The organism is Pseudomonas sp. NBRC 111123 (genome assembly GCF_001320205.1).
In the GTDB taxonomy this organism is placed as follows: Bacteria; Pseudomonadota; Gammaproteobacteria; order Pseudomonadales; family Pseudomonadaceae; genus Aquipseudomonas; species Aquipseudomonas putida_J.
The window spans coordinates 1-81,476 of sequence record NZ_BCAZ01000022.1; the positions used below are offsets into that span (position 1 = coordinate 1).

Here is an 81,476-nt window from a genome sequence, read left to right on the forward strand (position 1 = left end):
CGGCTTTAGCCGCGAAGAGGCCGGTACAGACTTACGCCGGCGCCGAAGTGCGGATCAGGTGATCGAACGCCGCCAGCGAGGCCTTGGCGCCCTCGCCCACCGCGATAACGATCTGCTTGTACGGCACAGTGGTCACGTCACCCGCGGCAAACACACCCGGCACACTGGTCTGGCCCTTGGCGTCGACGATGATCTCGCCACGCGGCGACAGCTCGACAGTACCCTTGAGCCAATCAGTGTTCGGCAGCAGGCCGATCTGCACGAAGATGCCTTCCAGCGCCAGGTCATGCACCTCATCGGTGGTGCGATCCTTGTAACGCAAGCCCGTCACCTTTTCACCATTGCCGACCACTTCGGTGGTCAACGCACTGGTGATCACCTTGACGTTGGGCAGGCTGTGCAGCTTGCGCTGCAGCACTGCGTCGGCACGCAGTTGGCTGTCGAACTCGATCAGCGTCACCTGGGCGACGATACCTGCCAGATCGATGGCCGCTTCCACACCCGAGTTGCCGCCGCCAATCACCGCCACACGCTTGCCCTTGAACAGCGGGCCGTCGCAGTGCGGGCAGTAGGCCACGCCACGGGAGCGGTATTCCTGCTCGCCCGGCACATTCATTTCGCGCCAGCGGGCGCCAGTGGCGAGGATCACCGTCTTGGCCTTGAGCGAGGCGCCGCTGGCCAGGCGCACTTCATGCAGGCCGCCGTCGGTAGCCGGAGTCAGCGCTTCACCGCGCTGCAGGTTCATGATGTCGACGTCGTACTGCTTGACGTGCTCTTCCAGTGCCGTGGCCAGCTTCGGCCCCTCGGTTTCCTGTACCGAGATGAAGTTCTCGATGGCCAGGGTGTCGAGTACCTGGCCGCCAAAGCGCTCGGCAGCCACACCGGTACGGATGCCTTTGCGCGCGGCGTAGATGGCCGCTGCAGCACCGGCTGGGCCACCACCCACCACCAGCACGTCGAAGGCGTCCTTGGCGTTGATCTTCTCGGCCTGGCGGCTGCCGGCGCTGGTGTCGATCTTGCCAAGGATCTCTTCAAGGCCCATGCGGCCCTGGCCGAACAATTCGCCGTTCAGGTAGATGCTCGGCACCGCCATGATCTTGCGCGACTCGACTTCATCCTGGAACAACGCACCGTCGATAGCCACGTGCCGCACGTTGGGGTTGAGCACGGCCATCAGGTTCAGCGCCTGGACCACGTCCGGGCAGTTCTGGCACGACAGCGAGAAGTAGGTTTCAAAGGTGAATTCGCCTTCCAGCGCCTGGATCTGCTCGATCACTTCGGCACTGGCCTTGGACGGGTGGCCACCGACTTGCAGCAATGCCAGCACCAGCGAGGTGAATTCGTGGCCCATGGGGATGCCAGCGAAGCGCAGGCTGATATCGGAACCCGGGCGGTTCAGCGAGAACGAAGGGCGACGCGCATCGCTGCCATCCGCGCTGAAGGTAATGAGGTTCGACAGGCCGGCGATTTCCACCAGCAGGTCGTGTAATTCGCGGGACTTCGCGCCGTCGTCGAGGGAGGCAACGATCTCGATCGGCTGGGTGACCCGCTCCAGGTAGGTTTTCAGTTGCGATTTAAGCGTGGCGTCCAACATACGGGCGATTCCTTTTTCAAAACTCGGATACAAAAACGCCCAGGCGCGTTCGCCCGGGCGTTCTTACGGGGCGGTGGGTACTTCAGCTTTGGCGGCTGCGCACCGCCCGCCACTGGCGCATGACCGGATTTTCGTTCGAGAAGTGCCTGCGCGGGATGGTCGTTGCGCAGGCGCTTATCGGGCGAAAATTTAGATCTTGCCGACCAAGTCCAGGGAAGGAGCGAGAGTAGCTTCGCCTTCTTTCCACTTGGCCGGGCAGACTTCACCTGGGTGAGCGGCAACGTACTGGGCAGCCTTCACCTTGCGCAGCAGTTCGGCTGCATCGCGGCCAACACCACCGTCGTTCAGTTCGACGATCTTGATCTGGCCTTCCGGGTTGATCACGAAGGTACCGCGATCCGCCAGGCCGGCTTCTTCGATCAGGACGTCGAAGTTGCGCGAGATGACGTGGGTCGGGTCACCGATCAGTGGGTACTGGATCTTACCGATGGTGTCCGAAGTGTCGTGCCAGGCTTTGTGGGTGAAGTGGGTGTCGGTCGAAACACCGTAGATTTCCACGCCCAGCTTCTGGAACTCGGCGTAGTTGTCGGCGAGGTCACCCAGTTCGGTCGGGCAGACGAAGGTGAAGTCGGCCGGGTAGAAGAACACGACGGACCACTTGCCTTTCAGGTCGGCTTCGCTGACCTGAACGAACTCGCCCTTGTGGTAGGCGGTGGCGTTGAACGGTTTGACCTGGCTGTTGATGATTGGCATGAGAGACGCTCCTTCATGGGGTTGGAATCAGTTGATGGAGAGAATCCTAACCGCTGGTCCCCGTAAAGGCTCATTGGCAAAGCTCATGCTTGTGATTGGTTTTGGCTATAACCGCACATATTTAATAGAAGGGAATGGGCTGAGCAAACGGTGGCGAGGATGGCGCCGTGCCCTGTAGGAGCGGCCTTGTGTCGCGAGAGGGCCGCATAGCGGCCCCAGCAACATCAGCTTTGACGCCGATATCCTGGGGCCGCTATGCGGCCCTTTCGCGACACAAGGCCGCTCCTACAAAGGCACAGCGCCAGGTGCGGTCAGCGGGTGACGGTGCGCATGGTGACAAACTCTTCGGCAGCGGTCGGGTGCACGCCGATGGTCTCGTCGAACTGCAACTTGGTCGCGCCAGCCTTCAAGGCAACACCCAGGCCCTGGATGATTTCGCCGGCATCCGGGCCGACCATGTGGCAGCCCAGCACCTTGTCGGTCTCGGCATCCACCACCAGCTTCATCAGGGTCTTTTCCTGAATGTCGGTAAGGGTCAGCTTCATGGCGCGGAAGCGGCTTTCGAAGATCTGCACCTTGTGCCCGGCTTCCAGTGCCTGCTCTTCAGTCAGGCCGACGGTACCGATCGGTGGCTGGCTGAACACGGCAGTCGGGATGTTCTGGTAATCCACCGGGCGGTATTGCTCAGGCTTGAACAGCCGCCGTGCCACGGCCATGCCTTCGGCCAGCGCCACCGGGGTGAGCTGCACGCGGCCGATCACGTCGCCAATGGCGAGGATCGACGGTGCGGTGGTCTGGTACTGCTCGTCGACGCGGATGAAGCCGCGGGCGTCCAGCTCCACGCCGGTGTTTTCCAGGCCCAGGTTGTCGAGCATCGGGCGCCGACCGGTGGCGTAGAACACGCAATCGGCGATCAGCTCGCGGCCGTCCTTGAGGGTGGCTTTCAGGCTGCCGTCGTCAAGCTTGTCGATGCGCTGGATGTCGGCGTTGAACTGCAGGTTCAGGCCGCGCTTTTCCAGCTCTTCCTTGAGGTGGGTACGCACCGAGCCGTCGAAGCCGCGCAGGAACAGGTCACCGCGATACAGCAAGGTGGTATCGGCGCCCAGGCCCTGGAAGATGCCGGCGAATTCGACGGCGATGTAACCACCGCCGACCACCAGCACGCGGCGCGGCAACTCGTTGAGGTAGAACGCCTCGTTGGAGGTGATGGCCAGTTCCTTGCCCGGAATGTCCGGCACCTGTGGCCAGCCGCCGGTGGCAATCAGGATGTGCTCGGCGCTGTAGCGCTGGCCGTCCACTTCCACTTCATGGGCGCCGGTGAAGCGGGCATGGCCTTGCAGCAAGGTGACGCCGCTGTTCACCAGCAGGTTGCGGTAGATGCCATTGAGGCGCTCGATCTCGCGGTTCTTGTTGGCAATCAACGTGCCCCAGTCGAAGTGGCCCTCTTCCAGGGTCCAGCCGAAGCCTGCGGCCTGTTCCAGCTCATCGGCGACATGGGCGCCGTACACCAGCAGTTTCTTAGGCACGCAACCGACGTTGACGCAGGTGCCACCCAGGTAGCGGCTCTCGGCCACTGCCACTTTTGCACCGAAGCCCGCAGCGAAGCGCGCCGCACGCACACCACCGGAACCGGCGCCAATCACGAACAAATCAAAATCGTAGGCCATGTATTCACTCTCCTAGGCAGGCGCCCAGCATACCGCCGTTGCCCGCCGCAAACAAAAAAGCCACCCCGAAGGGTGGCTCCTTGAACCCGCATGGGCGTATCAGTACGCCTTGCCGGCCTTGTAGAAGTTCTCGAAGCAGAAGTTGGTCGCCTCGATGTAGCCTTCGGCGCCACCGCAGTCGAAACGCTTGCCCTTGAACTTGTAGGCGATCACATCGCCATTGGCAGCCTGCTTCATCAGCGCATCGGTGATCTGGATCTCGCCGCCTTTGCCTGGCTCGGTCTGTTGGATCTTGTCGAAGATGTCCGGGGTCAGGATGTAGCGACCAATGATCGCCAGGTTCGACGGTGCATCTTCCGGCTTCGGCTTTTCGACCATGGAGGAGACGCGGAAGATACCTGGCTTGATCTCTTCACCGGCGATGACGCCGTACTTGTTGGTTTCCTGCGGGTCGACTTCCTGGATGGCGACGATCGAGCAGCGGTATTTCTTGTACAGCTCGACCATCTGCGCGAGCACGCCGTCGCCTTCGAGGTTGACGCACAGGTCGTCGGCCAGCACCACGGCGAACGGCTCGTCACCGATCAGCGGGCGGCCGGTCAGGATGGCGTGGCCCAGGCCCTTCATTTCGGTCTGGCGGGTGTAGGAGAACGAGCACTCGTCGAGCAGGCGACGAATACCGACCAGGTATTTTTCCTTGTCGGTGCCCTTGATCTGGTTTTCCAGCTCGTAGCTGATGTCAAAGTGGTCTTCCAGGGCGCGCTTGCCGCGACCGGTGACGATGGAAATCTCGTTCAGGCCAGCATCCAATGCTTCTTCAACGCCATACTGGATCAGTGGCTTGTTGACCACCGGCAGCATTTCCTTGGGCATGGCTTTGGTAGCAGGCAGGAAGCGAGTGCCGTAACCGGCTGCCGGGAACAAGCATTTCTTGATCATAAACATCCTTAAACATAGGCGAGGCCTGTGGAATTCGGCGCAGTCTAATCAGGCGGCATGCAGCTTACAATGCCCTTCCTGTGACGACCGTTGCCATCATAGAGATAACCCAGTGTAGATAGTTCCAAAAAGTTCGTGAAAATCCCGTCATCCGGCCCCTGCGCGGCAGCCGCGAAAAGGCCGGCGCAACGTGATTTCAGCGACCGCTGCCCTGCCCGACCAGCACCCCGTCGACCTGCTGGCCATACAGGTTGACGCCGTCGTTGGCGTGGAACTTCAGCCGTGTCTTCTCGATGGAACCGTCCACCAGGCGCGGGTCCTGGGGGCGCTCGTGGCGGTTCACCCAGGCGGCCACGTCCCAGGCTTGCTGATCGCTCAGGCTGCCCGGCTTGCCCAGTGGCATGTTGTACTTGATGAAGGATGCGGCGGTATTGATCCGGTGCATGCCTGCGCCCCAGTTGTAGGAGTCCTTGCCCCAGAGTGGCGGCATCACATACTCACCGGCCACCTGCTGCCCCTCGCCGTTGTCACCGTGACAGATGGCGCACTGTTCGCGGTAGACCTGCTGGCCGCGCTTGAAGTCGTAGCCGCCTTTTGGCTGTGGCACCTCGGGGTAGCCGCGACCGGCGATTTCCACACCGGTGGGCGCCTTGGTCGAAAGCCAGTAGGCGTAAACCGACAATGCGGTCATCTGCGGGCTGTCGGCAGCTGGCGGATTGCCGTTCATGCTGAACTGGAAGCAGCCCTGGATGCGCTCGGCAAAGGTGTTCACCTTGTCGTTCTTCTTGCGGTAGGCCGGGTACATCGGATAGGCGCCCCACAGCGGCGCTGAATGCGCCAGGCGGCCCTGGTCGAGGTGGCAATTGCTGCAGTTCATGCCATTACCTACGGCCTCCGGCATCAGTCGGCGGGTATCGACGAACAGCGCGTGCCCCTCGCGGACCATCTTGCCAAAGGCATTGTCCGGCAGCTCGCTTTCGGCGGGTGGTGCGAACTGTGGCGCGGCCTGGGCACCGGGGACCTTGAGTTGCGACTGGTCCTCCATGGCGATGGGTGCCTGATTGGCTAAGGTATTGCTCGCAGCCAGCAGCAGTAACGTTGGCAACAGGGTTCTCATGGCTTGACCTCCGGGCTGGCGGGTTGGGCGAAGTACTCGGCAATCGCCTTGACTTCGGCGTCGGTCATGGCCTTGGCCACGCCTGCCATCAACTGGTTGGGGTCATTGCTGCGGCTGCCATCGCGCCAGCCGTTGAGCTGTGCCATCAGGTAGGCAGCAGGCTGCCCGGCCAATGGTGGGAAGTGCTCACCGACGCCGCTGCCGCCTGGGCCATGGCACTGCACGCAACCGGGGATCTGCCGGCTCCAGTCACCGTAGAGGGCCAGGCGCTCGGTGGGGTTGCCTGCGATCTGCTTGCGGCGCAGGCCTGGGGCAGGAGCACCTGGCAGCCCGGCCAGGTAGCGGCTGACGGCCTCGATCTCATCGGTGCTCAGGGCTTTGGCCAGCGGCGCCATGACCGGCTGTTGGCGGCTGCCATTGCGCCAGTCATGCAATTGCTTGCTCAGGTATCCGGCCGGCAGGCCAGCCAGGCGGGGGAACCCTGCGGCGGCAACCCCTTTGCCGTCTGGACCATGGCAACCCAGGCAGGCCATGGCGGCGGGGTTGGCCCCACCCTGGGTAAAGATTTTCTGACCATCGGCGGCATGCGCCGCGGGCCAGGCCAGGATCAGCAGGCTGCCGATCACGACGCGACTCAACGGTGTCATCACGAATCTCCATTTCTTTTGTTATAAGCTTAGGCTTAAAAAACATAAGCAAATGGATACTAGCCCTGTAAGGGAATTCGCAACAACGCTCAAGCCGACCAAGTGATGGCTATTAGCCTTTTAACCGAGCATCCGTTGAGCCAGATCAACTACCAGAGATGCACGCGGTCGTCGCCTCGCGTACATCACCCGGGCGCAGCGGAAAATTGTTCATGCGCTCATGCAGCTTGATGCTGCTGCCGCTGCCGCGTTTGTGGATGTCGAGCAGCGCTGCCGGCCCGGAACCTGCCGTGAGCTTTTGCGGCACGATCAGACGCACGCCATCATCTCGTTGCTCCTCCACCAATGGGTCACGGCTTTTGGCCAGGTGCGCCTTGATGCAATCGGCATATTCGCGCGGCGTCTTGCCAGACATGACATCCATGGTTTCATGGGATTGCTCAAGTTCCGACACACTGACACAACCACCCAGCGCAAGGAACAACGCCGCCACCGTCCACTTCATTTGACGCACCTCGAATGACAAGAGAGCGTAGGACAACAACCAGGCAGTTTTGCTCCCCATCTTGGCCGTTTTATCTGCCTGGTGCCATCAGGCGCGGCAGCGTAAGCCGACATCGTGGTATCTTTCGCGTTTGCAGAACCAATCCTTGCGGAGCACCCCATGAAATTCGTACACCAGCGCGAGCACCTCAACGAGGACGATATCGTCGTCATCGAGTGCTCCCAGCGCTGCAACATCCGCCTGATGAACGACGCCAATTTCCGCAGCTTCAAGAACGGCGGCCGGCACACCTACCACGGCGGCCACTTCGAGCGCTTCCCGGCCAAGATCACCGTGCCCAGCACCGGTTTCTGGAACATCACCATCGATACCGTGACCAGCCGCCCGATCTCGGTAACGCGCAAACCGACCCTGACCCACAAGATCAAGATCATCCGCCGCTCGTCGTCGAAACTCGGATAAGGCCCACCATGACCCAGAACATCAAATACGTCATCAAGTACAAGCTCGACGGCCAGCGCCGCTGGGACTTCGCGGTGATGGCAGACGCCTCCCACGAACAGGCCATGGAAGCCCTGCGCAAGATCCACGGCGAAGACGCCGAGAAGATCAGCGACATCCAGGTGAGCAAAGCCCTGTAAGGCAGCAGCAACAAGGAGAAGCGCATGAGCAACTGGCCCGACCGTCGTATCCTCGATCTGCTGGGCATCGAGTTGCCCATTCTCCAGGCGCCAATGGCTGGTGCCAGCGGTTCGGCCATGGCGATTGCCGTGGCCAGCGCGGGGGGCCTGGGCGCCCTGCCCTGCGCCATGCTCAGCGGCGAGCAGCTGCGTGGCGAGATCGAAGCGTTTCGCGCCGCCTGCCCTGGCCTGCCACTGAACCTGAACTTCTTCTGCCACCAGCCACCAGCCCCCGACCCCGAGCGGGACGCCCGCTGGAAGCAGGCATTGAAGCCGTACTACGCCGAAGTCGGCGCCGACTTCGCCGCGCCTACGCCCGTTTCCAATCGCGCCCCCTTCGATGAACAGAGCTGCGTGCTGGTCGAGCAATTGCGGCCGGAGGTGGTGAGCTTTCACTTCGGTTTGCCGCAAGCAGCGCTGCTGCGGCGGGTAAAGGCCAGCGGTGCCAAGGTGCTGTCCAGCGCCACCACGGTAGAAGAAGCGCTGTGGCTCGAAGCCAATGGCTGCGATGCGATCATCGCCATGGGCTATGAAGCCGGTGGCCATCGCGGCATGTTCCTCAGCGACGACATCACCAGCCAGATTGGCACCTTCGCCCTGGTGCCGCAGATCGCCGATGCGGTGCGATTGCCGGTGATCGCTGCTGGCGGCATCGGCGACCATCGTGGCCTGGTGGCGGCCCTGGCACTGGGCGCCAGCGCGGTGCAAATCGGCACGGCCTACCTGTTCTGCCCGCAAGCCAAGGTCTCCCCTGCCCACCGCCGGGCATTGGACAGCGCACCGGCCAGCGACACAGCGTTGACCAACCTGTTCACCGGGCGCCCGGCGCGTGGCATCAACAACCGCATCATGCGCGAGCTGGGGCCGATGAGCGAACTGGCGCCGCGCTTCCCGCTGGCCGGCGGCGCCCTGATGCCACTGCGGGCAATTACCGATGCCCAGGGCAACAGCGATTTCAGCAACCTGTGGTCGGGGCAGGCATTGCGCCTGGGCCGGCATATGCCGGCCGAGCAGCTGACCCGGGAGATTGCTTCAAAGGCATTGGCGCAGATTGCTCGATAAGGTTTTCATCCAGTGCCGGCCTCTTCGCGGCGGTTCGACGCGAAGAGGCCAGCACTGCCAATACCTGATTCCCAGGTTATAACTCCTCCTCCAGCCCCTTCCCGACAAATGGCTTATCGCTATATAGTTCACACCATAACGATAACCACCTCAAGGAGCTGTCTTCATGCGTATCCGCCCGTTCCACTTGGCCGTCACCGCCCTGGCCAGCCTGATCTCCCTCAACAGCGCCTGGGCCGACGAGGTGCAGGTCGCAGTCGCGGCGAACTTCACCGCGCCGATCCAGGCCATCGCCAAGGACTTCGAGAAGGACACCGGCCACAAACTGGTCGCCGCCTATGGCGCCACCGGGCAGTTTTACGCGCAGATCAAGAACGGCGCGCCGTTCGAAGTGTTCCTCGCTGCTGACGACAGCACCCCGAAGAAGCTGGAAGAGGAAAAGGAAATCGTCCCGGGCTCGCGCTTCACCTACGCCACCGGCACCCTGGCCCTGTGGTCGGCCAAGCCAGGCTACGTGGACAGCAAGGGTGAAGTACTGAAGAAAAACCAGTTCCAGCACCTGTCAATTGCCAACCCCAAAGCCGCGCCTTACGGCCTGGCCGCCACTCAGGTACTGGACAAGCTGAAGCTGACCGAGGCCACCAAGAGCAAGATCGTCGAAGGCCAGAACATTACCCAGGCCTTCCAGTTCGTCTCCACCGGCAACGCCGAACTGGGCTTCGTTGCCCTGTCGCAGGTCTACAAGGATGGCAAGGTGACCGAAGGTTCGGCCTGGATCGTGCCCGCCAACCTGCACGAGCCCATCAGGCAGGACGCGGTCATCCTCAACAAAGGCAAGGACAACGCTGCCGCCAAGGCCTTGGTCGATTACCTGAAAGGCCCGAAAGCGGCTGCGGTGATCAAGTCCTACGGTTATGAAATCTGATGCCACTGGACGCCAGTGACTTCGGCGCCGTCTGGCTGACCATCAAACTGGCCAGCCTGACCACGTTGATCCTGCTGATCGTCGGCACGCCCATCGCCTGGTGGCTGGCGCGCACACGCTCTTGGCTACGCGGGCCGGTGGGCGCGGTGGTGGCGCTGCCACTGGTGCTGCCGCCGACGGTGATCGGCTTCTATCTGCTGATCGCCCTCGGCCCGCACGGCTGGCTCGGCCAGGCGACCCAGGCATTGGGCCTGGGTACCGTGGTATTCAGCTTCACGGGCCTTGTGATCGGCTCGACGGTGTACTCCATGCCGTTCGTGGTGCAGCCGCTGCAAAACGCGTTCGCGGCCATCGGCCAGCGCCCGCTGGAAGTGGCCGCGACCCTGCGCGCCAGCCCCTGGGACACGTTCGTCCACGTGGTGCTGCCACTGGCCCGCCCCGGTTTCGTCACCGCCAGCATCCTCGGCTTTGCCCACACTGTGGGTGAGTTCGGCGTGGTGCTGATGATCGGTGGCAACATCCCCGACAAGACCCGTGTGGTCTCGGTGCAGATCTTCGATCACGTCGAGGCCATGGAATATTCGCAAGCTCACTGGCTGGCCGGTGCCATGCTGGTGTTCTCGTTCCTGGTGCTGCTCCTGCTTTACGCTGGGCGCCGTAGCAAGGCAGGCTGGAGCTGAAATGACCGGATCCATTGTGGCGCGCCTGCAACTGGCGCGCGACGACTTCACCCTTGATGTCGACCTGCAACTGCCCGGGCGCGGCATCAGCGCGCTGTTTGGCCACTCCGGCTCGGGAAAGACTTCGTGCCTGCGCTGCCTGGCCGGCCTGGAGCGGGCGGCCAGTGCGTATATCGAGGTCAACGGTGAGGTCTGGGAAGACAGCGCCCGTGGCCACTTCCTGGCACCGCACCTGCGCCCGGTGGGCTACGTGTTTCAGGAGGCCAGCCTGTTCCCCCACCTGTCGGTGCGCGGCAATCTGGAGTTCGGCTGGCGGCGCATTGCCGTGGCCGAGCGCAAGGTCAGCCTCGACCAGGCATGCCAACTGCTGGGCATCGGCCACCTGCTCGAACGCAAACCGGCCACCTTGTCGGGCGGCGAGGCACAACGGGTCGGCATTGCCCGGGCATTGCTCAGCAGCCCGCGGCTGCTGTTGATGGACGAGCCGCTGGCGGCGCTCGACGGGCCACGCAAGCGGGAGATCCTGCCGTACCTCGAACGCCTGCACGACGAGCTGGATATCCCGCTGGTGTATGTCAGCCATGCCCAGGACGAAGTGGCGCGGCTGGCCGACCATTTGGTGCTGCTGGAGCAAGGCCGGGCCATGGCCAGCGGGCCAATCGGCGAGACTTTGGCCCGCCTTGACCTGTCACTGGCTCAGGGCGAGGACGCCGGGGTTGTCTTCGAGGGCGTGGTCGTCGGCCATGATCCGCACTACGACCTGCTCGACCTGCGCCTGCCCGGCAGTGACGCGCCGCTGCTGCGCATCGCCCATCCGGCGCACAGCATGGGCAGCACCTTGCGGGTCAAGGTCCAGGCCCGTGATGTGAGCTTGGCTCTGCGCGCCGACAGTACCTCTAGCATTCTCAACCGCCTGCCGGTGCGGGTGCGCGAAACGCGCCCGGCGGACAACCCGGCGCATGTACTGGTGAGCCTGGATGCCGGCGGCAATGCCTTGCTGGCACGCATCACCCGCTTCTCGGCAGACCAGCTTGACCTGCACACGGGCCAGGCGCTGTTCGCGCAAATCAAGTCGGTGGCCCTACTGGGCTGAGCATCATCGAAGCGGCTGTTGTCCATTGATCAATGACCTGATCGAGGCCTGCCGCCGATGCTCGACTGCCCTTTGCCACCCAGCCTGCACTATGTCGACGACAGCCAGCCGGGCCTGACCCGGCGTCGCTGGCGCGACCGCTTCATCTACCTCGACGCCCAGGGGCAGCGCGTGCGCGACAGCGAAACCCTGGCGCGCATCGCCGCGCTGGTGATCCCGCCGGCCTACACCGATGTGTGGATTTGCAGCGACCCGCAGGGCCATCTGCAAGCCACCGGCCGCGACGCTCGCGGTCGCAAGCAGTACCGCTACCATACCCAGTGGCGCGAACTGCGTGACCAGCACAAGTACGGGCGCATGCTGGCCTTTGCCCAGGCCCTGCCAAAACTGCGCGCGCAACTGCAAGTGCACCTGGCCCGCCCGGGCCTTGATCGAGAGAAAGTCATGGCGCTGGTGGTGAGCCTGCTCGACCACACGCTGATCCGCATCGGCAACCAGCGCTACCTTCGCGACAACAAGTCCTATGGGCTGACCACCTTGCGCAATCGCCACGTTCAGGTACAGGGCAGCACCGTGCGCTTCCAGTTCCGCGGCAAGCGCGGCGTGGAGCACACCGTCACGCTGCGTGATCGACGCCTGGCCAACCTGCTCAAGCGCTGCCTGGAGCTGCCCGGGCAGGCGCTGTTCCAGTACCTGGACGACGACGGCCAGCGGCACAGCATTGGTTCCAGCGACGTCAACCAGTACCTGCAACAGCTGACCGGCGCCGATTTCACCGCCAAGGACTACCGCACCTGGGCCGGCAGCAGCCTGGCGCTGAGCCTGCTCAGGCCGCTGGCCTGGGAGCCGGAGAGTGAGGCCAAACGCCAGGTCGCGAGCATCGTCAAACAGGTGGCTGCACGCCTGGGCAATACCCCGGCGGTGTGCCGGCGCTGCTATATCCACCCTGCCGTACTTGAGCATTATGCCCTTGGGCGCCTGGCCGACTTGCCTGGGCGCCGCGTGCGCAAGGGATTGGATGCCGAAGAGGTGGCTTTGTTGCTGTTTCTTCAGGCCTTGGAAGCAAAATCCGATGATTGAGCCGAACTATGCAGCCCATCATGCAGAGAAATTTCCCATTAAGGCCGAAGCCCCCTATTCTTGCCATCGAGCACCTTCGCCGACACGCTTAACAGCATTTACCTCGGCACCTGCGACTAAAGACACGCAACAGAATTTGTCTTTCGGGGAATTACTATCCGCCGAAAGCGTCTTTAATGAGAAGGAAGAGGGACAAGCTCCCACCGTTGCGGCCCAATGGCCCGACGGTTTTCTACATCACCAAGGAGAACTACATGCTGATACTCACCCGTAAGGTTGGCGAAAGCATCGTCATCAACGATGACATCAAAGTCACCATTCTGGGCGTAAAAGGGATGCAGGTGAGGATTGGCATCGATGCGCCAAAGGATGTTCAGGTGCACCGTGAAGAGATCTTCAAGCGCATCCAGGCCGGCAGCCCGGCTCCGGAAAAGCACGACGACCAACACTGACCTGAGCGCCTCGCTTCAAGCCGCACGGACGCGCTTGATCGAATGGCCGGCGCAAGCCGTTACCTGAACCTCAGGTGCCGAGCAGCTCGCGCACCTTGGCGATCAACTTGTCCATGTCGAACGGCTTTTCGAACACTGCAGCGAACAGCTCGGGGCGCCCTTGGCTGGCCTGGGCGCCGCTCATGAGGATCACCGGCAAGTCAGGCAGCTCCAGTTCGTCGCGAATCGCCCGCACCAGCTCCTCACCATTGAGTACCGGCATCATGTAGTCGGTGATCACCAAGTCCACACGCTTTTCCTTCAGCGCCTCCAGGGCCTTGCGCCCGTTGCTCGCCTTTTCCACCAGAAAACCTTCGTCCTCCAGAGCAAAGCCGAGGATATCGGCGATCAGGTATTCGTCATCGACGATCAGGATTGTGTTCATCGGCAGGCTCCCTCAGCCACCCCCTTGCGGCACAGGAGTACCCGAAAGCACGCCGCTGGCACCCTCGAACGCCTTGCGCAGGCTGATGCCCTGCGGCCCGATATGCAGCTCGTGCAACGCGGGGTCGTGATGACTATCACGCACTTTCAGGATCGACAGCATGCGCCGCAACTGCGAGTCCAGCTCGACGAAGCGCATCAGCATGAGGTTGTCGACGATGCTCGACAGGTCCGGCGCCGGGGCGGTGATTTCCGATCCGAAGAGATCGCGCATTTCCCAGGTGAGCATGACGCTGACATCTCGCGCCCGCAGTTCGCCTGCCAAGGCCCGGAAGAACGCATTGAGCCGCGCCGGGTCGGTCGCCAGGCGGCTGAATGCCCCCAGGCTGTCGATCAGTACGCGCTTGCTGCCCTGCTGCTCGACATGCTTGAGCAAACGCGCGCCGACCTGGTCCAGCAGGCCTTCGGTGGTCGGTTGCCAGCACAGCTGCAACGCACCCGTGCGCTCCTGAGCGGCAAAGTCGTAGCCCAGCGATGCAGCCTTGAGCCGCAGCCTGGCGGGCGTTTCGTAAAAGCCAAAATGCAAGGCCGGCTGCTCGGCGCTGGCTGCCGCCAAAAACGCCAGGCCCAAGGAGGTCTTGCCGATCCCCGAGGGCCCCATCAGCAGGCTCACCGAGCCCTGCGTCAGGCCCCCGTCCAGCATTTCGTCCAATGCTGCGACACCCGTGGACACCCGGCTCGTGGAGGCGGAGCCCAGCTGGCTGGGGTGACTGTATAGCGCCTCCAGACGCGGATATACGTGCATCCCTGATTCATCAATCAGGCACTCGTGACGCCCGGACAATGCCCCGCTGCCCCGCGTCTTGCGCAACTGCACGTGGCGCACCGCTCGGCTACCAACCAACTGCTCGCCCAACTCGATCACGCCATCGACCATGGTGTGTTCCGGGCTGTTGTCATCCAGCCGGGCACTGGTCAGCAATAGCACGGTACAACCGGCAAAGGCCGCATGCCCCTGCAGTTCCGAGACGAACTTCTTGGTATCCAGGGCAGTTTCCGCGCGCACCCGAGCATTGAGCACACCGTCGACGATCAGCAGGCTGGCCTGTTGCTTGCCGATTTCCTGGCGCAGCAACCTGACCACTGCATCGAGCCCCTCCTGTTCCAGGGTATCGAAGGCACTGACGAACTGGATCTGGTCACCTATCAGGGCCGGGTCGAAGAACTCGAGGGTCGACAGGTACTGGAACAAGCGCTCGTGGGACTCGGCGAGCAAAGTCGCCACCAGCACCTTGCCACCGTCGCGCACATGGCTGCAGGCCAACTGGTTGGCGAGGATGGTCTTGCCCGCTCCGGGCGGCCCCTGAACAATATAGGAAGCACCCGCCACCAAGCCGCCCTTGAGCAGCGCATCGAGCCCTTCGATCCCCGTGACCAGCCGCTTGAGTGCCTGCACCATGGTAGCTACCTGTCGTCTTGTGCGCCCGAACTGGGCTGATAGGCCGGCAGATACAGGCGCATGCACGTGCCTTGGCCGAGCGTGCTGTCGACACTGATGGCGCCATTGCTCTGCTTGGCAAAGCCATAGACCTGGCTAAGGCCAAGGCCAGTGCCCTTGCCGAAAGGCTTGGTTGTGAAGAATGGCTCGAAGATCCGCGGCAGTACCTGAGGGTCGATACCGTCCCCGCTGTCACGGATTTCGAAGCATACGAATGTGCCGTGCAGCCCCTCCACCTCGCCCGCCAGCTCCAGCGCGCAGACCGCCAGGCCTATTGTGCCGCGCTCGCCGATCGCATCACGGGCATTGAACAGAAGATTGAGCAGCACCATCTGCAATTGCCCGGTATCCACCTCGATCAGCGGCAGATCGGGCTGCACGTTCTCCTGCAGTACGATTTCACGCGGCAAGGCGTGCTCCAGCAAGCCACGCGTGGACTCCAGCAGCTTGGTCGGGGCGATGAGCGAGACATCGAGCTGCCGGTAGCGGGCGAAACTGAGCAATTGCTGGGTCAGCTCGGTGCCGCGCTGACCGGCATCGAGAATATGCTCGAGCATGCGCAGCACCCGCGCCGGGTCTTGGCTGGCCTGCGCCAGGCGCGCCGAGTTGATGATGATGGTCAGCAGGTTGTTGAAGTCATGTGCCAGGCCACCGGTGAGCTGGCCCAGCGCCTCGAGCTTCTGCGCCTGGAACAGCTGGGCGCGCACGGCGTCGAGCTGCAGCGCAGATTCGCGCCGATCGGTAATATCACGGGTGACCTTGGCCAGCCCGACGACTTGCCCTTGTTCGTCGCGGATCACATCGAGCGCGGCCAGGGCCCAGAACTGCGTGCCGTCCTTGCGCACACGCCAACCTTCGTCCTGTGCCACGCCCTGCTCCAGCGCCTGCTTGAGCAGGCGCTCCGGGCGCGCTTCGGCGCAATCCTGCGAGGTGAAGAACAGCGAGAAATGCTGGCCGATGACTTCTTCGGCGCGGTAGCCCTTGATCCGTTGGGCACCTGCGTTCCAGGACACTACATGGCCGGTGGGGTCGAGCATGTAGATGGCGTAATCCACCACAGATTGCACCAGCTGCTCATAGCGGCTGGCGGGCATGACAGGGTGATCGATGCAGTCGGCTGAAACCATGCAAACTCCACAGGCACAGCGAAAGGGGCCTGATTAGCTTAGCCAAGCGTACTCTTCTGCAACAGCGCACGCTGTAACAGATTATCAACGCTCAGGTTCTATCAACACCGGGCTGACACGCCGCGGCATCGCCACTTTCAGCAGCCACAGGCCCACCACCATGATCAGGCCGCCACCTGCCAGCGCCATCAAGCGCTGCGGTTGCGGGTGTTCGGCATCGAAACCGAGCATCAACAGGTAGCCACCGAGGCTGATCAGGCTGAGGTACAGAAAAGCGCCCACCAGCAAGACCTGCGCAAACAACAGGCGCCAGCACCACCGAGGGCGGACAGTGCGCCCGGGAACAGCCTGTGACATGGCTCAGCACCCGTTGGATCCAATAAGGTGGGCAACAGTGGCTTAATGATAGCAAGGTGTCAATTACCCATTCGATCGACCCCCTCATGCCTTTGATCATGGGTGCTGCAATTCATCTCATATAAATGACCTCCACCTCTTTACAGGCGTGTCCGAACAGCCAGGCTCGAGACATGAGCGATGAAGATCGGTTGAGAATACGCCAGGAGTTGGCAGTACCTATTATCAAAGCACTGCATGAGTGAATCTTGGCCCAGCGCGACCTGGCGCCCAACGGATCAGCCACGGCCAAAGCTCTCGACTACAACAGCCGCAACGCTGTGTAGCGCTAACGCGCCACCTGGACGATTGCCGCCGTCGATTTGATGGACGGGAAGGTCCGTGGCCGATTGATTGTCGACGTAAACCGCTAGATCGGCTACCTCACACTCGGCAAGCGCCCCTACTTTGGTTGGATCGGTTTACGACAGCCAGGCCAAATAGCGGCGCGTGCTCTTCCAACCACGGGTGCAGCTAATCACGATAGCACCGGAGGTCATCCAGGGAGCCCATAGGGCCGATGTAGTTATCGTAGGCCTTCGTATAATCGCCAATAGTGCTTTTAGCACGCCTAGCTTTATTAGCAATCATTGATTTAGCCTTATTAATAGTAATGCTTTCCTCCAGACTCCTTTTATGCGCCTCAACCAAAATCACATCGCGGTTAGCGTAGGTCTTTTCCGCAACCGCTCTAATAACGGGTCGTTTCGTAGACGTGTAGTCGAAGACGTCAATCTTGCGCCGCTGATCGTTGCCGTTGACCTTTCGGATGACATAAAAAGGTTTTTCCACCGGCTTTAGTGACGCGTACAGCTAGGCCTTTTGTATGAGTGTCATACACATAAACCTCAGACTTACCCTCCGGGCAAGCCAGGTTTCTAAGCGCATCCTTGGTAAAATTAATCTTCAATGCCACGCCCACACTCCTTCCCAGCGTCTAAACCGTTGATTTCCGCATGATTTTCGTGTCTAATCGCGTTCTTAACATCGCGCCCCGATGGTGAAATTGGTAGACACATCGCACTTAAAATGCGCCGCCGAAAGGTGTGCCGGTTCGAGTCCGGCTCGGGGCACCACGAAACACCCCCTCCCTCACAATACCAAGCCGTCAGCGCCACACACCCACTGATCTGTCTTTCATGCCTAAGCTATGTGGGCCTTCACATGCCTTGAGGCTGTCTAAATAACGATCAATGCATCCCACTCGATAGCTTGGTAGCTCTTGTGGTAGCTGGCTTGGTAGCTACGCCGGCAGCTCAACTCAGCTTCCAACAGGCCTGCTAAGCCCTCACAAGCCCTCGGCGCGGTGCGATACTCACCACAAGGCCTTGATTTTCAGAGCTTTCAGCTCAAGCAAGCCAAGCTCAGCTCTTGTAAGCGGAGCGAGGGGCAGCATGACTTGAAATCTGTCGGCGTGAGCCTTGCGGGTTCGAGTCCCGCCACTCGCACCAAACTTCTTCGAAAAGGCGCCCTTGCGGCGCCTTTTCGCTGCCCGGCAGCAATTCTCTGCGCAACTGCTAGAGTGGAGTTTGTCTACATCCACCGGTATGCCGCCATGCGCTACTCCTTGTTCGATGGTCAACGCGACATCATCCTGCTGCTTGCCCGCGTGCTGCTCATGATCCTCTTCGTCCTATCGGGCTGGGCCAAGCTCACCGGCTTCGAAGGCACAGTCGGCTACATGACCTCGCTCGGCGCGCCTGCGCCGATGCTGGCGGCAGCGGTTGCGGTGATCATGGAATTCATCGTCGGCATCCTGCTGATCCTGGGCTTCTACACACGCCCGCTGGCCTTCCTGTTCGCCTTGTTCGTGCTGGGCACTGCGCTGCTTGGCCATCCATTCTGGAACATGGTCGACCCGGAGCGTGCCGCCAACATGACCCAGTTCCTGAAAAACCTCAGCATCTGCGGCGGCCTGCTGGCGCTGGCAGTCAGTGGCCCAGGGCGCTTCTCGATCGACGGGCGCTGATTCAGTCGTCCAGGTCGTCGTGCCAGGCTGGGTGATCGCGCTCTTCGTCATCGAGATCATCCAGCAACTCTTCGTCCTCCTCGACTTCGTCCTCGGCGCCTTGGGCGTCAGCTTCAGGGTCGAAGTCCTCATAGAGGAATTCGTGATCGAGCAGATGATCGTGCTCGGGTTCGTGCAGGTCGTCTTCGTCGCGCATGGTGGCTCCTGAAAATTTGGCACGCCTGTATAGGCGCATCGTATGTCGCGGTCAATGGGGCAAGGTTAATGCTGACTTAACCGACCGGCCTCAGGCTCAAATCTCTCCCTTCAAAACGTTCATTGCCCGCCTTCATGGCGGGCTTTTTTTTTGCTCATGGAGGTTGCCGACACACCTTCAACGTGAAATTCACGAGTTCACCACAAGCACTGCGGCACTCTGACACTGCTCCGTACGTTCTTTAGACCCGCCACTGGTTGGCGGGTTTTTCTTTTTCCGGGTACAGGAAATGTGTACGAAAAGTTGTCGCATCACTTGCCTTCGCACACGCGAACGACGCCGCCATCGCAAGAAAACCTGAGCAAAGCCCGGCCCTGCGCCGGGCTTTTCTTTGGCGGCTACCCACAGACCCAAGCCTCTTTCTTACCCGTCATCACGCTTTACGCAATTCCAGGGGTTGAAAAAAGATCGGCCAGAGATACTGTATATCCATACAGATAAAGCCTATTCACCGCGCTTCAAATCATCCGCCTGCGCATTCACGAGTGCCCAACCGGATGCGGAGGAACGCATCAGGGTTGGAAGGCAATCGTGCCAGGCCAATGATTTTATCGTCAGGAGTATTTATGACCGTAAACATCAGCAATCTAACGATCGCTACCCCAGTGGCAGTCTCTTCAACGAACCCCGTCGCACTTGAGCTCAACGGCGCCGAAGCGATCGCCCAGTACCCGAGCGTGGTGAAAGTGCTCAGTGACGGGTCGATCCAGTTTTCGGCACCGACCAAAGGGGCTTCAAGCAAGAGCACCCACAGAACGCGTTGCGAGTGGTCCGAGACACAGAACTGGACGCTAGGCAGCGCCCCCGATCACTGGAATCGCCAGACCATGGCGCTGACCAAGGTCAACTCGGCGCAAAAGGTGGTGATCAGCCAGATGCACGTCAGGGGGGATGACAGCCCGCCGGTGAAGGTGTTCTGGAACAAGGGCAACATCACCCTAGGCTTCCGGGCGTCTTACAACCAGACCAACCCGGTGAACAGCACCCTCTTGCAGGGCGTGCCACTCGGCACAACGTTCGACGTGATCATTCACGCCACCGCTGCGGGCGTGGTGAAGGTGACCGCCAGGTGCAATGGTGTGTCCAGAACCTCAAGCGAACTGCAGCTTGATGACACCTGGGATTCGCGCCTGCTCGAGTTTCATGGCGGGATCTACAACCAAGTGGACTACACCGACGCGACGCCGGCCACCGATGGCTCTGTGTGCATCATCAGCGAACTGTCGCTAAGCCATGGCTGAATGCCGCGCAAAATGAAAAACCCCGCACATTTTCATCTGCGGGGCTTTCGAATGGTGGAGGCCGAGGTCGGAATCGAACCGGCGTAGACGGATTTGCAATCCGATCCAAGAATTGCCGCCTCGTGGGGTCTGTATCGAAAAAACAGTTCCAAAACGAGTCTGGATTTACTCGCCTACAAACCGCACTCTAAAAGGGTCGCCGTTTTAGTTTTGGAACCATTTTGGACCATCTTCCCCCACCCTCCAGTAATGCAGTAGCGCAAAAAGCAGACAACCAGCCGCGCTTAATCCGGCATGGGTCGGCCCCCCCCTTGTTCTCTACTGCCAACATCACCATGCGCTATGCCATGGGGTTTAGCGAGTGGGGATATGTTGATTTTGCTAGCCCAAACTCGCCTCCCCCCCACCGAAACGCATCGATTGGTTCGCGAATTGCTCCGGCGCTAATCCTAGACCTCCCATGAAGGGGAAACGTCACAGCCAGGCCTCGTACTGAAAGGTTGGCTGTTTATGATCTGGAAGCGGTTGCCACGCCTCCGACGTTCAGCCCATACATTTCGAAACGCCTCCCGCAAACCGACGGCAGACACTGCCCGCCGAAATAATCTAGGAGCCAGGCTCATCGAGTTCGAGCAATGCTTACCACTTGGTGGCACGGCCACACTAGAACATGCGGGACAGTACAATAGGTGCAGCCCTCGAGTCATCGTTGATACGTTTGCCTCCTCCTTAGAAATCTCTAGACTCGCTCACTTTGGCATTTAAACGGTATAGTATTGAGGGCTTTCAATTGGTTCATAACTGAAAACACGGAATCTTGAAACCAAAGTCTGGGAAGCACATGATAACTCGCCCCGACATAACACCAACAAGCAACAAAAACAAGCCTCCAACACAAGAAACTCGAAAAGAAAATGAGCATTACAGCACAGCATAAACACCTCTTGAGAACATGGTACTTCTGGGTATTTCTTTTACCTCCATTAATTATTGGAGTCATTCTTATGTTTGCCATTATACATGCCGAACCAAAGATGACCTCCTGTTATACATCGCAATGTATTCAAACTTTCTTTAATACATTCAAATTTCCTATTGCAATAATGGGCTCATCCCTTCCTTTAGTAGCCATGATTGCAGCCATCCATCGCTCCCTCGAAGCAAATCACCAAATAAATCTAGTCTCAGCCCAATATGCTGAAAACATAAAAAACAATCGCTTCGGAAACTACTTAAAACATAGGGAGGGGTTTGACAAAATCATACAGGCAGTATGTACCCACGACGCAAAAGGGAAAGACATGGAGATAATTGTCGACAGCGCAACTCTCTATGGTGAAGTTTTCCCAAGTAGTGGCTACAGAAATGTGGACTGGAACGGCGAATGGAGTCAGGCGTGGCTAAACAAGGTAAACTCAGCTGCCGAAAAAATGGTTTCCGAGATGAAGAAAGCTTCAACCGACGACTTTAATGCATCAGCCTTTTTCCAAGCAGGCACAACTTTGGTTCGCACCCTACGAATTACTTCCGAGCCATTTATATCGATTGGACTAAAAGGTAAAGTCCCAATTCTTCTTCCGAACCATCCCGACATTGGCATATCAATAATGTCTGGCTTTGCAAATAGCATCGGGATCTTAATTGTGATCAGAAGCTATCTGGGCCACAATGATTCTGGGGACTTGATGATGGGCGATTGGTTTGAAGAAACAGTCAACAAACTAAACAGCCAGACTGAAATATTCGACTTCAAAAAGCCCAAAACTTCAAACAACAAAAATTCAAAATAATAAGGAACAAGCTTTCCGCTGGTGGGTGGATTTGGCTGCATCTGGTAGGACATGACCTCATTACTTCTGTTCGACTCACTATAGGGCGATCAACCAGTAACCGCCTTGATCGGCAGCGCCGACTTGTTGCCACGGAAAAGTTCCAGTTACAACGCTGCCAGCCCCTGCTTGCAGTACTCCAGCAGTAGTGCGGAGAATCGACCTCAGGCCGCGCCACCAGCGGCCTATGCGTCGGTCCTGTCTAATATGCATTGGCGACTTTCGCCATGTAAAACCGAGAAGCTTTCCAGCGGTTTTAGACAGCCTATGCACCCCACCCCGGCGCTCTGCCAATCACTATCCGTCCTGGTTCGTCACCTTCCCAGCTTTTCAAATTCTCGTAACTGAGCAGGCCGATGTGGTACGCCTCCTCGATCTCCAATCCCCACGCCTTGGCAGCTTCGGACAGCTCCAGCATGTCGACCAGACTCTCGGCGCTCACCTCGCGCGGTGTATGAGGAGGCTCCACCGGAGCTGAAGGATGCGATGGACCTGGCATACCTGACCGGCCAGCGGCCGTCGGACGTGCTGTCTATGCGGAAGGACGATATGGAAGGGATCTACCTGCTGGTAAGCCAAGGCAAGACCGGCAAGCGACTGAGGATCGTCCTGGAAGCGAATGGCGTGAAGAACAGCCTGGGCCTGCTGCTGGACCGAATCATCCGATTCACCAGCCAGCACCTGTCACCGTTCTTCATCGTCAATGAGCACGGCAAGCGCATGAGCTGGCCCATGCTGCGCAACCGGTGGGCGGAGGCTCGCGAAGCAGCCAGGGTGAAAGCTGAACTGGAGAAAAAGCCGGACCTGGCTAACCGAATCGCCCAGTTCCAGTTCCGTGATATCCGCCCGAAGGCGGCGTCGGAGATCAACGATCTGAGCGATGCAAGCGTGCTGCTGGGCCACTCGAAAGAGGGAATCACCGAGCGCGTTTACCGCCGCGTCGGCGCGATCGCCAAGCCCTCGAAAGGCTGAAGTTTCGGAACTCCATGCCTTTTATTTCGGAACTCTTGGCTTTTTTGACCCATAAATAAAAACCCCGCAGACCTTAATCTGCGGGGCTTTCGAATGGTGGAGGCCGAGGTCGGAATCGAACCGGCGTAGACGGATTTGCAATCCGGAGCATAACCACTTTGCTACTCGGCCTCAAAGTTCGGATCTAGCTGCTTACGCTTCGCTATCTCCTTGAAACACCGCACCTTTTCAAAGTTTGCTGCGTTTCGATGGGCGCCATTATGTCTGCATTCCTTCAACCTTGCAACCCCCTGAACATAAAAAAATTTCAGTGGGTTCAAGGTGTTAGCGCAAGCGACCGAGTTTGCTCCACAACCCAACCACTGCATTCTCAACAGTGCCGCTGGCCGCCATGCCGATACGCTCCTGCAAGCTCTTGCGCTCGGCGTAGTGCAGGTGGAACAGATTGGCCGTGCGGGCGCGGTCACTGAGGTATTCGTCACTGGTCTGCAGCTCATCGACCAGCTTGCGGTTCAGTGCGGCAACGCCGAGCCAGACCTCACCAGTGGCCACCTCATCGATGTGCAACTGCGGGCGGTAGCGGGACACAAAATCCTTGAACAGCTGATGGGTGATGTCCAGGTCTTCCTGAAACTTCTCCCGGCCCTTCTCGGTGTTCTCGCCAAACACGGTCAGGGTACGCTTGTACTCGCCGGCAGTCAGCACTTCAAAGTCGATGTCGTGTTTCTTCAGCAGGCGGTTAACGTTGGGCAACTGTGCCACCACACCGATCGAACCCAGCACGGCAAACGGTGCACTGACAATCTTCTCGCCGATGCACGCCATCATGTAGCCGCCGCTGGCCGCGACCTTGTCGATGCACACGGTGAGCGGGATGCCAGCCTGGCGGATGCGCGCCAGTTGCGAAGCCGCCAGGCCATAGCTGTGCACCAGGCCGCCGCCGCTTTCCAGGCGCAACACCACTTCGTCACGTGGGGTGGCCAGGGTGAGCAGGGCAGTGATCTCGTTACGCAGGCTTTCGGTAGCGGAGGCCTTGATATCGCCATCGAAATCGAGCACGAACACCCGGCCCTTCTCATCGGCCTTGCCCTTTTTCTGCTGTTTTTCCGCCTTGGCCTGCTGCTTGCGCAGGGCCTTGAGCTGAGCTTTGTCGAGCAGGCCGCTTTCCAGGCGCTCGCGCAGCTCTTTATAGAATTCGTTGAGGCGGGTGACCTGCAACTGCCCACCGGCCTTGCGCCGCCCCTTGCCACGCAAACCGGCGATGGCGGACAACACCACCAGGATGGCAATCACCAGGGTGGCGGTTTTGGCGAGAAAGCTTGCGTATTCTGCAAGAAACTCCACGTTGACTCCTTATGAACCTGCGCCCAGATCGGCGCGAAACTGTTGCAAGCATACCGTTGCGCCCGTGCCCTCGCCAGCCGAGGTAAACGCTGGCAACACAGTTCAAACAACCTTTTCAAACGCTTGTATGTTTTTTCGTTGACAGCCTGTGTAGCGCATCCTAACCTCGCAGCAACCTTCAACGCCGGATACCTCAGTGGGCAATCTCTACCTGATCCGACATGGCCAGGCCTCCTTCGGTGCAGACGACTACGACGTCCTCTCCCCTGTCGGTGTGCGCCAGAGCCAGGCCCTCGGCGAACATCTCGCCCAGCTCGGCCTGCGCCTGGACCGCTGCGTGGCCGGTGACCTGCGGCGCCAGCAGGACACTGCCCGGCACGCGCTGCAGGCGCTGAGCACAGGTGGTTGCGCGGTGCCGGCCATTGAGACCGACCCGGCCTTCAATGAGTTCGATGCCGATGGCGTGATCCGCGCCCTGCTCCCCGGCCTGTTGGCCGATGAGCCGCACGCCCGGGATATCCTGCGCAACGGCGCGCAAAACCGCAGCGAGTTCCAGCGCCTGTTCGCGCTGATGGTGCAACGCTGGCACGCTGGTGAACATGCCGATGACGGCCTGGAAACCTGGCAAGCGTTCACCGACCGGGTCGAAGCCGGCTTGCAGCGTGTACTGGGCAGCGCTGGCAGTGGCGACAACATCGCCGTGTTCACCTCCGGCGGCACCATCGCCGCCCTGCTCCACCTGATTACCCGAATCACCCCCAGCCAGGCCTTTGCGCTGAACTGGCAGATCATCAACACGTCGCTAAGCCAGCTGAAGTTCCGCGGCCGCGACGTGGCACTGGCTTCCTTCAACAGCCAAGCACATGTGCAGCTGTTGAGGGCGCCGGAGCTCATCACCTACCGTTGAGCCCGGCCCATAGTGTCCCTGCGGACGCGACTATCACTTAACAAGGAAAACACCATGAGCGATGTAGCTAAAGCCGTCGAGGCGATGAAAGCAAAATTCAACCCAGCTGCTGCGGCTGGCCTGGACCTGGTGTTCGGCTTCAACATCACCGACGAAGACAAGCACTATGCGCTGCTGGTCAAGGACGGTACCTGCGAGATCCAGGAAGGTGAAAACCCGGATGCCAACTGCACCCTGGTACTGGACAGCGAAACCCTCAAGGGCATCGTCAGCGGTGAAACCGACGGCATGCAGGCCTTCATGGGCGGCAAGCTGCGCGTCGAAGGCGACATGATGCTGTCGATGAAACTCAGCGAGCTGTTCCCTTCCTGAGTGATGGGCACAACCCATGATGAGAAAACCGAAGCCTGACCGGCTTCGGTTTTTTTTTGCCCGGCATTCGGTGCAGTGATCGACCAGCAACACCCTCACCTATATGGCACTTGGCACGCTTGTTCCACAGCGGCGTGGCCATTAGATTAGCCAATAGTCCTTGCGCCACATAATAAGGAAAACGCATGACGCTTACCGACCAGTCCACCCAGGTACGCCCCGGCGAAGAACTCGACGCGGCCGTCATCGATCCTTACCTGAAGGGCCATATCGCCGGCCTTGATGGCACCCCGAGCATCAGCCAGTTCCCTGGCGGCGCGTCCAACCTCACCTACCTGGTCAGCTACCCGGGCCGCGAGTTCGTGCTGCGCCGCCCACCGTTCGGCCAGAAGGCCAAGTCGGCCCATGACATGGGCCGCGAGTTCCGCATCCTCAACCAGCTCAACAGCGGCTTCCCGTATTGCCCCAAGGCCTACGCCCACTGCACCGACGAGACGCTGATCGGCGGTGAGTTCTACGTGATGGAGCGAGTGAAGGGTGTGATTCTGCGTTCGGACATTCCGCCCGAGCTTGGCCTGGATGCCAGCCGCACCGAAGCCCTGTGCAAAAGCTTCATCGACCGCCTGGTCGAGCTGCATCAGGTGGATTACCGCGCTTGTGGCCTGGCTGACCTGGGCAAGCCAGAAGGTTATGTGCAGCGGCAGATCGAGGGCTGGACCAGCCGCTACGAGAAAGCCCTGACTCCGGATGCCCCCCGCTGGGAGGACGTGATCGCCTGGCTGCGCGAGAAGATGCCGACCGACCACCCGCGCCCGGGTATCGTGCACAACGACTACCGCTTCGACAACGTGATCCTCGATGCCGACAACCCCATGCGCATCATCGGCGTGCTCGACTGGGAGATGGCCACCATCGGCGACCCGCTGATGGACCTTGGCAACAGCCTGGCCTATTGGATTGAGGCGAGCGACCCGGCGCCCGTGCAGCTGATGCGCCGCCAGCCGAGCAACGCCCCGGGCATGCTCACGCGCCGCCAGTTCGTCGACTACTACGCCGAGCGCGCTGGCATCCGCCTGGACAACTTCGATTACTACTATTGCTATGGACTGTTCCGCCTGGCCGGTATCGTCCAGCAGATCTACTTCCGCTACTACCACGGCCAGACCCAGGACAAACGCTTCGCCCAGTTCATTCACATGAACCGGTTGCTGGAGCAAATGAGCCTGCAGGTTATCGGCAAGTCCAAGCTCTGACGCCAGACAACAAGGAAAACAGCATGTCCAAGACCCAACTGTTCGACCTCGACGGCAAGATTGCCTTCGTCTCCGGTGCCAGCCGCGGCATCGGTGAAGCCATTGCCCATCTGCTGGCCCAGCAAGGTGCCCACGTGATCGTCTCCAGCCGCAAGCTGGAAGGCTGCCAGCAGGTGGCCGACGCCATCACTGCGGCAGGCGGCAAGGCCACGCCAGTAGCCTGCCATATCGGTGAGATGGAGCAGATCCAGCAGGTGTTTGCCGGTATCCGTGAACAGTTCGGGCGCCTGGACATCCTGGTCAACAACGCAGCCACCAACCCACAGTTCTGCAACGTGCTCGACACCGACCTGAGTGCCTTCCAGAAGACCGTCGACGTGAACATTCGCGGCTACTTCTTCATGTCGGTGGAAGCCGGCAAGCTGATGCGCGAAAACGGTGGCGGCAGCATCATCAACGTGGCCTCGATCAACGGCGTTTCGCCGGGCCTGTTCCAGGGCATCTATTCGGTGACCAAGGCTGCGGTGATCAACATGACCAAGGTGTTCGCAAAAGAGTGTGCGCAGTTCGGCATTCGCTGCAATGCCTTGCTGCCAGGCCTGACCGATACCAAGTTCGCCTCGGCGCTGGTGAAGAACGACGCCATCCTCAATGCCGCGCTGCAGCAGATCCCGCTCAAGCGGGTGGCCGACCCCAAGGAAATGGCCGGTGCCGTGCTGTATCTGGCCAGCGACGCTTCCAGCTACACCACCGGTACCGCGCTGAATGTCGACGGTGGTTTCCTGTCCTGATCAGAGCTTGAGGGCCCTTTCGCGGGTGAACCCGCTCCCACAGGTTCTGTGTGGTTTTGTGGGAGCGGGTTTACCCGCGAAGAGGCCGGTAGCAAAAGACATTACAGGCAGGTCGCCGCTGCTGCCCGGCGCTGCAAGGCCATGCCGTCATTCTTCTGCGCGTAGTAATCCACCCGCGTTCCGCCCGCCTGCGGATAGACATCGACGAACGACTCCGCCTCGCGGGTGTAAACAGTCAACCCGCCCTGCTTGCGCGGCTGCAGATAGCCACTGGCATCGTCGCCGAACACATCCTCCTTCTGCCAGCTGAACTGGATGCACTGGGCCACCTGTTCCGGCGCCTTGCGCGAATCGAGCTGGGCCGTCGGCTTGCCACCGCGCGCCGCATCCATGGTCGCGCTCGCGCAACCGACCAACACCAGCGCCGCAGCCATCGGCAGAATTGCTCGCATGTTCCATCCTCGGGGCAAAAAGAAAGCGACTCTAGCATTGCGAATGAATTGTCCCAAGCGGGCCGCTGTCGCAGATAGGGAATGCAACCAAGGAGAGCCCCATGCAAGCCAGACACCTGTTACCTGCACTGCTGATTGCCAGCCTGCCCGCGCTGAGCTTCGCTGCCCCCTCGGCAGAAGAGAGCATCAAGGCGCCCGAAACCCACAACCGTGAACTCAAGGTCGGCGACAAGGCCCCCGACCAGTACAAACGCGATGACCAGGCCATCAGCGACTGGAAAGCCAAGGGGCTGCCCGCCCCGGAAAAGGAAAGCCACTGGGTGCGCATGGGTGAGCATTATGTGCTGATCCAGATCACCAATGGCGTGGTGCTGGCGATCCATCCCGTGTCCTGAAGCCACCCGTCGTTGGGCCTGAGCCGATCCACTCCCGCCGTGCAAGCATGCCACTCATCGCTCGCACGGCATTTTTTTGCCCGCCGGGGAAACCAAATGGATCAATCCCAGTCTGAGTGAGTGCCCCGTAAACCTATGCGGATCAAGGACCTATATACAGATGACCCGCTTTGCTAGCTTTTCGCTGATCGCCGCCTTCCTGCTTTTGTCGGGCTGCTATCACGACCACTACCGTGATGACGGTGGCTGGCGCGATGACGACCGCGGCCACCGTCACCACCACCGACATGATCGCGACGATGACGACGACCGCCAATGGCGCGGTGACCGTTACGACCGCTGACGCGTCTCCCCTACCCTGACCCGCCGCCCGACCGTGCGGCAACTTAACCTGATGATTCCTTTGAGGTTCAAATCATGCGTCTGACTCTGCCTTCCATTGCCCTCGGCCTGCTGCTGTGCCAGGGCGCTTTCGCCGGTGACGGTACTGCCGCCATTGGCGGTGGCCTGGGTGGTGTGCTGGGCAACGTGGTTGGCCAGCAACTCGGCGGCCGCACTGGCGCGGCCATCGGCGCCGGTGTCGGCGGCGCAGCCGGTAGTGCGGTAGGCGCGAAGAAAGGCAACCGTACCGAAGCTGCCATCGGCGGTGGCCTGGGCTCAGCTGGTGGTTCGCTGCTGGGCGGCGCAGTAGGTGGCAAGACCGGCTCCACCGTCGGTGCCGGCCTGGGCGGTGCAGCCGGTGGTGCCCTGGGCAACCACCTCGGCGACAACGGTGGCAGCAAGAAGCACCGCCATCACCGCCATCACTGAGTAATGACAGTAAATAGGGCCGCATCTTGCGGCCCTTTTCTTTTGTGCCAGGGTGCAAACACTGCAGCACATCAACACCACCTTCACCGCAAGCTGCCACACTGACTGCTACTGTCTTCCGTGCCCCTTTGAGTGAAGGAACACCCCCGCCCCATGAACCAGGAACTGCTCTGGGTCCTCGGCCTGCTGGCTGTCGTCGTCGTCCTCTTCGTCATCAACCGCCCGCGCATGGACGTGGTCGCCTTGCTGGTCATTCTCGCCCTGCCGCTGTCGGGCATCCTTACCGTGGAACAGGCCCTGGCCGGTTTCAGCGACCCCAACGTGGTGCTGATTGCCGCGTTGTTCGTGATCGGCGAAGGCCTGGTGCGCACCGGCATTGCCTACCGCATTGGTGAATGGATGAGCGAACGGGCCGGCAACAGCGAGGCCCGCCTGCTGGTGCTGCTGATGGTTTCGGTGGCCGGGCTGGGTTCGGTGATGAGCTCGACCGGCGTGGTGGCGATCTTCATCCCCGTGGTGCTGAGCATTGCCGCACGCCTGAAGCTTTCGCCCAGCCGGCTGATGATGCCGCTGAGCTTCGCCGGCCTGATCAGCGGCATGCTCAGCCTGGTAGCCACGCCACCCAACGTGGTGGTGCACAGTGAACTGGTACGCCATGGCGCGCCCGGCTTCAGCTTCTTCAGTTTCACCCCGTTCGGCCTGGTGGTGCTGGTACTGGGCATCGGTTACATGCTGCTGACCCGCCACTGGCTCAATGGCGAAGTGCGCAAGGACGGCCGTGTGGAAAGCCGCCGCACGCTGCTCGACCTGGTGCTCGATTACAAGCTCAATGGCCGCGAACGGCGCCTGCGCATTCGCCCGCACTCGCCACTGATCGGCCATACCCTGGGCGAACTGGAGCTGCGCACAAAGCACGGCGCCAACGTGATCGGCATCGAACGCCAGCACAAGTTCACCACCCGGGTGATTGCCGCAGACTCGAACACCGTGCTGCACCAGGGTGATGTGCTGCTGCTCGACCTGTTCGCCAACCGCGACGACCTGCGCACCCTCTGCCAGACCATGCAGCTGGAGCCGTTGCACTTCAAGGCGGCCTACTTCATCGATCAGTCTCATGAGCTGGGCATGGCCGAAGTATCGCTGCCGCCGGGCTCGCAACTGATCGGCAAGAGCATTCTGGAGTTGGCCTTTCGCACCCGCTACGACCTCAACGTGGTCGGCCTGCGCCGCGAACAGGCGGCCATCGACGAGCAACTGGTTGAAGAGAAGCTGCGCCTGGGCGATACGCTGCTGGTGGTCGGCCCGTGGAAAGCCGTGCGCCAGCTGCAAAGCCAACCCAAGGACTTTCTGGTGCTGAGCCTGCCGGCCGAAATCGACCAGGTTGCGCCAGCCCGCACCCGCGCGCCGTATGCCCTTGTGAGCTTGGCGGTGATGGTCGGGCTGATGGTCAGCGGCGCCGTGCCCAATGTCATCGCCGCGCTGATCGGCTGCCTGCTGATGGGCGCCGGGCGCTGCATCGACATGAACAGCGCCTACCGGGCCATTCACTGGCAGAGCCTGGTACTGATCGTCGGCATGCTGCCATTCGCCCAGGCGCTGCAGAAAACCGGCGGCATCGACCTGGCCGTGGGCGGGCTGGTCAGCCTGCTGGGCGGCGCCGGGCCGCTGGCCATGCTGGCCTGCCTGTTCACAGTAACGGCTGTCATCGGCCTGTTCATTTCCAACACCGCCACCGCCGTGCTGATGGCGCCGGTAGCAATCAGCACGGCAACGCAACTGGGCCTGTCGCCCTACCCGTTCGCCATGACCGTGGCGCTGGCGGCATCGGCGGCGTTCATGACGCCAGTCTCGTCACCGGTCAACACCCTGGTACTTGGCCCTGGCCAGTACCGTTTTGGCGACTTCGTCAAGATCGGTGTGCCCTTCACTGTACTGGTGATGCTGGTGACCCTACTGATGGTGCCGTGGTTCTTCGGCCTGTAAGCAATCTGGCAAGGAATAGAGGCTATTTGCCACCAATTTGCACGATTACGGCAGATTGACATCAAGCACCCCGTGCCAACACACTGACGCGTCAACGCCCCAGGTGCTCATTGCCGTTGTCCTGGATTTCGTTTCCGCTTGTCGGTCGAGCCTATGGTTTTTCCAGCACATTCGCGCTTTTTGCCCTATATCGCCTTGTTCGGCCTGACCCTTGCCCTGACCCTCGGCGGCATCCTGGCTCGGCCTATCGAATCGTTGTCGCTGTTCTGGCCAGTCAATGCGGTGCTGGCCGGCGTACTCTTGCGTTATCCACGCCAGGCCAACCTCATGGGCTTTAGCCTGGTGTGGCTGGCGATGGTCGTAGCCGACCTGGCGTGCGGCAGTGCCTGGGCACCCGCCCTGTGGTTCAACCTGTGCAACCTCGGCGTAGTGGTGACGGTGTGGTGGCTGCTGTCACGCCTGCCCCGCCTGCATCGGCGCATGCGCACTCCGCACGGTGTGCTCAGTGTGTTCGGCGCCTGCGCTGCGGGTGCCGTGGTGGCCGCCAGCATGGCCTGTGCAATGGCCGCTCCGTGGTTCGAAAAGTCGCTGCAGGCCACCTGGCTGGCCTGGTTCAGCGAACAGTTCTCGACCAGCGTGCTGGTGCTGCCGATCCTCCTTACCGCCCCCTCGGCTCGCGCCCTGGTGCGCAGCGGCGCCCAGGCCATCCGCCTGGCTCCCTTGCTGGTGCTGCTGGCTTCCCTGGCGTTCAGCATCGCTTTCGGCGGGCCAGGCGCCATTGCGTTTCCGATTGCCGCACTGCTGTGGTGTGCCTGGACGTACTCGCCGTTCCTGGTGTCCTTGCTGACGCTCACCGCCGGCAGCACGCTGATCGTGGCCGTGGCGCAGAACCTCATGCACTTCAGCGTGCCGCAGAGCGAACCCGGGGTGACCACACTGATGTCGGCACGCCTGGGTATCGCCATGCTGGTCCTCGGGCCACTGGTGGTGGCCTGTGTCAGCCAGGCCAATCGCAGCCTGCTGGCGCGCCTGGCGCACCAGGCCACCATCGACCACCTCACCGGCCTGCTCAGCCGAAGTGCCTTCAGCCGCCGCGCCAATGCCCTGCTCGACAGCCGCCAGCAACACGCCCAAGGGCTGCCGCTGACCCTGATGATGCTCGACATCGATCACTTCAAGTCGATCAACGACCGCCATGGCCATGCGGTAGGTGATCAGGTGTTGCGCCAGTTCGCCCGCACACTGCAGGACCACTTACACGACGAAGAACTGCTCGCCCGGCTGGGCGGCGAGGAATTCGTGTTGGTGCTCCCGGGGCTGGCGCCGGAGCGGGCCGAGTTCACCGCCGAACGCCTGCGCCGTGCCGTGCAGGACCTGCACCTGGCCCAAGGCGATGACCGCCTGCAAATCACGGTCAGCATCGGCGTCGCCGGCTGCGCAGCAGACGAAGCCGCCCCCAGCCTGGACGAACTGCTGGCGCGCGCCGACCAGGCGCTGTACCGGGCCAAGGCACAGGGCCGCAATCGCGTCGAGCAGGCCGAGCCGCAGCGCCAGGTGATCTGACTTCAACCCATCAACAAGTCCCAGGACAGTTTGGCAATCAGTACGCACAGCAGGATCAGGAACAGCCCGCGCACGAACCCAACGCCCTTGCGCACTGCCAGCCAGGTCCCGGTCAAGGCGCCGAGGATGTTGCACGCGGCCATCGGCAAGGCGATGGCGTACAGCACATTGCCCGATGGCACGAAGAACACCAGGGCCGCCAGGTTGGTGGCAATGTTGACGACCTTCGCCGACGCCGAGGCATGCAGGAAATCGAGGGCGAAGAAGCGGATGAACAGGAAGATCAGGAAGCTGCCGGTGCCCGGGCCGAACAAGCCGTCATAGAAACCGATCGCCCCCCCGATCAACACCGCCAGGCACTGCTCCCGGCGGCCGATTTTCGCCGGTTTGTGCAAAGTGCCGAAGTCTTTCTTGCAGAAGGTGTAGATCGCCATCAGCACGATCAGCACCAGCACTGCCGGGCGCATTACGCTGGGAGGCACCAGCGAAACAGTGGCCGCCCCCGCGAACGACATGATGAACGCGCTGACTGCCGCCGGCACGATAAGGCCCCAGTCCAGGGTCACCTTGCGAATGAACGAGCGTGCAGCAAACGCCGTACCGCACACCGAAGCCAGCTTGTTGCTGCCCAGCAACGCTGCCGGTTGCGCCGTGGGCAGTACGTTGAACAGCGCCGGGATCTGAATCAGCCCGCCGCCGCCGACAGCGGCATCGATCAGGCCGGCAGCGAAAGCGAACAGGGAAAGTACGGCGATATCCATCATGGCGCGGTTCCAGGCAGTGAAGACAGACTGCAAGGCTAATCAAAGCGGCGCGCTTGTGTTGAAATGCCATATTGCAACAACTGCAACAAGGAACCCTCCATGGCTTTGAACATGCTGCGCGAAATCCAGGCCTTCGTCAGTGTTGCGCACAAGCGCAGCTTTGTTGCCGCCGCACGCGCCCTGGGCCGCTCACCCAGCGCGGTGACCCGTGCGGTACAAACCCTGGAAGACAACAGCGGGTGCAAGCTGCTTAACCGCAACGCCAACGCCGTGAGCCTCACCGAAGCCGGTGAGCGCCTGCTGCCCCATGCCGAACGCTTGCTGGATGTGCAACGCGACGCAGCCGATGAACTGGCCGCGCTCTCCGGCAGTGCGCAAGGCTGGGTGCGCTTTGCCGCGCCGCAACTGCTCGGCGAGCATGTATTGCCTGGCGTGCTGGCCAGCTTCAGCCAGCGCCACCCACAAGTGACCCTCGACGTGCAGTACAGCGACGCAGCCCTCGACCCCTTGCACGGCAAGCTGGATTTCGTGATACGCGGCGCCTTTCCCCAATCGAGCGAACTGATTGGTTATCCACTGTGGCGCTACCACCGCCATCTTTATGCCAGCCCGGCCTATATCGCCCGAGCCGGCATGCCCGAGCAGCCCGAGCAGCTGGACAGGCACGCCCTGATCCTGCATACCGCCCCGCGCATCCTCAAAGCCTGGCACTTCTGCCGCGACGGTCAGATCACCAGCTTGCGCCCGCATCCACGCCTGCGTCTGGGCTCTGGTGACGCGGTGTATCACAGTACCCTGGCCGGTGCCGGCATCGCACGGCTGGCCGACTGGGTGGCAGAAGCGCAGGTGAAGGCAGGGCGCCTGGTACGGGTGTGCGCAGATTACCGGCTGACCTCAAGCACAGGGCAGGACCCTCAGATGCATGCGGTATACCCCTCCGGCGAGCTACCCGCACGGGTACGCGAACTGCTGCTGGCCTTGCGCCAGGCTGGCGCAGCCGCCTTTGAACGGGCGGGCTGAACGCTGTTCAAATTCTGCTCAATTTAACAGAGCCCGCAAATGGCCTGGCCTCCAGCATTTTATCCACAGACCTACCCACGTTTTTTGTGGACAGATTTCCCTAAGCAATGAAGGACTTATCGCACCGTCAGCAGCGCAACATTCGCCGCCTTGACCAGCTCGATCCATTCCTGCGCGCTGATCACCCCAGACTGCTCCAGAGACTCGGCACAGCGCAGTGCCTGATCGTATTGATCCTCTTCGAGGATGCCTTCGCTGAGATAACGGCTACGCCACTCCAGCATGGCTGAAGTGCCCTTCTTGCATTCCATCTATGTACAGACTCCCAAGGCAAAAGACTGGGATCGCTATGTACGACCCATTATGACGCAGCGGGAGACTACACGAGGCTTTTACACTTGAGAACGACTTGCACCTACCGCTAGTCAGCGGTATGGCCGGGGAGAACTGCCAGAATCAGGCAGGAATCTGGCCCATCTAGCGATGGTAGACGGGCCGGAGGGCGTAAGGAGAGTCAGCTTGGCGGAATGGTGCCGAGCAGGCCGATCAGAACGGTCAACAGCAGAAAGCCACCCAGAAACAGCGCGAGCTTGCCCATCGGAACCTCTTCAATGTGATAGCAGGGACGAAGAGCATTGTCGGCTTGAGGCTGATACGGTTACAGATTCAGGTTCGAGGAAAAAAAGCGGATCAGATGAGGCAGCGCCCCTCCCTTGACTGCCCCTGGCAGCAGTTCGCCAGAGACAGAATGCGCGCCCGACAGACGGAAAACGCAGCCATTTGCGCCGCACGGCAAGTTGTAACATTCAGTTACATCTTCCCGCCCCACAGTAGCCAGCCCAACGCATCCGATCGAGGCTACTTCCGTGTTGCAACGTCTGTTCTGTTCCGTGTCCCTGCTTACCCTGGCCATTTCCGCTGCGCATGCCGCCGACACACTCGGCACGCCGCGCCTGGCCGGCATGGACAATTTCCGCGACATCGCCGGCACCACCAGCGCTTACACCACCAGCCATGATGGCGTCATGCGCGCCGGGGTGTTCTACCGCTCCAATGCCCTGACCCCGTCAGCAGCCGACCTCACCGTCCTCAACGGCCTGGGTATCAGCGATGTCTACGACCTGCGCACCCCCAGCGAAATCGCCAGCACACCCGACACCCTGCCGGCCGGCGCCCGCTACACCAACATCGACATCATCGGTAGCACCCCCTCCGGCTCGAACATCACCAACATCTCGTTCACCAGCGCTGCCCAGGCGCGGGCCATGATGCAGGAAACCAACCGCGCCTTCGTCAGCGATGCCGGCATGCGCGGGCAGTTCAGCGTGCTGTTCAACGAACTGGCCAGCGCTGACGGCGCAGCGCTGTTCCATTGCACCGCCGGCAAGGACCGCACCGGCTGGACTGCCGCGGTGCTGCTGAGCATCGCCGGGGTCGACGACGCGACCATCATGAGCAACTACTTGGCCACCAACGACTACACCGCCGCCCGTGTCGCAGCGACGCTGGCGGCCATGCCGGCGAGCATGGCCGAGGTCTACGCGCCGCTGCTCGGGGTCGAAGCCAGCTACCTGCAAGCAGGCCTGGATGAAGTCACTGCCGCCTACGGCAGCATGGATAACTACCTGAAACAGGGCCTGGGGCTGTCGCAAGAAACCATCTACGTGCTACGCGGCAAGATGGTGCGCTACGCCACCCTGCCCGGCGAAGCCGGCCTGCTGGGCAACGCCGCTGCCGGTGCACAGCTACTGCGCCAGTTGCAGGACACCTCGCTGTCGGGCAGCTATAGCGCCTACAACTACTACCTGCAGTCGGCCATCGACGCCGGTACGCTGGGCGGTGTCGAGTCGACCGTGGGTGGGCAGGTGCATGCCGACGCCGCCAGCTACCTGCTGCGCCAAGGGGCGATGATCGACCGTGCGGCCGCGCCCTTTGCCGATGGCAGCGACCTCAAGGTCGGCCAGGCGCGTCTGTGGAGCACCGCACTGGCCGGCTACCTGGGCACCGATGGATCGTCCCACACCGCCAGCAGCAACGAGCACAGCCAAGGCCTGATGGTCGGGCTGACCCAGCGGTTCTCCGAACAGCTCAGCGCCCATGCCGGTTTCGGCTACAGCAACGGTAAGGTCGGCGGTGCCGGTGGCGAGGCGGACACCGACCTGACCTTCCTCAGCCTGGGTGCGCGCTTTGCGCCGAATGGCCTGGAACAAGGTTTGTTCATCGATGCCGATGCCAGCGCCGGTTGGCTCGACTATTCGAGCAAACGCGAACTCGGTGGCGGCCTGGGCACGGCCAAGGGCGACAGCCACGGTACCCTGGCAGGAGGCAGCCTGGCACTGGGTTATCGCCTGCCCACCGGCGCCCTCGTGCTGGAGCCGAGCCTGGGGCTGCGGGTCAGCCGCGTGGACCTCAACGGTTTCACCGAGAAAGGCAGCGAACTGGCGTTGCAGGTAGATGACCTGAAAGAAACCCGACGCGCCGCCGTGGCCAACCTCAAGGCCTCCTTCGCGCCGGTGGCCATGGGCAGCTGGCAGCTAGTGCCGGGGGTCGAAGTGGGTTACGAGCATGCCCTGGGTGATCATCAGGTCGACAGCGAAGGTCACTTGCTGGGGCTGGATATCAAACAGCGCGCGGCCTTCGACAACCGCGACCAGTTCATTGGCGGCGTGAACCTGATGGCCAACCTCGGGGCACTGAGCGTCGGGGGCGAGGTGGCAGCCATGGGCGGGGGCGACAGCCATGGTGTCAGTGGCAGCCTGAAGGCCAGCTACGCATTCTGAAGATTTCAGGGGCTGCACAGCGGCCCCACTATCGGCGATCTCGCCGCATATCTGCGGGATTGAGCCCGAATGCCAACTTGAAATACTGGGCAAATCGCCCGGCATTGCTGAAACCATGGCGCAAGGCAACCTCTGCCACAGACCCTCCCTCCCCGCGCGCCAGTACTTCGCGCGCCTGCTCCAACCGCACCTGCCGCTGATAGCCAACGATCGACGTCCCGGCAAAACGCCGGAAGCCATCCTGCAACGCCCGCAGGCTGACATTGGCCAGCCCCGCCAACTCGCTGACACTGACCTGGCTGGCGGGGTGCTCGCGCAGATAAGCCATGGCCACCTTCACATGGCGCGGTGCAATTGCCGGTGCCGGGTTGTGCAGCGCCTCGCTGTAGTTGTGCGGCCAGGTTTCGAGCAGCGCGTCGACCAGCATCTCCTGCAAGCGCACAGGCATCAGCAGACCGGTGCTGATCAGCTGGTCGAACTCGGTACCGGTTGCCAGTTCGAGCAAGGCCCGGATCCCCTGAAACGCCGGATGGCTCAGGTCTACCTGCGGCGCAAAGCGAATCGGCGCTGGCAATGGCTGTTCAAGCAAGGTCGAAAGGCGCTCGGTAAACGCCCCGCGGCGGATCGACATGCCGCACTGGGCGTGACCCTCGGTGATGCGCACCGAGCGGATGTCGAGCTTGTCCACCGCCAGGCCGACCTGGGCACCGCCGATCGACTCGCCGCGGTGGTCGAAGATGATCTTGCCCGCAGTGGGCAGCACAAAGGTGATTTCGTCCTGCGGCGCCGGCAGTACGATGGTGAAGTCGCCCTGATACTGCATGCGCCGCACACTCATGCCGTCGAAGCGGCCATAGACACCACCGATGGCGATGCCCTCGACCAGCGGCGGCATGTCGGCATACAGGTTGCCGTACAGTTGCGTGAACAAAGCAGCGAACTCGTCGCTGCGCATGTCGCAGGAGCGCAGCATGAACTGCTTGCGGGTCGTGCCGGAATACACCGTGTCGCACACCTTGTGCCACGAAAGGGGACCGGAACACTATCAGCCACGCATGACGGGCGCATGACACCTGCCTCAGCCCAGCCAGCGCACCAAGGCAAAACCGGCGAAGGTCATCAGCAACGAACCCAGCACATGGGCCGAAACCGGGGCGGCCGCCCAGCTGTAGCGGCCATGCATGAGCATCGACAGCACTTCGGCGGAAAAGGTCGAGAAAGTGGTCAGCCCACCGCAGAAACCCGTGGTGATCAGCAGGCGCCAGGCCGGGTCGAGGTTAGGCCAGCGCATGAAGAAGGCCATGGCCGCGCCAAAGACGAAGCCGCCGATCAGGTTGCCATCGAGTTCGAATGCCCACTTGTGGTACGGGCACACCAGCTTGGCGACCTTGCCGCTGGCGTGTTCACACACCTTGGCGCCGCGCGGTCATGAGCGATCTGGGCATCCCGATCAGGCCCGACACGCCACCGACTGACATCCGCCTTGCCGACCTTGACCTCATGATCATCTGTGGCCCACCCGCCTGATCAACACCCTCGGCCGACGCAACCTGCTGCTGTACAGCTTCGGCGTGTCCGGCCTGGCGCTGCTCTGCCTTGGGCATTCAACAATGGCGCGGGGATCTGGGGCTGCTGTTCTTCGCCATCTACGCCCTGTTCATCGGCGGTGCCCAGGGCTGACACTGATCTATCCGTACGAAATCTTCCCGACCGAGATCCGCGCATTCGCGGTGGGTGTGGGCACTTCGGTGTCACGCATTGGCGCAGCGGTAGGGACTTACCTGGTGCCGATCTCGCTGGGTACCCTCGGCATCGCTCAGACGATGTAGGTGGCCGCAGGCATCACCTTCTTCGGTTTGCTGCTGTCGTGGATGCTGGCGCCGGAGACACGGTCACTGAACCTTCAACAGGCTGCGGCGCTGAGCTGAAAGCGCGGTGTGAGTGTTATCGGGTTCGCCTGAGTTTCTCTGCTTTCAAGCGCCGATAAAGGGCCATTAACGGCCGCAGCATGGCCAGCCGGTCAAAGATCGACAGCGCATGCAGGTCGGTACGCGAAGGCCTTTGGTAACCCAGGTTCCAGGTGAAGTAGTAGGCCTGGATGTTCTTGTCGGTATGGATGAGCGTATTGAGGGCCGCATCATAGTGCATCGGCCCGCCGTCCGGGTGCCCGGGCGGGCGCTGCAGAATCTGCGCGAGAAAGTCCCGCAGCTTGCCCACGCTCTTGCCATTCACCGCATAGAAGTGCGCCAGGTGTATGGGGCGGTCGACCGGCGTCCAACGCGGGGTGTCCGAGTTGCCTTCACACGAATGCCCAAGGTAGGCAATGTCCCAATCCAGGCTTTGCAGGGCCTCGATGGCCTTTTTGCCATATGGGCCAATGCGCCTGGAAAACTGGATGTCGTCTTCCATGATCAGAATGTTTTTCACATTCAGGCGCATGGCTTCTTCCAGTATGTGCAGGTGGCTCATGAAGCAGCCTCGCACGCCTGCACTGGGGAAGCCCTCCTGTACCGTGGGCGTCACCGCTGGGAAAAAGCCGATCTTCTCATCATCGATCTGGAAGCCGTTACGTGCGAATTCGGCTTCGGTCTCTACGCGGCGGTCCGTTCTGGACGGGATATTGATGATTCTCGTTCGATCAAAGTAGTCGATCACATTCATCTTTCAGGTCCTTGGTACAGCCGATCAGAACAACGGGGGTTGCAGATGCACAGGCTGCTCAGGCGAACAGTTGGCTGATGAACTGGCCACACAGGGCGCCGAACACCATGACCGGCAGTACCATCAGCTCGCGCTTGATACTCAGCATGCCCAGCTGGTGGCTGGTCTTGAAGATCAGGAACAGCGTGAAGAAGGTATGCAGGGCCACGCCCCAGAGCGCGTAGGTCACTCCGCCAATGGCCAGCAGCAACGGCATCAAGGTGAACAGCGCAACCACCCGGATGATATTGTCCATGGCCATGTATTTGGTCAGCCCCAGGGCCATCCATATCTGTTGAGTCAGGCCATAGCGCAAGGTGAACAGCGACAACGACAGAATCGCCATCATCTGCCCGGCGTCCTGATACCGTGCGTCATAAAGCCAATGGATGATCAGCGGGCTGGCGGTGAACAGGAAGCCACAGGTAAACAGGGTCAGCACATCGAACATCAGCCTGAAGCGGAAATACAGGCGGCGCAGGCGCTCCATGTCGCCACTCCTGGCCGCCTCGCTGAAGGCCGGCAACGCCACTGCCCCGGCCAGCCGCTGCAGGCTGAGCTGGAAGGCAGCAAGAATACCCACGGCAATCGAATACACCCCCAGCTGCGCCACTGTCATGCTGCCGCCGAACCAGATACGGTCGCCTTGCATGGCCAACACGCCAACGGCGGAAGACAGGAACACCCAGCGGCCATAGTTGACGATCTCGCGCAGCGCCGCCGGATCCCACTGCGGGCGGTCCCTGTGGCCCGGGAACATCACATGGCTGAGCACCGTGGTGACCAAAGTGCTGACCAGGCCTGCAGCCACCAGGGCCCAGATGGAACGGGTGAGGTAGCCGATCACCAGCATCACTACCAGGCCGGCGATTTGCGAAATGAGCTCGATCAGCACCACTTTCTTCTGCTGGAAGGTACGGATGGCCACGTCGATCTTGGTCGACTGGAAGGCGAAGATGACCGCGAAAAAGCCGGTAATGGCCAGCACCGCGGGTAACTCCGGGGCGGCGTAGGTGGAGTGCGGTGGCCACACTTCGAAGTGCTGGGAAACCCATGAGGCCAGCGCCACCAACTGCATCACGACAAACAGCCCAAGGCCGCGAATGATCTGCAGCGACCAGACGGTATTGAGGAACAGCGGCTCGTCACCGCGCGGGCTTTGAATGATGTTTTGCCGCAGGCCCACGTCGGACAGCAACAGCAGCAACACCGACACCGTGGTGGCAATGGCCATGAGGCCGAACATCTCGGGCAGCAGCAGGCGGGTGATGATCAGGTTGCCACCCAACCGAATGACCTGGGAGGCCACGATGGAGCCGATATTCAACGCCCCGGCCAACAACACACGCTTGCGAAGACTTTGCGAGGACGACAGATCGATCGTAGACATGGCACCCACTGATCCGGTTTTTTTAAGACGTTACTATAGTCGCAATCTGCCACGTTGCTATTGCGCCCGTGTGCGTCAGATGGTTGTTCCAACTGTTTTAATCCGCTTAGCAGGGTGAACAGTGACGTTGAAGAGGCGCTCGCGCACACGATTGCGCCTCACTTTTTGTCAGACATTCCTACCCCGCATAGTGCTATATTGCTAGCATTGAACCAGCCAGTTACCCCCTGACCGCCTGGTTAGCGACTCGCACGGAAGGCCCCCGGCGCACGAACCGCCCGCAAGAGAAACCGGAATCTCCATCAGGTACTGACGTGAAGCGTGACATCCACCTCGTTGTTCTTCTGCTGTTGGTCATTGGTTGTTCGCTTGCATCGCTGACGCTGTGGAAGGTGATGGCCTCCCGCGAGCAAGCGCTGGCAGAGGTCAACATCCATGGCCTGAACCTGACCCAGGCGCTATCCACCTATTCTGAAGGCATCGTGCGGCAGAGCTCACTGCTGTTGCTCGGTCTGGTCGAACGCCTGGAAACCGAGGGCAGCGGGCCTGCGCAGATCGAACGCCTGAGCCAACTGGTCAGCCGTCAGCAGCCCTTGATGCCGCAATTGAGCGGCATCACCATTTATGCCAAGGATGGACGCTGGCTGATGTCGTCCAACCGCCCAATCCCCTTGAACGCCAACAGCAGCGATCGAGCCTACTTCATCCACCACCGCGACGATCCATCCCGGGAGCCCTTTATCGGCCTGCCCATCCGTAGCCGTGCCAACCAGGAATGGGTGATCACCATCAGCCGGCGCTTCAACGACGCCCGCGGCGAGTTCGCCGGCGTCGTGGCCGTGACGCTTGGGGTGGAGAACTTCCTGCGCCTGTTCGGCCAGATCGACGTGGGCCATGACGGCGCCATCGGCCTGTCGTACACCGACGGCGCAATGCTGGTGCGCTACCCGTTTCGGGAGCAGGACATGGGGCGCAACTTCTCGAAGTCGCCCATCTACGCCAAGTACCTGGTCGACCAATCGGTGGGCACCGCCTCGTTCACCTCAAGCCTGGATGGCGTGGAGCGCCTGTATGCGTTTCGCAAGAGTGACAAGCTCCCGCTGGTGACGACGGTCGCGCTAGGCAAACGCGAGGCACTGGCGGCCTGGCAGTTCGAGGCGATGCTGTCGTTGCTGGTGGTTTCCGGGCTGCTCGCGCTGACCGGAGCCATTGGCGGCTTGCTGATTCGCGCCATGCGCCGACGCGTCGCGGTAGAAGGTGAACTCAGAGCGGCGCAACAGCAGTTGCTCGACAGCAATCAGCAGCTCGAACGTCAGGCGATGCACGACGCGCTGACCGGGCTGGCAAACCGGCGCTGCTTCGACGAGGTTCTGGCCGAGGAGATTCAAAGAGCGCGGCGAAACGGGACAACACTGTCATTGCTGATGATTGATATCGATCATTTCAAACGCTACAACGACAGCTACGGGCACCCCGCTGGGGACGCCTGCCTGCAGCAGGTTGCCTACCTGCTCTCGACCTGCATCCGACGCCCTGGCGACCTGCTGGCACGCTATGGGGGTGAGGAAATGGCGATCATTCTGCCCGCCACCAACAGCGACGGTGCAGTCGCCGTCGCGCGCCTGATAATCGAGCGCCTGGCCTTGGAACCTATCGCTCACCAAGACAGTCCTTTCAGACAGGTGACCGCCAGTATTGGCATCGCCAGCGCGGCTGGAACGGCCACTGAAAGCTGGCTATCGCTGCTTGAACGCGCCGACCAGGCGCTGTACACCGCCAAGGAAACAGGCCGCAATCGCCTGCATGTCGACTGAGCGAGGCTTGCGTTGACGTGCTCCACCTCTCTGGCCATCGAGATCCCTGCTTGGACACTTCGCCGCTGAACAGATCACATCAACGTGCACTCGATTGGCTGAACTTCTTTCTCGCCGACGTGCGCGATGGCCTGGGGCCTTATCTGGCGATCTATCTTCTGGCCGTGCACCATTGGCAACCGGCGAGCATCGGCCTGGTGATGACGCTGGCCGGGGTTACCGCACTGCTTGCGCAGACCCTGGTCGGCGCGCTCATCGACACGACACCGGCCAAGCGTGCGATCGTGGTGATCGCCGCGTTGCTGGTGACCGGCAGCTGCCTGTTGCTACCGTTGATCTCGACATTCGGCCTGGTGGCCATCACCCAGAGCATCAGTGCACTTGCAGGCTCAGTGTTCGCCCCGGCGATTGCCGCCATTTCGCTTGGCATCACCGGCCCCAAGGCCTTCACTCAACGCGTTGGGCGCAATGAAACCTTCAATCACGCCGGAAACGCCTGCTCAGCGCTCCTGGCCGGCGGCCTGGCCTACCTGTACGGTCCGGTGGTGGTGTTCTACCTGATGGCCGTCATGACCGTGGCCAGCATCATCGCGGTCAGTCGTATTCCGGCAGCGGCCATCGATCATGAAGTTGCACGCGGCCTGTCCCCTACGCGATCGGGCGAAGTCCACCCGGCCGCGCTTCGCCTGCTGCTGCGCAACCGCACGCTGCTGTTGTTCGCTGTTTGCTGCGCCCTCTTCCACCTGGCGAATGCGGCGATGCTGCCGCTGGTGAGCCAGAAGCTGTCACAAGTCAACCTGAGCCTGGCGACGCCCCTCACCTCCGCCTGTATCATCGCGGCGCAGCTGGTCATGGTACCGATGGCACTCCTGACGGGTGCCAAGGCCGAACAATGGGGGCGCAAGCCATTTCTGCTGGCAGGCTTTCTCATCCTGCCGCTACGCGGCGCGCTCTACGTGGTGTCCGACAACCCATTCTGGCTGGTCAGCGTGCAACTGCTGGACGGCATTGGCGCGGGGATCTTCGGTGCGCTGTTCCCCATCGTGGTCAAGGACCTGACCGAGGGCACCGGGCGCTTCAACGTCAGCCTGGGTGCGCTGACTGCAGTATTTGGCCTGGGCGCCGCGCTGAGCCCAGGGATTGCCGGCCTGGTGGTGCAGGTGGCCGGTTACGATGCCGCGTTCCTGACCCTCGCCGCCATCGCTGCAGCTGCGTTTCTTCTGGTACTGATCGCCTTCCCGGAAACCCAACCCCGCTTGAGCGCCACGCCCTCATCCGCTGGACACTGAACGAACCATGCTTACGTCCCATACCGCGCTGATCATCTGGGCCGTGGCCGCCTTGGCCACCTGCGGCGTCATCCTGCGACCCTGGCGAATACCTGAATACGTCTGGGCCATGGGCGGCGCACTGCTGCTGACCGGGCTGGGACTGATCCCGCTGCGCTCCGCCCTGGCGGCCATTGCCGAAGGTGGCGATGTGTACCTGTTCCTGATCGGTATGATGGTACTGGCCGAACTGGCACGCCAGGAGGGGTTGTTCGACTGGCTGGCCAGGTACGCGGTACGCCATGCACGGGGCTCCGGGCAACGGCTGTTCGACTTGGTGTTCGTGGTGGGCACGCTGGTCACCGTGTTCCTGTCCAACGATGCGACCGCCGTGGTTCTGACCCCGGCGGTGTACGCGGCCTGCCGGGCGGCCAAGGCCGAACCGCTGCCCTATCTGTTCATCTGCGCCTTCATCGCCAATGCCGCCAGCTTCGTGCTGCCGATCTCCAACCCCGCCAACCTGGTCGTATTCGGCAGCCAGATGCCGCCGCTTCTGGACTGGCTCAGGCAGTTCACCTTGCCGTCGCTGGCAGCCATCGGCCTGACCTACCTGGTATTGCGCATCACCCAACGCCAGCAAATTCGTCAGCCCCTGGCCCCGGTCAGCGATCCACAGCCTTTGCCCCACGGCGCCCGCCTGTGCGCCGTGGGCCTTGTACTGACCGGCGCACTGCTGCTGACGGCTTCGGCGCTGGACACGCCACTGGGCCTGCCCACGTTCTGTGCTGGCGTCGCCACCACCGGGCTGATCCACCTGCGCCAGCGATGCAGCCCGATGCCGGTGCTCAGGCATGTGGCCTGGGGCGTGCTGCCACTGGTGGCAGGCCTGTTCGTGCTTGTCGAAGCCGTGGCACAGACAGGGGTCATCGAGCAATTGGCCCATGCCCTGGCCGCTCTGGCCCGGCACTCGCCCACCAAGGCCAGCTGGGCTGCAGGCGCGGGCGTCGCCGTAGCCAGCAACCTGATGAACAATTTGCCGACCGGGCTGATCGCCGGGGCCATGGGGCATCTCGTCGAGCTGCCTGGCCAAACGACGGCGGCGCTGCTGATTGGCGTGGACCTGGGCCCGAACCTGTCGATTACCGGGTCACTGGCAACCCTGTTGTGGCTGGTGGCCATCCGCCGGGAGGGCGAGCACGTCAGTGCATGGCGCTTCCTGCGCCTTGGCATGCTGGTCATGCCGCCTGCGCTGGTGGCAGCGCTGTGGGTGCTGGCACTCTCGGCGTGATTCGGTTGCAGGGTCGCCGATGGAGCCTGGCCGGCCTTTCATCACGCGCGCCCCTGCTCCACTGCAATACAGCATCCGGATCCTGATATTTTCAGCTGAAACGAAAAAAGGCCCCGAAGGGCCTTTTTTCACGACTTGCAGACTTCAAGCGAACTCTGCAGATCTTTATTTGGAGCGGGAAACGAGACTCGAACTCGCGACCCCGACCTTGGCAAGGTCGTGCTCTACCAACTGAGCTATTCCCGCGTCGTGATGGGTGCCATTCTAGCGATATCTGAAACGGCGTCAACCCCTTGATTCAAAAAAGTTTTATTTTTGCTCTGAGCCTTCGCGCAGGTGCGGCCAGGCGGCCAGCAGGTAGTGCACCATCGACCACAAGGTCAGCGCAGCTGCCACCAGCAGCAGGCCGTAGCCCAGCACCACCCAGAAGCTCACCACCGGCGGGTTGGCCAGCAGAATAACCAGCGCCAGCATCTGCGCCGCAGTCTTCCATTTGCCGAGGCTGGATACTGCCACATGCGCCCTCGCCCCCAGTTCGGCCATCCACTCGCGCAGCGCCGACACGACGATCTCGCGGCCGATGATCACCGCTGCCGGCAGGGTCAGCCAGAAGTTGGCGTGTACCTGAACCAGCAGCACCAAGGCCACCGCCACCATCAGCTTGTCGGCTACCGGGTCGAGGAAGGCGCCGAACGGGGTGCTCTGCTGCAGGCGACGCGCCAGGTAGCCGTCCAGCCAGTCAGTGGCGGCCGCGATAGCGAACACCGTGCTGGCGGCCATGTAGCTCCAGTGATAGGGCACATAGAACAGCAGGATGAAGATCGGGATGAGCAGGACGCGTAGAACGGTGAGCAGGTTTGGAATATTCATCGGTACGACTGGCTGCGGGTTGAGCCCGGCATTCTACTCGCTATGCAGGCTGGCATAAATCGACTCGGCAAGCTTTTTACTGATGCCGGGGGCTTTGGCGATCTCATCGATGCTGGCGCGGTTGAGCTCCTGCAGGCCGCCGAAGTGTTTCAGCAAGTCGCGGCGGCGCTTGGGCCCTACCCCGGCAACGTCTTCCAGGCTCGATGTGCGGCGGGCCTTGCCACGCCGGGCACGGTGACCGGTGATGGCAAAACGGTGGGCTTCGTCGCGGATCTGCTGGATCAGGTGCAGCGCCGGGTTGTCGCCCTTGAGGGTGAACTCATGGGCCACGTCGTTGAGATACAGGGTTTCGAAGCCGGCCTTGCGGGTCACGCCCTTGGCCACGCCGAGCAGGGTCAGGTCGGTGAAGGCCAGCTCTTGCATCACTTCGCGGGCCATGTTCAGCTGGCCCTTGCCACCGTCGACCAGCAGCACGTCGGGCAGTTTACCTTCACCGTCCTTAATGCGCCCATAACGGCGGGTCAGGGCCTGATGCATGGCCGCATAGTCGTCGCCTGCGGTGACGCCTTCGATGTTGAAGCGCCGGTAATCCGACTTGATCGGGCCTTCGGGGCCGAACACCACGCAGCTGGCTACCGTGGCTTCGCCGCTGGAGTGGCTGATGTCGTAGCACTCAAGGCGCTGCGGCACTTCATCCAGGCCCAGCACATCGGCCAGGGCCTCGAAGCGTGCGGCCATGTGCTGGCGGTTGGCCAAGCGGGCATTGAGTGCCTGCTCGGCATTGGTCACCGCCAGTTGCTGCCAGCGTGCGCGGGTGCCGCGTACGCGATGGCTGATGGTCAACTCGCGACCGCGCAGGCTCTGCACGGCTTCGGTAATGGCCGCGAAGTCTTCGTGCACCACGTTGACAATCAGTTCGCCGGGCAATTCGCGCTCGGCATTGCCCAAGTAGTACTGCGACAGGAATGCGGCCATGACTTCGGCCACTTCCTCCTCGATGCCCACCTGCGGGAAAAAGTTCTTGCTGCCCAGCACCCGGCCGCCGCGCACGCTGATCAGGTGCACACAGGCACCGCCTGGGTTGACGAAGGCAGCCACCACATCGACGTCGCCGGAGCCACCTTCGATGTACTGCTGGTCCTGAACCCGGCGTAACAAGGCAATCTGGTCGCGCAGTTCGGCGGCCTTTTCGAAATTGAGGGCCATGGCGGCCTTTTCCATGGCTTCGTTGAGTTCGTTGCCCAACTGCTGGCTGCGCCCTTCGAGGAACATCACCGAGTGGCGCACGTCCTCGGCATATTCCTCGGCCGTGACCAGCTGGGTGCACGGGCCTTTGCAGCGCTTGATCTGGTACTGCAGGCACGGGCGGGTGCGATTGGCGAAATAGCTGTCTTCGCACTGGCGCACAGAGAAGGCTTTCTGCAGCAGGCTGAGGCTCTCGCGAATGGCGCCAGCACTGGGGTATGGCCCGAAATAACGCCCCTTGGCTTTCTTTGCCCCACGATGAATCCCAAGGCGAGGGAATTGGCCATCCGACAGGAACACATACGGATAGGACTTATCGTCGCGAAGCAGAATGTTGTACGGCGGGCGCCACTGCTTGATCAGGTTCTGCTCGAGCAGCAGCGCCTCGGTCTCGTTGGCGGTGATGGTGGTTTCAACCTGGGCAATACGCCCCACCAGCGCGGCAGTTTTCGGCGCCAGGCCAGTCTTGCGAAAATAGCTGGCCAAGCGCTTCTTGAGGTTCTTGGCCTTGCCCACATAGAGCAGCCGCGCCTCGGCGTCGAACATCCGGTATACGCCCGGGCGACCACTGCAGGTCGCCAGGAACGCGCTGGCATCAAAGACTTTTGACATGAGGGTTTACAGGCTTGCGTCAACCATACCGTGGCGAACGGCCAGCAAGGTCAGTTCGACGTCGCTGGTGACCGAGAGTTTTTCGAAGATCCGATAGCGGTAAGTATTGACGGTCTTGGGCGACAGGCACAACTTGTCGGAGATGATCTGCACTTTCTGGCAGCCGACGATCATCAGGGCAATCTGGATTTCCCGCTCCGACAGCGCATCGAACGGCGAGCCCTGGGGCTGAAACGACTTCAACGCCAGTTGTTGGGCGATCTGCGGGCTGATGTAGCGTTGGCCGGCAAAGGCCAGGCGAATGGCCTGAACCATTTCGTCCAGCCCCGCGCCCTTGGTCAGGTAACCGGCGGCACCGGCCTGCATCAGGCGGGTGGGGAACGGGTCTTCTTCACATACTGTTACAGCCACCACCTTGATGTCGGGGTGGCTGCGCAACAACTTGCGGGTGGCTTCGAGGCCGCCGATCCCAGGCATCTTCACGTCCATCAGCACGACGTCAGGCTTCAGTTCCCGGGCGAGCTTCAGCGCCGATTCGCCCGAGTCCGCCTCGCCCACCACCTGCAGGCCATCGATATCGGCCAGCATGCGAGTAATACCGGTTCGAACCAGATCGTGATCGTCGACCACTAGGACCCTAATCAAGCAGACACCTCGTCAACAGGGCGATTGGATCCCGCCACCTTAACAAAATTTTTCATGGCGGACCTAGCGTAAAACTTCCTACAGAAACGTCTGACGCTCATGACGCGACTGGCGCGTCACCTCAAAGCCATCGCCCTCACTCACCAGGCGCCCCATCAAATGCCACATTGCCGCCTTGTCGGCCGCCGGCAAACGCCGAAATGCGCCCAGTAGACCCGTTTCATCCGCAGTGAGGCTTTCCAGCGGTGCCGGCGTACGCACCCCGCTGAGCACATAAAGCGCATCCACACCGCGGGTCGCCAGCGCTGCCAGGTAGTCCGCCCGCGGCGTGCGCTCACCGCTTTCGTACTTGCCCTGGGCGTTGGGCTCGACGCCGCCGATGTCACCGAATACCCGCTGGGTCATGCCCAGCCGTTCGCGCTCTTCCCGCAGTCGTGGACCGAGTCCTTTCATATGACGTTTCTCCTTTTTCCTTTGCCGTCATGGGGCCCGCTCACAATCCTGTAAGCAGTTGCAGACTGTGCAGTCACTATGCCCATCACCGGCCAGCGTCGCAAGCCAGTATTGCGCCACTACCACACCCCTGCGAGGCCTTGATTGACAGGGCGTTTCACGCGCCAGCGGTGCAAACCTGTGCACGCAAAACGGGAAAAATTGGCAAAACGCCATGCGCTTGGCGCCACTTTATTGCCACACGCGCAGCTATCATTTTTTTGACGCCTAACTAACAACAACTTTAACTTATTGATTTTTAACGGTTTTTAAACTTTCACAGAGAGGATGTAAGTTATTTTCAAACAAGGGAATATCAAAGCTTGCAATACAAATAAAAACACCCTTAGGCTGTAATAAGACCACTAAGAAACAGCCTGCAACGCCACTTCCGAGCGCGGCTTACTTCTGCGCGTCTGCCATTTCGACAACTTCATGAACGATGTATCTCGGCCGGCTTTGCCGTGCCCCAGGGAGAGGGATCTATGAACATCAGTATCTTTGGACTTGGCTATGTTGGCGCGGTCTGCGCGGGCTGCCTGTCGGCCCGCGGCCATCACGTGCTGGGGGTGGACATTTCCCCGGCGAAAATCGAACTGATCAACCAGGGCAAGTCGCCGATCGTCGAGCCGGGCCTGGAACAGCTGCTGCAAGATGGCATCAGCAAGGGCCGACTGCGCGGCACCACCGACGTACAAGCGGCGATCCTCGCCACCGACCTGTCGCTGCTGTGCGTCGGTACCCCCAGCAAGAAGAACGGTGACCTGGACTTGGTGTACATGGAAGCGGTCTGCCGGGAAATCGGCACCGCCCTGCGCGACAAAGCCAGCCGCCATACCGTGGTAGTCCGCAGCACCGTGTTGCCAGGCACCGTGAAGAACGTGGTGATCCCGATTCTCGAAGATTGCTCGGGCAAGAAGGCCGGCGTCGACTTCGGTGTTGCGGTCAACCCGGAGTTCCTGCGCGAGAGCACAGCGATCCAGGACTATGACTTCCCGGCCATGACCGTGATTGGCGAACTGGACAGCCAGTCAGGCGACCTGCTCGAGTCGCTTTACAGCGAACTCGACGCGCCGGTGATCCGCAAGACCATCGAAGTTGCCGAGATGATCAAGTACACCTGCAACGTCTGGCACGCCACCAAGGTCACCTTCGCCAACGAAATCGGCAACATCGCCAAGGCTGCCGGCGTCGATGGCCGCGAGGTGATGGATGTGGTCTGCCAGGACCACAAGCTCAACCTGTCGCGCTACTACCTGCGCCCGGGCTTCGCCTTTGGTGGCTCGTGCCTGCCCAAGGATGTACGCGCCCTCACCTACCGGGCCGCCAGCCTGGATGTGAAAGCACCACTGCTTGACTCGCTGATGCCCAGCAACGCCTCGCAGGTGCAGAACGCCTTCGACCTCATCGAGCGCCAGGACAAACGCAAGATCGCCCTGCTCGGCCTTGCCTTCAAGGCCGGCACCGACGACCTGCGGGAAAGCCCGCTGGTGGAGCTGGCCGAGCGCCTGATCGGCAAGGGCTACCAACTGCACATCTTCGACGAGAACGTCGAGTACGCCCGGGTGCACGGGGCCAACAAGGAATACATCGAAGCGAAGATCCCGCACGTTTCGTCGCTGCTGCACAGCGACCTGCAGCAGGTGATCGATGACGCCGAGGTGATCGTCCTGGGCAACAACGACCCGCGCTTCGCCAGCGTCCTGCATGCCGACCACGGCAAGCAAGTGATCGACCTGGTCGGCTTCATGCCCGGCCTGAGCGACAGCCGCACCCAAGGCATCTGCTGGTAACCGAGAAGGGCCTCACCACGCCCCACCCGCCACAGGCACGCGCCTGGGCGGCGTGGCGCGCGGGCACCGCCAAAAAAGGAGTCAAGGCGACATGGATCGACAGCAACCACCCTTCGTGGCACCCGGCTACCTGCGCGCAAGCGCCAGCTTCTTCGGCTGGGCGTGCCTCGCCGGGCTGATCGCGCTGGCGTCGGAAATGGTCGCGCCGCAGTACCTGGACCCGAACCACCACCTGTTCATCTTCATCATCGGCACGCTGGGCATGTGGCGCTATGGCAACGCCATCGTCCATTACCTGCGCGGCATGTACTTCCTGCACTGGAAGTTCCCGCGCCTGCGCCGGCAGGTCGAGCGCCTGGGCGATGCAGCGCTGCCCTCGCACATGTTCATGGTGGTGACCAGCTTCCGCATCCCCACCATGACCACCTTCAAGGTCTACCAGTCGGTGTTCCAGGAAGTGCAACGGCTGAAGGTGCCGTGCACGGTGATCGCCTCGATCGTCGAGAAAGGCGACGAGACCTTCATCAAGGACATCATGCGCAACGAGGTCAAGGACCGCGACGACATCAAGCTGGTGATCGTCCGCGCCCGCGGCACCGGCAAACGTGACGGCCTGGCCCATGCCTTCCGCGCGCTGTCGCGGCAAATGCCGCTGAGTGATGCGGTGGTCGGCGTGGTCGACGGCGACACCATGATGCTGCCCGGCTGCGTCGAGCGTGCGGTCAAGCTGTTCGCCGTGCTGCCGGACGTGGGTGGCCTGACCACCAACGAATTCTGTGAAGTCGAAGGCAGCCGCTGGATGCGTCAGTGGCACTCGATGCGTTTCGTCCAGCGCCACATCAACATGTGCTCGATGGCCCTGTCGCACCGGGTGCTGACCCTGACCGGGCGGCTGTCGTTCTTCCGCGCCGAAGTGATGACCGACCCCGAGTTCATCCGCGACGTCGAAGCCGACTTCCTCGAGCACTGGCGCCTGGGCCGCTTCCAGTTCCTCACCGGTGACGACAAGTCGAGCTGGCTGAGCCTGATGCGCGCCGGCTGGAACACCTACTACGTGCCCGACAGCCACACCCTGACCGTCGAGCACCCGCCCAGCGACAGCTTCTGGATTGCCACCCGCCAGCTGATGTTCCGTTGGTACGGCAACTCGCTGCGGCAGAACTTCCGCGCCACCGCGCTGCTCGGCCGCGCCCGCCTGGGGCTGTTCACCCTGTACGTGCTGTTCGACCAGCGTGTCTCGATGTGGACTTGCCTGATGGGCCTGACCGCCTCGGTGGTGGCCGGCCTGGTGTTCGGCATCCAGTACCTGCTGGTGTACCTGTTCTGGGTGCTGATTTCACGCAGCCTGGTGACCGTGCTGTTCGTCTTCGCCGGCCACCCGGTCAGCCCGATGTACCCCTTCGTTCTTTATTACAACCAGATAGTCGGTTCGCTGATGAAGGTCTACGCGATGTTCCACATGGACCAGCAAAGCTGGACGCGGCAGAAGACCACCCTGGCCACTGGCAGCGTCGACTTCGACGCCAGCCTCAACCGCTGGTCCTCGAAGGCGATGCTGTGCTCCTCGATCGCCATCTTCTTCGGGGTCATCACCGTTCTCCTAGAGCTCTCGCAACGTTAAGGAAAGGCGCCTGCATATGAGTACCACGAACATTCCCGCGGCCCCGGGCAAGACAGCGGCCAATATCGTCCACGAGGCGATCGACGAGCGCCAGTATGTGCGCACCCGGATGAACGCGCGGGTGCGCCTGGCCAGTGCCGGCCAGCCCCCGTTCGAAGTGGCCCTGCAGGATATTTCCCTGGGTGGACTGGGCCTGAGCCATGACGCTCCGCTGAAAGTCGGCACCCTGTACGACGCCTCGATCCGCCTGCGCCTGAACCAGGTCGACCTGAACATCGACAGCAAGATCCGTATCGTCTCCCAGCGCGGCAGCGATGTAGGCGCACAGTTCGTCGAGCTCGACGCACAGAAGCGCGACATCCTGCGCTACCTGATCAGCGCCTACATGTCGGGCGAAATCGCCGACATCAATGGCCTGTTCAATGTGATGCAGCGCGAGAACTACATCAAGGAGCGCAAGCACAAATACGCCAGCGCACGCACCCCGGGCGCGCGCCTCAAGGCCATGGCCGGCACCTTGCTGTACACCGCCGCCGGCGTCGCCGCGCTGGCCTTCGTCGGCTACAAGGGCTACCTGCTGTTCTTCCGCATCCCGGCGCTGCAGGCCCAGGTGGCGGCCAACGCCCAGGTCATCAGCATGCCCGACAACGGCTATGTGAAGTACCTGCTGCCCGCCGGCGCCACCGACGTGCAGGCCGGCCAGCCGCTGGCCAGCATTTCCACGCAGCTGGCTACCAGCTTCACCAGCCCGGCCGACATGAAGGCCGTCGCCGACCTGTCGCCGGGCGACCTGCAGGCCCTGCTCGGCCGGGCCACCATCGAAACGGTGATCAACAGCCCGTGCGACTGCCAGGTCTACTACCCGAGCCAGCGCCTGGACGGTTACGGCTACAAGGAAGCCCCGCTGATGCACCTGCTGCCCAAGGACCAGGGCCTGTTCGTGCGCGCCAACGTGCCCTTCGACAAACTCGCCGATGTCGACCGGGTGAAGTCGGTGGACATGCAGGTGTTCGGCCTCGACCAGCATTACAGCGGCAAGGTGGTCGATGCGCGTGTCGATGAGGTCAACCGCAACCTGGCGTTGACCATCCAGCCCGACAGCCCGCTGCCGGCCGATGCCTACCAGAAAGCGGTGGCGGTCGACCTGTTCCTGGGCCTGCCGTTCGGCGCAGCGCGCTAAGCGGCCGAGGACGATGACGCCATGACCGTGAACATGCCCCCCCGCCTGCTGCTGGCCGGCCTGGCCCTGGCCTGCGCCAGCACGGCCAGCGCCGGGCAGAGCCTGGAACAGATCCGCTACGCGCTGTACAAGGACCCGTCGGCCGAAGTCACCAGCGACCTGCGCGAACTGGCTGGCCGTGGCGACCTGGCCAGTACCTTGCTGCTTGGCGATGTGCTGGCCGGGCGCGAAGACGCCAGCCGCGCGGAAGTGGTGGCGCTTTATCAGAAGGCCTTTGCCGACGGCCATGGCATGGTCCCGGCACTGGCTTCGCTGGCCCGCCTGATCGACCGCACCCCGAGCCTGCGCGAGGCGCAGCGGCCCTGGATGGCGCAAGCACTGACGCGCTACCCGGCCAACCTCGACCCGCGCAACACCAGCACCACGCTGGAAGTGTTCCTGACCTACCCGGAGCTGGTCGACACCGCCCAGGCCGCCCAGCTACTGGCCCTGTACCAGCAAGCCTGCCTGCTCAACTGCCGCCCCGAGCTGTACCACGCCGTGCTCGCCGAACGCCAGGGTGACCGTGCCAGCGCCGAGCGCTGGTATCGCCAGGCGGTGCGCGTGGACGTACGTGCCCTGGACCGCTACTACGCCTTCCTTGGCGAGCAGCAGGACCGCCTGTTCCCGCCCTTCGCCGACCAGCTCGAGCCTGAGCGCGAACAGTTGCCAGTGGAAATCATCCACCGCATCGCCGCGCTGCTCGACAGTATCACCAGCGTGCAGCGCGCCGAACAGGAAGCCGACCGCTACGAGAACCAGGCCAGCGCGCCCGGCGCCCAGAAGCTGCCGCCAACCGCCGAACAGCTGGCCCGCGAAAAAGCCCAGAGTGACGCCCTGAACCTGGCCACTGCCCGCGTCCAGCGCTGGCGCGATGTGGCCGTGGCCCGTGGGTTTGTGCCGGCCATGGTGTCCAAGGCCAACTACATGATCTCCAACCCGACCGAGCATAACGCCGAGGAAACCCAGGCGCTGATCGATCAGGTGCGCGAACGCGAACCGACCCGGGCCAAGGCGCTGCAGGCGCAGTTCTACATGGTCAACAACTGGCTGACCCTGGACCCGGACAAAGCCCGCGCGCTGATCGACGAACTGCGTGCCAGCGGCTACCCCGGTGCCGGCCTGCTGCTGGCCGAGTACTACAGCAAGGGCGTCGAGGACCAACCCGACCAGGAAAAGGCCCTGGCACTGTTCCAGGCCGAAGCCGACAAGGGCAACACCGCCGCCTGGTACCGCATGGCCACCCTGCACGCCTACGGCCGTGCCCTGTGCCACGACCCGGTCAAGGCCTACACCTACGCCCGCGTCGCCCTCGACCTGGGTGAACGCGGCGCGCGCAGCCTGATCAAGCGCCTGGAAAAGACCCTGCCGAAGGATGATATCGAGCGCGCCCTGGCCGCTCGCAACGGGCTGTACAAGGAGGCCACCCTGTGAAAGCGCACCACCCCCTGTTCGGCGCCCTGCTGGCCCTGGCACCGTTGCCGGCGGCCTTCGCCGTAGAAGAAATCACCGGCCCCGAAGCCGACAGCAACGAACCGGTGCGCGTCGCCACCCTGGATGGCAGCGAGCCGGTGATCACTTCGGAAGTGTTCAACAAGCTGACCGTGCAGACCGGCTACGGTCCTGAGGACTCCCAGGTCGGTAGCGACCGCGAGACGTTCTACAGCCTGCGCTACGAGCCGTCGTTCGCCTGGTACTCGCCAGAAAAGCGCTGGGCCAAATGGATGGTCTACGGCCGCCTGTGGCTGAACTACGACTCCAGCCAGTCGAGCAACCTGACCAACGAAGCCAGCAACAGCAACGAACGCGAGCAGCCCGAAGGCTGGTACGCCGAACTGCGCGAGCTGTACGTCAAGCGCAACCTGATCGGCGACGACCCGCGCTTCTCGGCCTCGTTCGGCCGCCAGCGCTTCTATGACGACTACGGCATCTGGTGGGACGACAGCCTCGAATCGCTGCGCTTCAACTACCAGGACACCTTCTCCGAGGCGTTCTTCGCCGTCGGCCAGAAGTTCCACAACTACAACACCGACGTCAACCGCCTGGCCGACAGCGAGGAGCGCACCACCTACCTGATGGGCCAGTACGCCTACCGCTGGAGCCAGAACAACCAGGTCGGTGTGCGCCTGATGCACGAGAACGACCACAGCGGCCACGACGCCGACGACCGCTACGACTTCAAGGGCATGCGCTACGGGCTGTTCTTCAAGGGCGACAACCTCGCCTACCCGGTGCTCAGCGACTACCACCTGGAACTGGCAGCGCTGGACGGCAAGATGGACAACACCGACGGCAACGGCGTCACCACCACCGGCCACGGCAGCAAGGGCTGGGCGGTGCTGGGCGAAGTCGGCAAGCGCTTCGACAGCCTGCCATGGACGCCACGCCTGGCGCTGCGTGGTGGCCTGACCGACAAGCCCAGCGATGAAAACGATGGCTTCCGCCTGAACACCATCCAGTCCGACCGCATCACCCGCAGCGGCTCTTACAGCACCCGCCTGACCAGTTCGTTCGTCGCCCTCGACCTGCGCAACCTGAGCTACTACGGCTTCGCCGTGGAAACCCGCCCCACCCCGCGCAGCGCGCTGGACCTGCGGGTGACCCAGCTCGACCTGCGCGATGCCGACGGCACCTTGCCGATCCGCATAAATGGCGACCAGCGTGCCGAGCGTAACCGCGCCATCAACCAGGGCAGCAACGGCAACGGGCGCAACGTCGGGCAGATGGTCGACCTCAACTATTACTGGAAGATGTTTCCGGTGGCTATCGATGGCAAGCACCTGGACGTCAACGCGCTGGTCAGCGCCAGTTACCTCAATGCCGGCAGTGCATTGGCAACCGGCGACGACTACCAGCTGAGCGTCGGCGTGGTGATCAGTTACTAAGGAAGGGCCGTGCCATGATCTTCGCCTCCAATGTGTTCCTGTTCCTTTACCTGCCGCTGTTCCTGGCCGTGTATTTCCTGGCCAAGGCGCAGTGGCGCTCCACGGTGATCGTGGCCGCCAGCTACATCTTCTATGCCTGGTGGCGACCGGACTTCCTGCTGTTGTTCGTCGGCATCACCTACTGGAACTACTGGTTCGGCCTGCGCATCAAGGCACGCCTGGACGCCGGCAACAAAACCATGGCCTTGCGCCTGCTGTGGCTCGGCGTGGCCGGCAACCTGGCGACCCTGGGCTACTTCAAGTACGCCAACTTCGGCGCCGAGGTGCTGGCCATGCTGCTGGCGCCGCTGGGTATCAACACCTGGACGCTGGAGAACATCTTCCTGCCGCTGGGCATTTCGTTCTACGTGTTCCATGCCCTGAGCTACATCGTCGACATCTACCGCAAGGACGCCACGCCAACACGCAACTTCATCGACTTCGCCGCCTTCGTCGCGCTGTTCCCGCACCTGGTGGCCGGGCCGATCCTGCGCTACAGCCAGCTGGCGCCACAGCTGCGTGAACGCACCCACTCGCTGGAACTGTTCTCGCTGGGCGTGTGCCGCTTCATGCTCGGTTTCATCATGAAGGTGCTGATCGCCGACCGCCTGGCGCCGATCAACCTGCTGTTCGTCAGCGAAGGCACGCTGCAGTTCAGTGATGCCTGGTTCGGCCTGGTGATCTCGACCCTGCAGCTGTACTTCGACTTCGCCGGCTACAGCCACATGGCCCTGGGCCTGGCGCTGATGATGGGCTTCCGCTTCCCGGAGAACTTCAACCAGCCGTATGTAGCGCAGAGCATCACCGAGTTCTGGGCACGCTGGCACATGACCCTGGCGCATTTCCTGCGCGACTACGTGTACTTGCCGCTGGTGCGCAAGCGCGTGGCCGGTGCGATGCCGGCGCTGGTCTGGACCATGTTGCTGTCGGGCCTGTGGCACGGCGCGAGCTTCGCCTTCATCTGCTGGGGCCTGTTCTTTGGGGTGGGCATGGTGCTCGAACGCAAGTTCAACCTGGCGACCAAGGTCGGTGCGCCCTACCGCCTGAGCCGCAACCTGCGCACAGGCCTGCTGATCGTGTTGAGCATGCCGCTGTTCTTCACCATGGACCTGCGCCACAGCATCGACATCTACAAGGCGCTGTTCGGCTTCAACGGCTTCGGCTCGCTCGAGCTTTACGTGCTTGGCGCCTCGAAGATGGCCATGGCCTTTGCCCTGGTGGCGCTGGCCTGGCTGGTACTGGCCGGGATCAACAACTTGCGCTTCTACGCCGGCAACAAGGAAGGCTATTTCATGCGCCATGTCGGCGCGCTGCACAGCGTGCTGCTGTGGGGGGGCTTCTTGCTGGCGCTGAGCAGCCTGGCAGCCAACTCGTTCTCACCCTTCCTGTATTTCCAGTTCTAGGAGCGTGCCATGTACCCGGTGATGAATTCGGCCAGCAAGGCCAATGGCATTCTGTTCGTGGTGGTGCTGGCGGCGATGTTCGTCTATTCGCTGCCACCGGTGTTCAGCTTTGCCCGCACCTCGACCGACACCTGGAACCTGTTTGTCGACGGCAAGCTGCTGCGCAAGTTCGAGCAGGCCTACGACAAGCGTTTCTTCCTGCGCGAGCCGTCGGTGCAACTGTGGGCCGATGCCCAGTTCCACTTGTTCGACGAAGGCACCAAGGGCGTGGTGCTGGGCAAGGATGGCTGGCTCTACACCAACCAGGAATACCGCGTGCCCAACGACCTCGAAGCCAACCTGGCGAGCCAGCTGGAGCAGATTGCCAAGGTTCGCGCGCAACTGGCCGAGCATGGCAAGCAGCTGGTGATCCTGCCGTTGCCGATGAAGCTGGATGTGTACGCGGCGCATGCCCAGCACGCTTTCGACCCACGGGTGGCCAGCCTCTACGACCACTTCGTCGGCGAGCTGCAAAGCCGCCAGCTGGACGTGGTGCCGCTGCGTGGGGCATTCCTCGCCAACCTCGAAGGCCCGCAACTGTTCCTCAAGTCCGACACCCACTGGAGCCCGGAAGGGGCACGGCTGTCGGCATACGAACTGGCACGCCAGCGCCCGCAACTGCTGGGTGACCAGGTGTACGTGTCACGCAAGGCCGGCGAGAAGAGCGTCAAGGGCGACCTGATGAACTATATCCAGTTCGACCATGCCCGCCTGGCGCCGCAGTTCGGCCCCAACCCTATCGCCCTGTACGAAACCCTCAAGGCCACGCAAGGCGTCGACGACCTGTTCGCCGAAGAAGACCAGAGCCTGCTGCTGGTCGGTACCAGCTACAGCAAGATCGACGACTGGAACTTCGTCGGCTTCCTCAAGGAGGCGCTCAACCGCGACTTGCTGAGCATCGCCGTGGAAGCCCGCGGCCCGTTCGAAGCCATGAACCAGTTCCTCGCCAGCGACCAACTGGCCAACACGCAGATCGATACCGTGGTCTGGGAATTCCCCCTGCGCACCCTGCTCGCCCATCGCCCCGGCTCGCTCAGCCGCAGCGCTGCGCCCCAGCATTTCTGACGATTCAAGGAGAGCCTGATGAAACTTACTTCGCTGTTCACCGCCATCGCCCTGGCCACTGCCAGCCATGCCACCCTGGCCGCCGAAGGCAACGCCGACCTGTACGACGCCGTAGCCCCGGCCGACTCGGCATTCGTGCGGGTGCTGAACCTGTCCGACAGCAACATCGACGTCAGCCTCAGCGGCAAGGTCAACCCGCAGCGGGTCGCTGCCGGCCAGCTCAGCGGCTACCGCTTCACCCCCGCCGGCCCGCACAAGATTGCCGTCGGCGGCAAGTCGATCGAACCGCAGCTCAAGGCCAATGCCGCCAGCACCGTGGTCTACGACGGCAAGCAACTGAAGCTGATCAGCGACAAGTACGTCAACGAGCCGAAGAAGGCGCAGATCGCCTTCTACAACCTGACCACCAACCAGGCCGCGCTGAAGACATCCGATGGCAAGCACGAGGTGGTCGGAGCGCTTGGCAACGGCGAGACCGGCACGCGCATGGTCAACGAAATCAAGATCGACTTCGCCGCCTACCAGCAAGACACCAAGGTCGCCAGCTTCGACGAGCAGTTTCTCAAGAAGGGCCGCTCGTACAGCTACGTGCTGCTGCCGGGCAACCGCAGCATGACCCTGGCCAACAGCATCGACCCGACCGAGTGATGAATGCCCTGCAAGGATGAATGGCACATGAAGACCCTTGTACCTTTTGGCCTGAGCGCTGCCCTGGCCTTGTTCAGCCTGCCAGGCCTGGCCGCGCAGCAGGCCCAGGCGAGCAAGCCAGGTTGCGAGAACCTGCAGTGCATGGTTTGCCCGGCAATGAGCGACCCGCAACGCTACGCCGAAGGGCGCATGAAGCTGATGCGCGAAATCGTGCCTGGCAAGGACCGCTGGCTGTTCCGCTCGGTCGTCGACCTGACCAACGACTTCGGCATCCCCGCCCCGATGCGCCCGGAGTTCGCCCGCCTGATGCAGGCCTTCGAACGCCAGGGCATTCATGTGGCCATGGCCATCCAGCCGACCCGCGGCCTGATGCACCGCGACAAGCTGTTCGCCGACCAGTTGCACGGTTTCGACTACGCCCGCGCCAGCAACAGCCTTGCCGCCTACCTCGGCCAGCTGCGCCAGGGCGGCGCAGTGGTGGCGCCGATGATGCAGTTGGTACAGCAGCCGCCCAAGGGCGAGTACTTCTTCCGCCGCGACCACCACTGGACGCCTACCGGTGCCGAGGCCACGGCGAAACTGATGGCTGAAGAAATCCGCCGCCAGCCGTTCTATGCCGGGCTCACCAAGAAGGAGTACCGCACCGAGCCAGGCGTGATGGTGCCCAAGGACGGCACGATGAACCTGGCGATGAGTTCGCTGTGCGGCAACAACTATGGTTTCCAGTATGTCCGTGGCTACCAGACCATCCCGGTGGCCAGCGGTGGCGACGCGCTGTTCGACGAAGCGCCGGACCCGGAAGTGATCCTGGTCGGCGACAGTAACGCCGCAGCCCGCGAAGACGAGAGCAAGCAGTTCAACTTCGATGGCTACCTGAAGCAGTACCTGAACGTCGACATTCTCAACTACGCCCTGCCCGGGGTCGGTGAAGATGGCTCGCTGCTGGAGTACCTGCTGTCCAGCGACTACAAGCCCAAGGCGCCGCCCAAGCTGATCGTCTGGGAACTGCCGGCCAACTACCGGCTCGACTCGCCGTTGATGTATCGCCAGCTGGTGCCGGCGGTACAGGGTGGTTGTGCGGCAAACAAGGAGGTGCTCGGCGCGAAGCTGCAACGCCCGCCCTTGAAGGTGGGTGAGCGCATCGAACTGCTGAGCAATGCCGGCAGTGGCCGCCAGGCGCTGTCGAAGGGGTTTCTCGACATTCGCCTGAGCGACAAGAACGTCAAGGACTTCTACATCATCGTCTACTACGACAACGGTGCGCGGGACAAGGTGTGGTTCCGCCGTGAGGCGGCGGTCACCGGCGGGCAATACTACCTGGAGCTGAGCAAGGCACCGGAGTTTGCCGGGGCCAATCTGTTGTCGGTGTTCATGGAGCCGACCAAGGCCGGCACTGCGGCGACCGCTGTGGAGACGCGCCTGTGCCTTTGAAGAATGTATTGCCAAGCCTGGGGCTGCTGTGCAGCCCTTTCGCGACACAAGGCCGCGCCTACCAGGCACCGCAATTGCCTGTAGGCGCGGCCTTGCGTCGCGAAAGACGCGCAACGCGCCCCCAGAATGCTGCACTGCTGCTCGCCATGGCGCTGTTAATCCCCCAGGCCCAGGCAGCGCAATCCATCTGGCCCCCCCACAGCACTGCACAGTCGGCCATGATCGCCGACTACCGCACCCTGATCTGCACCAAGGAGCCACCCGCGCCCTACACCGGGAGCCTGCGCCTGGAAAGCAAGTACGACCAGCGCGATGCCAGCAAGTCGACCCTGCGCAGCAGCCCCGACGCCGACAGCGAACGCATCGGCAAGCACGTCAAGGCGTTCGTCGGCGGCCTGATCTACGCCAGCAAACGCTTCCAGCGCGCCAAGAAACCCCAGGACGCCAACATGGCCCTGGCCTGCCAGGACCAATGGCTGCAACACTGGGCCGAAGCCGGCGCTCTGCTGAACCCCGATGCCAGCGGCACCGGCATGGCCGCGCGTAAATGGGCACTGGCCGCCATGGCCGGTGCCGTGCTGCTGACCCAATCGGCCAGCGACGGCAAGCTGCACCTGAGCGAAGCGCAGCGCAAGTGGTTCACCCGCCTTGGCGAGCTGGTGATCCGCGAGTACGACCCACGCCGCAGCGCCAGCGGTGTGTACTTCAACAACCACGACTACTGGGCGGCCTGGGCCGTGGCCGCCACCGGCATGCTGGTAGGCCGCGACGACTTCATCCAGTGGGCCGACGGCAACCTGCGCCGTGGCCTGGCCCAGGCCGTGCGCGCCAACAACGGCAACTACGCCTACCTGCCACTGGAAGTGGCGCGCAGCAAGCTGGCTGCCAACTACAGCCAGTACGCCCTGGTGCCGCTGGTGCTGCTGGCCGAATCGGCGCGCGCCAACGGTCTGCCCTGGAGCCACGAAGACCAGCAGACCCTCGACCTGCTGGCCAACTTCGCCGCCCGCACGGTGCTGGCCCCAGACGACCTGCCCGAACTCAAGGGCCAGTCCCAGGCGGATGTGGCCCCGTACAAGATGGCCTGGCTGATCCCGTTCCTGCAGCGCAACCCCGGCCATGCGCTGGCGCGCCAGCTGTACGACAGCGAAGACGGCGAGGTGGACAACTACAGCCAGCTCGGCGGCCCGATCAAAGCGTTCTACCCCCCACTGCCCGGATCAAGGAGCTGACCCATGGCTGCCCTCGCCCGCTTTTCCCTCACCTGCCTGGCCGCCCTGTGCCTGGCAGGCACTGCCCAGGCCGCCAGCCAGGCGCTGCCGGTCAACCAGACCGTAGACACCCTGCCCAGTGAGCAGCGCCAGCTCAAGGCTGACCAGTTGCGCCAGCAGGTGCGCCAGGCCGTGGCGTTCCAGCAGGCCGAACGGCAACGCCCGGCCGGGCGCGCCAGCGTCAGCCTGCAACCGATGTTCTCGTCCCAGGCCGGCAGCTGGCCGTTCGAGCCATTCGTCAACAACGGCCTGTTCCGTGCCATCGCTGGCTACCAGGCACACCACCCGCAGGTGGTGATGTTGCGCGGCGGCAGCATCACCCTGGCGCAGTTGCACGATGCACTGAACGACCCACGCATCCTCAAGCGCTACAAGGATGGCTACCTGCTCAGCTACCCGCTGATGATCGGCAGCGATGCCGGGCTGGTACTCGAAGGCACCAGCCTGTACCTGTCGACGTTCGCCGGCACGGCGCTGATCAACCAGGGCTGGCTTGGGCTGAACCAGTCCAGCCTGCAGAGCATGGCCGGCGACAAGCCGGGCAGTACCGACCGCGCCTGGCGGCCCTTTGTGGTGGCCTGGGCTGGCAGCCATACCCAGGTGCTCGGCTCGACGCTCAAGCGCCTGGGCTACAACGCCAATCTCTCGCGTGGCCTGAGCACCGCCTTGAGCACCCAGCAGGCGGCCAGCACCCGACCGGCCACGGTGATCATCCGTGACAGCCAGTTCAGCGAGATGTCCAGCGCCGTGGAACTGCAGCACAGCCAGGCGACCATCACCGGCAGCCAGTTCGAGCAATCGCAGCAGTACGCCATCGATGTGCAGAACAGCCAGGTCAAGCTGCAGGGCAACCAGCTGCGCGGCATCGACAACAACAGCGGCGTGCGCTTGAGGGGCCAGACCCGCGCCCTGGTAGAGGGCAACCTGATCCTCGGTGCGGCCAAGGCCGCCATCGAAGTCAGCGAGCAACAGGGCGCGGTGCTGCTGGCTGGCAACCGCATTGGCGACAGCCGTGGCAATGGCATCCAGTTGCGCAACCTGGCACCTACCGCAGCGGCGCCGCTGGTGATCGACGACAACCTGCTGGCCAGCAGCCAGGGCAGCGCGGTGGATGCCAGCGAGGTGGGCGCCGTTGCGCTGCTCGATAACCGCATCGGCAATACCGCGGAATATGCCGTCAGCCTGCGCAATGCCACGCCGCTGGCCGGGCCGCTGGTGCTCAGCGGCAACCGCCTGGGGCAGGTCGGGAAAGCGCTGGTGCGGGTGGAGGGTGTGCGGGATGTGCTGCTGGGGGGCAACAGCTTCGATGGCAAGCCATTGCTGCAGAACCTGTTGATCGGCGACTTGTTGCCGCTGCAGGGGCAATTGCTTGAGGCCACTGTTCGTCAGGGTGAGACTGTGCGGGTGAGGCAGCAGTGACCTGGCTCTTGCAGTGACTTCACCGGCCTCTTCGCGGGTAAACCCGCTCCCACAGGATTATCATAGGTCTGGATGCTGTGATGTACCTGTGGGAGCGGGTTTACCCGCGAAGAGGCCAGTACAGGTCAACCGATGGCCCGCTGCATCCTCACAAAGCAATCATCCTCCCCCATCTCGACAAATCCATGGCGCAGGTACAGCTGCCGCGCCGGGTTGCTCTTGAACACCATCAACCTCAACAACGGCAGCCGCCGCTGCGCCGCCCATTCGGCCAGCATTTCCAGCACCTGGCTGCCCACCCCTCGCCCACGCTGCTCCGGCACCAGGTGCAATTCACGGATGAACAAGGCCTGCCGGTCCTGGCTGAGGCTGCAGAAACCCAGCACGACGCCCTCCTCCACCACCAGCCACTGCTCGCGCCAGCCCCAGGCTTCGTCGAATGCGTCCTCGACCCACAACAGGTCGAACTCGCGGTAATAGGGCAGCATCGCCCGCCGCGTCAGGTCGCGGGCAAAGGTGCGATAGGCATCGCTCGCGGCGATCAGCTCAACGGGCATAGCACACCGGCGAGCTGCCTGGGCCGCGCCGCTCCAGCTCGTCTTCCAGCCAGGCCGCCAGCACCTGGGCATTGTTGTGCTCGCTGTCCTTGCCGGCGTACAGCAGGGTCAGGTTGCCTTTGGCCGCGAGGTCCAGCAGCGGGTACCAGTGTTCAGGGTGCGCCGCCAGTTCCTGCTGATAGCGCTGGGTGAAGCCGGCGAAATCCACCTCGCCATGGTGGAATGCCTTGCGCAGATCAGTAGATGGCGCCACCTCGCGCAGCCATTGCCCGTGCAGTTCGTCCTTGCGTGTGTTGCGCGGCCACAGGCGATCGACCAGCACGCGCTGGCCATCATCCTTCTCTTGCGCGTCGTAGACACGCTTGCAGCGAATCATGGGGTTCTCCTGCCTTTACCGTCTGTCTTGAGCCTAGGTAATTCATTGACCGAGGTCACGTCCAGTCGGGGAATAGTTTCTATGCTCAGAGCCACCCTCGCCGACGCCAATCGGAGCCCCCATGGCAACCCCGTCCCTGGCCAGCCAGCAGCCACTGGCCCACAGCGATTCCCGCCCACAGCTTTCGCACAAGCCCGGGCGCGCCACCCTCGTACTGTTCTTCGGCCTGCTGCTGGCCGGTGTCGCCTACACTGCCTGGAGCCTCAAGCAGGACGTGACCGCCAGCGACACGGTGGTCACCACCGTCACGCCGTTTCTGCTGCTGGGCCTGGCACTGCTGATTGCCCTGGGCTTCGAGTTCGTCAACGGTTTCCACGACACCGCCAACGCAGTGGCCACAGTGATCTACACCCACTCGCTGCCAGCGCCGGTGGCGGTGGTCTGGTCCGGGTTGTGCAACTTCCTCGGCGTGCTGCTTTCCAGCGGCGCGGTGGCGTTCGGCATCATCGCCCTGCTGCCGGTGGAGCTGATTCTACAGGTCGGCTCCACGGCGGGCTTTGCCATGGTCTTCGCCTTGCTGCTGGCAGCCATCATCTGGAACCTCGGCACCTGGTGGCTGGGGTTGCCGGCATCCTCCTCGCACACGCTGATCGGCTCGATCATCGGCGTCGGCGTGGCCAACGCACTGATGCACGGGCGTGACGGCACCAGCGGGGTCGACTGGGCCCAGGCCAGCAAGGTCGGCTATGCCCTGCTGTTTTCGCCACTGATCGGCTTCGCCTGCGCAGCCCTGTTGTTGCTGGCACTGCGCGCACTGGTCAAGCGCAAAGAGCTGTACCAGGCGCCGGAGGGCCGCACGCCGCCGCCATGGTGGATCCGCGGGATTCTGATCCTGACCTGCACCGGCGTGTCGTTCGCCCATGGTTCCAACGACGGGCAGAAAGGCATGGGCCTGATCATGCTGATCCTGGTGGGCACCCTGCCGATGGCCTATGCCCTGAACAAGACCATGCCCAGCGAGCAGGCGCTGCAGTTTTCTGCGGTGGCCGAGGTGACCCGCCAGGCGCTGGTACGCACGGCCCCCGGGCCGACCCCCGGCGACCCGCGCCAGGTGCTGACCGCGTTCATCGCCGAGCCCAAGGCCAGCCCGCAGCTGGTGCCGGCGCTGGCTGAGCTCACCGGCCTGATCGGTGACCAGGTCAAAGGCTACGGTTCGCTGCGCAGCGTGCCAGGCGAGGCCATGGCCAACGTGCGCAATGACATGTACCTGACCAGCGAAGCCATCCGCCTGATCGAGAAAAATCAACTGGTGGCGTTGGACGCCGATACCCGCAGCCATGTGCAGCTGTTCAAGAACCAGCTGGACGACGCCACCCGCTATATCCCGCTTTGGGTCAAGGTGGCGGTGGCCATCGCATTGGGCCTGGGCACCATGGTCGGCTGGAAGCGAATCGTGGTGACGGTGGGCGAAAAGATCGGCAAGACCCACCTGAGCTATGCCCAAGGTGCTTCGGCGGAAGTGGTGGCCATGTGCACCATCGGTGCGGCGGACATGTTCGGGCTGCCGGTGTCGACCACCCACGTACTGAGCTCCGGGGTGGCCGGGACCATGGTCGCCAACGGCTCGGGGATTCAGCAGCGGACCCTGATCAACCTGCTGATGGCCTGGGTGCTGACCCTGCCGGCGGCGATGCTGCTGGCCGGGAGCCTGTACTGGCTGCTGAACCAGATCTTCTAGGCTGAAATGCGAGTCTTGTAGGAGCGGCCTTGCGTCGCGAAAGGGGTGCGAAGCGCCCCCAGGATTCAGCTCCGCCGCAAGTGTCGCCGGGGCCGCTTTGCGGCCCTTTCGCGACGCAAGGCCGCTCCTACAGAGGTCAGTGTTGCCTGATCAGGCGGGGATTTTCAGGCCACGCTGTACTGCTGGTCGCTCGAGGAACTTCGCCAGCACACGCTGCACTTCCTTGAATTCGTCGAAGCCCACCAGATCGCGTGCGTTGTAACGCTCCACCAGGTTGCGCACCCAAGGGAAGATGGCAATGTCGGCGATGCTGTATTCATCGACCATCCACTCGCGCCCTTTCAGGTGCCGGTCCAGCACACCCAGCAAGCGCTTCGATTCGTTGACGTAACGGTCGCGCGGACGCTTGTCTTCGTATTCCTTGCCGGCAAAGAAATGGAAGAAACCGACCTGGCCGAACATCGGCCCGATGCCGCCCATCTGGAACATCAGCCACTGCAGGGTCTGGTAACGCTGGGCCGGGTCCTGGCTCAGCAGCTGCCCGCTCTTTTCCGCCAGGTACTGCAGGATCGCCCCCGACTCGAACAGCGGCAACGGTTGCCCGCCCGGGCCATTGGGGTCGAGGATCGCCGGGATCTTGTTGTTGGCGCTGAGGGCGATGAATTCCGGGCTCAGCTGGTCATCGTTGTCGAAGCTGACTTTGTGCGGCTCATAGGCCAGGCCGATCTCCTCCAGCATGATCGACACCTTGACGCCGTTGGGCGTGGGCAGCGAGTACAGCTGCAGGCGTTCGGGGTGCTTCGCGGGCCATTTGCGGGTAATGGGGAAAGCGCTCAGATCGGTCATGTTCAACCTTGGCCGTGGGAATGGACTTGTCACTCTAGAGACATCCCGCGCGGCTGACCATCACCGGCCGTTGATCAGCTGGCCTGGCTCAGCTGGCTTGGCCATGCGCCTTGAGCTTGAGCTTTTCGGTGTCCACCCGCACGAACACCGAGTCGGCGCTGACCGTCAGCACATCGCCGGCCCAAACCTCGCAGATGACCCGGGTCTTGCGCCCGACTTCACCTTCCACACGCGCCTTGAGCAGCAGCTCCACGCCCATCGGTGTGGGTTTGAGGTAATTCAGCCCAAGGCTGCCGGTGACACAATCGATGCGTGGCAGGCTGCCCGCTTCACGGCCTTCGGCGCGGTAGTGGTAGGCCATCGCGGTCCAGTTCGAATGGCAGTCGACCAGCATGGCCAGCAGGCCACCATAGACCAGGCCGGGCCAGCCGATGAAGGTGCTGTCGGGTGAATGCCGGCACAACAGGTGAATGCCGTCGGCATCCCAGTGGCTTTGCAGGTGCAGGCCGGACGGGTGGGAGCAGCCACAACCAAAGCAAGTACCTTCGGGGGCGGCCAGGGCCTGGAGAGAAAGAATCGGGTCGTTCATACGCTGCCTGTGCTTGTTGGAATGGGGGCGCGAAACGCCCCCATTAAAGCAGAAGCTCAAGCCAGCTGGGCAACCACCTTGCTGCCTCTCTGGGTCAGTGACACCAGCAGGATGAACAGGGTCACGCCGGCAGTCATCAGCGTCTCGTAGCGGTAGGCATCGCTGAACAGCATGTAGCCCAGGACCATGACGATGGTGCCGATCACCAGCCAGGTCAGCCAGGGGAACAGCCACATCTTCAGCTCCAGCGGCCGCCCTTCACGCTCGGCACGGGCGCGCATGCGCAGCTGCGACACGGCGATCACCAGGTACACCAGCAAGGCGATGGCGCCAGTGGTAGACAGCAGGAAACCGAACACCTTGCCCGGCAGTACATAGTTGACGAAGCAACCGACGAAACCCGCCAAGGTCGAGAGGATCACTGCCACGGTCGGCACGCCAGCGCCGGAAATACGCTTGGTCATGCTCAACGCCTGACCACGGGCACCCAGCGAGTAGAGCATCCGCGAAGCGGTGTAGAGGCCGGAGTTCATGCAACTGGTCACCGCCACCAGCACCACCAGGTCGACCAGCAACTTGGCCCCCGGCACGTTCAACACTTCCAGCACACGCTGGAACGAGCCCACCGCTTTGAGGCTTGGGTCGTTCCAGGCCACCAGCGACACCACCAGGAAGATCGACGCCAGGTAGAAGATGGCGATGCGGTACACCACCAGATTGGTGGCGCGGCGGATCTTGTCTTTCGGGTTGGCGGTTTCGTCGGCGGCAATGGTGACGATCTCGGCACCGAAGAACGAGAAAATGGTGATCAGCACGCCACCGAGCACGGTGCCGAAACCGTTGGGCATGAACCCACCGTTGTCCCACAGGCGGCTGATGCCGGACACCTCGGCCAGCGGCCAGAAGCCGAACACAGCCAAGCTGCAGACCCCGATGAAGGCGATGATCGCGACCACCTTGACCAGCGCGAACCAGTACTCGAACGCGCCGAAGTTCTTCACGCTGACCAGGTTGGTGCCCGACAGCACGACCATGATCAGGAAGGCGAACAGCCAGGACGGCACGCCAGGGAAATAGGCATGCAGGATATCTGCACCGGCAATGGCCTCGACCGGAATGATCAGCACCCAGAACCACCAGTACAGCCAACCGATGGTAAAGCCTGCCCAGGGGCCGATGGCCTCCGAGGCGTAGGTGGAGAACGAACCGCTGTTGGGGTTGGCGATGGCCATTTCGCCAAGCATGCGCATCACCAGCAGCACCAGCAGGCCGGTCATTGCATAGGAGATGAGAATGGCCGGGCCCGCAGTGGCGATGGCGTTGGAAGACCCGATGAACAGGCCGGCACCGATGATGCCGGCAATGGAAATCATGGACACCTGACGCGAGGTCAGACCGTGCTGCAAGGAACGCTGTTTGTTGTTGTGTAGCGAAGCCATGAAGAACCCTCGAATGGGTCGGCCGGCGTGCGGCGCATGTGCCGTCGACGGCTGAAAAGTTGGAGCAGAATTCGGGTAGGTCGTATTGCTCGTTGTTGTTGTTTTATGTCGCCGGTCGCGCACTTGCCTCCTCTTCGCCCTACCGGTTGTAATCGTTGATCGGGGTCAGTATTAATCTATAGGGCGAGGTCAACAAACGACCTTTTCGAAGCACATGATTCCGGTATGGAATGAACTTCTTCTTTTTTTTTGCTCGGTACGCGCCTGCCATGTCCAAACGCCTGATGCCCTCGACCACCGCCCTGCAGTGCTTCGAAGCCGCCGCCCGGCACCTGAGCTTCACCCGTGCGGCACAGGAGCTGCACCTGACCCAAAGCGCCGTGAGCAAGCAGGTGGCGCAGCTCGAGGACATGCTCTCGCATTCGCTGTTCCAGCGTATTCGCCGGCGCCTGCACCTGACCCCGGCGGGGGCGCTGTACCTCACCGAAGTGAACAAGATCCTCACCCAGATCGACATTTCCAGCCGCTACATCCTCAGCTACGGCGACGAGACCGAGGTGCTGCGCATCGCCACCCAGCCGACCTTCGGCGCGCGCTGGCTGGTGCCCAGGCTCAAGGGCTTTGGCGAGCGCCACCCGCGCATTCACCTGGACATCCGCAACGAACTGGAGCCGTTCGACCTGGTACAGGCCAAGGCCGATATCGCCTTTTTCTTTGGCCAGGGCACGTGGCCGGGGGCCACTTGCATCGAGCTGTTCAGCGAGGAAGTGGTGCCGGTGTGCGCGCCCGGGCTGCTGGCCCGGCACCGCTTCGACAGCGCCGAGGCGCTTACCGAACACCGGCTGCTGCAGTGCGCATCACGCCCGGAAGCCTGGCACGAGTGGTTCCTGGGGTTGGGCCTGCACAGCCAGAACAGCTACCACGGGCCGCGCTTCGACACGTTCTACCTGTGCATCCGGGCGGCTATCGCCGGCTGTGGCATCGCCCTGATTCCGCGCTACCTGGTGGCTGAAGAACTGAGCGAAGGAAAGCTGGTGGTGGCCTGGGACCACCCGGTGGCGAGCAATGGCCGGCATTTCATCGCCCATGCCGAGCACGCCGCCGAAGTGCCCAAGGTCAAGGCCTTCGTGCAGTGGATTCGCGAACGGGTGGCTGAGGGAGATTGACGTCGCCTGTTCTGGCCTCTTCGCGGGTAAACCCGCTCCCACAGGGTTAGCGAAAGATTCAAGTCTTGTGCAGGGAGCGGGTTTGCCCGCGCAGGGGCAGGTTCATGAATCTGAGGAATGACCGCAATCGAATAATTCGTTTGCGGAATATGACTGCGGCGCGCTTGGATATTAAGAAACTCGAACAAGGTCCGCGTGCCCATGAATCTGGAAAGTATCAGTCAATCCATCGCCATCGTTCATCCGATCACACTTTCCCATGGCCGCAATGCCGAAGTCTGGGATACCGACGGCAAACGTTACATCGACTTTGTCGGCGGTATCGGCGTGCTCAACCTGGGCCACTGCAACCCGGCCGTGGTCGCAGCGATCCAGGCCCAGGCCAGCCGCCTGACCCACTACGCCTTCAACGCCGCCCCCCACGGCCCGTACCTGGAGCTGATGGAGCGCCTGCGCCAGTTCGTCCCGGTCAGCTACCCGTTGGCCGGCATGCTCACCAACAGTGGCGCAGAAGCTGCGGAAAACGCCCTGAAGGTCGCCCGCGGCGCCACCGGCAAACGCGCCATCATCGCCTTCGACGGTGGTTTCCACGGCCGCACCCTGGCCACCCTGAATCTCAACGGCAAGGTCGCGCCCTACAAGCAGCGGGTCGGTGAACTGCCGGGGCCGGTGTACCACCTGCCCTACCCCAGCGCCGACACCGGCGTCACCTGCGAGCAGGCGCTCCAGGCCATGGACCGCCTGTTCAGCGTCGAGTTGGCGGTAGAGGACGTGGCGGCGTTCATCTTCGAACCGGTGCAAGGCGAAGGGGGCTTCCTCGCCCTCGACCCGGCGTTTGCCCAGGCGCTGCGGCGCTTCTGCGACGAGCGCGCAATCCTGATCATCATCGACGAGATCCAGTCCGGCTTCGGCCGCACTGGCCAGCGCTTTGCCTTCCCGCGCCTAGGGCTTGAACCGGACCTGCTGCTGCTGGCGAAAAGCATCGCCGGCGGCATGCCGCTGGGTGCAGTGGTCGGGCGTCAGGATTTGCTGGCGGCATTGCCCAAGGGCGGCCTGGGGGGCACCTATTCGGGCAACCCGATTGCCTGCGCGGCGGCGCTGGCGAGCCTGGCACAGATGACCGACGAGAACGTCGCCACCTGGGGTGAACGGCAGGAACAAGCGATCGTTGCCCGCCACCAGCGCTGGAAGGCCTCGGGCCTGAGCCCGTTCATCGGCCGCCTGACCGGCGTGGGCGCCATGCGTGGCATCGAGTTCGTCAATGCCGATGGCAGCCCGGCCCCGGCGCAACTGGCCAAGGTAATGGAAGCGGCGCGAGCCAAGGGCCTGCTGCTGATGCCAAGCGGCAAGGCGCGGCACATCATCCGCCTGCTGGCACCGCTGACTATCGAGGCCGAGGTGCTCGAAGAGGGGCTGGATATCCTCGAGCAGTGCCTGGCCGAGCTGGAATGAGGCTTAAAGGCCCAGTTCCTGCGGGGTGAGCATGTCGGACTCGAAGGCAATCCAGCCGCCTTCGAGTTCGGCGTGGCCGTTGACGATCGGGCCGTAGTAGGTCAGGCCATTCTCCAGGGTCACGCAGATGTGCGTGGCCGACTTCTCGGGGGCCGCGAGCGTACCGACGAAATGCACCTTCTTCAGGGTTTCGGTCACCGCTTCCAGACCCACGCGCATGTTGGGGTTTTCCGAGGCCTCGGTGTCACCGCCACGGTCTTCGGCGCTGATGGTCACGGTGGCGGTGTACGGGTACTTGGTGCTCAAGCGGGGTTACCTCGAAAAAGGGTTGGGCGTGTTAAGGCGCGTAGAGTACGGCAGGTGATCTCTATTGTCTCTACTGGCCTCTTCGCGGCGGTTCGACGCCTCGATAAACCCGCTCCCACAGAGATTGCACATTGCTCAAGGTACGCACACTGACTGTGGGAGCGGGTTCACCCGCGAAAGGGCCAGACCTGCAACAGGTGATCTGTAGAGCCCGATCTGTTAGGGTGCCCGCCGATGCACGCCACACCACACGAGGACACCTGAGTGAGCGCCGAAGAACCCCTGATCGCCGACCTGTTCGAGGTCGACAAACGCCTGACCCTCAAGCCCGTCGTGGACTTCAACAGCTACCTGCGCAGCGCCTTCGGTGAAGGCCCGTGCCGCTGCTACCGCTGCGCCGAAGGCAGCGACGACAACAGCTACAGCCATGCACACAACTTCACGTTCGAAGGCCGCCCGTGGCACCGCCGCTTTGCCAGCACCGCCGGCAGCGACGTCGCCCAGGTGCTGAAAAAGGCCTGGCTGTCTTACACCAAGGCCGACCTCAGCCTGATCGGTGCGCTGGACCTCACCACCCTCAAGACTTTCACCGAAGCCGCCCTGCACCAGCGCCTTCTGGCTCTGCTGCCGGCCAGCGGCCTGGCCCGCGAAATCGACGGCCAATGGATGCTGCAAGCCCAGGCCGACTGACGGCCCGGCGGTCAGGCAGGATTCCCCCGCTCTGCTACCGTGGGAGAATCCGTATCGCCGCAGGTAGTCCGCCATGGCCCGTACAACGCCCATCGAGCTGTACCGCAATATCGGCATCGTCGCTCACGTGGATGCTGGCAAGACCACGACCACCGAACGCATCCTGTTCTACACCGGGGTCAACCACAAGATGGGCGAGGTGCACGATGGCGCCGCGACCATGGACTGGATGGCCCAGGAGCAGGAGCGCGGCATCACCATCACCTCGGCGGCGACCACGGCCTTCTGGCAAGGCTCGACCAAACAGTTCGCCGACAAATACCGCTTCAACATCATCGACACCCCCGGCCACGTCGACTTCACCATCGAGGTGGAGCGCTCGCTGCGCGTGCTCGATGGCGCGGTGGTGGTGTTCAGTGGTGCCGACGGCGTCGAACCGCAATCCGAGACGGTCTGGCGCCAGGCCAACAAGTACCACGTGCCGCGCCTGGCCTACATCAACAAGATGGACCGCCAGGGTGCCGACTTCTTGCGCGTGGTCAAGCAGATCGACAAGCGCCTGGGGCATCACCCGGTACCGATCCAGCTGGCCATCGGCAGCGAGGAGAACTTCATCGGCCAGATCGACCTGGTGAAGATGAAGGCGATCTACTGGAACGATGCCGACAACGGCACCAGCTACCGCGAAGAAGAGATCCCCGCCGAGCTTCAGGCGCTGGCCGACGAATGGCGCGCGCACATGATCGAGGCTGCAGCCGAGGCCAATGACGAGCTGACCGAGAAGTTTCTCGATGGCGAGGAACTCAGCGTCGAAGAGATCAAGGCCGCCCTGCGCCAGCGCACGATTGCCAACGAAATCGTCCCGACCATCCTGGGTTCTTCGTTCAAGAACAAGGGTGTGCCACTGATGCTCGACGCGGTGATCGACTACCTGCCTGCCCCGTCGGAAATCCCGGCGATCAAGGGCACCGACCCAGACGACGAAGAAAAGCACCTGGAGCGCCACGCGGACGACAAAGAGCCCTTTTCTGCCCTGGCTTTCAAGATCGCCACCGACCCCTTCGTCGGCACCCTGACCTTCGCCCGGGTGTATTCAGGCGTGCTCAGCTCAGGCAACGCCGTGCTCAATTCGGTAAAAGGCAAGAAGGAACGCATCGGCCGCATGGTGCAGATGCACGCCAACCAGCGCGCAGAGATCAAGGACGTGTGCGCCGGCGACATTGCCGCCCTGATCGGCATGAAGGACGTGACCACCGGCGACACCCTCTGCGACATCGACAAACCGATCATCCTTGAGCGCATGGACTTTCCCGACCCGGTGATTTCGGTGGCCGTCGAGCCAAAGACCAAGGGTGACCAGGAGAAAATGGGCATCGCCCTGAGCAAGCTGGCCCAGGAAGACCCGTCGTTCCGGGTACGCACCGATGAAGAAACCGGCCAGACCATCATCTCGGGGATGGGCGAACTGCACCTGGACATCATCGTCGACCGCATGCGACGCGAGTTCAACGTCGACGCCAATATCGGCAAGCCGCAGGTGGCCTACCGCGAAAAGATCCGCAACACCTGCGAGATCGAGGGCCGCTTCGTCCGCCAGTCTGGCGGGCGCGGTCAGTATGGCCACTGCTGGATTCGCTTTGCTCCCGGCGATGAAGGCAAGGAAGGCCTGGAGTTCATCAACGAGATCGTCGGGGGCGTAGTGCCACGCGAGTACATACCGGCAATCCAGAAAGGCATCGAGGAGCAGATGAAGAACGGCGTGCTGGCCGGTTACCCGCTGATCAACCTGAAGGCGGCGGTGTACGACGGCTCCTACCATGACGTCGACTCCAACGAAATGGCCTACAAGATCGCCGCGTCCATGGCCACCAAGCAGCTGTCGCAGAAAGGCGGTGCGGTGTTGCTGGAACCGGTGATGAAGGTCGAGGTGGTGACGCCGGAGGAGTATCAGGGCGACATCATGGGTGACTTGAGCCGGCGCCGCGGCATGATCCAGGATGGCGACGAGACGCCGGCGGGCAAGGTGATCCGTGCCGAAGTGCCGCTGGGCGAGATGTTCGGCTATGCCACCTCGATGCGCTCGATGACCCAGGGGCGTGCAAGTTACACGATGGAGTTCACCCGCTATGCCGAGGCACCGGCGAGCATTGCCGATGCCATCGTCAAGAAGAACCGCGGGGAGCCCTGAACCCCACACGCCCTGCAGGAGCGGCCTTGTGTCGCGAAAGGGCTGCGCAGCGGCCCCAGGTCTTCAGTCATGCAGCAGAGATTGTCGGGGGCGCTGCGCGCCCCTTCGCGACACAAGGCCGCTCCTACAAAGATCGCGTCCGCTGGCCTCAGTGCTGCTCGCCAGCCCGCTTCAGCAGCTTCTTGCAGCGCTCTGACAGGTGCACCACGCGCAAATGCTTGCCTGCCTTGGCATAGCGTTCACGCAAGGTCTTCAGCGCCGCAATCGCCGAATAATCGACAAAACTCAGGTGCCGGCAATCGAGGGTGACCTTGGCCGGATCACCCGCCGGGTCAAACTGGTTGAGAAACGGCGCGGTCGAGGCAAAGAACAGCGTGCCATGCACCTGGTAATGCTTGCACCCTTCCCCGTCCTCGTGGCTGTCGGCGTACAGCTCGCGGGCATGCTGCCAGGCGAAGTTGACCGCCGCGATGACGATGCCGAACAGCACCGCAGTGGCCAGGTCGGTGAACACCGTCACCACCGTCACCGCGATGATCGCCAACACATCGCTCACCGGCACCTTGTGCAGCACCCGCAACGAGGCCCAGGCAAAGGTCTGCTGAGCCACCACGAACATTACCCCGACCAGTGCCGCCAACGGAATGCGCTCGATCAGTGGCGACAGGAACAGCACGAACAGCAGAATCATCACCCCGGCTACCACGCCCGACAGCCGGCCACGGCCGTTGGAACTGAGGTTGATCACGGTCTGCCCGATCATCGCGCAGCCGCCCATGCCGCCGCACAGGCCGGAGATCATGTTGGCCGCGCCCAGGGCCACGCATTCGCGGTCCGGGTAGCCGCGGCTCTCGGTGATCTCATCGGTGAGGTTGAGGGTCAGCAGGGTTTCCAGCAGGCCAACCATGGCCATCAGCACCGCGTAGGGGGCGATGATCTTCAGGGTTTCCAGGTTCCACGGCACTTGCGGCAGGGCCACCTGCGGCAGGCCACCGGCGATGTGCGCCATGTCGCCGAGGGTGCGCGTTGGCAGGTCGAACAGGTACACCAGCACGCCAACCCCAAGGATCGCCACCAGTGCCGGCGGCACCGCGCGGGTCAATTTTGGCAGCCCATAAACCACCAGCATGGTCAGCGCCACCAGGCCGAGCATCAGGTACAGCGGTGCACCACTGAGCCAGTGTTCGCCATCCTTGAAGTGCTCGAGCTGGGCCATGGCGATGACGATCGCCAGGCCGTTGACGAAGCCGAGCATCACCGGGTACGGCACCAGCCGCACCAGCTTGCCCAGACGCAGCAGGCCGAACAGGATCATCACCACCCCGCCCAGCAATACCGTGGCCAGCAGGTATTGCACACCGTGCTGCACCACCAGGGCGACGATCACCACCGCCATGGAACCTGCAGCCCCGGAGATCATGCCCGGGCGGCCGCCGAGCAACGCCGTCAGGGTGCAGATGATGAAGGCGCCATACAGCCCCATCAATGGGTTGAGATGGGCCACCAGGGCAAAGGCGATGCATTCGGGCACCAGGGCAAACGAGGTGGTCAGGCCGGCGAGCAGGTCGGCACGTAGTCGGGCGGGTTTCATGGGCATCCTGTGGTGCAGTCCAAGCGGACGGTACGAAAAATCAAGGGCCGCGATGTTACGGAATTTGTCTGGCAGCGGCCACCGCAAGGCGTGTCATCGGCGTGTGCGGGTCAGCCACTGCGCCATCGATGCATCCTCCAGGGCGTACTCGCCGCGGTTGGCCTTCCACACCAGCTCCTTCTCGCGCAGGGCGTCCAGGGCCTTCTGCACGTTGGGCGTGCTGGCATTGGCTTCGACGCGGGCCTGCTCCAGCTTGCGCGCCACATCGAGCAAGGTCTGCTCGGTGAACGGCGAGAACGGCTGCCGGCCCTGGGCGCGCTCGGCCATGATCTCAAGCACCGCCTGCTGCAAGGGCGACAACTCATTCCAGGCGCTTTCGTAATCGCTCCACACGCCGGCCTGGTGATTGAGCGCGCCGGTGCGCAGCAACTCACCCAGGTTAGCCGCCTCGCCCAAGCCGACGCTGACCTCGGCCAGCAACGTGTTGAGCATTTCAGGCCGCCGCCCCACCAACTCGAAGGCGTATTCCAGGTCCGCGGCCTTGAACTGGTTGCTGTCGGCCAGGCGGCGGTTCCACAGCTCAGTGATGAAGCCGACATACTCGCGCCCAAGCAAGGGGAACGGGGTAATGCTGGCACCGAAGAAAGGTTGCTTGCTCTTGAGCACCAGATTGGCGAGCTTGTCGCGGCTGGAACCTGTGAACACCAGGCGCAGGCCGTCCGGGCGGTCACCCCGGTTCAGGTGGTCGCGTGCGGCCTTGAGGGCGAACATGGCATTGAGGCCTTCCTCACTGTTCAGGGCGTGCTGCGCTTCATCGATGATCAGTACCACCATCTGCCCTGACACCTGGTGCAGCACCGCCAGCGCCTGAGCCAGGGTAGTGCCCGCGGGCAATTGTGGACGGGTGAAGTCCCAACTGAGGGTGCGCAGCAGGTTGATCTTGTCTATGCCGGCTTTTTTCGCCGCCTTGGCCAGTGCACTCTCGAAGCCGCCAAGCGCGGTGCCGATCGCGCCGCTGATCAGGTCTGCCGGGGCTGCGTCGCGGTCCGACCACAGGTCGACATACACCGGTAGCCAGCCACGCTGCACACACTCGGGAATGAAGTCGTTGTTGAGGAAGGTACTTTTACCGGTACGCCGAGGTGCAGCCAGGAACATCCCCGAACTGTAATCGACCAGCGATTCGCCGGCCAAATCCTGGGCCAGGGCCTTGGCCAGTTGCTCACGGCGCAGGAGCGGACGGGAGGGCGACATGCCATTATCCTCAATTATCTGGATGACTATAATTTATAGCCTACAAGATAAAAACCGATAAAACACCCGGCATTCATTCAGCCGCAGCATGCAAACAAGCAGCTGTGATCCAGGGCCGGCAAACACCTGACAAATTTGCCATCATGTTGATTCCACCTGCGGAGAACATGAGCATGCCGCTACGCCCCCTTTTCGCCTCGCTACTACTGGCCGCCAGCCTCACTGCCCAGGCCGCCACCGAGGTGGTGCCCTTGCAGCATCGCAGCAGCGCCGAGCTGTTGCCCGCCGCCCAAGCCTTCATTGGCCGCGACGGCACCGTCAGCGCCTTCGAGAACAAGCTGATCGTCAACGCCAGCCCCGAACGCATCGACGACCTGCGCGCCCTGCTGCAGCAGCTGGACACCGTTCCCAAGCGCCTGCTGATCAGTGTCGACAACACCGACAGCAACTACCAGGACAACCGCGGCAACGGCCAGGTCATTCGCTATGGCACCAGCAACCGCGAAGGCGGCTTGCAGCAGATCCAGGCCAGCGAAGGCCAACCGGCACTGATTCAGGTCGGCCAGAGCATCCCGATCACCAGCACCAGCACCGACGGCTACGGGCGCATCCAGAGCAACACCGAATACCGCAATGTGACCCAAGGTTTCTACGTCACGCCAAGCTTGAGCGGGGATACGGTTCGCCTGCAAATAAGCACCAATAATGACCGAATCAGCCAGGAACGTGCCGATGTAGTGAAAGTGCAAAGTACCGACACGACAATCAGCGGAAGGCTCGGAGAATGGATCACCCTGGCCGGCCACAACCAGCAGAGTCAAGCCGACCGTAACCCGTCAAGCCGTACCTACAGCACGCAACGGGGTGAAAACATGACTTTGCGTGTCAAAGTCGACCTTCTGGACTGATCCCAGGCAATTCAAGGCCTCGACCAAAGGCCTTGAAACTGACTGCCAAGTCGCATTAGACCAAGGATGTAGTAAGTTAGAAAAAGCACTACAAAACATTTGACAGGGTGTTTTTCCCAAGGGCATGATGGCCTCGCTCCCGCTAATCAGGGGCCCTGGCAAGGGCCTTCGAGGCGTACTCCTTCCACCCCTGGAGGCACCTCGTGTCTATACGGCCCACAAGGCGGTTCGACGGGATTGCGACTGCAACGAAGAAGTTGTCCCGAGGGACGGAAGCGCATCACCGCAGTTCTGGCAATCGCGTAGCACCGCAGCAAGGCAACCACGAGCCGACCTGCCGGAGCACACTTGCGCCTGGCCTGCACCTCCTTCCCCTTCGAGCCTTCGCGTTCGCCGCCGCACGCCCCCGAACAGGACAGCCGCCAGGTCCCTGATCTGCCCCGAGCATCAGCACAATTAACCCAAGATCGATGCGACGAGGTTTATTTCCATGGCACTGACACGCGAACAGCAAATTGCAGCCCTCGAGAAAGACTGGGCCGAGAACCCGCGCTGGAAAGGCGTGACCCGTACCTACACCGCCGCCGATGTCGTTCGCCTGCGTGGCTCCCTGCAGCCGGAGCACACCCTGGCTCGCCTGGGCGCAGAAAAACTGTGGAAGCTGGTCACCCAAGGTGCCCACCCGTCCTTCCGCCCAGAAAAAGATTTCGTCAACTGCATGGGCGCCCTGACCGGTGGCCAGGCAGTGCAGCAGGTCAAGGCCGGCATCCAGGCCATCTACCTGTCCGGCTGGCAAGTGGCCGCCGACAACAACTCGGCCGAGTCCATGTACCCAGACCAGTCGCTGTACCCGGTCGACTCGGTACCGACCGTGGTCAAGCGCATCAACAACTCGTTCCGCCGCGCCGACCAGATCCAGTGGAAAGCCGGCAAGAACCCGGGCGACGAAGGCTACATCGACTACTTCGCGCCGATCGTGGCTGATGCCGAAGCCGGTTTCGGTGGCGTGCTGAACGCCTACGAGCTGATGAAGAACATGATCGAAGCAGGCGCCGCTGGCGTGCACTTCGAAGACCAGCTGGCCTCGGTGAAAAAATGCGGCCACATGGGTGGCAAGGTACTGGTACCTACCCAGGAAGCCGTGCAGAAGCTGGTGGCCGCGCGCCTGGCTGCCGACGTATCGGGTGTGCCAACCATCATCCTGGCCCGTACCGACGCCAACGCCGCTGACCTGCTGACCAGCGACTGCGACCCATACGACCAGCCGTTCGTGATCGGCGAGCGTACCCGTGAAGGCTTCTACAAGGTGCGTGCCGGCCTCGACCAGGCCATCGCCCGCGGCCTGGCTTACGCGCCGTACGCCGACCTGATCTGGTGCGAGACCGCCAAGCCGGACCTGGACGAAGCCCGCCGCTTCGCCGAAGCGATCAAGAAGGAATACCCGGACCAGATCCTGTCGTACAACTGCTCGCCTTCCTTCAACTGGAAAAAGAACCTGGACGACGCAACCATCGCCAAGTTCCAGCGCGAACTGTCGGCCATGGGCTACAAGCACCAGTTCATCACCCTGGCCGGCATTCACAACATGTGGCACGGCATGTTCAACCTGGCGCACGACTATGCCCGCAACGACATGACCGCCTACGTGAAGCTGCAGGAGCAGGAATTCGCCGACGCCAGCAAAGGCTACACCTTCGTGGCGCACCAGCAGGAAGTCGGCACCGGCTACTTCGACGACATGACCACCGTGATCCAGGGTGGCGCTTCGTCGGTGACCGCACTGACCGGTTCGACCGAGGAAGAGCAGTTCCACTGATAGTGGGGTGCTGATGCAGGAAGGCCCGGGGCTTGCAAAAGCCCCGGGCCTTCCTTTTGGGGCT

At 62.3% G+C, this 81,476-nt stretch carries 76 protein-coding genes, 3 tRNA genes and 4 pseudogenes; 47 read left to right on the forward strand and 36 right to left on the reverse strand.

Annotated features, from left to right (window positions below):
- Positions 1-31: 31 nt before the first annotated feature.
- From ahpF to APH27_RS13185, 7 genes are all read right to left on the reverse strand, one after another.
- On the reverse strand, positions 32-1,594 hold the full coding sequence (gene ahpF, locus APH27_RS13155) for an alkyl hydroperoxide reductase subunit F (protein ID WP_060485039.1): 1,563 nt from the start codon (positions 1,592-1,594) through the stop codon (positions 32-34).
- A 189-nt stretch (positions 1,595-1,783) separates the two neighbouring features.
- Positions 1,784-2,347 carry an alkyl hydroperoxide reductase subunit C gene (ahpC, locus tag APH27_RS13160; protein WP_004375926.1) on the reverse strand — a complete coding sequence of 188 codons (564 nt, stop codon included), beginning with the start codon at positions 2,345-2,347 and terminating at the stop codon, positions 1,784-1,786.
- Between the two features lie 311 nt (positions 2,348-2,658).
- Positions 2,659-4,014 carry a glutathione-disulfide reductase gene (gene gorA, locus APH27_RS13165; protein ID WP_060485040.1) on the reverse strand — a complete coding sequence of 452 codons (1,356 nt, stop codon included), beginning with the start codon at positions 4,012-4,014 and terminating at the stop codon, positions 2,659-2,661.
- 99 nt (positions 4,015-4,113) lie between these two features.
- A complete protein-coding gene (galU, locus tag APH27_RS13170; RefSeq protein WP_027920529.1) occupies positions 4,114-4,953 on the reverse strand; it encodes a UTP--glucose-1-phosphate uridylyltransferase GalU in 840 nt (279 codons plus the stop codon).
- Between the two features lie 196 nt (positions 4,954-5,149).
- Complete coding sequence (locus tag APH27_RS13175; RefSeq protein WP_027920530.1) at positions 5,150-6,070, reverse strand: c-type cytochrome; 921 nt, start codon at positions 6,068-6,070, stop codon at positions 5,150-5,152.
- Complete coding sequence (locus APH27_RS13180; protein WP_060485041.1) at positions 6,067-6,717, reverse strand: cytochrome c; 651 nt, start codon at positions 6,715-6,717, stop codon at positions 6,067-6,069. The genes APH27_RS13175 and APH27_RS13180 overlap by 4 nt, the downstream gene beginning before the upstream one ends.
- Positions 6,718-6,862: 145 nt before the next feature.
- Complete coding sequence (locus APH27_RS13185; protein WP_060485042.1) at positions 6,863-7,222, reverse strand: hypothetical protein; 360 nt, start codon at positions 7,220-7,222, stop codon at positions 6,863-6,865.
- A 159-nt stretch (positions 7,223-7,381) separates the two neighbouring features.
- On the opposite strand from APH27_RS13185, the gene APH27_RS13190 reads away from it, so the two are divergent.
- From APH27_RS13190 to csrA, 8 genes are all read left to right on the forward strand, one after another.
- The gene (locus APH27_RS13190) at positions 7,382-7,684 is read left to right on the forward strand and encodes a DUF1883 domain-containing protein (RefSeq protein ID WP_027920533.1); all 303 of its coding nucleotides are present in this window, start codon (positions 7,382-7,384) and stop codon (positions 7,682-7,684) included.
- An 8-nt stretch (positions 7,685-7,692) separates the two neighbouring features.
- The gene (locus APH27_RS26605) at positions 7,693-7,863 is read left to right on the forward strand and encodes a hypothetical protein (protein ID WP_165837353.1); all 171 of its coding nucleotides are present in this window, start codon (positions 7,693-7,695) and stop codon (positions 7,861-7,863) included.
- 24 nt (positions 7,864-7,887) lie between these two features.
- Positions 7,888-8,964, forward strand: coding sequence for a nitronate monooxygenase family protein (locus tag APH27_RS13195; protein ID WP_027920534.1), 1,077 nt, complete (start codon positions 7,888-7,890; stop codon positions 8,962-8,964).
- Between the two features lie 166 nt (positions 8,965-9,130).
- Positions 9,131-9,889 (forward strand): molybdate ABC transporter substrate-binding protein, encoded by a 759-nt coding sequence (modA, locus tag APH27_RS13200; protein ID WP_060485043.1) that lies wholly within the window; start codon positions 9,131-9,133, stop codon positions 9,887-9,889.
- Positions 9,889-10,569 carry a molybdate ABC transporter permease subunit gene (modB, locus tag APH27_RS13205; RefSeq protein ID WP_027920536.1) on the forward strand — a complete coding sequence of 227 codons (681 nt, stop codon included), beginning with the start codon at positions 9,889-9,891 and terminating at the stop codon, positions 10,567-10,569. The genes modA and modB overlap by 1 nt, the downstream gene beginning before the upstream one ends.
- A 1-nt stretch (position 10,570) precedes the next feature.
- A complete protein-coding gene (modC, locus tag APH27_RS13210; RefSeq protein WP_060485044.1) occupies positions 10,571-11,662 on the forward strand; it encodes a molybdenum ABC transporter ATP-binding protein in 1,092 nt (363 codons plus the stop codon).
- Positions 11,663-11,719: 57 nt separating this feature from the next.
- On the forward strand, positions 11,720-12,742 hold the full coding sequence (locus APH27_RS13215) for a DNA topoisomerase IB (protein WP_027920538.1): 1,023 nt from the start codon (positions 11,720-11,722) through the stop codon (positions 12,740-12,742).
- Positions 12,743-12,996: 254 nt separating this feature from the next.
- The gene (gene csrA / locus APH27_RS13220; protein ID WP_012315047.1) at positions 12,997-13,194 is read left to right on the forward strand and encodes a carbon storage regulator CsrA; all 198 of its coding nucleotides are present in this window, start codon (positions 12,997-12,999) and stop codon (positions 13,192-13,194) included.
- A gap of 70 nt (positions 13,195-13,264) precedes the next feature.
- Here csrA and APH27_RS13225 read toward each other — a convergent pair whose 3' ends face one another.
- The 4 genes from APH27_RS13225 to APH27_RS13240 all read right to left on the reverse strand — a co-directional run bounded on the left by APH27_RS13225 (position 13,265) and on the right by APH27_RS13240 (position 16,599).
- Entirely contained in the window at positions 13,265-13,618 is a 354-nt protein-coding gene (locus APH27_RS13225) for a response regulator (RefSeq protein ID WP_027920539.1), read from the reverse strand.
- Between the two features lie 12 nt (positions 13,619-13,630).
- Positions 13,631-15,076 carry an ATPase domain-containing protein gene (locus APH27_RS13230; RefSeq protein WP_060485045.1) on the reverse strand — a complete coding sequence of 482 codons (1,446 nt, stop codon included), beginning with the start codon at positions 15,074-15,076 and terminating at the stop codon, positions 13,631-13,633.
- Positions 15,077-15,081: 5 nt separating this feature from the next.
- Positions 15,082-16,242, reverse strand: a complete 1,161-nt coding sequence (locus tag APH27_RS13235; protein WP_060485046.1) for a nitrogen regulation protein NR(II) — start codon at positions 16,240-16,242, stop codon at positions 15,082-15,084.
- Positions 16,243-16,326: 84 nt separating this feature from the next.
- Complete coding sequence (locus tag APH27_RS13240) at positions 16,327-16,599, reverse strand: hypothetical protein (RefSeq protein WP_027920542.1); 273 nt, start codon at positions 16,597-16,599, stop codon at positions 16,327-16,329.
- 161 nt (positions 16,600-16,760) lie between these two features.
- Here APH27_RS13240 and APH27_RS25885 point away from each other — a divergent pair.
- A pseudogene (locus APH27_RS25885) lies at positions 16,761-16,948 on the forward strand (transposase); the annotation flags it as partial.
- 420 nt (positions 16,949-17,368) lie between these two features.
- Here APH27_RS25885 and APH27_RS26415 read toward each other — a convergent pair.
- The gene (locus APH27_RS26415; RefSeq protein WP_156335881.1) at positions 17,369-17,554 is read right to left on the reverse strand and encodes a hypothetical protein; all 186 of its coding nucleotides are present in this window, start codon (positions 17,552-17,554) and stop codon (positions 17,369-17,371) included.
- 75 nt (positions 17,555-17,629) lie between these two features.
- Between APH27_RS26415 and APH27_RS13250 the strand changes: the two genes are divergently transcribed.
- Both APH27_RS13250 and APH27_RS13255 read left to right on the forward strand, forming a co-directional pair.
- A tRNA-Leu gene (locus APH27_RS13250) sits at positions 17,630-17,714 on the forward strand.
- Between the two features lie 479 nt (positions 17,715-18,193).
- Positions 18,194-18,607 carry a DoxX family protein gene (locus tag APH27_RS13255; RefSeq protein WP_027920544.1) on the forward strand — a complete coding sequence of 138 codons (414 nt, stop codon included), beginning with the start codon at positions 18,194-18,196 and terminating at the stop codon, positions 18,605-18,607.
- Position 18,608: 1 nt separating this feature from the next.
- On the opposite strand, the gene APH27_RS13260 is transcribed toward APH27_RS13255, so the two are convergent.
- Entirely contained in the window at positions 18,609-18,803 is a 195-nt protein-coding gene (locus APH27_RS13260; RefSeq protein ID WP_060485048.1) for a hypothetical protein, read from the reverse strand.
- A gap of 626 nt (positions 18,804-19,429) precedes the next feature.
- Between APH27_RS13260 and APH27_RS13265 the strand changes: the two genes are divergently transcribed.
- Together APH27_RS13265 and APH27_RS26420 are read left to right on the forward strand one after the other, a co-directional pair.
- Positions 19,430-20,104: a polysaccharide lyase family 7 protein gene (locus tag APH27_RS13265; RefSeq protein WP_027920546.1), complete on the forward strand. Its 675-nt coding sequence runs from the start codon at positions 19,430-19,432 to the stop codon at positions 20,102-20,104.
- Positions 20,105-21,018: 914 nt separating this feature from the next.
- On the forward strand, positions 21,019-21,894 hold the full coding sequence (locus APH27_RS26420) for a hypothetical protein (protein WP_156335882.1): 876 nt from the start codon (positions 21,019-21,021) through the stop codon (positions 21,892-21,894).
- Positions 21,895-22,198: 304 nt separating this feature from the next.
- Here APH27_RS26420 and APH27_RS26860 read toward each other — a convergent pair.
- Positions 22,199-22,390, reverse strand: a pseudogene (locus APH27_RS26860) (hypothetical protein); the annotation flags it as partial.
- Between APH27_RS26860 and APH27_RS13275 the strand changes: the two are divergent.
- A pseudogene (locus APH27_RS13275) lies at positions 22,378-22,905 on the forward strand (tyrosine-type recombinase/integrase); the annotation flags it as partial. The pseudogenes APH27_RS26860 and APH27_RS13275 overlap by 13 nt on opposite strands.
- Before the next feature lie 97 nt (positions 22,906-23,002).
- Here APH27_RS13275 and APH27_RS13280 read toward each other — a convergent pair.
- A tRNA-Cys gene (locus tag APH27_RS13280) sits at positions 23,003-23,076 on the reverse strand.
- A gap of 153 nt (positions 23,077-23,229) precedes the next feature.
- Positions 23,230-24,249: a protease SohB gene (gene sohB / locus APH27_RS13285; protein WP_027920547.1), complete on the reverse strand. Its 1,020-nt coding sequence runs from the start codon at positions 24,247-24,249 to the stop codon at positions 23,230-23,232.
- 196 nt (positions 24,250-24,445) lie between these two features.
- Between sohB and APH27_RS13290 the strand changes: the two genes are divergently transcribed.
- The 4 genes from APH27_RS13290 (at position 24,446) to APH27_RS13305 (ending at position 27,572) form a co-directional block, all read left to right on the forward strand.
- Positions 24,446-25,156, forward strand: coding sequence for a histidine phosphatase family protein (locus APH27_RS13290; protein ID WP_027920548.1), 711 nt, complete (start codon positions 24,446-24,448; stop codon positions 25,154-25,156).
- A 54-nt stretch (positions 25,157-25,210) separates the two neighbouring features.
- The gene (locus tag APH27_RS13295) at positions 25,211-25,528 is read left to right on the forward strand and encodes an SCP2 sterol-binding domain-containing protein (RefSeq protein WP_027920549.1); all 318 of its coding nucleotides are present in this window, start codon (positions 25,211-25,213) and stop codon (positions 25,526-25,528) included.
- Between the two features lie 185 nt (positions 25,529-25,713).
- Positions 25,714-26,781, forward strand: coding sequence for a phosphotransferase family protein (locus tag APH27_RS13300; protein WP_060485049.1), 1,068 nt, complete (start codon positions 25,714-25,716; stop codon positions 26,779-26,781).
- Positions 26,782-26,804: 23 nt separating this feature from the next.
- Positions 26,805-27,572: an SDR family oxidoreductase gene (locus APH27_RS13305; RefSeq protein ID WP_027920551.1), complete on the forward strand. Its 768-nt coding sequence runs from the start codon at positions 26,805-26,807 to the stop codon at positions 27,570-27,572.
- A gap of 101 nt (positions 27,573-27,673) precedes the next feature.
- Here APH27_RS13305 and APH27_RS13310 read toward each other — a convergent pair whose 3' ends face one another.
- On the reverse strand, positions 27,674-28,024 hold the full coding sequence (locus APH27_RS13310) for a hypothetical protein (RefSeq protein WP_027920552.1): 351 nt from the start codon (positions 28,022-28,024) through the stop codon (positions 27,674-27,676).
- Between the two features lie 101 nt (positions 28,025-28,125).
- On the opposite strand from APH27_RS13310, the gene APH27_RS13315 reads away from it, so the two are divergent.
- The 5 genes from APH27_RS13315 to APH27_RS13335 all read left to right on the forward strand — a co-directional run bounded on the left by APH27_RS13315 (position 28,126) and on the right by APH27_RS13335 (position 32,775).
- Complete coding sequence (locus APH27_RS13315; protein WP_027920553.1) at positions 28,126-28,419, forward strand: RcnB family protein; 294 nt, start codon at positions 28,126-28,128, stop codon at positions 28,417-28,419.
- 160 nt (positions 28,420-28,579) lie between these two features.
- A complete protein-coding gene (locus APH27_RS13320) occupies positions 28,580-28,762 on the forward strand; it encodes a hypothetical protein (RefSeq protein WP_027920554.1) in 183 nt (60 codons plus the stop codon).
- A gap of 74 nt (positions 28,763-28,836) precedes the next feature.
- Entirely contained in the window at positions 28,837-29,229 is a 393-nt protein-coding gene (locus APH27_RS13325; RefSeq protein ID WP_027920555.1) for a glycine zipper domain-containing protein, read from the forward strand.
- Between the two features lie 153 nt (positions 29,230-29,382).
- Positions 29,383-31,212 carry an SLC13 family permease gene (locus APH27_RS13330; protein WP_060485050.1) on the forward strand — a complete coding sequence of 610 codons (1,830 nt, stop codon included), beginning with the start codon at positions 29,383-29,385 and terminating at the stop codon, positions 31,210-31,212.
- Positions 31,213-31,350: 138 nt separating this feature from the next.
- On the forward strand, positions 31,351-32,775 hold the full coding sequence (locus APH27_RS13335; RefSeq protein WP_060485051.1) for a GGDEF domain-containing protein: 1,425 nt from the start codon (positions 31,351-31,353) through the stop codon (positions 32,773-32,775).
- 2 nt (positions 32,776-32,777) lie between these two features.
- Here APH27_RS13335 and APH27_RS13340 read toward each other — a convergent pair whose 3' ends face one another.
- On the reverse strand, positions 32,778-33,539 hold the full coding sequence (locus tag APH27_RS13340) for a TSUP family transporter (RefSeq protein WP_060485052.1): 762 nt from the start codon (positions 33,537-33,539) through the stop codon (positions 32,778-32,780).
- Between the two features lie 99 nt (positions 33,540-33,638).
- On the opposite strand from APH27_RS13340, the gene APH27_RS13345 reads away from it, so the two are divergent.
- On the forward strand, positions 33,639-34,559 hold the full coding sequence (locus APH27_RS13345) for a LysR family transcriptional regulator (protein ID WP_060485053.1): 921 nt from the start codon (positions 33,639-33,641) through the stop codon (positions 34,557-34,559).
- A 116-nt stretch (positions 34,560-34,675) separates the two neighbouring features.
- Here the strand turns inward: APH27_RS13345 and APH27_RS13350 are convergent, their stop codons facing one another.
- Positions 34,676-34,870, reverse strand: a complete 195-nt coding sequence (locus tag APH27_RS13350; protein WP_027920560.1) for a hypothetical protein — start codon at positions 34,868-34,870, stop codon at positions 34,676-34,678.
- A 555-nt stretch (positions 34,871-35,425) separates the two neighbouring features.
- On the opposite strand from APH27_RS13350, the gene APH27_RS13355 reads away from it, so the two are divergent.
- Positions 35,426-37,339 carry a tyrosine-protein phosphatase gene (locus APH27_RS13355; RefSeq protein ID WP_060485054.1) on the forward strand — a complete coding sequence of 638 codons (1,914 nt, stop codon included), beginning with the start codon at positions 35,426-35,428 and terminating at the stop codon, positions 37,337-37,339.
- Between the two features lie 28 nt (positions 37,340-37,367).
- Here the strand turns inward: APH27_RS13355 and APH27_RS13360 are convergent, their stop codons facing one another.
- Entirely contained in the window at positions 37,368-38,342 is a 975-nt protein-coding gene (locus tag APH27_RS13360; RefSeq protein ID WP_177331669.1) for an AraC family transcriptional regulator, read from the reverse strand.
- A gap of 75 nt (positions 38,343-38,417) precedes the next feature.
- The gene (locus APH27_RS13365) at positions 38,418-38,750 is read right to left on the reverse strand and encodes a fluoride efflux transporter CrcB (protein WP_082435114.1); all 333 of its coding nucleotides are present in this window, start codon (positions 38,748-38,750) and stop codon (positions 38,418-38,420) included.
- A 106-nt stretch (positions 38,751-38,856) separates the two neighbouring features.
- On the opposite strand from APH27_RS13365, the pseudogene APH27_RS27140 reads away from it, so the two are divergent.
- Positions 38,857-39,267 (forward strand): annotated as a pseudogene (locus APH27_RS27140) (MFS transporter); the annotation flags it as partial.
- A gap of 16 nt (positions 39,268-39,283) precedes the next feature.
- Here the strand turns inward: APH27_RS27140 and APH27_RS13375 are convergent.
- Together APH27_RS13375 and APH27_RS13380 are read right to left on the reverse strand one after the other, a co-directional pair.
- Positions 39,284-40,000, reverse strand: coding sequence for a glycosyltransferase family 25 protein (locus tag APH27_RS13375; RefSeq protein WP_027920563.1), 717 nt, complete (start codon positions 39,998-40,000; stop codon positions 39,284-39,286).
- A 58-nt stretch (positions 40,001-40,058) separates the two neighbouring features.
- Positions 40,059-41,429: an oligosaccharide flippase family protein gene (locus tag APH27_RS13380; protein ID WP_060485056.1), complete on the reverse strand. Its 1,371-nt coding sequence runs from the start codon at positions 41,427-41,429 to the stop codon at positions 40,059-40,061.
- 314 nt (positions 41,430-41,743) lie between these two features.
- Between APH27_RS13380 and APH27_RS13385 the strand changes: the two genes are divergently transcribed.
- Genes APH27_RS13385 through APH27_RS13395 form a run of 3 tightly spaced genes read left to right on the forward strand, consistent with a single transcriptional unit; the run spans position 41,744 to position 45,799 of the window.
- On the forward strand, positions 41,744-43,243 hold the full coding sequence (locus tag APH27_RS13385; RefSeq protein WP_060485057.1) for a sensor domain-containing diguanylate cyclase: 1,500 nt from the start codon (positions 41,744-41,746) through the stop codon (positions 43,241-43,243).
- A gap of 50 nt (positions 43,244-43,293) precedes the next feature.
- Complete coding sequence (locus tag APH27_RS13390) at positions 43,294-44,532, forward strand: MFS transporter (protein ID WP_081784342.1); 1,239 nt, start codon at positions 43,294-43,296, stop codon at positions 44,530-44,532.
- 7 nt (positions 44,533-44,539) lie between these two features.
- Positions 44,540-45,799: an arsenic transporter gene (locus APH27_RS13395; RefSeq protein ID WP_060485058.1), complete on the forward strand. Its 1,260-nt coding sequence runs from the start codon at positions 44,540-44,542 to the stop codon at positions 45,797-45,799.
- 170 nt (positions 45,800-45,969) lie between these two features.
- On the opposite strand, the gene APH27_RS13400 is transcribed toward APH27_RS13395, so the two are convergent.
- The 5 genes from APH27_RS13400 to APH27_RS13420 form a co-directional block, all read right to left on the reverse strand.
- Positions 45,970-46,045, reverse strand: a tRNA-Gly gene (locus APH27_RS13400).
- A 63-nt stretch (positions 46,046-46,108) separates the two neighbouring features.
- Positions 46,109-46,669: a CDP-diacylglycerol--glycerol-3-phosphate 3-phosphatidyltransferase gene (gene pgsA / locus APH27_RS13405; protein ID WP_027920568.1), complete on the reverse strand. Its 561-nt coding sequence runs from the start codon at positions 46,667-46,669 to the stop codon at positions 46,109-46,111.
- Between the two features lie 33 nt (positions 46,670-46,702).
- Complete coding sequence (uvrC, locus tag APH27_RS13410) at positions 46,703-48,526, reverse strand: excinuclease ABC subunit UvrC (protein WP_060485059.1); 1,824 nt, start codon at positions 48,524-48,526, stop codon at positions 46,703-46,705.
- 6 nt (positions 48,527-48,532) lie between these two features.
- The gene (gene uvrY / locus APH27_RS13415; RefSeq protein ID WP_027920570.1) at positions 48,533-49,171 is read right to left on the reverse strand and encodes a UvrY/SirA/GacA family response regulator transcription factor; all 639 of its coding nucleotides are present in this window, start codon (positions 49,169-49,171) and stop codon (positions 48,533-48,535) included.
- A gap of 78 nt (positions 49,172-49,249) precedes the next feature.
- Positions 49,250-49,624 carry a helix-turn-helix domain-containing protein gene (locus tag APH27_RS13420; RefSeq protein ID WP_060485060.1) on the reverse strand — a complete coding sequence of 125 codons (375 nt, stop codon included), beginning with the start codon at positions 49,622-49,624 and terminating at the stop codon, positions 49,250-49,252.
- A 524-nt stretch (positions 49,625-50,148) separates the two neighbouring features.
- On the opposite strand from APH27_RS13420, the gene APH27_RS13425 reads away from it, so the two are divergent.
- The 11 genes from APH27_RS13425 to APH27_RS13475 all read left to right on the forward strand — a co-directional run bounded on the left by APH27_RS13425 (position 50,149) and on the right by APH27_RS13475 (position 64,496).
- Positions 50,149-51,456, forward strand: a complete 1,308-nt coding sequence (locus APH27_RS13425; protein ID WP_060485061.1) for a nucleotide sugar dehydrogenase — start codon at positions 50,149-50,151, stop codon at positions 51,454-51,456.
- Positions 51,457-51,547: 91 nt separating this feature from the next.
- Entirely contained in the window at positions 51,548-53,077 is a 1,530-nt protein-coding gene (locus APH27_RS13430) for a glycosyltransferase (RefSeq protein ID WP_027920573.1), read from the forward strand.
- Positions 53,078-53,093: 16 nt separating this feature from the next.
- The gene (locus APH27_RS13435; RefSeq protein WP_060485062.1) at positions 53,094-54,257 is read left to right on the forward strand and encodes a PilZ domain-containing protein; all 1,164 of its coding nucleotides are present in this window, start codon (positions 53,094-53,096) and stop codon (positions 54,255-54,257) included.
- Positions 54,258-54,278: 21 nt separating this feature from the next.
- Positions 54,279-55,730 carry a tetratricopeptide repeat protein gene (locus APH27_RS13440; protein ID WP_060485063.1) on the forward strand — a complete coding sequence of 484 codons (1,452 nt, stop codon included), beginning with the start codon at positions 54,279-54,281 and terminating at the stop codon, positions 55,728-55,730.
- Positions 55,727-57,181 (forward strand): alginate export family protein, encoded by a 1,455-nt coding sequence (locus tag APH27_RS13445; RefSeq protein ID WP_060485064.1) that lies wholly within the window; start codon positions 55,727-55,729, stop codon positions 57,179-57,181. The genes APH27_RS13440 and APH27_RS13445 overlap by 4 nt, the downstream gene beginning before the upstream one ends.
- A 14-nt stretch (positions 57,182-57,195) precedes the next feature.
- Positions 57,196-58,623, forward strand: coding sequence for an MBOAT family protein (locus APH27_RS13450; RefSeq protein WP_060485065.1), 1,428 nt, complete (start codon positions 57,196-57,198; stop codon positions 58,621-58,623).
- 9 nt (positions 58,624-58,632) lie between these two features.
- Positions 58,633-59,727 carry an alginate O-acetyltransferase gene (locus APH27_RS13455; RefSeq protein WP_060485066.1) on the forward strand — a complete coding sequence of 365 codons (1,095 nt, stop codon included), beginning with the start codon at positions 58,633-58,635 and terminating at the stop codon, positions 59,725-59,727.
- An 18-nt stretch (positions 59,728-59,745) separates the two neighbouring features.
- A complete protein-coding gene (locus tag APH27_RS13460; protein ID WP_060485067.1) occupies positions 59,746-60,375 on the forward strand; it encodes an alginate O-acetyltransferase AlgF in 630 nt (209 codons plus the stop codon).
- Positions 60,376-60,402: 27 nt separating this feature from the next.
- Positions 60,403-61,806, forward strand: a complete 1,404-nt coding sequence (locus APH27_RS13465) for an alginate biosynthesis protein AlgX (RefSeq protein WP_060485068.1) — start codon at positions 60,403-60,405, stop codon at positions 61,804-61,806.
- 146 nt (positions 61,807-61,952) lie between these two features.
- Positions 61,953-63,038 carry a polysaccharide lyase gene (locus tag APH27_RS13470; RefSeq protein ID WP_060485077.1) on the forward strand — a complete coding sequence of 362 codons (1,086 nt, stop codon included), beginning with the start codon at positions 61,953-61,955 and terminating at the stop codon, positions 63,036-63,038.
- A gap of 3 nt (positions 63,039-63,041) precedes the next feature.
- A complete protein-coding gene (locus APH27_RS13475; RefSeq protein ID WP_081784343.1) occupies positions 63,042-64,496 on the forward strand; it encodes a right-handed parallel beta-helix repeat-containing protein in 1,455 nt (484 codons plus the stop codon).
- A 125-nt stretch (positions 64,497-64,621) separates the two neighbouring features.
- Here APH27_RS13475 and APH27_RS13480 read toward each other — a convergent pair whose 3' ends face one another.
- Complete coding sequence (locus APH27_RS13480) at positions 64,622-65,053, reverse strand: GNAT family N-acetyltransferase (protein WP_060485069.1); 432 nt, start codon at positions 65,051-65,053, stop codon at positions 64,622-64,624.
- Complete coding sequence (locus APH27_RS13485; RefSeq protein WP_060485070.1) at positions 65,043-65,429, reverse strand: DUF488 domain-containing protein; 387 nt, start codon at positions 65,427-65,429, stop codon at positions 65,043-65,045. Before APH27_RS13485 ends, APH27_RS13480 begins: the two co-directional genes overlap by 11 nt.
- Positions 65,430-65,550: 121 nt before the next feature.
- Between APH27_RS13485 and APH27_RS13490 the strand changes: the two genes are divergently transcribed.
- The gene (locus APH27_RS13490; protein WP_060485071.1) at positions 65,551-67,167 is read left to right on the forward strand and encodes an inorganic phosphate transporter; all 1,617 of its coding nucleotides are present in this window, start codon (positions 65,551-65,553) and stop codon (positions 67,165-67,167) included.
- Between the two features lie 150 nt (positions 67,168-67,317).
- Here the strand turns inward: APH27_RS13490 and APH27_RS13495 are convergent, their stop codons facing one another.
- The 3 genes from APH27_RS13495 to APH27_RS13505 form a co-directional block, all read right to left on the reverse strand.
- On the reverse strand, positions 67,318-68,013 hold the full coding sequence (locus APH27_RS13495; protein ID WP_060485072.1) for a glutathione S-transferase N-terminal domain-containing protein: 696 nt from the start codon (positions 68,011-68,013) through the stop codon (positions 67,318-67,320).
- 88 nt (positions 68,014-68,101) lie between these two features.
- A complete protein-coding gene (locus APH27_RS13500) occupies positions 68,102-68,602 on the reverse strand; it encodes a PaaI family thioesterase (protein WP_027920586.1) in 501 nt (166 codons plus the stop codon).
- Positions 68,603-68,658: 56 nt separating this feature from the next.
- Positions 68,659-70,041 carry an amino acid permease gene (locus APH27_RS13505; protein WP_060485073.1) on the reverse strand — a complete coding sequence of 461 codons (1,383 nt, stop codon included), beginning with the start codon at positions 70,039-70,041 and terminating at the stop codon, positions 68,659-68,661.
- A 269-nt stretch (positions 70,042-70,310) separates the two neighbouring features.
- On the opposite strand from APH27_RS13505, the gene gcvA reads away from it, so the two are divergent.
- Together gcvA and APH27_RS13515 are read left to right on the forward strand one after the other, a co-directional pair.
- The gene (gene gcvA / locus APH27_RS13510; RefSeq protein WP_060485078.1) at positions 70,311-71,207 is read left to right on the forward strand and encodes a transcriptional regulator GcvA; all 897 of its coding nucleotides are present in this window, start codon (positions 70,311-70,313) and stop codon (positions 71,205-71,207) included.
- A 201-nt stretch (positions 71,208-71,408) separates the two neighbouring features.
- Positions 71,409-72,659, forward strand: a complete 1,251-nt coding sequence (locus APH27_RS13515) for an aspartate aminotransferase family protein (RefSeq protein ID WP_060485074.1) — start codon at positions 71,409-71,411, stop codon at positions 72,657-72,659.
- 3 nt (positions 72,660-72,662) lie between these two features.
- Here APH27_RS13515 and APH27_RS13520 read toward each other — a convergent pair whose 3' ends face one another.
- Positions 72,663-72,965 (reverse strand): hypothetical protein, encoded by a 303-nt coding sequence (locus APH27_RS13520; RefSeq protein ID WP_027920590.1) that lies wholly within the window; start codon positions 72,963-72,965, stop codon positions 72,663-72,665.
- A 264-nt stretch (positions 72,966-73,229) separates the two neighbouring features.
- Here APH27_RS13520 and APH27_RS13525 point away from each other — a divergent pair, with 264 nt between their 5' ends.
- Both APH27_RS13525 and fusA read left to right on the forward strand, forming a co-directional pair.
- The gene (locus APH27_RS13525) at positions 73,230-73,655 is read left to right on the forward strand and encodes a hypothetical protein (protein ID WP_027920591.1); all 426 of its coding nucleotides are present in this window, start codon (positions 73,230-73,232) and stop codon (positions 73,653-73,655) included.
- Positions 73,656-73,728: 73 nt separating this feature from the next.
- Positions 73,729-75,843: an elongation factor G gene (gene fusA, locus APH27_RS13530; protein WP_027920592.1), complete on the forward strand. Its 2,115-nt coding sequence runs from the start codon at positions 73,729-73,731 to the stop codon at positions 75,841-75,843.
- Positions 75,844-75,991: 148 nt separating this feature from the next.
- On the opposite strand, the gene APH27_RS13535 is transcribed toward fusA, so the two are convergent.
- Positions 75,992-77,434, reverse strand: a complete 1,443-nt coding sequence (locus APH27_RS13535) for a SulP family inorganic anion transporter (protein WP_060485075.1) — start codon at positions 77,432-77,434, stop codon at positions 75,992-75,994.
- 93 nt (positions 77,435-77,527) lie between these two features.
- Complete coding sequence (locus APH27_RS13540) at positions 77,528-78,688, reverse strand: hypothetical protein (RefSeq protein WP_027920594.1); 1,161 nt, start codon at positions 78,686-78,688, stop codon at positions 77,528-77,530.
- Between the two features lie 143 nt (positions 78,689-78,831).
- On the opposite strand from APH27_RS13540, the gene APH27_RS13545 reads away from it, so the two are divergent.
- Both APH27_RS13545 and aceA read left to right on the forward strand, forming a co-directional pair.
- The gene (locus tag APH27_RS13545) at positions 78,832-79,596 is read left to right on the forward strand and encodes a secretin N-terminal domain-containing protein (RefSeq protein ID WP_177331670.1); all 765 of its coding nucleotides are present in this window, start codon (positions 78,832-78,834) and stop codon (positions 79,594-79,596) included.
- 490 nt (positions 79,597-80,086) lie between these two features.
- A complete protein-coding gene (gene aceA, locus APH27_RS13550; protein ID WP_023534769.1) occupies positions 80,087-81,412 on the forward strand; it encodes an isocitrate lyase in 1,326 nt (441 codons plus the stop codon).
- The last annotated feature ends 64 nt before the right edge of the window (positions 81,413-81,476 follow it).

Excerpts from the sequence above, each read along its gene's own strand:
- ahpF (WP_060485039.1), bottom strand. The coding sequence starts at position 1,594 with ATGTTGGACGCCACGCTTAAATCGCAACTGAAAACCTACCTGGAGCGG.
- ahpC (WP_004375926.1), bottom strand. The coding sequence starts at position 2,347 with ATGCCAATCATCAACAGCCAGGTCAAACCGTTCAACGCCACCGCCTAC.
- gorA (WP_060485040.1), bottom strand. The coding sequence starts at position 4,014 with ATGGCCTACGATTTTGATTTGTTCGTGATTGGCGCCGGTTCCGGTGGT.
- galU (WP_027920529.1), bottom strand. The coding sequence starts at position 4,953 with ATGATCAAGAAATGCTTGTTCCCGGCAGCCGGTTACGGCACTCGCTTC.
- APH27_RS13175 (WP_027920530.1), bottom strand. The coding sequence starts at position 6,070 with ATGAGAACCCTGTTGCCAACGTTACTGCTGCTGGCTGCGAGCAATACC.
- APH27_RS13180 (WP_060485041.1), bottom strand. The coding sequence starts at position 6,717 with ATGACACCGTTGAGTCGCGTCGTGATCGGCAGCCTGCTGATCCTGGCC.
- APH27_RS13185 (WP_060485042.1), bottom strand. The coding sequence starts at position 7,222 with ATGAAGTGGACGGTGGCGGCGTTGTTCCTTGCGCTGGGTGGTTGTGTC.
- APH27_RS13190 (WP_027920533.1), top strand. The coding sequence starts at position 7,382 with ATGAAATTCGTACACCAGCGCGAGCACCTCAACGAGGACGATATCGTC.
- APH27_RS26605 (WP_165837353.1), top strand. The coding sequence starts at position 7,693 with ATGACCCAGAACATCAAATACGTCATCAAGTACAAGCTCGACGGCCAG.
- APH27_RS13195 (WP_027920534.1), top strand. The coding sequence starts at position 7,888 with ATGAGCAACTGGCCCGACCGTCGTATCCTCGATCTGCTGGGCATCGAG.
- modA (WP_060485043.1), top strand. The coding sequence starts at position 9,131 with ATGCGTATCCGCCCGTTCCACTTGGCCGTCACCGCCCTGGCCAGCCTG.
- modB (WP_027920536.1), top strand. The coding sequence starts at position 9,889 with ATGCCACTGGACGCCAGTGACTTCGGCGCCGTCTGGCTGACCATCAAA.
- modC (WP_060485044.1), top strand. The coding sequence starts at position 10,571 with ATGACCGGATCCATTGTGGCGCGCCTGCAACTGGCGCGCGACGACTTC.
- APH27_RS13215 (WP_027920538.1), top strand. The coding sequence starts at position 11,720 with ATGCTCGACTGCCCTTTGCCACCCAGCCTGCACTATGTCGACGACAGC.
- csrA (WP_012315047.1), top strand. The coding sequence starts at position 12,997 with ATGCTGATACTCACCCGTAAGGTTGGCGAAAGCATCGTCATCAACGAT.
- APH27_RS13225 (WP_027920539.1), bottom strand. The coding sequence starts at position 13,618 with ATGAACACAATCCTGATCGTCGATGACGAATACCTGATCGCCGATATC.
- APH27_RS13230 (WP_060485045.1), bottom strand. The coding sequence starts at position 15,076 with ATGGTGCAGGCACTCAAGCGGCTGGTCACGGGGATCGAAGGGCTCGAT.
- APH27_RS13235 (WP_060485046.1), bottom strand. The coding sequence starts at position 16,242 with ATGGTTTCAGCCGACTGCATCGATCACCCTGTCATGCCCGCCAGCCGC.
- APH27_RS13240 (WP_027920542.1), bottom strand. The coding sequence starts at position 16,599 with ATGTCACAGGCTGTTCCCGGGCGCACTGTCCGCCCTCGGTGGTGCTGG.
- APH27_RS13255 (WP_027920544.1), top strand. The coding sequence starts at position 18,194 with ATGCGCTACTCCTTGTTCGATGGTCAACGCGACATCATCCTGCTGCTT.
- APH27_RS13260 (WP_060485048.1), bottom strand. The coding sequence starts at position 18,803 with ATGCGCGACGAAGACGACCTGCACGAACCCGAGCACGATCATCTGCTC.
- APH27_RS13265 (WP_027920546.1), top strand. The coding sequence starts at position 19,430 with ATGACCGTAAACATCAGCAATCTAACGATCGCTACCCCAGTGGCAGTC.
- APH27_RS26420 (WP_156335882.1), top strand. The coding sequence starts at position 21,019 with ATGAGCATTACAGCACAGCATAAACACCTCTTGAGAACATGGTACTTC.
- APH27_RS13295 (WP_027920549.1), top strand. The coding sequence starts at position 25,211 with ATGAGCGATGTAGCTAAAGCCGTCGAGGCGATGAAAGCAAAATTCAAC.
- APH27_RS13300 (WP_060485049.1), top strand. The coding sequence starts at position 25,714 with ATGACGCTTACCGACCAGTCCACCCAGGTACGCCCCGGCGAAGAACTC.
- APH27_RS13305 (WP_027920551.1), top strand. The coding sequence starts at position 26,805 with ATGTCCAAGACCCAACTGTTCGACCTCGACGGCAAGATTGCCTTCGTC.
- APH27_RS13310 (WP_027920552.1), bottom strand. The coding sequence starts at position 28,024 with ATGCGAGCAATTCTGCCGATGGCTGCGGCGCTGGTGTTGGTCGGTTGC.
- APH27_RS13315 (WP_027920553.1), top strand. The coding sequence starts at position 28,126 with ATGCAAGCCAGACACCTGTTACCTGCACTGCTGATTGCCAGCCTGCCC.
- APH27_RS13320 (WP_027920554.1), top strand. The coding sequence starts at position 28,580 with ATGACCCGCTTTGCTAGCTTTTCGCTGATCGCCGCCTTCCTGCTTTTG.
- APH27_RS13325 (WP_027920555.1), top strand. The coding sequence starts at position 28,837 with ATGCGTCTGACTCTGCCTTCCATTGCCCTCGGCCTGCTGCTGTGCCAG.
- APH27_RS13330 (WP_060485050.1), top strand. The coding sequence starts at position 29,383 with ATGAACCAGGAACTGCTCTGGGTCCTCGGCCTGCTGGCTGTCGTCGTC.
- APH27_RS13340 (WP_060485052.1), bottom strand. The coding sequence starts at position 33,539 with ATGATGGATATCGCCGTACTTTCCCTGTTCGCTTTCGCTGCCGGCCTG.
- APH27_RS13345 (WP_060485053.1), top strand. The coding sequence starts at position 33,639 with ATGGCTTTGAACATGCTGCGCGAAATCCAGGCCTTCGTCAGTGTTGCG.
- APH27_RS13350 (WP_027920560.1), bottom strand. The coding sequence starts at position 34,870 with ATGGAATGCAAGAAGGGCACTTCAGCCATGCTGGAGTGGCGTAGCCGT.
- APH27_RS13375 (WP_027920563.1), bottom strand. The coding sequence starts at position 40,000 with ATGAATGTGATCGACTACTTTGATCGAACGAGAATCATCAATATCCCG.
- APH27_RS13380 (WP_060485056.1), bottom strand. The coding sequence starts at position 41,429 with ATGTCTACGATCGATCTGTCGTCCTCGCAAAGTCTTCGCAAGCGTGTG.
- APH27_RS13395 (WP_060485058.1), top strand. The coding sequence starts at position 44,540 with ATGCTTACGTCCCATACCGCGCTGATCATCTGGGCCGTGGCCGCCTTG.
- pgsA (WP_027920568.1), bottom strand. The coding sequence starts at position 46,669 with ATGAATATTCCAAACCTGCTCACCGTTCTACGCGTCCTGCTCATCCCG.
- uvrC (WP_060485059.1), bottom strand. The coding sequence starts at position 48,526 with ATGTCAAAAGTCTTTGATGCCAGCGCGTTCCTGGCGACCTGCAGTGGT.
- APH27_RS13420 (WP_060485060.1), bottom strand. The coding sequence starts at position 49,624 with ATGAAAGGACTCGGTCCACGACTGCGGGAAGAGCGCGAACGGCTGGGC.
- APH27_RS13425 (WP_060485061.1), top strand. The coding sequence starts at position 50,149 with ATGAACATCAGTATCTTTGGACTTGGCTATGTTGGCGCGGTCTGCGCG.
- APH27_RS13430 (WP_027920573.1), top strand. The coding sequence starts at position 51,548 with ATGGATCGACAGCAACCACCCTTCGTGGCACCCGGCTACCTGCGCGCA.
- APH27_RS13435 (WP_060485062.1), top strand. The coding sequence starts at position 53,094 with ATGAGTACCACGAACATTCCCGCGGCCCCGGGCAAGACAGCGGCCAAT.
- APH27_RS13440 (WP_060485063.1), top strand. The coding sequence starts at position 54,279 with ATGACCGTGAACATGCCCCCCCGCCTGCTGCTGGCCGGCCTGGCCCTG.
- APH27_RS13450 (WP_060485065.1), top strand. The coding sequence starts at position 57,196 with ATGATCTTCGCCTCCAATGTGTTCCTGTTCCTTTACCTGCCGCTGTTC.
- APH27_RS13455 (WP_060485066.1), top strand. The coding sequence starts at position 58,633 with ATGTACCCGGTGATGAATTCGGCCAGCAAGGCCAATGGCATTCTGTTC.
- APH27_RS13460 (WP_060485067.1), top strand. The coding sequence starts at position 59,746 with ATGAAACTTACTTCGCTGTTCACCGCCATCGCCCTGGCCACTGCCAGC.
- APH27_RS13465 (WP_060485068.1), top strand. The coding sequence starts at position 60,403 with ATGAAGACCCTTGTACCTTTTGGCCTGAGCGCTGCCCTGGCCTTGTTC.
- APH27_RS13470 (WP_060485077.1), top strand. The coding sequence starts at position 61,953 with ATGGCGCTGTTAATCCCCCAGGCCCAGGCAGCGCAATCCATCTGGCCC.
- APH27_RS13475 (WP_081784343.1), top strand. The coding sequence starts at position 63,042 with ATGGCTGCCCTCGCCCGCTTTTCCCTCACCTGCCTGGCCGCCCTGTGC.
- APH27_RS13480 (WP_060485069.1), bottom strand. The coding sequence starts at position 65,053 with ATGCCCGTTGAGCTGATCGCCGCGAGCGATGCCTATCGCACCTTTGCC.
- APH27_RS13485 (WP_060485070.1), bottom strand. The coding sequence starts at position 65,429 with ATGATTCGCTGCAAGCGTGTCTACGACGCGCAAGAGAAGGATGATGGC.
- APH27_RS13490 (WP_060485071.1), top strand. The coding sequence starts at position 65,551 with ATGGCAACCCCGTCCCTGGCCAGCCAGCAGCCACTGGCCCACAGCGAT.
- APH27_RS13495 (WP_060485072.1), bottom strand. The coding sequence starts at position 68,013 with ATGACCGATCTGAGCGCTTTCCCCATTACCCGCAAATGGCCCGCGAAG.
- APH27_RS13500 (WP_027920586.1), bottom strand. The coding sequence starts at position 68,602 with ATGAACGACCCGATTCTTTCTCTCCAGGCCCTGGCCGCCCCCGAAGGT.
- APH27_RS13505 (WP_060485073.1), bottom strand. The coding sequence starts at position 70,041 with ATGGCTTCGCTACACAACAACAAACAGCGTTCCTTGCAGCACGGTCTG.
- gcvA (WP_060485078.1), top strand. The coding sequence starts at position 70,311 with ATGTCCAAACGCCTGATGCCCTCGACCACCGCCCTGCAGTGCTTCGAA.
- APH27_RS13515 (WP_060485074.1), top strand. The coding sequence starts at position 71,409 with ATGAATCTGGAAAGTATCAGTCAATCCATCGCCATCGTTCATCCGATC.
- fusA (WP_027920592.1), top strand. The coding sequence starts at position 73,729 with ATGGCCCGTACAACGCCCATCGAGCTGTACCGCAATATCGGCATCGTC.
- APH27_RS13535 (WP_060485075.1), bottom strand. The coding sequence starts at position 77,434 with ATGAAACCCGCCCGACTACGTGCCGACCTGCTCGCCGGCCTGACCACC.
- APH27_RS13540 (WP_027920594.1), bottom strand. The coding sequence starts at position 78,688 with ATGTCGCCCTCCCGTCCGCTCCTGCGCCGTGAGCAACTGGCCAAGGCC.
- APH27_RS13545 (WP_177331670.1), top strand. The coding sequence starts at position 78,832 with ATGTTGATTCCACCTGCGGAGAACATGAGCATGCCGCTACGCCCCCTT.
- aceA (WP_023534769.1), top strand. The coding sequence starts at position 80,087 with ATGGCACTGACACGCGAACAGCAAATTGCAGCCCTCGAGAAAGACTGG.